Source organism: Brachybacterium aquaticum (genome assembly GCF_014204755.1).
In the GTDB taxonomy this organism is placed as follows: Bacteria; Actinomycetota; Actinomycetes; order Actinomycetales; family Dermabacteraceae; genus Brachybacterium; species Brachybacterium aquaticum.
Genome location: NZ_JACHLZ010000001.1, coordinates 1,592,564 through 1,707,906, shown reverse-complemented (window position 1 = coordinate 1,707,906; position 115,343 = coordinate 1,592,564). Strand labels below are relative to the sequence as shown.

Annotated in this window: 90 protein-coding genes, 6 tRNA genes, 2 rRNA genes and 1 pseudogene (2 of these 99 running past the window's edge); 67 read left to right on the top strand and 32 right to left on the bottom strand. The window is 72.2% G+C overall.

Annotated features, from left to right (window positions below; all coding sequences use genetic code 11):
• The 14 genes from HNR70_RS07610 to HNR70_RS07545 form a co-directional block, all read left to right on the top strand.
• Positions 1 to 1,045: ribosomal RNA gene (locus HNR70_RS07610) — 23S ribosomal RNA — on the top strand; it begins 2,024 nt to the left of the window's first position.
• Positions 1,046 to 1,157: 112 nt separating this feature from the next.
• Positions 1,158 to 1,274 (top strand): 5S ribosomal RNA (rrf, locus tag HNR70_RS07605).
• A 429-nt stretch (positions 1,275 to 1,703) separates the two neighbouring features.
• Positions 1,704 to 3,494, top strand: a complete 1,791-nt coding sequence (locus tag HNR70_RS15870) for a tetratricopeptide repeat protein (RefSeq protein ID WP_246375176.1) — start codon at positions 1,704 to 1,706, stop codon at positions 3,492 to 3,494.
• Positions 3,491 to 4,492, top strand: coding sequence for an HAD-IIA family hydrolase (locus HNR70_RS07595; protein ID WP_184325109.1), 1,002 nt, complete (start codon positions 3,491 to 3,493; stop codon positions 4,490 to 4,492). The genes HNR70_RS15870 and HNR70_RS07595 overlap by 4 nt, the downstream gene beginning before the upstream one ends.
• The gene (locus tag HNR70_RS07590) at positions 4,489 to 5,454 is read left to right on the top strand and encodes a TlyA family RNA methyltransferase (RefSeq protein ID WP_184325108.1); all 966 of its coding nucleotides are present in this window, start codon (positions 4,489 to 4,491) and stop codon (positions 5,452 to 5,454) included. Before HNR70_RS07595 ends, HNR70_RS07590 begins: the two co-directional genes overlap by 4 nt.
• 5 nt (positions 5,455 to 5,459) lie before the next feature.
• The gene (locus HNR70_RS07585; RefSeq protein ID WP_184325107.1) at positions 5,460 to 6,404 is read left to right on the top strand and encodes an NAD kinase; all 945 of its coding nucleotides are present in this window, start codon (positions 5,460 to 5,462) and stop codon (positions 6,402 to 6,404) included.
• Positions 6,405 to 6,415: 11 nt separating this feature from the next.
• Entirely contained in the window at positions 6,416 to 8,134 is a 1,719-nt protein-coding gene (recN, locus tag HNR70_RS07580; protein ID WP_184325106.1) for a DNA repair protein RecN, read from the top strand.
• The gene (steA, locus tag HNR70_RS07575) at positions 8,131 to 9,303 is read left to right on the top strand and encodes a putative cytokinetic ring protein SteA (RefSeq protein WP_184325105.1); all 1,173 of its coding nucleotides are present in this window, start codon (positions 8,131 to 8,133) and stop codon (positions 9,301 to 9,303) included. The genes recN and steA overlap by 4 nt, the downstream gene beginning before the upstream one ends.
• Positions 9,304 to 9,318: 15 nt before the next feature.
• The gene (locus HNR70_RS07570; protein ID WP_184325104.1) at positions 9,319 to 10,512 is read left to right on the top strand and encodes a copper transporter; all 1,194 of its coding nucleotides are present in this window, start codon (positions 9,319 to 9,321) and stop codon (positions 10,510 to 10,512) included.
• Complete coding sequence (locus tag HNR70_RS07565; protein WP_184325103.1) at positions 10,509 to 11,393, top strand: hypothetical protein; 885 nt, start codon at positions 10,509 to 10,511, stop codon at positions 11,391 to 11,393. Before HNR70_RS07570 ends, HNR70_RS07565 begins: the two co-directional genes overlap by 4 nt.
• A complete protein-coding gene (gene murJ / locus HNR70_RS07560; protein WP_184325102.1) occupies positions 11,390 to 13,249 on the top strand; it encodes a murein biosynthesis integral membrane protein MurJ in 1,860 nt (619 codons plus the stop codon). Before HNR70_RS07565 ends, murJ begins: the two co-directional genes overlap by 4 nt.
• Positions 13,249 to 14,355 carry a glycosyltransferase gene (locus tag HNR70_RS07555; RefSeq protein ID WP_184325101.1) on the top strand — a complete coding sequence of 369 codons (1,107 nt, stop codon included), beginning with the start codon at positions 13,249 to 13,251 and terminating at the stop codon, positions 14,353 to 14,355. The genes murJ and HNR70_RS07555 overlap by 1 nt, the downstream gene beginning before the upstream one ends.
• An 11-nt stretch (positions 14,356 to 14,366) precedes the next feature.
• Positions 14,367 to 16,232 (top strand): CTP synthase, encoded by a 1,866-nt coding sequence (pyrG, locus tag HNR70_RS07550; RefSeq protein ID WP_376768818.1) that lies wholly within the window; start codon positions 14,367 to 14,369, stop codon positions 16,230 to 16,232.
• A gap of 4 nt (positions 16,233 to 16,236) precedes the next feature.
• The gene (locus HNR70_RS07545; RefSeq protein WP_184325100.1) at positions 16,237 to 16,902 is read left to right on the top strand and encodes an NUDIX domain-containing protein; all 666 of its coding nucleotides are present in this window, start codon (positions 16,237 to 16,239) and stop codon (positions 16,900 to 16,902) included.
• Positions 16,903 to 16,923: 21 nt separating this feature from the next.
• On the opposite strand, the gene HNR70_RS07540 is transcribed toward HNR70_RS07545, so the two are convergent.
• From HNR70_RS07540 to msrB, 3 genes are all read right to left on the bottom strand, one after another.
• Positions 16,924 to 18,165, bottom strand: a complete 1,242-nt coding sequence (locus HNR70_RS07540; RefSeq protein ID WP_312857604.1) for a ribonuclease D — start codon at positions 18,163 to 18,165, stop codon at positions 16,924 to 16,926.
• Positions 18,162 to 18,791 carry a DUF3000 domain-containing protein gene (locus HNR70_RS07535; RefSeq protein ID WP_184325099.1) on the bottom strand — a complete coding sequence of 210 codons (630 nt, stop codon included), beginning with the start codon at positions 18,789 to 18,791 and terminating at the stop codon, positions 18,162 to 18,164. Before HNR70_RS07535 ends, HNR70_RS07540 begins: the two co-directional genes overlap by 4 nt.
• Positions 18,792 to 18,894: 103 nt before the next feature.
• Positions 18,895 to 19,335: a peptide-methionine (R)-S-oxide reductase MsrB gene (msrB, locus tag HNR70_RS07530; protein ID WP_184325098.1), complete on the bottom strand. Its 441-nt coding sequence runs from the start codon at positions 19,333 to 19,335 to the stop codon at positions 18,895 to 18,897.
• Positions 19,336 to 19,488: 153 nt separating this feature from the next.
• On the opposite strand from msrB, the gene HNR70_RS07525 reads away from it, so the two are divergent.
• Positions 19,489 to 20,844: an alpha/beta hydrolase family protein gene (locus tag HNR70_RS07525; protein ID WP_184325097.1), complete on the top strand. Its 1,356-nt coding sequence runs from the start codon at positions 19,489 to 19,491 to the stop codon at positions 20,842 to 20,844.
• Positions 20,845 to 20,889: 45 nt separating this feature from the next.
• Here the strand turns inward: HNR70_RS07525 and HNR70_RS07520 are convergent, their stop codons facing one another.
• Positions 20,890 to 21,663, bottom strand: coding sequence for a dihydrofolate reductase family protein (locus tag HNR70_RS07520; RefSeq protein WP_184325096.1), 774 nt, complete (start codon positions 21,661 to 21,663; stop codon positions 20,890 to 20,892).
• A gap of 181 nt (positions 21,664 to 21,844) precedes the next feature.
• Between HNR70_RS07520 and zapE the strand changes: the two genes are divergently transcribed.
• Complete coding sequence (zapE, locus tag HNR70_RS07515) at positions 21,845 to 22,891, top strand: cell division protein ZapE (RefSeq protein WP_184325095.1); 1,047 nt, start codon at positions 21,845 to 21,847, stop codon at positions 22,889 to 22,891.
• A gap of 1 nt (position 22,892) precedes the next feature.
• Here zapE and treZ read toward each other — a convergent pair whose 3' ends face one another.
• The 6 genes from treZ to HNR70_RS07485 all read right to left on the bottom strand — a co-directional run bounded on the left by treZ (position 22,893) and on the right by HNR70_RS07485 (position 31,682).
• Positions 22,893 to 24,818 (bottom strand): malto-oligosyltrehalose trehalohydrolase, encoded by a 1,926-nt coding sequence (gene treZ, locus HNR70_RS07510; protein ID WP_184325094.1) that lies wholly within the window; start codon positions 24,816 to 24,818, stop codon positions 22,893 to 22,895.
• On the bottom strand, positions 24,815 to 27,484 hold the full coding sequence (gene treY, locus HNR70_RS07505; RefSeq protein ID WP_184325093.1) for a malto-oligosyltrehalose synthase: 2,670 nt from the start codon (positions 27,482 to 27,484) through the stop codon (positions 24,815 to 24,817). The genes treZ and treY overlap by 4 nt, the downstream gene beginning before the upstream one ends.
• A gap of 201 nt (positions 27,485 to 27,685) precedes the next feature.
• Complete coding sequence (gene glgX / locus HNR70_RS07500) at positions 27,686 to 29,851, bottom strand: glycogen debranching protein GlgX (RefSeq protein WP_184325092.1); 2,166 nt, start codon at positions 29,849 to 29,851, stop codon at positions 27,686 to 27,688.
• Positions 29,852 to 29,955: 104 nt separating this feature from the next.
• Complete coding sequence (locus HNR70_RS07495; protein WP_184324529.1) at positions 29,956 to 31,179, bottom strand: IS110 family RNA-guided transposase; 1,224 nt, start codon at positions 31,177 to 31,179, stop codon at positions 29,956 to 29,958.
• A 327-nt stretch (positions 31,180 to 31,506) separates the two neighbouring features.
• Positions 31,507 to 31,581 (bottom strand) — tRNA-Val (locus tag HNR70_RS07490).
• 25 nt (positions 31,582 to 31,606) lie between these two features.
• A tRNA-Gly gene (locus HNR70_RS07485) sits at positions 31,607 to 31,682 on the bottom strand.
• Positions 31,683 to 32,175: 493 nt separating this feature from the next.
• Between HNR70_RS07485 and HNR70_RS07480 the strand changes: the two genes are divergently transcribed.
• The 23 genes from HNR70_RS07480 to HNR70_RS07370 all read left to right on the top strand — a co-directional run bounded on the left by HNR70_RS07480 (position 32,176) and on the right by HNR70_RS07370 (position 56,106).
• A tRNA-Val gene (locus HNR70_RS07480) sits at positions 32,176 to 32,247 on the top strand.
• Between the two features lie 26 nt (positions 32,248 to 32,273).
• Positions 32,274 to 32,346: transfer RNA gene (locus HNR70_RS07475), tRNA-Gly, on the top strand.
• Positions 32,347 to 32,412: 66 nt separating this feature from the next.
• A tRNA-Cys gene (locus tag HNR70_RS07470) sits at positions 32,413 to 32,486 on the top strand.
• Positions 32,487 to 32,507: 21 nt separating this feature from the next.
• A tRNA-Val gene (locus HNR70_RS07465) sits at positions 32,508 to 32,579 on the top strand.
• Between the two features lie 208 nt (positions 32,580 to 32,787).
• Positions 32,788 to 34,359 carry a glycoside hydrolase family 32 protein gene (locus tag HNR70_RS07460; RefSeq protein WP_184325091.1) on the top strand — a complete coding sequence of 524 codons (1,572 nt, stop codon included), beginning with the start codon at positions 32,788 to 32,790 and terminating at the stop codon, positions 34,357 to 34,359.
• 282 nt (positions 34,360 to 34,641) lie between these two features.
• Complete coding sequence (locus tag HNR70_RS07455) at positions 34,642 to 35,670, top strand: LacI family DNA-binding transcriptional regulator (protein ID WP_184325090.1); 1,029 nt, start codon at positions 34,642 to 34,644, stop codon at positions 35,668 to 35,670.
• A gap of 52 nt (positions 35,671 to 35,722) precedes the next feature.
• Positions 35,723 to 37,045: a sugar ABC transporter substrate-binding protein gene (locus HNR70_RS07450; RefSeq protein WP_184325089.1), complete on the top strand. Its 1,323-nt coding sequence runs from the start codon at positions 35,723 to 35,725 to the stop codon at positions 37,043 to 37,045.
• A gap of 57 nt (positions 37,046 to 37,102) precedes the next feature.
• The gene (locus tag HNR70_RS07445; protein ID WP_246375175.1) at positions 37,103 to 38,050 is read left to right on the top strand and encodes a carbohydrate ABC transporter permease; all 948 of its coding nucleotides are present in this window, start codon (positions 37,103 to 37,105) and stop codon (positions 38,048 to 38,050) included.
• Positions 38,050 to 39,018: a carbohydrate ABC transporter permease gene (locus HNR70_RS07440; protein WP_184325088.1), complete on the top strand. Its 969-nt coding sequence runs from the start codon at positions 38,050 to 38,052 to the stop codon at positions 39,016 to 39,018. Before HNR70_RS07445 ends, HNR70_RS07440 begins: the two co-directional genes overlap by 1 nt.
• Entirely contained in the window at positions 39,018 to 39,980 is a 963-nt protein-coding gene (locus tag HNR70_RS07435; RefSeq protein ID WP_184325087.1) for a glycoside hydrolase family protein, read from the top strand. The genes HNR70_RS07440 and HNR70_RS07435 overlap by 1 nt, the downstream gene beginning before the upstream one ends.
• A gap of 90 nt (positions 39,981 to 40,070) precedes the next feature.
• Complete coding sequence (locus HNR70_RS07430; RefSeq protein WP_184325086.1) at positions 40,071 to 41,111, top strand: LacI family DNA-binding transcriptional regulator; 1,041 nt, start codon at positions 40,071 to 40,073, stop codon at positions 41,109 to 41,111.
• Positions 41,112 to 41,578: 467 nt separating this feature from the next.
• Positions 41,579 to 43,579, top strand: a complete 2,001-nt coding sequence (gene thrS / locus HNR70_RS07425; RefSeq protein ID WP_184325085.1) for a threonine--tRNA ligase — start codon at positions 41,579 to 41,581, stop codon at positions 43,577 to 43,579.
• Between the two features lie 116 nt (positions 43,580 to 43,695).
• Complete coding sequence (locus HNR70_RS07420) at positions 43,696 to 44,244, top strand: HIT family protein (RefSeq protein ID WP_184326599.1); 549 nt, start codon at positions 43,696 to 43,698, stop codon at positions 44,242 to 44,244.
• Positions 44,245 to 44,438: 194 nt separating this feature from the next.
• On the top strand, positions 44,439 to 45,653 hold the full coding sequence (locus HNR70_RS07415) for a PrsW family intramembrane metalloprotease (RefSeq protein WP_312857603.1): 1,215 nt from the start codon (positions 44,439 to 44,441) through the stop codon (positions 45,651 to 45,653).
• Between the two features lie 97 nt (positions 45,654 to 45,750).
• Positions 45,751 to 46,509, top strand: coding sequence for a YebC/PmpR family DNA-binding transcriptional regulator (locus tag HNR70_RS07410; RefSeq protein ID WP_184325083.1), 759 nt, complete (start codon positions 45,751 to 45,753; stop codon positions 46,507 to 46,509).
• A 161-nt stretch (positions 46,510 to 46,670) separates the two neighbouring features.
• The gene (ruvC, locus tag HNR70_RS07405) at positions 46,671 to 47,264 is read left to right on the top strand and encodes a crossover junction endodeoxyribonuclease RuvC (protein WP_184325082.1); all 594 of its coding nucleotides are present in this window, start codon (positions 46,671 to 46,673) and stop codon (positions 47,262 to 47,264) included.
• Positions 47,265 to 47,290: 26 nt separating this feature from the next.
• Positions 47,291 to 47,902: a Holliday junction branch migration protein RuvA gene (ruvA, locus tag HNR70_RS07400; RefSeq protein WP_184325081.1), complete on the top strand. Its 612-nt coding sequence runs from the start codon at positions 47,291 to 47,293 to the stop codon at positions 47,900 to 47,902.
• Positions 47,899 to 49,014 (top strand): Holliday junction branch migration DNA helicase RuvB, encoded by a 1,116-nt coding sequence (gene ruvB, locus HNR70_RS07395; protein ID WP_184325080.1) that lies wholly within the window; start codon positions 47,899 to 47,901, stop codon positions 49,012 to 49,014. Before ruvA ends, ruvB begins: the two co-directional genes overlap by 4 nt.
• Positions 49,015 to 49,230: 216 nt before the next feature.
• The gene (yajC, locus tag HNR70_RS07390; protein WP_184325079.1) at positions 49,231 to 49,713 is read left to right on the top strand and encodes a preprotein translocase subunit YajC; all 483 of its coding nucleotides are present in this window, start codon (positions 49,231 to 49,233) and stop codon (positions 49,711 to 49,713) included.
• A gap of 86 nt (positions 49,714 to 49,799) precedes the next feature.
• Positions 49,800 to 51,674: a protein translocase subunit SecD gene (gene secD, locus HNR70_RS07385; RefSeq protein WP_184325078.1), complete on the top strand. Its 1,875-nt coding sequence runs from the start codon at positions 49,800 to 49,802 to the stop codon at positions 51,672 to 51,674.
• Positions 51,671 to 52,921, top strand: a complete 1,251-nt coding sequence (gene secF, locus HNR70_RS07380) for a protein translocase subunit SecF (RefSeq protein WP_184325077.1) — start codon at positions 51,671 to 51,673, stop codon at positions 52,919 to 52,921. The genes secD and secF overlap by 4 nt, the downstream gene beginning before the upstream one ends.
• Positions 52,922 to 52,929: 8 nt before the next feature.
• Complete coding sequence (locus HNR70_RS07375) at positions 52,930 to 53,493, top strand: adenine phosphoribosyltransferase (protein ID WP_184325076.1); 564 nt, start codon at positions 52,930 to 52,932, stop codon at positions 53,491 to 53,493.
• Between the two features lie 138 nt (positions 53,494 to 53,631).
• Complete coding sequence (locus tag HNR70_RS07370; protein ID WP_184325075.1) at positions 53,632 to 56,106, top strand: RelA/SpoT family protein; 2,475 nt, start codon at positions 53,632 to 53,634, stop codon at positions 56,104 to 56,106.
• Here the strand turns inward: HNR70_RS07370 and HNR70_RS07365 are convergent.
• A complete protein-coding gene (locus HNR70_RS07365; protein WP_184325074.1) occupies positions 56,093 to 56,905 on the bottom strand; it encodes a DNA polymerase III subunit alpha in 813 nt (270 codons plus the stop codon). The two genes, HNR70_RS07370 and HNR70_RS07365, sit on opposite strands and share 14 nt — an antisense overlap.
• An 89-nt stretch (positions 56,906 to 56,994) precedes the next feature.
• Complete coding sequence (locus tag HNR70_RS07360) at positions 56,995 to 58,692, bottom strand: DUF349 domain-containing protein (RefSeq protein WP_184325073.1); 1,698 nt, start codon at positions 58,690 to 58,692, stop codon at positions 56,995 to 56,997.
• A gap of 243 nt (positions 58,693 to 58,935) precedes the next feature.
• On the opposite strand from HNR70_RS07360, the gene hisS reads away from it, so the two are divergent.
• Together hisS and trxA are read left to right on the top strand one after the other, a co-directional pair.
• The gene (gene hisS / locus HNR70_RS07355) at positions 58,936 to 60,309 is read left to right on the top strand and encodes a histidine--tRNA ligase (RefSeq protein WP_184325072.1); all 1,374 of its coding nucleotides are present in this window, start codon (positions 58,936 to 58,938) and stop codon (positions 60,307 to 60,309) included.
• A gap of 111 nt (positions 60,310 to 60,420) precedes the next feature.
• Positions 60,421 to 60,789 carry a thioredoxin gene (gene trxA, locus HNR70_RS07350; RefSeq protein ID WP_184325071.1) on the top strand — a complete coding sequence of 123 codons (369 nt, stop codon included), beginning with the start codon at positions 60,421 to 60,423 and terminating at the stop codon, positions 60,787 to 60,789.
• 78 nt (positions 60,790 to 60,867) lie between these two features.
• Here the strand turns inward: trxA and HNR70_RS07345 are convergent, their stop codons facing one another.
• Entirely contained in the window at positions 60,868 to 62,844 is a 1,977-nt protein-coding gene (locus tag HNR70_RS07345) for a DEAD/DEAH box helicase (RefSeq protein WP_184325070.1), read from the bottom strand.
• Positions 62,845 to 63,211: 367 nt separating this feature from the next.
• Here HNR70_RS07345 and aspS point away from each other — a divergent pair, with 367 nt between their 5' ends.
• The gene (aspS, locus tag HNR70_RS07340; RefSeq protein WP_312857602.1) at positions 63,212 to 65,071 is read left to right on the top strand and encodes an aspartate--tRNA ligase; all 1,860 of its coding nucleotides are present in this window, start codon (positions 63,212 to 63,214) and stop codon (positions 65,069 to 65,071) included.
• Between the two features lie 75 nt (positions 65,072 to 65,146).
• On the opposite strand, the gene HNR70_RS07335 is transcribed toward aspS, so the two are convergent.
• On the bottom strand, positions 65,147 to 65,740 hold the full coding sequence (locus HNR70_RS07335; protein ID WP_184325069.1) for a DUF3043 domain-containing protein: 594 nt from the start codon (positions 65,738 to 65,740) through the stop codon (positions 65,147 to 65,149).
• A 105-nt stretch (positions 65,741 to 65,845) separates the two neighbouring features.
• Between HNR70_RS07335 and HNR70_RS07330 the strand changes: the two genes are divergently transcribed.
• From HNR70_RS07330 to HNR70_RS07305, 6 genes are all read left to right on the top strand, one after another.
• Positions 65,846 to 67,294 carry a dipeptidase gene (locus HNR70_RS07330; protein WP_184325068.1) on the top strand — a complete coding sequence of 483 codons (1,449 nt, stop codon included), beginning with the start codon at positions 65,846 to 65,848 and terminating at the stop codon, positions 67,292 to 67,294.
• Positions 67,291 to 67,578 (top strand): hypothetical protein, encoded by a 288-nt coding sequence (locus tag HNR70_RS07325; RefSeq protein WP_312857601.1) that lies wholly within the window; start codon positions 67,291 to 67,293, stop codon positions 67,576 to 67,578. The genes HNR70_RS07330 and HNR70_RS07325 overlap by 4 nt, the downstream gene beginning before the upstream one ends.
• A 171-nt stretch (positions 67,579 to 67,749) precedes the next feature.
• Entirely contained in the window at positions 67,750 to 68,109 is a 360-nt protein-coding gene (gene erpA / locus HNR70_RS07320) for an iron-sulfur cluster insertion protein ErpA (protein ID WP_184325067.1), read from the top strand.
• Positions 68,110 to 68,597: 488 nt separating this feature from the next.
• Positions 68,598 to 69,533 carry an aa3-type cytochrome oxidase subunit II gene (ctaC, locus tag HNR70_RS07315; protein WP_184325066.1) on the top strand — a complete coding sequence of 312 codons (936 nt, stop codon included), beginning with the start codon at positions 68,598 to 68,600 and terminating at the stop codon, positions 69,531 to 69,533.
• Positions 69,530 to 71,242, top strand: coding sequence for an aa3-type cytochrome oxidase subunit I (ctaD, locus tag HNR70_RS07310; protein ID WP_184325065.1), 1,713 nt, complete (start codon positions 69,530 to 69,532; stop codon positions 71,240 to 71,242). Before ctaC ends, ctaD begins: the two co-directional genes overlap by 4 nt.
• A gap of 1 nt (position 71,243) precedes the next feature.
• Positions 71,244 to 71,660 carry a cytochrome c oxidase subunit 4 gene (locus HNR70_RS07305; RefSeq protein WP_184325064.1) on the top strand — a complete coding sequence of 139 codons (417 nt, stop codon included), beginning with the start codon at positions 71,244 to 71,246 and terminating at the stop codon, positions 71,658 to 71,660.
• A gap of 1,464 nt (positions 71,661 to 73,124) precedes the next feature.
• Here HNR70_RS07305 and qcrB read toward each other — a convergent pair.
• The 4 genes from qcrB to ctaE all read right to left on the bottom strand — a co-directional run bounded on the left by qcrB (position 73,125) and on the right by ctaE (position 77,508).
• A complete protein-coding gene (qcrB, locus tag HNR70_RS07300; RefSeq protein WP_184325063.1) occupies positions 73,125 to 74,804 on the bottom strand; it encodes a cytochrome bc1 complex cytochrome b subunit in 1,680 nt (559 codons plus the stop codon).
• Between the two features lie 4 nt (positions 74,805 to 74,808).
• Positions 74,809 to 75,873, bottom strand: coding sequence for a cytochrome bc1 complex Rieske iron-sulfur subunit (gene qcrA / locus HNR70_RS07295; protein ID WP_184325062.1), 1,065 nt, complete (start codon positions 75,871 to 75,873; stop codon positions 74,809 to 74,811).
• 8 nt (positions 75,874 to 75,881) lie between these two features.
• The gene (qcrC, locus tag HNR70_RS07290; RefSeq protein ID WP_184325061.1) at positions 75,882 to 76,682 is read right to left on the bottom strand and encodes a cytochrome bc1 complex diheme cytochrome c subunit; all 801 of its coding nucleotides are present in this window, start codon (positions 76,680 to 76,682) and stop codon (positions 75,882 to 75,884) included.
• A 91-nt stretch (positions 76,683 to 76,773) separates the two neighbouring features.
• Positions 76,774 to 77,508 (bottom strand): aa3-type cytochrome oxidase subunit III, encoded by a 735-nt coding sequence (gene ctaE, locus HNR70_RS07285; protein WP_184325060.1) that lies wholly within the window; start codon positions 77,506 to 77,508, stop codon positions 76,774 to 76,776.
• A 236-nt stretch (positions 77,509 to 77,744) separates the two neighbouring features.
• On the opposite strand from ctaE, the gene trpD reads away from it, so the two are divergent.
• Entirely contained in the window at positions 77,745 to 78,827 is a 1,083-nt protein-coding gene (gene trpD, locus HNR70_RS07280) for an anthranilate phosphoribosyltransferase (RefSeq protein WP_184325059.1), read from the top strand.
• Between the two features lie 123 nt (positions 78,828 to 78,950).
• On the opposite strand, the pseudogene HNR70_RS07275 reads toward trpD, so the two are convergent.
• From HNR70_RS07275 to HNR70_RS07265, 3 genes and pseudogenes are all read right to left on the bottom strand, one after another.
• Positions 78,951 to 79,232, bottom strand: a pseudogene (locus HNR70_RS07275) (Lrp/AsnC family transcriptional regulator).
• Positions 79,233 to 79,282: 50 nt separating this feature from the next.
• Complete coding sequence (locus tag HNR70_RS07270) at positions 79,283 to 80,953, bottom strand: DEDD exonuclease domain-containing protein (RefSeq protein ID WP_184325058.1); 1,671 nt, start codon at positions 80,951 to 80,953, stop codon at positions 79,283 to 79,285.
• Between the two features lie 127 nt (positions 80,954 to 81,080).
• Complete coding sequence (locus HNR70_RS07265; protein ID WP_184325057.1) at positions 81,081 to 82,889, bottom strand: AMP-dependent synthetase/ligase; 1,809 nt, start codon at positions 82,887 to 82,889, stop codon at positions 81,081 to 81,083.
• 186 nt (positions 82,890 to 83,075) lie between these two features.
• Between HNR70_RS07265 and HNR70_RS07260 the strand changes: the two genes are divergently transcribed.
• Entirely contained in the window at positions 83,076 to 84,011 is a 936-nt protein-coding gene (locus tag HNR70_RS07260; RefSeq protein ID WP_184325056.1) for an ROK family glucokinase, read from the top strand.
• 73 nt (positions 84,012 to 84,084) lie between these two features.
• Here the strand turns inward: HNR70_RS07260 and HNR70_RS07255 are convergent, their stop codons facing one another.
• Together HNR70_RS07255 and HNR70_RS07250 are read right to left on the bottom strand one after the other, a co-directional pair.
• A complete protein-coding gene (locus HNR70_RS07255; RefSeq protein ID WP_184325055.1) occupies positions 84,085 to 84,693 on the bottom strand; it encodes a hypothetical protein in 609 nt (202 codons plus the stop codon).
• Positions 84,690 to 85,475, bottom strand: coding sequence for an alpha/beta hydrolase (locus HNR70_RS07250; protein WP_184325054.1), 786 nt, complete (start codon positions 85,473 to 85,475; stop codon positions 84,690 to 84,692). The genes HNR70_RS07255 and HNR70_RS07250 overlap by 4 nt, the downstream gene beginning before the upstream one ends.
• Positions 85,476 to 85,559: 84 nt before the next feature.
• On the opposite strand from HNR70_RS07250, the gene HNR70_RS07245 reads away from it, so the two are divergent.
• The gene (locus HNR70_RS07245) at positions 85,560 to 86,267 is read left to right on the top strand and encodes a lysophospholipid acyltransferase family protein (protein WP_184325053.1); all 708 of its coding nucleotides are present in this window, start codon (positions 85,560 to 85,562) and stop codon (positions 86,265 to 86,267) included.
• A gap of 132 nt (positions 86,268 to 86,399) precedes the next feature.
• Entirely contained in the window at positions 86,400 to 87,797 is a 1,398-nt protein-coding gene (locus HNR70_RS07240; protein WP_184325052.1) for a class II 3-deoxy-7-phosphoheptulonate synthase, read from the top strand.
• 150 nt (positions 87,798 to 87,947) lie between these two features.
• Here the strand turns inward: HNR70_RS07240 and HNR70_RS16200 are convergent, their stop codons facing one another.
• The gene (locus HNR70_RS16200) at positions 87,948 to 90,134 is read right to left on the bottom strand and encodes a PASTA domain-containing protein (protein WP_184325051.1); all 2,187 of its coding nucleotides are present in this window, start codon (positions 90,132 to 90,134) and stop codon (positions 87,948 to 87,950) included.
• A 176-nt stretch (positions 90,135 to 90,310) separates the two neighbouring features.
• Here HNR70_RS16200 and HNR70_RS07230 point away from each other — a divergent pair, with 176 nt between their 5' ends.
• Positions 90,311 to 90,664, top strand: a complete 354-nt coding sequence (locus tag HNR70_RS07230) for an Rv2175c family DNA-binding protein (protein WP_184325050.1) — start codon at positions 90,311 to 90,313, stop codon at positions 90,662 to 90,664.
• Positions 90,665 to 90,730: 66 nt separating this feature from the next.
• On the opposite strand, the gene HNR70_RS07225 is transcribed toward HNR70_RS07230, so the two are convergent.
• A complete protein-coding gene (locus HNR70_RS07225) occupies positions 90,731 to 91,930 on the bottom strand; it encodes a polyprenyl synthetase family protein (protein ID WP_184325049.1) in 1,200 nt (399 codons plus the stop codon).
• A 221-nt stretch (positions 91,931 to 92,151) separates the two neighbouring features.
• Between HNR70_RS07225 and HNR70_RS07220 the strand changes: the two genes are divergently transcribed.
• The 5 genes from HNR70_RS07220 (at position 92,152) to HNR70_RS07200 (ending at position 97,374) form a co-directional block, all read left to right on the top strand.
• Positions 92,152 to 93,312, top strand: coding sequence for a hypothetical protein (locus HNR70_RS07220; protein WP_184325048.1), 1,161 nt, complete (start codon positions 92,152 to 92,154; stop codon positions 93,310 to 93,312).
• A gap of 52 nt (positions 93,313 to 93,364) precedes the next feature.
• Positions 93,365 to 94,543 carry a homoserine O-acetyltransferase MetX gene (gene metX / locus HNR70_RS07215; protein ID WP_184325047.1) on the top strand — a complete coding sequence of 393 codons (1,179 nt, stop codon included), beginning with the start codon at positions 93,365 to 93,367 and terminating at the stop codon, positions 94,541 to 94,543.
• 42 nt (positions 94,544 to 94,585) lie between these two features.
• Positions 94,586 to 94,984 carry a universal stress protein gene (locus HNR70_RS07210; RefSeq protein WP_184325046.1) on the top strand — a complete coding sequence of 133 codons (399 nt, stop codon included), beginning with the start codon at positions 94,586 to 94,588 and terminating at the stop codon, positions 94,982 to 94,984.
• Between the two features lie 193 nt (positions 94,985 to 95,177).
• Complete coding sequence (locus HNR70_RS07205; protein ID WP_184325045.1) at positions 95,178 to 96,572, top strand: RNA polymerase sigma factor; 1,395 nt, start codon at positions 95,178 to 95,180, stop codon at positions 96,570 to 96,572.
• 136 nt (positions 96,573 to 96,708) lie between these two features.
• Positions 96,709 to 97,374, top strand: coding sequence for a GNAT family N-acetyltransferase (locus HNR70_RS07200; protein ID WP_184325044.1), 666 nt, complete (start codon positions 96,709 to 96,711; stop codon positions 97,372 to 97,374).
• A 134-nt stretch (positions 97,375 to 97,508) separates the two neighbouring features.
• Here HNR70_RS07200 and HNR70_RS07195 read toward each other — a convergent pair whose 3' ends face one another.
• Positions 97,509 to 97,727 carry a DUF7455 domain-containing protein gene (locus HNR70_RS07195; protein WP_184325043.1) on the bottom strand — a complete coding sequence of 73 codons (219 nt, stop codon included), beginning with the start codon at positions 97,725 to 97,727 and terminating at the stop codon, positions 97,509 to 97,511.
• 153 nt (positions 97,728 to 97,880) lie between these two features.
• Here HNR70_RS07195 and HNR70_RS07190 point away from each other — a divergent pair, with 153 nt between their 5' ends.
• Genes HNR70_RS07190 through HNR70_RS07180 form a run of 3 tightly spaced genes read left to right on the top strand, consistent with a single transcriptional unit; the run spans position 97,881 to position 101,748 of the window.
• Positions 97,881 to 99,998, top strand: coding sequence for a DNA gyrase/topoisomerase IV subunit B (locus tag HNR70_RS07190; RefSeq protein ID WP_184325042.1), 2,118 nt, complete (start codon positions 97,881 to 97,883; stop codon positions 99,996 to 99,998).
• Positions 99,995 to 100,780, top strand: coding sequence for an imidazole glycerol phosphate synthase subunit HisF (gene hisF, locus HNR70_RS07185; protein ID WP_184325041.1), 786 nt, complete (start codon positions 99,995 to 99,997; stop codon positions 100,778 to 100,780). Before HNR70_RS07190 ends, hisF begins: the two co-directional genes overlap by 4 nt.
• Positions 100,777 to 101,748, top strand: coding sequence for a metallophosphoesterase (locus tag HNR70_RS07180; protein WP_184325040.1), 972 nt, complete (start codon positions 100,777 to 100,779; stop codon positions 101,746 to 101,748). Before hisF ends, HNR70_RS07180 begins: the two co-directional genes overlap by 4 nt.
• Before the next feature lie 69 nt (positions 101,749 to 101,817).
• Here the strand turns inward: HNR70_RS07180 and HNR70_RS07175 are convergent, their stop codons facing one another.
• The 4 genes from HNR70_RS07175 to HNR70_RS07160 form a co-directional block, all read right to left on the bottom strand.
• A complete protein-coding gene (locus HNR70_RS07175; protein WP_184325039.1) occupies positions 101,818 to 102,054 on the bottom strand; it encodes a hypothetical protein in 237 nt (78 codons plus the stop codon).
• A gap of 571 nt (positions 102,055 to 102,625) precedes the next feature.
• Positions 102,626 to 103,504, bottom strand: a complete 879-nt coding sequence (locus HNR70_RS07170; protein WP_184325038.1) for a D-hexose-6-phosphate mutarotase — start codon at positions 103,502 to 103,504, stop codon at positions 102,626 to 102,628.
• A gap of 44 nt (positions 103,505 to 103,548) precedes the next feature.
• Positions 103,549 to 104,694, bottom strand: coding sequence for a DUF998 domain-containing protein (locus tag HNR70_RS07165; RefSeq protein ID WP_184325037.1), 1,146 nt, complete (start codon positions 104,692 to 104,694; stop codon positions 103,549 to 103,551).
• A gap of 110 nt (positions 104,695 to 104,804) precedes the next feature.
• Positions 104,805 to 107,261: a DNA gyrase/topoisomerase IV subunit A gene (locus HNR70_RS07160; RefSeq protein ID WP_184325036.1), complete on the bottom strand. Its 2,457-nt coding sequence runs from the start codon at positions 107,259 to 107,261 to the stop codon at positions 104,805 to 104,807.
• A gap of 103 nt (positions 107,262 to 107,364) precedes the next feature.
• Here HNR70_RS07160 and HNR70_RS07155 point away from each other — a divergent pair, with 103 nt between their 5' ends.
• From HNR70_RS07155 to HNR70_RS07145, 3 genes are all read left to right on the top strand, one after another.
• Complete coding sequence (locus HNR70_RS07155) at positions 107,365 to 110,088, top strand: bifunctional acetate--CoA ligase family protein/GNAT family N-acetyltransferase (protein WP_184325035.1); 2,724 nt, start codon at positions 107,365 to 107,367, stop codon at positions 110,086 to 110,088.
• Between the two features lie 75 nt (positions 110,089 to 110,163).
• A complete protein-coding gene (locus HNR70_RS07150; protein ID WP_184325034.1) occupies positions 110,164 to 110,739 on the top strand; it encodes a DUF5998 family protein in 576 nt (191 codons plus the stop codon).
• Positions 110,740 to 110,759: 20 nt separating this feature from the next.
• Positions 110,760 to 111,878 carry an alkaline phosphatase family protein gene (locus tag HNR70_RS07145; RefSeq protein WP_184325033.1) on the top strand — a complete coding sequence of 373 codons (1,119 nt, stop codon included), beginning with the start codon at positions 110,760 to 110,762 and terminating at the stop codon, positions 111,876 to 111,878.
• A gap of 72 nt (positions 111,879 to 111,950) precedes the next feature.
• Here the strand turns inward: HNR70_RS07145 and sepH are convergent, their stop codons facing one another.
• Positions 111,951 to 113,303 (bottom strand): septation protein SepH, encoded by a 1,353-nt coding sequence (gene sepH, locus HNR70_RS07140; RefSeq protein WP_184325032.1) that lies wholly within the window; start codon positions 113,301 to 113,303, stop codon positions 111,951 to 111,953.
• 358 nt (positions 113,304 to 113,661) lie between these two features.
• On the opposite strand from sepH, the gene HNR70_RS07135 reads away from it, so the two are divergent.
• Positions 113,662 to 113,964: a DUF4193 domain-containing protein gene (locus HNR70_RS07135; protein ID WP_010550618.1), complete on the top strand. Its 303-nt coding sequence runs from the start codon at positions 113,662 to 113,664 to the stop codon at positions 113,962 to 113,964.
• Positions 113,965 to 114,113: 149 nt separating this feature from the next.
• On the opposite strand, the gene HNR70_RS07130 is transcribed toward HNR70_RS07135, so the two are convergent.
• Positions 114,114 to 114,686: a DUF3093 domain-containing protein gene (locus tag HNR70_RS07130; RefSeq protein WP_184325031.1), complete on the bottom strand. Its 573-nt coding sequence runs from the start codon at positions 114,684 to 114,686 to the stop codon at positions 114,114 to 114,116.
• Positions 114,687 to 114,759: 73 nt separating this feature from the next.
• Here HNR70_RS07130 and dut point away from each other — a divergent pair, with 73 nt between their 5' ends.
• Both dut and HNR70_RS07120 read left to right on the top strand, forming a co-directional pair.
• On the top strand, positions 114,760 to 115,284 hold the full coding sequence (gene dut, locus HNR70_RS07125; protein ID WP_184325030.1) for a dUTP diphosphatase: 525 nt from the start codon (positions 114,760 to 114,762) through the stop codon (positions 115,282 to 115,284).
• Between the two features lie 2 nt (positions 115,285 to 115,286).
• Positions 115,287 to 115,343, top strand: partial view of a DUF3710 domain-containing protein gene (locus HNR70_RS07120; protein ID WP_184326597.1) — the start only. 744 nt of this gene lie beyond the right edge of the window; 57 of the gene's 801 nt are visible here — the first part of the coding sequence; its start codon is at positions 115,287 to 115,289; its stop codon lies beyond the right edge, outside the window.

The following is a 115,343-nucleotide window of genomic DNA, read 5'->3' as shown; positions in this document are numbered from 1 at the left end:
GTTAGAGCCCTTTGGGTTCGAAGCTGAGAATTTAAGCCCCAGTAAACGGCGGTGGTAACTATAACCATCCTAAGGTAGCGAAATTCCTTGTCGGGTAAGTTCCGACCTGCACGAATGGCGTAACGACTTCTCCACTGTCTCAACCGCGAACTCGGCGAAATTGCATTACGAGTAAAGATGCTCGTTACGCGCAGCAGGACGGAAAGACCCCGGGACCTTTACTATAGTTTGATATTGGTGTTCGGGACGGCTTGTGTAGGATAGGTGGGAGACTGGGAAGCATTCACGCCAGTGAGTGTGGAGTCGTTGTTGAAATACCACTCTGGTCGTTCTGGATTCCTAACCTCGGTCCGTGATCCGGATCAGGGACAGTGTCTGATGGGTAGTTTAACTGGGGCGGTTGCCTCCCAAAAAGTAACGGAGGCGCTCAAAGGTTCCCTCAGCCTGGTTGGCAATCAGGTGTTGAGTGTAAGTGCACAAGGGAGCTTGACTGCGAGACAGACATGTCGGGCAGGTGCGAAAGCAGGAACTAGTGATCCGGCACCTCATTGTGGAATGGGTGTCGCTCAACGGATAAAAGGTACCCCGGGGATAACAGGCTGATCTTGCCCAAGAGCTCATATCGACGGCATGGTTTGGCACCTCGATGTCGGCTCGTCGCATCCTGGGGCTGGAGTTGGTCCCAAGGGTTAGGCTGTTCGCCTATTAAAGCGGTACGCGAGCTGGGTTTAGAACGTCGTGAGACAGTTCGGTCCCTATCCGCTGCGCGCGTTGGATATTTGAGAAGTCCTGTCCCTAGTACGAGAGGACCGGGATGGACTGACCTCTGGTGTGCCAGTTGTTCTGCCAAGGGCATGGCTGGTTGGCTACGTCGGGAAGGGATAACCGCTGAAAGCATCTAAGCGGGAAGCCTGCTTCGAGATGAGATATCCTTGCACCCTTGAGGTGTGTGAGGCCCCCAGTAGATGACTGGGTTGATAGGCCAGATGTGGAAGCACAGTAATGTGTGGAGCTGACTGGTACTAATGGCCGATGACTTACAACAACTCATCTTTTTGTGTTGTTGCTGCTTGTGTTCGCGTCCACTGTGCGGTTCTCGAGAAACAACCCCAGCATCACGTCAGTGTGGTGTGTGGGCTGGTTGTGTCTCAAAGAGTTACGGCGGTCATAGCGTCGAGGAAACGCCCGGTTCCATTCCGAACCCGGAAGCTAAGCTCGATCGCGCCGATGGTACTGCACTCGGGAGGGTGTGGGAGAGTAGGTCGCCGCCGGACATCTTCACTGGGAGTGGAGGAGTGCTTGAACCCCTTAGGGGTGTTCGCCTCCTCCACTCCCTTTTTTCATGCCCATTTTTTTGCTGCATCGTGCGAAACGCTTCCGGGGCGCGGACAGCTGGTAGTGCTGTGCGGTGCGGTGAGGTGTGTTCCCGCACGGGGTGCCGGCTCGGGGATCGCCACGGGCAGCATGATGTCAGTGGGGAGCGCTGGGAGGTTCCGCGGGCGTGAAGGTGCGTACGGCTCGCTCGCCGCTCCTCGTTCGCCGTGGTGCAGCACTCCTGTCCGGTCCGGCAGCGAGGGCGACCCTTCGCAGGCCCGTGAAAGCAGTCACGGACTGGCGAGTTACTTGCGGGTCTGGGCCACTCTCTCGCTTAGAGTCGCGGAGGAAAAGCGCATAGGGCGAGTATGAAGAGGCGGACGGTCCAGGTGGCTGAGGACAGCAACAACGGGAGCGACCGCGGCCGGTACGACAGCAGTCGAGACGGTCAGCGGCGGAATGAGTATCGCTCGGCGCCCCGGACAGGTGAGTCCGGTGGCAGTCGAGGCGGATACCGGGAGCGTCAGGAGCACTCCGGGGGAGACTCCCGTGGATCGCGCGGTGAGCGCCCGCGCTACGACTCGCGCAGCGGCTCCGGCAACGGCGAGGGCCCCCGCTCCTACCGCGCGGGCGATGACGACCGCCGCGGGAACGGGCGCCGCGACGACCGCGCCGGCCGCTGGAACTCCTCCCGCCCCTCCGGAGAGGGCCGGGGAGATCAGCGCAGCCGCGGGGAGTGGCAGGACCGCCGCTCCCAGGGCGGTGAGGGCACTGACCGTCGGCCGGGAGGCCGCCGGGACGAGCGTTCCTACCGCGTTGATGATCGGCAGCGCCGCGATGACCGCCCCTACCGCGGTGACCGTCCCTATCGTGACGACCGTCCGCGCCGCGATGACCGCCCTGGCCGCGATGACCGCCCCTACCGCGACGATCGTCGGCCGCGCTCGGAGAGCCCGTACCGCAGCAATCGCTCCTCGGACGGGGAGCGCACGTACCGCGACGGCGCCGGTCGACGTGACGGCGGCGGCTACCGCGGGGGCCGGGACGACCGGCCCCGTCGCGATGACCGCGGAACCCGTGACGACCGCGGAACCCGTGACGACCGCGGCTACCGCGGAGACCGCAGCCGCCGGGACGATCGCGGTCCTCGCGACGACCGCCGCGGCCCTGATGACCGCAGGGGCTATGACGACCGCAGGGGCTACGGCCACCGCGGCGGGCACGACGACCGCCGCGGCGGACGCCCCGGCGAGGAGCAGCGTGCGGACCGTCCGATCGAGCCGCGCGTCCCTGAGGGGATCACCGGCCGCGAGCTGGACAAGGAGACCCTGGACGAGCTGCGCGGACTGAGCCAGGAGACCGCCGAGCGCGTCGGTCGACACATGGTGTCCGCCTTCCTGCTCGAGGAGAGCGACAACGAGACCGCTCTCGCCCACGCCCGCTTCGCCGCCCGCCTCGGCGGCCGCGTCGGCGTGGTGCGCGAGACCTACGGCATCCTCGCCTACCGTGCCGGCGACTACCGCACCGCCGCCCGCGAGCTGCGCACCTCGCTGCGCATCACCGGCCGCAGCGACGTGCTCCCGATGATCGCCGACTCCGAGCGCGGACTCGGCCGCCCCGAGCGCGCGCTCGACATCGCCGCCTCGGAGACCGCCTCCGAGCTCGGCGTCGAGGCCGCCATCGAGCTGATGATCGTGGTCGCCGGTGCCTATGCCGACACCGGCGACATCCAGACCGCCCTGCGCACCCTCGAGATCCCGGCGCTGCGCCACAAGGTCGACGGCCGCTGGCAGGTGCGCCTGTGGGTCGCCTACGCCGACCTGCTCGAGCGCGCGGACCGCCAGGACGAGGCACTGCGCTGGATCACCCTCGCCGCCGACGCGGACACCGAGGGCCTCACCGACGCCGCCGAGCGCCTCGGGCGCACCGCCCCGGCTCCTGCGGAGGATCCGACCTTCGAGCACGACGAGCAGGTCTCCGTGCTCGACGCGTACGATCCGTCGGCCGACGAGGACGAGGACTACGACTCCGAGGACGAGGATCCCGAGCACGACGAGGACCAGCACGACGAGCTCTCTGAGGACGAGCCTGTCGCTGACGAGCCCGTGACCGACGAGCCTGTCGCTGACGAGCCTGCGGTCGACGAGCCCGCCGTCGAGTCCCAGGAGGAGCGCGCGTGATCCGTCGGCCCGACCCGTCGCTGCTGGACCTGCATGATGCGCTGCTGTTCGATCTCGACGGCACCCTCATGCACGGCTCCCGGCCGATCCCGCACGCCGTGGAGGCCGTCGACGCCGCCCGTGCGGCCGGTCGCACCGTCGTCTTCGCGACGAACAACGCCTCCCGCACCCCGCAACAGGCGTCCGAGCACCTCGCCGGCATCGGCATCACCGCCGCGCCCGAGGAGTTCGTGACCTCCCCGCAGGTCGCCTCCCGTCTGCTCGCGGAGCGCCTCGAGCCGGGCGCGAAGGTGCTCGTCGTCGGCGGGCCGAGCCTCGCCGACCAGGTCCGCGCCGAGGGCCTCGTGCCCGTGGACGAGGACGCCGAGGACGTCGTGGCCGTGGTCCAGGGCTGGTCCCCGGACCTCGACTGGGGCCGTCTCGCCCAGGGCGCCTACGCGATCCGTCGCGGCGCCTACTGGATGGCCACGAACATCGACGCGACCCTGCCCACCGAGCAGGGGCTCGCCCCGGGCAACGGCTCCCTCGTCGCCGCGCTGCGCCATGCGACCGGCGCCGAGCCGGCCGTCGCCGGGAAGCCGGACCCCGGCATGTTCACCGTCGCCGCGCAGCGCATCGGCGCGCGCAGTCCACTGGTCGTCGGCGATCGCCTCGACACCGACATCGAGGGCGCGGTGCGCTCCGGCATGGAGTCCCTGCTGGTCCTCACCGGCGTGGACACCATCGAGACCGCACTGCACGCCGTGCCCGCGCAGCGCCCCACGTTCATCCTCCCGGACCTCTCCGGGCTCACCGCACCGTTCCCGCTGCCCGTCGTCGACGGGGACCGCGCCCGCTGCGGCGCGGTCAGCGCCGAGTGGGCGGACGGCGACATCCGCATCAACGGAGCGCCGGACGACCCGCGGATCCTCACCGCCGTCCTCGCGCTGCTGCGCGCGACGAGCCCCGAGCAGGCCTGGGACGGGCAGCTCCTCCCTGCGGGGGCCGGGCAGCAGTGAGCGAGGACCGGCTCGACGTCGCGCTGCTCGCAGTCGGCCTCGCCCGGTCCCGCACCCACGCACGGCGCATCGTCGAGGAGGGACGGGCGCGGCTGGACGGCCGCCCCGTCACCAAGCCCTCCCACCCCGTGCCGGCAGGGGCGGCGCTGAGCGTCGTCGACGTGCCCGACGGGATCGAATACGCCTCCCGCGCCGCCCACAAGCTCGCCGGCGCCCTGGACACCCTGGGCCTGTCGCCGCAGGGCGCGACCTGTCTGGACGCCGGGGCGTCCACCGGCGGGTTCACCGACGTGCTGCTGCGCCGCGGCGCCGCCTCCGTGCACGCCGTCGACATCGGCCACGACCAGCTCGCCGCGCACGTGCGCGAGGATCCCCGGGTCGTTGTCCGCGACGGCACGAGCGTGCGCGACCTCACCGAGGAGCTGCTCGGCACGCGCGTGGACCTCGTCGTCGCCGACCTGTCCTTCATCTCCCTGCGCACCGTTCTCGAGCCCCTCGCCGGCGTCGTGCGAGAGGACGGGGACCTGCTGCTCATGGTCAAGCCCCAGTTCGAGGTCGGGCGCCGGGCGCTGCCGAAGTCCGGGGTCGTCTCCGATCCAGCGGAGCGGGTCCGGGCCGTGCGCGAGGTCGTCGGGACCGCAGCCGAGCACGGGCTCCGGCTCGAGGCCGTCGGCCCGAGCTCCCTGCCCGGGCAGGACGGCAACCGCGAGTACTTCGTGCACCTGCGCCCCGTCCGGACGGGGGAGGGGAGTCCGGCCCCGTCGGGGCTCCTGACCGGGGAGGAGCGCACTGCCCCGTCGGCCGACGGACCACGCGGACCGGGCGCGCCCGGGCCGACCTGCGTGCCGCACGAAGAGGCCTATGACATGATCGGGACTGCCGTTCGCGGGGACGTCCCACGGCGCCGCCGGGAGCCACGCGCCCCGCACCCCACCCCGTCACGCACCACCGAGGAGGACTGACCACCATGCGACGGTTCCTCCTGTACGTCCACACCGGACGCCGCGACGCCCTCAGCGCCATGCTCACCGTCCTCGAGGAGCTGCGCCGCCGCGGCGTGCGCGGCGTGGTCGTGGACGACCAGGTCGACGAGATCCTCGCCCTGCCCGAGGACCAGGCCCCGCCGCGCCTGCTGACCTTCCTCACCAACGGCGCCGTCGACGTGCTCGACGCCGTCTCCGCCGCGGACCTCGTCGAGCTCGGCATCGTGCTCGGCGGCGACGGCACGATCCTGCGCGCCCTCGAGGCGGTTCGCGAGGCGGACGTGCCCGTCCACGGCGTGAACCTCGGCCACGTCGGCTTCCTCGCAGAGAGCGAGGTCGAGGACCTCTCCATCACCGTCGCCCGCCTTCTCGACGGCGACTACGACATCGAGAAGCGCTCCACCCTCGACATCACGGTCCTGGACGAGTACGACGAGCCGATCGCCCGCCACTGGGCGCTGAACGAGGCCTCCCTGGAGAAGGCCGACCGGCAGAAGATGATCAACGTCGCCATCGAGATCGACGGCCGGCCCGTGTCCTCCTTCGGGGCCGACGGGGTGCTGCTGTCCACCTCCACCGGCTCGACCGCCTACGCCTTCAGCGCCGGCGGTCCCGTGATCTGGCCCGAGGTCGACGCGATGCTGCTGATCCCGCTCGCCGCGCACGCCCTCTTCGCCCGCCCACTCGTGCTGGGCCGCTCCTCCGAGGCCGCGATCGAGATGACCTTCGACAACCGCGAGCAGGGGATCCTCACCCTCGACGGTCGTCGCGGCCAGGACATCACCGCCGGGATGCGCATCGAGGCGCGCCTGTCCGAGCATTCCGTGCGCCTCGTGCGTCTCGCGGCGACGCCCTTCGCCGACCGCCTGGTGGAGAAGTTCCAGCTGCCCGTGGTGGGCTGGCGGGGGCGCGGCCCCCGCACCCGCTGAAGGGCGGCGCCGTGCTGTCCACACTGCGCATCCGCCAGATCGGCGTGATCGACGACGCCCTGCTCGAGTTCGGTCCCGGCTTCACCGCCCTGACCGGCGAGACCGGCGCCGGCAAGACCATGATCGTCACGGGCCTGACCATGCTGCTCGGCGGACGGCTCGACCGAGGCCGCACCCGCGGCTCCAGCACCGTGGACGGCACCCTCGCCCTCGCCGGCCACACGGAGCTCGCCGCGGCCCTGGACGAGCTGGGGGCCGACGAGGACGACGGCGAGGTGCTCGTGGTCCGACGCCTCACCCGCGACGGCCGCTCCCGCGCCCAGATCGGCGGGGTGCCCGTCCCCATCGGCACCCTCGCGCGCCTGGTCGGCACCGCCGTCACCGTCCACGGCCAGTCCGACCAGCAGCGCCTGCGCGACCCCGAGGAGCAGCGGGACGCGCTGGACCGCTTCGCCGGCGAGTCCGTCGGCCCCCTCCTCGAGCGCCACCGCGAGATCTGGCGCGAGCGCAGCGCCCTCACCGAGCGACTCACCGAGCTCGACGCGCTCCTGCGCGAGCGGGACCGGCGCGGCACCGCCCTCACCGAGGCGCTCGAGCGGCTCGAGGCCGCCGACCCCCAGCAGGGGGAGGACGAGGCGCTGCGCGCCGAGATCGAGCGCCTGGGCAACGCGGAGGAGCTGCGCGGCGCCGCCGGACAGGCCGCCCTCGCCCTCGTCGGCGACGACGACGGCCCCGCCGCCGGGGCGCTGCTGGACATCGCCTCGGAGTCCCTCGCCCGCGCCGCCCGCACCGACGCCACCCTCGCCCCGCTCACCGAGCGGCTGGACGCGCTGCGCATCGAGCTCAGCGACATCGCCGCCGAGCTCTCCCGCTACGCCGACGGGATCGACGCCTCGCCCGGCCGAATCGAGGAGGCCAACGAGCGCCTCCACGAGCTCACCGTCCTCGTGCGCGACATCGGCCCGCTGCTGCCCGGCCCCGACGGCCCCGCCGAGGACATCACCGCCCTGCTGGAGACCTCCCGCACCGCCGCCCAGGAGCTCGACCGCTTCGAGGGCGCGGAGGAGGAGCGCACCGCCGCGGCCGCCCGCCTCGAGGCCCTCGAGGGAGAGCTCGACGAGGCCGCCACCGCACTGACCGTCGCCCGCACCGAGGCCGCCGCGACCCTCTCCGCCGCCGTGCAGGAGGAGCTGCGCCACCTCGAGATGCCCGACGCCGCGATCCGCGTCGACGTCAGCGAGCGCTCCCACCGCGCCCACGGCCGCGACGAGGTGACGATCCTGCTGGCCCCGCACCCCGGCGCGGACCACCTGCCCGTCGCCCAGGCCGCCTCCGGCGGTGAGCTCTCCCGCGTCATGCTCGCCCTCGAGGTGGCGCTGGCCTCCTCCCGCAGCGACCGCTCCGCCGCGCCGGTGTTCGTCTTCGACGAGATCGACGCCGGGATCGGCGGCCGCGCCGCCCTCGCCGTCGGCCAGCGCCTGGCGCGCCTGGCCCGCCACGCCCAGGTCATCGTCGTCACCCACCTCCCGCAGGTCGCCGCCCACGCGAGCACCCACCTGCAGATCGTGAAGTCCACCGACGGCGGCACCACCAGCTCCACCGTCGAGACCCTCGACCGGCCGGGCCGCATCCGCGAGCTCGCCCGCATGCTCGCCGGCGACGACGCCTCCGACGTCGCCCTCGCCCACGCCGAGGAGCTGCTGGACGAGGCCGGACGGACCGGCCGATGAGCGGCCCGCGGATCCAGGGCACCGCGCGACTGGGCAAGCGCACCAAGGACCTCACCAAGCGCCTCCAGCCCGGCGACATCGCGATCATCGACCACGAGGACATCGACCGCGTCGCCGCCGAGGCGCTCGTGGAGCGCGCGCCCGCCGCCGTGCTCAACGTCTCCGCCTCCACCTCCGGCCGGTACCCCAACGCCGGCCCGCGCATCCTCGTCGACGCCGGGATCGTACTTGTCGACGACCTCGGCGACTGCGTGTTCGAAGGGGTGCGCGACGGGGAGACCGTCACGGTCGTGGGCGGGACCGTGCTGCTCGAGGACGTCGAGATCGCCCGGGGGGTGCGCCAGGACGACGACACCGTCGCCGCCGCGCAGGAGGCCGCGCGCGAGGGCCTGTCCGAGCAGCTGGAGCTGTTCGCCGAGAACACGATGGAGTACATGCTGCGGGAACGGGACCTGCTCCTGGACGGCATCGGCGCCCCCGACGTGCGCACCGCCCTGGACGGCCGCCCCGTGCTGATCGTGGTGCGCGGCTACCACTACAAGGAGGACCTCGCGACCCTCAAGCCGTTCCTGCGCGAGAACCGGCCGGTGATCATCGGGGTCGACGGCGGCGCCGACGCGGTGCTCGAGGCCGGGTTCCGGCCCGACATGATCATCGGCGACATGGACTCCGTCTCCGACCGGGCCCTGCGCAGCGGCTCCGAGCTGGTCGTGCACGCCTACCGCGACGGCCGCGCCCCCGGCATGGAGCGCCTCGAGCAGCTGGGACTGGCGAAGGACGCGATCTCCTTTCCCGCCTCCGGCACCAGCGAGGACATCGCCATGCTCCTGGCCGACGAGAAGGGCGCCTCGGTCATCGTGGCGGTGGGCACCCACGGCACCCTCGAGGAGTTCCTGGACAAGGGACGCGCCGGGATGAGCTCCACCTTCCTCACCCGGCTGCGCATCGGGTCCAAGCTGGTCGACGCCAAGGGCGTCTCCCGCCTGTACCGTCAGAGGATCTCCACCTTCCAGCTCGTGCTGCTGGCGCTGGCGGGGCTCGCGGCCCTCGCGGTCGCGCTGTGGGCCACCCCCGGCGGGCAGGCCGCCGTGCAGATCCTGTTCGCCCGCCTCGACGGGCTCCTGTCCTGGTTCACCATGCTGTTCATTCCCCGGGCCACCGGGTCGTAGGAGGGCCCCGTCCCCGTGATCGACTTCCGCTATCACCTCGTCTCGCTGATCTCGGTGTTCCTCGCGCTCGCCGTGGGCATCGTCCTCGGTGCCGGACCGCTGCGCGAGAGCCTCGGCGACCAGCTGGCCGGGCAGGTCGAGCAGCTGCGCACCGAGCAGGAGCAGCTGCGCGGCGAGTCGGAGGACCTCACCGCCCAGCGCGACGAGCTCGCCTCCTTCATCACCGACATCGGCCCCGACCTCGTCGCCGGGTCCCTCGACGGCACCCGGGTCGCCGTCCTCACCGACAGCACCACCACCCGCGACGCCGTGGATCGCATGGTCTCCCTGCTCAGCGACGCCGGTGCCGCCTCCACCGTGCGGGTGGAGCTGCAGAGCACCCTGTGGGAGCCCGGCCGCGATCAGGATCGGGCCGACGCGATCGCCGCCGCGCTCGAGATCGCTCCCGATCTCCCGGGCGAGGCCGACGGGTCCGAGCTCACCGACGGCCAGCGTCTGGCCGCCCTCGTCCCGGTGCTGCTGGCCGGAGAGGCCGGCACCGCGGACGGCCAGGCCGGCACCGGGTCCGCACCGGGCACGGAGGGCGACCCCGGGAACGGCACACAGAACGGCACGGACAGCGGCACGGAGAACGGCGCGGACACGGGCGCGGGCACCGGCTCCGCTCTCACCGCCGAGCAGCGCGCCCAGCTGTGGCAGGTGCTCATCGACCACCGCATGGTGAGCCTCGACGGCGCCGCCCCCGAGGCCGTGGACGCCGTCGTGGTCGCGAGCGCCGCCCCCGCCGCGCTCGCCGTGGACACCGACGACGACCAGACCGCCGCCGAGCGCGACCAGGCACTGCTCGCCGCCCGTACCAGCCTCCTCGGCGCGCTCACCACCACCGGGCTGCCCGCGGTCGTCTCCGCCGCGACCCCCGGCAACGACGCCTCCACCGGCATCCTGCGCACCGTGCGCGGGGACCGCGCCTACGACGGCCTGTCCACCACCGACCGGCTCCAGGAGTCCGACGGTCCGCTGCTGGCGGTGCTGGCACTGGTCGAGCAGACCCGCGGCGGCGCGGGCGCCTATGGCACCACCGCCGACGCCGCCGACCGCCTGCCCTCCCTGCCCGAGACCTCCGGGCTGCAGGAGGAGGCGGGCACGGGCAGCACCACCGACGGCGGCACCACCGACGGCGGGGCGTCCGACGGCGGGGGAGAGGGATGAGCGCCCAGCAGCACCCCGACAGCTTCGTCGACGCGCTCCGCGCGGAGCTGAGCCGCACCAACTTCGCCGGCCGCGAGGTGAGCCTCGCCGAGGGCGCGCTCGTCGTGCTCGGCACCTGCGCGCTCGCCACTCGCTCGGGTCGTCCGACGGACTTCCTCGCCCTCGGCGGGATCGGCGCGCTGGGCCTGGTCGACGACCTCCTCGAGCCCCGCCAGCGCCGCGCCGGCCGCGCCATCTCCAAGGGACTGAGAGGCCACCTCGGCGCACTCCGGCAGGGACGGCTCACCACCGGCGCCGCCAAGGCCCTCGGCATCCCCGCCCTCTCCCTCCTCGCCGCGGCAGGTGCCCCCGCCCCGCGCGGCGGCATGCTGATCACGACGGATGCCGCGCTCATCGCCGGCTGCGCCAACCTCGCGAACCTCCTGGACCTGCGCCCCGGCCGGGCGCTGAAGACCGTGCTGCCGCCCGCCGCACTGCTCGCCGCCGCGGCGCGCAGTGCCGGGCAGCGCACTGCTGGCGAAGGCCGCACGGGGGAGGGCGAGCGTGCCCGCAGCGGCGCGGCCCTGGCGCTCGCCGCCGCGCTCCCGGGCGCCCTCGCCCTGCCCACCGACCTGCGCGAGCACGGCATGCTCGGCGACGCCGGCGCGAACGTGCTCGGCGCGGCCGTCGGCACTGCCGCCACCCGCCTCCTGCCGGCACCCGCCCGGCTCGGTCTGCTCGCCGGGGTCGTGGCCCTGACCCTCGCCAGCGAGAAGGTCAGCTTCAGCGCCGTCATCGAGCAGACCCCGGCGCTCGCAGCCGTGGACCGGCTCGGACGGCGCCCCCTGCCGCCTCCGACCGGCGGGACCGGTGAGACGGGGACGACGGGGGAGGAGCGATGAGCACCGACCCCGCCCCGGAGACCGCGCCGCGCCGCACACCCGACGCGCAGCAGCGCCGTGACCGGATCGCGCGCTCCGTGCTGCGCGGTGCCGGGATCATCCTCGTCGTCACCGTCATCGCCCGCATCGCCGGGTTCGTCCGCTACCTCGTGTTCGGCGCGAGCGTGGGCGCCGGCGACGTCGGCACCGCCTACACCACCGCGAACATGCTCCCGAACGTCCTGTTCGAGATCGTCGCGGGCGGAGCGCTCGCCGCCGTGGTGGTGCCCCTGATCGCGGGCCTCGTCCCCGAGCGGAACACCGAGGACCAGGTCGTCGCCGAGGAGACCCTCGCCCCGGACCTGATCGAGGCGCAGCGCGAAAGGGACCGCACCCGGCCCCCCGCCGAGGGCGCCGCGCTCGCCGACCGCATCATCTCCGTGCTGCTCACCTGGACGCTGATCGGCACCGTCCTGCTCGCCGCCCTGGTCATCGCCCTGGCAGAGCCGCTCGCCCGGCTGCTGCTCGCGGCGGAGAGCACCGGCGCCGCCGGCGTGCCGCTCGGGACCACGCTCCTGCGGATCTTCGCCGTGCAGCTGCCGCTGTACGGGATCGCCGTTGTCCTTGCCGCCTACCTCCAGGCCCGCAAGCGGTTCCTGTGGCCGGCGATGATGCCGCTGCTGTCCTCGCTCGCGGTGATGGTGTCCTACCGCGTCTACGCCCACCTGGTCCCCTCGGTCGCCACCACCACGACCATCGACGCCGCCGCCGTGCAATGGCTCGGCTGGGGCACCACCGCCGGGGTGGCCGTGATGGCGCTGCCGGTGGCGATCGCCGCACTGCGGTCGGGGCTGCGTCTGCGCCCCGCCCTGCGGATGCCCGCCCAGCACGCCCGGCGCGCCCTCGCCCTCGGCGGCGCCGGGGTCGGCGCGGTCGGCGCCCAGCAGCTCGTGCTGGCGCTGGTGATGCTGATGGCCATGCGCGCCGGCGGCGTGGGCACCCTGCCCGTCTTCCAGTACGCCCAGGCGCTGTATCTGCTGCCCTATGCGGTGCTCGTGGTGCCGCTGGTGACCTCCGTGTTCCCGCACCTGTCCGAGCTGCGCCTGGTCGGGGACATCACCGACTTCGCCAAGGTCGCCGCGACCTCCGTGCGCACCGTCATGCTGGTCGCCGTGATCGGCGCCGCGATGCTCATCGCCGCCGGTCCCGCACTCGAGCAGTTCTTCCGGCTCATCGACCGCGCTGGCGCCTCCGGGGTCGGTGCGACCACCGCCGGACTCGCCCTGGGACTGGTCGGCTTCGCGGTCGCCACCCAGTGCACCCGCATCCTCTCGGCCGCGCTGCGGGCGCGGGACGCGCTGCTGGTGGGCTCGGCCGGGTGGGTCATCGCCGCCGGGGTCATGATCATCCTGGTCCTGCCGAGCCCCGAGCGCTCCGCCGCCGAGGCCGCGACCGTGTTCGGTCTGTCCATCGCTGTGGGCCAGGCCGCCGGCGGCCTCGTCGGCCTCTCCCGCATCACCGACATCCTCGAGCCCGGCGGCCACTTCACCCAGGTGCGCCGCACCGCGATCGCCGTGCCCGTCGCGCTGCTCGCCGGGGCGATCCCCGGCCTGCTGCTGGGGCGGCTGCTGGTCACCGTCCGCACCGGCGAGGTCCTCACCGTGGTGTACGGGATCCTCTGCGGACTGGTCGCGGCGGCGCTCGCCGCGGCCGTGATCGCCCTGACCGATCGCGAGCTCGCCGGGCGCGTGCTGCGCCGCGTCCGCGCGGGCCGCTACGGACCGGAGATCGACGCCCCGACGGGCGACGCCCGCAAGAACGACGCCCGGGAGAACCACGCCCCGAAGAACGAGAACTCTGCGGGCGGGCGCGCGTGATGCGCATCCTGCTGGTGCGGCCGACGGCCAGCGGCGGTCTCGCCGCCCACGTGGACCAGGAGCTGGCCCTGCTCCGCGCGGCGGGCCGGGAGGTCGCCGAGGCGCCCGTGACCATCCGCGAGCGCCCCGACCCCCGCACCGACGCCGCGACCGTCGAGACCCTGCGCCGCCTCCTGCACGGCGAGACCGTCCCCGTCGCCGTCCACGCCCACGGTCTGCGCGCGGGAGCGCTCGCCGCGCTCGGCACGCCCCGCCGCGGGGGCCACCTGCTCGTCGTCACCCTGCACAACCGCACCATCGGCTCCCGTGCCACCCGCGCCGTCGGCGCCGCCCTGCTGCGACTCCTCGCCCGGCGCGCGGACGTGGTCCTCGCCGTCTCCCCGGACCTCGCCGAGGACGCCCGCCGCGCCGGGGCGCGCGACGTGCGCCACGCCGTCATCCCCGCGCCTGAGCGGTCCGGGGCGATCCCGTCCGCAGACGGGGCCGGGCCGATCGAGTCGGCCGACGGAGGCCGGGCGATCCCGCCCGCCGACGGGCAACCGGTCCCGTCGGCCGCGAGCGGACCCTCCCCGCTCGAGGTGCTCGTCATCGCCCGGCTCGCCCCGCAGAAGGGCCTGGAGGACCTGCTGGACGCCGCCGCGCTGTTGCGGACGCCGGGGGAGGGCGAGAGGCCCGTGCGGATCCGCGTCGCGGGCGACGGCCCCCTCCAGGAGGCACTCGCCGCCCGCATCGCCGCCGAGCACCTGCCCGTCGAGCTGCTCGGCCGACGCGAGGACGTCCCCGCCCTGCTGGCCGCGTCGGACCTCGTCGTCTCCGCCGCCCGCTGGGAGGGTCAGCCCGTGTCCCTGCAGGAGGCGCTGCGCGCGGGCCGCGCGATCGTCGCCACCGACGCGGGCGGCACCCGCTGGGTCACCGGCGACGCGGCCCGGCTCGTCCCCGTCGGCGACCCCGCGGCGCTCGCCGCCGCCATCGCCGACATGCGCGAGGAGACCACAAGGCGACGCGCCGAGGAGGCGTCCCGGTCAAGGGCCCGTGACCTGCCCGGTGCTGAGGATCTCCTCGCCCAGCTGTCCCAGGTGCTCGCCCCGGCAACCGTCCGGTGGTAGTTTGGCCGTCCGTGGCAGACACCAGCGCGAGCACCCCCCAGACCACCACCGGCCCCCTCTCCCGGATCGGGGCGGCCGCAGCGGCCAAGCCCTTCCGCAACGCCGGCACCACCAAGCACATCTTCGTCACCGGCGGAGTCGTCTCCAGCCTCGGCAAGGGCCTGACCGCCTCGTCGCTCGGGATGCTGCTGCGCAGCCGCGGCCTGCGCGTGACCATGCAGAAGCTCGACCCGTACCTCAACGTGGACCCGGGCACCATGAACCCCTTCCAGCACGGCGAGGTGTTCGTCACCGAGGACGGCGCCGAGACCGACCTGGACATCGGCCACTACGAGCGCTTCCTGGACGAGAACCTCTCCGCGAACGCGAACGTCACCACCGGTCAGGTGTACTCCAACGTCATCGCCAAGGAGCGCCGCGGCGAGTACCTCGGCGACACCGTGCAGGTGATCCCGCACATCACCAACGAGATCAAGGAGTCGATGCGCTCCCAGGCGGGTGACGACGTCGACGTGATCATCACCGAGATCGGCGGCACCGTCGGCGACATCGAGTCCCAGCCCTTCCTCGAGGCCGCCCGTCAGGTGCGCCAGGACGTGGGCCGCGACAACGTCTTCTTCATCCACGTCTCGCTGGTGCCCTTCATCGGCCCCTCCCAGGAGCTGAAGACCAAGCCCACCCAGCACTCCGTCGCCGCGCTGCGCAACATCGGCATCCAGCCCGACGCGATCGTGCTGCGCGCGGACCGGCCCCTGCCCACGTCGGTCAAGGCCAAGATCTCCTCGATGTGCGATGTGGACCTCGACGCGGTCGTCACCTGCCCCGACGCCCCCTCGATCTACGAGATCCCGCTGGTGCTGCACGGCGAGGGCCTGGACGCGTACGCGATCCGCCGCCTGGACCTGCTCAGCCACGACGTGGACTGGAACCGGTGGGAGGACCTCCTCCAGCGCGTCCACCACCCCGCCTACGAGGTGACCGTCGCCCTGGTCGGCAAGTACATCGACCTGCCGGACGCGTACCTGTCGGTGACCGAGGCGCTGCGCGCGGGCGGCTTCCACCACAGCGCCAAGGTCAAGATCCGCTGGGTCGAGTCGGATCTGTGCGCCACCGCCGAGGGCGCCCGCGAGCAGCTGAAGGACGTCGACGCGATCGTCGTCCCCGGCGGATTCGGCATCCGCGGCGTGGACGGGAAGGTCGGCGCACTGCGCCACGCCCGCGAGAACGGCCTGCCGGCGCTCGGCCTGTGCCTGGGCATGCAGTCCATGGTCATCGAGTACTCCCGCAACGTCCTCGGCCTCGCCGACGCGCACTCCACCGAGTTCGCCCCCGAGACCGCGAACCCCGTCATCGCCACCATGGCCGAGCAGGAGGACATCGTCTCCGGCCAGGGCGACCTGGGAGGCACCATGCGCCTGGGCTCCTACGACCACACCCTCACCGAGGGGTCGCTCGCCGCGCAGATCTACGGCACCACCGAGGTCGCCGAGCGCCACCGCCACCGCTACGAGGTCAACAACTCCTACCGCGACCGCCTCGAGGACGCGGGTCTGCGGATCTCCGGCGTCTCGGCGCTGACCGAGGAGCATTCGCTGGTGGAGTTCGTGGAGCTCGATCCCGAGGTGCACCCGTACTACATCGGCACCCAGGCCCACCCCGAGCTGAAGTCCCGCCCCACCCGGGCGCATCCGCTGTTCGCGGGCCTCATCGGTGCGGCGCTCGAGATCCAGAAGGCCACCCGCCTGCTCGAGGTCGAGCCCGACCCGTCGGCCGCCCGTGCGGCCGACGAGGCCCCGGAGGGCTCCGAGGTGCCCGAGGGCTCCGAGGGCTCCGAGGGCGCGGCGGCCGACGGGTCCGACGCCGACGCGCGGGCCTGAGCCGATGAGCACCCCGGAGGACGGGACCGCGCCGGACGAGAGCACCCTGCCGCTGCGCGACGAGGCGGACCTCCGCCCCGTCGCCGCGCGCGTGACCCTCCATGACGGCATGGTCTGGGACCTGGTGCGCGACACCATCGACTTCGCGCCCGGGGTGCGCTTCGACCGCGAGTACATCTGGCACACCGGCGCCGTCGCGGTCCTCGCGGTCGACGACGAGGACCGGGTGCTGATGATCCGCCAGTACCGCCATCCCGTGGGCCACGCGCTGTGGGAGATCCCGGCCGGTCTGCTGGACCTGGACGGGGAGGCGCCGCACCGCGCCGCCGCCCGGGAGCTCGCCGAGGAGACCGGCTACGAGCCCGCGCGCCTGTCCACCCTGGTGGACCTGCGCCCGAGCCCGGGCGGCAGCGACGAGGTCATCCGCGTCTACCTCGCCGAGGGCGTGCGCGCGAGCGACACCGAGTTCGAGCGGGAGCACGAGGAGGCGGAGCTGGTCAGCCGCTGGGTGCCGCTCGCCGAGGCGGTCACCGCCGTGCTCGAGGGGCGCCTGACCAACGGCACCACCGTCGCGGGTCTGCTGGCCCTCGCCGCGCTGCGCGCCGGGGGAGCGGGGACGACGCTGCGCCCGGCCGATGCGCCGTTCATGGCACGTCCGGGACGGGTTTGAGCGCCGCGGGCTGAGCGGGGATCAGGCCTGCTCGGTGAGCGCCCGGTGGATCACCGGCGCGGACTGCTCGGCCTGCCAGGGGCGGGCGCCGAGCTCCACCAGCCGGTCCTGCACCGCGGACTCGGCCGGCACCTGCTCGTTCTCCCACACCCACTGCCGCAGCAGCGCGGGCTGGAGCAGGTTCTCCTGCGGCATCTCGAGGTCCTCGGCGCGCTCGTTCACGGCCGTGCGCACCAGCTGGTAGCGCTCGGCGACCTCGGGGTACTTCTTGGACCACAGCTTGTGCGGCGGCGGGTAGGAGCGCTCGTTGCGCTCGGGCAGGTGCGAGGGGGGCAGCTCGATGCCCGTGCGGGCGACCTGCCACCACTGGTCCTTGCGGCGCATCTTCACCGGCAGCGCCTTGTCGAAGGCGTCCCGGCCGCGGGGCGCCTCCTTCGCGGCGTTGACCAGGTCGCGGTCGCGGATGATGCGGTGCGGGGAGAGGTCCGCCTCGCTCGCGAGCTCGTCGCGCCGGGTCCACATCTCCCGCGCCGCGGCGAGCTGCCGGGTGGAGCGCAGCGCGCCCAGGCCGTGCAGGCCGCGCCAGCTGGAGGAGCGGGCGGGGCCGGGCTCGTGGGTGCGCTCGTGCTCGAACTCCTGACGCGCCCAGTCCGCCTTCCCCGCCTCGTGCAGACGGCCGGCGAGCACGTCGCGCACCTCGACCAGCACCTCGACGTCCAGCGCCGCGTAGACCAGCCAGCTCTCGGGCAGGGGGCGGCGCGACCAGTCCGCGGCAGAGTGCTCCTTGGCCAGGCGCAGTCCGAGCGTGTCCTCGACGACCGCGCCGAGGCCCACCCGCTCCATGCCCAGCAGGCGTGCGGCGAGCTCGGTGTCGAACAGGGCACCGGGGCGCAGACCGAGCTCCGCGAGGCTCGGCAGGTCCTGGCCGGCGGCGTGAAGCACCCACTCCCGCTCCCCGAGCAGGGTCTTCACGGTCCCGGGCATGGTGAAGGCCAGCGGGTCCACGAGGGCGGTGCCCGCGGTGTCGGTGCGCAGCTGGATCAGGTACGCGCGGGAGCTGTAGCGGTAGCTGGACGCGCGCTCGGCGTCGACCGCGACCGGCTCCTCGGGGGCGGACGCCGCGGCCTCCGCCCACTCCAGCAGCGGCTGGATCCGGTCGATGACCGGGGGCAGGCCGTCCTCGGGGGCGGTGAGGTCCTGCAGCTGGGGTGCGGTGTCGTCCGGCATGGTCTCCTGCTGGGTGTGCTGTGCGCCGGTGCTCACCGCAGGCCCTCGTCGTCCTGCCCGGCGTGCGGGGCGCGGGCGTGGTGCGTGGGGGCGATCGGTGCGATGCGCGGCGGTGCGGGCGGAAGGCCGCCGGCCGCGGCGAGCATCGCGGTCCAGGCGGCGAAGTGCGGGGCGAGGTCGAGGCCGCCGTCCTCCTCGGGCTCCGGGGTCCAGGACACCCGCATCTCCACGTCCACGGTGGAGGGACGGGAGGCGAGGGCGCCGTAGGACTGGGAGACGACGCGGGTGGCGGTGCATCCGAGCTCGCGGGAGTCGGCGCCGTGCAGCTCGAGCGACTCGGTCACCCACGACCAGGCGACGTCCCCGAGCATCGACTCGATCGCGAACTCGGGCTCGAGCTGCGCCTGCACGAGAGCGACCATGCGGGAGGTGCCGTCCCAGGACTCCTGCCCCTCGGGGTCGTGGAGGATCACGAGGCGCCCTGAGGCGAGCTCCTCGTCGTGGACCAGGATCTCGCCGGTGCACGCCCAGGTCGAGGGCGCCATCCGCGACGGGGCGGGGATGGTGCGCCAGGCGAACTCGGGGCGCTGGCGGGCGCTGGTCATGGCGTCGATGGCGGCACGGAAGGTGTCGTCGCCGGTGCGGATTCGATGGACGGACACCCTTGGGAGGGTATCGCCGGGGCTCAGCCCGGCCGGGCAGGCGCGCCGGGCCCCGGACGGGGCGGGCCGACGGGGGAGCGCCCCGCCGGCCGCCCCTCGCCGATCAGCTCGCGGCGGGCGCGTCGTCGCTGTGGACGAGGCTGACGGAGTTGATGCAGTAGCGCTGGTCGGTGGGGGTGGGGAAGCCCTCGCCCTCGAAGACGTGGCCGAGGTGGGAGCCGCAGTTCGCGCAGCGCACCTCGATCCGGCGCATGCCGAGGGACGTGTCCTCCAGCAGCTCGACCGCGTCGGAGTCGCTCGGGGCGTAGAACGCCGGCCAGCCGCAGTGCGCGTCGAACTGGGTCTCGGCGGTGAACAGCTCGGCGCCGCACGCCTTGCACGCATAGGTGCCGGCCGGCCGCACCTCCTCGTACTCGCCGGTGCCGGGGCGCTCGGTGCCGCCCTGGCGCAGGACCTGGTACTCGAAGGGCGACAGGCGCTGCTGCCACTCCTCCTCGCTGATCGCGACGGGGTAGGGGCGGGAGCCGATGGGCTCGGTGGACATAGGGCCTCCGATCTGCGGTGGGTGCCACCGCGGGGCGGCGCGGCCGGGCCGACGGGGATCCCGTCGGGCGGTGTCCCTCCTGGACGGTGGTGCAGGCGGGGCCGCGCTCGGTGTTCTCAGGGTCGATGCTAGTGCGCCGATACGATGCGTGGTATGACGCGCCCTGTGTCCCCCGCCCCTGCCAGCACCCCCTCGAAGCGGGCCTCCGTGTTCTGGCCGCAGCGCCCTGACCAGGCGCGATGGATCCAGGTGGCGGGGTACGGTGTGGCGGGAGCGGCCACCATGTTCGCGCTCAGCGGAGGTCTGCTCACCGCGGGCGCCCGGGTCATGGCGCGCCTGCCGCTGGTACCGCGGGAGTCCTTGCGCGGCCGACCGGACGTGACCCTGCGGGCCGTGCACCCCGACCGGGTCCACCTCGACGCCAACGCGACCACCCGCCGCGACGGGCTGCTGGCCCTCCGTCAGTCGGGCGGGACCGTGCACGTGCGCCTCGGCCCCGTCGACGGCACCCCCACCCCCACCACCGTGTCCCGTCCGCTGCTGGCGCAGGACACCGCCGAGCCGCTGGAGGTGGCGCGCGCCGCGTCCAACGGATTCTACTGGGCCGGCACCCCGCAGACCGCCCACGGCCTCGCCACCGAGGAGGTGCAGGTCGATTCGCCGGTGGGACAGATGCCCGCCTGGCTCGTGCGCCCCGACACCGCCGCCGGTTCGCTGCCGGGCGAGGCGGACACCTGGGCGATCCTCGTGCACGGGCACGGCTCCGCCCGCGGCGAGGCGCTGCGGGTGATCCCGTTGCTGCACCGCCTCGGGCTCACCAGCCTCGCGATCACCTACCGCAACGACTCCGGCGCCCCCGCCTCCGCGGACCGCATGCACCATCTCGGCGCCGAGGAGTGGGAGGACGCCGAGGCGGCGATCGAGTACGCGCTCGCCCACGGCGCGAAGCGCCTGCTGCTGGTGGGCTGGTCCATGGGCGGCGGGATCGTGCTGCGCACCTCCGTGCGCTCCGCTCACCGCGACAAGATCGCGGCGCTCGTGCTGGACTCCCCGGCCGTGGACTGGCAGGACATCCTCATCTACCACGCCACCGCGCTGAAGGCCCCGCCGCCCATGCGCCGCCTCGCGCTGTGGATGATGACCTCGCAGTTCGGTGCCCGAACGGTGCGGCTGCACGAGCCGCTCGCGCTGGACGAGATGACGCCCGCGTACTACGGCGAGCACCTGCGCCACCGCACCCTGCTCTTCCACGCCATGGACGACGCGACCGTGCCGCCCGCCCCGTCCCGCCACCTCGCGGGACTGCGCCCGGACCTCATCGAGTTCCAGCCCTTCGAGGGCGCCTCCCACACCCGGGAGTGGAACCGCGACCCGGCCCGCTACGAGCGCCTGCTGGTCGACTACCTCGTGGACGCGCTGGACCTGGACGTGGACCCCGCCTCGATCGAGGTGCCGGTGCGCGATCCCGGCGCGGCCCCGCTCGAGGGGTCGATCGGGCTGCGGCTCTGACGAGCACGCGGCAGTGACGAGCGCGCTGAGAGATCCGTCGCCGTCTCAGCCGCGCAGGTAGCGCGAGAGCGTCGCCGCCTCACCGAGCAGCAGCGAGTCCAGGCGCCAGGCCGTCTCGTGCGCGGCCCCGGCGAGCACCCGCGGGGACAGCCCGCCGACGGTGCGATGGGCGGTGGTGAAGCACAGCTCGTCCAGCACCCCCTCGGCGGCGAGGCGCCCGAGGGCGCTCGGCCCGCCCTCGGCCTGGATCCCGCGCATCCCCCGCGCGGCGAGGGCCTGCACCGCCTCGGCCGCGGTGTCGGCGACGATCACCTGATCCCGCGGCAGCCCGGAGCGGGCCGCGGCCTCGCGCGCCCCGTCGGACGCGGTGATCAGGAAGGTCGGCTGCTCGGCCTCGATGGAGCCCGGAAGGTCGCCGCTGCGGGACCAGATCGCGAGCGCCGGCCGGTCCGCTCCGCCCGGGCGGAGGGAGGGGCAGAGCAGGCTCTCCCGGCCGAGGGGCCGACGGTAATCCTCGCGCCTCACCGTCTCGGCGCCGACGAGGACCACGTCGGTCAGGGCCCGCAGCACCTGGAAGGCGAAGGAGTCGTCGGGGTCGTGGAGGGAGCCGGAGGTGCCGTCGGCCCCCGCGATCGCCCCGTCGATCGTGGTGGTCATCATCGCGCGCACATGGACGGCGCCGGACCCGTCGGTCGGCCCTTCGTCCGCGGGCAGGGGCGGGTAGGCGTAGAGCGCGGCGAGCAGGCGCGCGCCGTCGTCGTCCCGCGGCACGGTCAGCGGCGCGGGCAGGGGCGCGCCGTCGCGCAGGAGCAGATGCACGGGGACCTCCGGGAGGGTGCGGGGCCGACGGGGGCGAGGGCAGGGTGACGAGCGCGGGACCGCGGGGCGAGCGCGGGGCTGTGGGGCGACGACCGCCGCCCGCGTGTCCTCGATCATCGCGCACCGCCCGATCCCGCACCCGTCAGGCGCGCCCGGCACCGTGCCCCCTACACTGACCGGCGTGACCTACTCCCTCTGCGACCGCCGCCCCGAACCGACCCTCGAGCGGCTGCTCGCGGACCTGGTGCCGCCGCCGCGATTCGCGGAGGCACGGCTGGAGAACTACGTCCCCGACCCCGCGCATCCCTCCCAGGAGGAGGCCAAGCAGCGCGTCACCGCCTTTGCCGCGGAGATCGGTCGCCCACGCGGCGGCGGGTTCCTCTCCCGCCTGCGCGGCAAGCGCACCGAGGCCGCGCGCGGCATCTACCTCGACGGCGGCTTCGGGGTCGGCAAGACCCACCTGCTCACCTCGCTGTTCCACGCCGTGACCGGGGAGAAGGTGTACGGCACCTTCGTGGAGTACACGGACCTCGTGGGCGCGCTCGGCTTCCAGAAGGCGGTGGACCTGCTGGGGACCTCGCAGCTGGTGTGCATCGACGAGTTCGAGCTCGACGACCCCGGCGACACGCTGCTGATGACCCGGCTGATCCGGGAGCTGTCCGACCGCGGCGTCGCCATCGTCGCCACCTCCAACACCCTGCCGGACGCCCTCGGGGAGGGCCGCTTCGCCGCCCAGGACTTCCTGCGCGAGATCCAGGCGATGGCCGAGCGGTTCGAGGTGCTGCGCATCGACGGCGAGGACTATCGCCGCCGCGACGGGGTCACCGAGATCCGCACCCTGCCCGCCCCGGTCGTCGAGGAGCATGCCGCCGGGCAGCCCGGCGCGACCCTCGACGCCTTCGACGCGCTGCTCGCCCACCTCACGAAGGTCCACCCCTCGCGGTACGGGGCGCTCATCGACGACGTCGCCGCCGCGCACGTCACCGGCATGCACGGCCTGACCCACCACCACGACGCGCTGCGCTTCGTGGTCCTCGTGGACCGGCTCTACGACCGCGAGGTGCCGATGCTCGTCTCCCTCGCCGCGGATGGGGACGCCGCGCAGGAGGGCGTGCTCGAGGATCTGTTCTCCGCGGAGCTGCTGCGCAGCGGCTACCGCAAGAAGTACTTCCGGGCGCTCTCGCGCCTGGCCTCGCTCGCCAACGACGGCCGGGCGCTCGCCGGCTGACTCAGCCCTTCTCGACCCGCGCGCCGCGCAGCACTGCGGCGCCGGCACCGGTGAGGCGCAGCGCGCCGCCCTGCTGAACTGCGCCGCTCCTCGGAGCCGTGCCGCCCTGCGGAGCCGCGCCCTCGGCCGACGCGCGCGCCTCGGCGCCAGGAGCGACCTCGAGCGGGCCGAAGGAGGCGAGGACCTCGTCGGCCGAGAGCGCGGTGGCGACGGGACCCGGGCCGCGATGGGCGAGCACCGCGAGGTCCCCGCGGCGCAGCAGCACCGTCTCCTCGGCGAGCACCTCGACGCTCGTGCGGGCCAGATCGCCGCTGTGCAGCTCCGGCTCGTCGCGGCGCAGCGCGATCAGCGTCCGGTACCAGTCCAGGATCTCGCGGTGCCCGTCCGCGTCGCGCTCGGCCCAGCGCAGCATCGAGGCCTCGAAGGTGGAGGCCGCCTGCGGGTCCGGGACCTCGTCGCTCCAGCCCATGGCCGCGAACTCCTCCGCGCGGCCGGCGCTGACCAGCGGTCCGAGCTCCTCATCGTGGTCGGTGAAGAACGCGAACGGGGTCGAGGCCGCCCATTCCTCGCCCTGGAAGAGCATCGGGGTGCCCGGCCCGCCGAGGATCAGCGCGATCGCGGCGGCGTGCTGACCGGCGGTGAGGCCGTGGTGGACGCGGTCGCCGGTGGCGCGGTTGCCGACCTGGTCGTGATCCTGCAGGAAGGTGACGAAGGAGTGGCCGTCGTAGTCGGGGGACTCCGGGTCCACCGGCGCGCCCCACTCCTGGCCGCGGAAGGTCGAGTAGGTGCCCGCGTGCAGGAAGATCCGCTCGAGCACCGTGGCGAGCGCCTCGGTGCTCGCGAAGTCCTCGTAATAGCCCTGGTGCTCGCCGCTGATCCAGGTGTGCACGCCGTGATGGACGTCGTCCGCCCACTGCATGTCCATCCCGAGGCCGCCGCGGGCGGTGGGGGTGACGGTGGTGGGCTGGTTGCGGTCCGACTCGGCGATCAGGGTGAGGGTCCGGCCGGTCTCGTCCTCCCAGTCCGCGACCGTGTCCGCGAGCTCGGCGAGGAAGTGCCGCACCGAGTGGTCGCGCAGCTCGTGCACGGCGTCCAGGCGCAGACCATCCAGGCCGAAGTCCACCAGCCACTGGCGGGTGCTGGCGAGCAGGAAGTCGCGCACCTCGCGGGAGTCGGCCTGGTCGAGGTTCACAGCGGAGCCCCACGGGGTCTCGTGCTCGTCGGTGAAGTAGGGGCCGAACATGCCCAGGTAGTTCCCGGAGGGGCCGAGGTGGTTGTGGACCACGTCCAGCAGCACCGCGAGGCCCCGCTCGTGCGCGGCGCGGACGAAGCGGGCGAGCGCCGCGGGGCCGCCGTAGGCGTCGTGCACCGCGTACAGGCCCACACCGTCGTAGCCCCAGCCGTGGGAGCCCGGGAACGTGGCCAGCGGCATCAGCTCCACCGCGTCCACGCCGAGCTCCACGAGGGCGTCGAGGTGGTCGATCGCGGAGTCGAGGGTGCCGCCGTGGCCGTCCGGGCCCTCGGTGAAGGTGCCCACGTGCAGCTCGTAGAGCACGGCCCCGCGCAGGTCGGCGCCGTCCGCGAGGGGGAGCGGACCGCCCGCCGTGGCGACGAGCGCGGCCGGGTCGGCGACCTCGCTCTCCCCGTGCACGCCGTCCGGCTGGGACAGGGAGCGGGGATCGGGCAGCCACAGCTCGGAGCCCTCCAGGCGGAAGGCATAGCGGGCGCCGGGCACGGCCTCGAGGCCCTCGGCCTCGAACCAGCCTCCGCCCTGCGCGGACATCGGATGCTCCGCGCCGTCCACCCGCACCGTCACGGCGCTCGCGGCGGGCGCCCACAAACGGTAGCGGGAGCGGTCCACCGAGGTGATCTGCGAGGTGGGGCGGTCCGGGGTGCGGGAGTCCGGGGTGTGAGGGGCCGGGGTCATCGCTGCTCCTGCTCGTCGTCCTCGGTGTCGTGGAGCGTCCGAGCGTCCAGCGCCGGGATTGCTCCGGTGGGGGTGGTGTGGGAGCCGGCGCGCACCAGCAGTGCGACCGGCCAGTCGCGCAGCAGCGCGTCCAGCGCCACCATCCCGCCCTCGTGCTCGGCGCCGCTGAGGGTGTCGCGCCAGCGCCCCTCGGGCAGGGCGATCCAGTTCTCGCCCCAGCCGCCGCGCTGGGACAGGCCGTGGGCCAGGCGGGTCACCACGGTGATCACCTCGACCTGCTCCTCGCCGACCGCGCGTCCGAAGGCGACCGCGTGCCCGGTGGTGGTGGGCAGGGGACGGTAGGTCGCCTCGCGGCCCTGGAACAGGTCCGGCCGGTCGCGGCGCAGCACGAGGGCGCGGTGGGTGAGCCACAGCTTCTCGTCACCGATCCCCTCGGGGCCGGCGCCCTCGATCATCCGCGCCAGGCGTGCGGCGTGGGCGGCGTGGTCGACCTCGCGGCGGTTGTCCGGATCGACCAGGGACAGGTCCACGGTCTCGTTGCCCTGGTACACGTCGGGCACGCCCGGCATGGTCAGCTGCACGAGCTTCTGGCCGAGGATGGCGGTGCGCTGCACGGCGGCGGTGCGGCGGGTCCAGTCGGTGAGGATCCGCGCCACCTCCTCGTTCTCGAGCGCTCCGCGGCCCAGCTCCAGCACCTGCCGCTCGTACTCGGCGTCCTGCTCGGTCCAGGTGGTGTGGGACTTCGCCTCGCGCATTGCCTTGAGGAGATAGCCCTCCAGGCGCTCCGCGTCGAGCGGGGCGGCGCCGGAGCCGGGCAGCTCCCAGCAGGCGGCGAGGATCTGCCACAGCAGCAGCTCGATCGCGCCGTCCACCCGGTCCCCGCGCAGGGAGGCGGTCGCCCGGTCGAGGTCCTGGACCAGCAGCGCCCACTCCAACGGCTGCTCGGTGAGCACCGCGAGGCGGGCGCGCACGTCCTCGCTGCGCTTGGTGTCGTGGGTGGACAGGGTGGTCATCGCGTCCGGACGGGTGCGGAGCATGTACTGGGCGTGGTCGTGCAGCTCGTCGGGCTCGACCCCGATCCGGTCCGGGTCCGAGCCGACCTCGTTGACCGCCACGAACCGCGAGTAGCGATAGAAGGCGGTGTCCTCCAGGCCCTTGGCGTGCACGGGGCCGCAGGTCTGCGCGAAGCGCACCACGACCTCGTCGCGGTCGGCGGAGCGGGTGCGGCCGGCACTGCCCACCTCGTCCCCGCACACCAGCGCCACGACCAGCTCCAGGGTCGCCACCACGTCCTCGTCCTCGCCGAGCCGCATCCGGGCCCGGGCGGCGGCCTGCTCGATGACGGCGCGCTCGCCGCCGGGGGCGGGCTCGCCGGGGACGATGTAGGCGCGGTAGCGGTCCATCGAGCCCAGCAGCGCCACGACCACCTTCTGGATGTTGCGCCGGGTGGTGTCGCGCAGGCGGATGTCCTCCTGGCAGATGCGGTGGATGAGGGTAGTGAGCCGCTCGATCTCCGCCCACAGGCTCGTGGAGATGATGAGATCGGTGGACTCCTCGGCGACCTCCTCGAAGGGCCGCAGGTCGTCGGTGCGGCGCTGCCACAGATGGGTGAGGCCCAGCGCGCCGTGCGGGTCGTGGAACAGGCCCGCCACCCGCCACAGGGCGTCGTAGCCGGTGGTGCCGGCGCAGGGGAAGTCCCCGGGCAGGTGCTCCTCGCCCTCGAGGATCTTCTCCACCACGGTCCAGGCGCCGCCGGTGGCTCGCTCGAGATCGCGCAGGTAGCCCCGCGGATCGGCGAGCCCATCGGGATGGTCGATGCGGTAGCCGTCGATCACGCCCTCGCCCTGCAGACGCAGCAGCGTGGCGTGCGTGGCGTCGAAGACGCTCGGCAGCTCGACCCGCACCGCGGCGAGGGTGTCCACGTCGAAGAAGCGCCGGTAGTTCAGCTCCTCGTCGGAGACCTTCCAATAGGCCAGGCGGTACCACTGGCGGTCCAGCAGGTCCGCGAGACCCAGGTGCTCGGTCCCGGCGGCGACGGGCAGGACGTGGTCGTAGTAGCGCACCACGGTCTCCTCGCGCACCGACCCGTCGGCCTGCGGGATCCCCGCCGTGCCCATCGTGATCTCCCCGTCGGCCAGGACCGCGCCGATCGGGCGGCCCAGCACCGGGATCAGCACGGAGCGTTCGCCGGCCAGGTCGATGTCGAACCAGTCGGCGAAGGGGGAGTCCGGGCCGTCGCGCAGCACGGACCACAGGGCGCGGTTGTGCCAGATCGGGGTGGGAATCGCCATATGGTTGGGGACCACGTCGACGATCAGTCCCATGCCGTGCACGTGCGCGGTGTCCGCGAGGCGTCGCAGCGCCTCCTCCCCGCCGATCTCCTCGGAGATGCGGGTGTGATCGACCACGTCGTAGCCGTGGGTGGAGCCGGGGGAGGCCTGCAGCACGGGGGAGCAGAACACGTGCCCGACACCGAGACGGGCCAGGTAGGGGATCAGCTCCGCGGCGTCGTCGGCGGTGAATCCGGCGTGCAGCTGCAGGCGGTAGGTGGAGGTCGGGACGGGGCGCACGGCGCGCAGCGCGCCCGTGGTCGTGGCGGCCTCGCGGCTGCGGGGAGCGGGACCCCGCTCCCGCGTCGAGGCTCGGTGGCCGGGATCGGTGCTCACGGTCGGTGCTCTCCTGGATCGCTGGTGGGGATCGCTGGGTGCGGGCGTCGGGATCGACGGTCGTCGGCCGACGGGGACGGGCGGGCGGGAGACCCGGCGGACGAGCCCAGCCAGCCGACGGGCCCCGTCGGGCGACGGGCCCGGCCGGGCGACGCGCGGGATGATCCCGCGCGCCGCGGCCGACGGGGTCGGGCGGCAGGGTCAGGCGCGGATGGTGCGGTCGAGGTCCTCGCCGGGGCCGGCCTCCTCGTCGGACTCGATCGGGGGTCGCATGAGGATCAGCAGCGAGTGGCTGGGGCGGGTGACGCTCTGGCCCGCGTCCATCACGGTGCCCACGTCGATGGTGTCGCCGGTACCGAGCACGACCTCCCACTCCGTGCCGTACTCGGCGGGCGGGAGCACGAAGTCGACGTCGTTGCCGGAGGCGTTGAACATGACCAGTGCCGAGTCGTCCTCGATCCGCTCGCCGCGGGCGTTCGGCTCGGGGATCGCGGAGCCGTTGAGGAACATGGTCAGGCACTTGTTCTGCGCGTCGCCCCACTCCTCCTCGGTCATCGGCTCGCCGTCCGTACCCAGCCAGTCCACGTCCTTCAGCACCGAATCGGCGTCGTCGCGCACCACGCCCTGGAGGAAGCGGCGGCGGCGGAAGATCGGGTGCTCACGGCGCAGGGAGATCATGTGCTGGGTGAACCAGAGCATCTCCTCCTGGTGGTCGTCCAGCTCCCAGTCGATCCAGGAGAGCTCGTCGTCCTGGCAGTAGGTGTTGTTGTTGCCCTGCTGGGTGCGGCCCATCTCGTCGCCGTGCAGGATCATCGGCACGCCCTGGCTGAGCAGCAGCGTGGCCATGAGGTTCTTCGCGCGGCGCTTGCGCAGCGCGAGGATCGCCGGGTCGTCCGTGTCGCCCTCGACGCCCGAGTTCCAGGAGCGGTTGTGGCTCTCGCCGTCGTTGCCGCCCTCGAGGTTCGCCTCGTTGTGGCGCTCGTTGTAGGAGACGAGATCCCGCATGGTGAAGCCGTCATGGGCGGTGACGAAGTTGATCGACGCGATCGGGGTGCGACCGGTGTGCTGGTACAGGTCCGAGCTGCCGGCCAGACGCGAGGTGAAGTCCCCGATCTTGCCCGGCTCGGAGCGGTGGAAATCGCGCACAGTGTCGCGGTAGCGGCCGTTCCACTCCGACCACAGGGGCGGGAAGCCGCCCACCTGGTAGCCGCCCTCGCCGAGGTCCCACGGCTCGGCGATCAGCTTGACCTGGGAGATGATCGGATCCTGCTGGATGATGTCGAAGAAGGCCGAGAGTCGGTCGACCTCGTGCAGCTCGCGGGCCAGGGTGGAGGCCAGGTCGAAGCGGAAGCCGTCCACGTGCATCTCGGTGACCCAGTAGCGCAGCGAGTCCATGATCAGCTGCAGCACGTGCGGGGTGCGCATCAGCAGCGAGTTCCCGGTGCCGGTGGTGTCGTAGTAGTGGGCCTGGTCCCCCTCGACGAGCCGGTAGTACGACTTGTTGTCGATGCCGCGGAAGCACAGGGTGGGCCCGAGCTGGTTGCCCTCGGCGGTGTGGTTGTAGACCACGTCGAGGATGACCTCGATGTCCGCCTCGTGGAGGTTCTTCACCATCTGCTTGAACTCCTGGACCTGCTGGCCCAGCTCCCCGGAGTAGGAGTACTCGTTGTGCGGGGCGAAGAAGCCGATGGTGTTGTAGCCCCAGTAGTTGCGCAGGCCCTTCTCGACCAGGTGCCCGTCCTGGACGAACTGATGGACCGGCATGAGCTCGATCGCCGTGACCCCCAGCTCCTTGAGGTGCTCGATGATCGCCGGATGTCCCATCGCGACGTAGGTGCCTCGGATCGACTCGTCGATGTCCGGGTGCAGCATCGTCATACCCTTGACGTGGGCCTCGTAGATGACGGTCTCGTGGTACTCGTGGGCCGGCGGATGGTCGTTGCCCCAGTCGAAGAAGGGCGAGACCACGACCGAGTGCATGGTGTGCTCGGCCGAGTCGTCGGTGTTGCGCAGCTCCGGGTTCTCGAAGTCGTAGCTGTACAGGGAGGGGTGGTTGCTGGCCATCCCGGCGATCGCCTTCGCGTACGGGTCCAGCAGCAGCTTCGAGGGATCGCAGCGGTGTCCGTTCGCCGGGTCGAAGGGGCCGTGCACGCGGTAGCCGTAGCGCTGCCCCGGCTGCACCGCGGGCAGGTACACGTGCCACACGTAGGCGTCGACCTCGGTGACCTCGATGCGGCGCTCCGAGCCGTCCTCGTCGAAGAGGCACAGCTCGACGCGCTCGGCCGCCTCGGAGAACAGGGCGAAGTTCGTGCCCGAGCCGTCGAAGGTGGCGCCGAGGGGATACGACTTTCCAGTCCAGATCTGCATGGCCCCAGAGTAGTCGGCTTGCCCGGGAACGAGTGCAGAGTGCCCAGTACATGCGGTCGGGGGTTGCGGAGGCCTCGCAGGGGGGGGTGTCCCTATGTTCTGAGTCAAGCCGCAAGAGCGGCCGGCTCGGGGGTCGGGGTGGTGGTCGGGGGCTGGTAGTAGGTGCCGTCGCGGAGCATCGCGAAGATGACGTTGCAGCGGCGGCGGGCCAGGCAGATCACGGCGGCGTTGTGGCGCTTGCCCTCGGCGCGTTTGCGATCGTAGTAGGCCTTGGAGATCGGGTCCGAGTGAGAGGCGACCCAGGCGGAGTAGAACAGCGCGTTCTTCAACCGCTTGTTGCCTGAACGTGCGGGGAACTCTCCGCGGATCGAGGTGCCGGATCTTCGTGTGACCGGCGCGATTCCGGCATAGGCCGCGAGGTGGCCTGGGGTCTCAAACGCGGAGGCGTCGCCGATGGTCAGGAGGATCTGGGCGGCGGTCTTGATGCCGATCCCCGGCATGCTCATCAAGACCGAGGCGAGAGGGAAGTCCTCCAGCATGGTCTCGACCTCCCTCGCCACGGTCGCCCGCTGCTCCTTCAGCTCCTTCACCTGACCAGCGACTCTGGGAATCACGAGTTCCACTGCCGCGGTCGCTGGCACGATCACGGTCTGCTCACCCAGCGCGGTGAAGATCTGGTCGATCAGCACTTCGGGGTCACGGCGCGAATGGGCCCGAGCGAACCGTAGAACCCTGCTCCTGCCTGCACTCTTGAGCCCGGTCGGGCCGCCGAACTTCTCCAGCAGGTCCAGCACGAGCCCGGTCGAGAGGGTCCCGCCGACGAAGACTCGCTCGAGCGCGGGATGAATCTGCGTGAGCAGAGACCGGATCCGGTTCAGCGCCCGCGTGGTCTCGTGGGCGAGGTCCTCGTCGAACCCGGCGAGGACCTTCAGAGCGGAGAGGACGTCGCTGTCGCGGTCGACCTGTCGGAGGGTGTGGGGCATGGTCCGGGCCATGTCAGCGATGATGAACGCGTCCCGCGCGTCGGTCTTTGACCTGCCCGGATAGAGGTCTGCGGCCTTCCGCATCGCCAGGCCCGGCAGGTAGGCGACGGAGCAGCCGACCTCGCGGGCGACCGCGATCGGCAACGCTCCGATGGTGTTGGGCTGATCGACCACCATCAGCACTTCACCGTGGTTCTGCAGCTGGGTGAACAGCACGCGGAGCTCGGACTCGTCCTGCGGGAGAGGCTTGTCGAACAGCTTGTTCCCGGCGGGATCAAGCGCGCAGGCATGATGGCTGCTCTTCCCGACGTCGAGGCCGACGACGACCGCGAATCGTGTGTCCATGATGCTGTCCTTCCCTGGAGCATCATTGCTGGTCGCAGTCTTGACACCCGGTGCCGGCACCCACGTTACGAAGAGACCTCAGAAATGCTGGGCCGTGTCCCTATCAGCGGTCAACGCGTGTCTCTCGACCGGGCGGCAACACCCCCCGGACCATTGATGGCAGGGCAACAAAGCCATACCCGGCCGAGCGACCAGACCCCGTCCATCGGGGTGCTCACAAGGTAACGGGGAGGATCGGGCGCGAGAGGCGGGTGGGAGCGTCTCGGGAGCGACCCGGGAACGACCCGCGTACGACGAAGGCCCCGGCAGGAGCCGGGGCCTCGTGGGTGGTGGGCGATACTGGGATCGAACCAGTGACCTCTTCCGTGTCAGGGAAGCGCGCTACCGCTGCGCCAATCGCCCGATGCGCCGGAGCGCGGGGGTGGGATGGAGCGGACAACCGGACTCGAACCGGCGACCCTCACCTTGGCAAGGTGATGCTCTACCAACTGAGCTATGTCCGCACATCGGCCAGGCCGACGAAGGAATACCTTAGGCGGGTCCGAGCCTCCGTGCAAATACTGGAGGCTCTCAGTGTCCGAGGTCACGGCGGAGGTTGCAGTGTCGGGCGCGGCGGCGGTTGCGGGGGAAGAGGAGAGCGGTGGCGCGGACCTGTGCGCGCTCACGGTCGATGTCGGGCGACACATCGATCGTGAGGGCGCACAACTCGGGTGGGTGCACGGTCCGGGAGGGTGGACGACTCGGGCGCACGATTCAGGTGCCGGCGCGGTGGTGGTGGCGGGAGCGGTCGCGGAGCTCGGGTCCGGATGTCCGGCGTCGGGGGCTTCCGGTAAGTGTGGGGGCCTGCGCGGATCCAGGGGTGTCCGGGCGGGCGCGGGGCTGCGGCACCCCTCGGAAGGCGAGGGGGATGCAGGTCACACCCGCTCAGGGCGCGAGCACCCCATCGGACCATGTAAGCTTCTTCGAGTCCGATCGAGAGAGCGGACATCACCCCCAGGGCGATTGGCGCAGGGGTAGCGCGCTTCCTTCACACGGAAGAGGTCACTGGTTCGATCCCAGTATCGCCCACGGCAGGATCTTCGGATCCCTGTCCTGCGGACATAGCTCAGTTGGTAGAGCATCACCTTGCCAAGGTGAGGGTCGCCGGTTCGAGTCCGGTTGTCCGCTCCCGGGGAGCGGCGCTCCCGACATCACGTCGGGGGCGCTGTTCCGTATGATGCGCACGCATCATCCGGTGGGTTGGCCGAGTGGTCAGGCAACGGCCTGCAAAGCCGTGTACACGGGTTCGAATCCCGTACCCACCTCCACGGCACCCCAGGGTGCCGCCCGGGCGATTGGCGCAGCGGTAGCGCGCTTCCCTGACACGGAAGAGGTCACTGGTTCGAACCCAGTATCGCCCACCGAGAGCACGGGCCCCGGTCTTCGGATCGGGGCCCTTCGTGTGCGCGATGCCGGGCCTTTCCCCTTTCTTCCTCTTCCCTCCGCGCCGCCGGATGCGTAGGGTCGGCGCCGAGCTGGCGATCAATCGATTGATCGGTTGTGGAGCCCACGCGCACCGAGGCGCGGGGCGAACAGGGCGCCGGCCGTCGTACTCGAGGAGGAGTAGACATGACCCATGACCTCTCACGCCGAGGGCTGCTGCGAGCCGCCGGGATCGGGACCGTGATCGCCGCCGGAGCCGCCGGGACCGGGGGAGCCGCGCGGGCTGCCGGCGACGGATCGCTCCGCGCGGTCTATCACCTCACCCCGTCATCCGGCTGGCTGTGCGACGTGCAGCGGCCGATCGTGGTGGACGGGGAGACCCTCGTTTACCACCTCCATGCCGCGGAGACCGCGGGGCCCGGCGGCTGGGACCTCGCCACGACACGGGACGGCGTCACCTTCGAGCATCACGGCCCCGTGCTCCCGATCGAAGGGGTCGAGCCGGTGTGGAGCGGCTCCGCGGTCGTCGACGCGGATGGCGGCGCCGGGTACGGCGACGGCGCCGTGATCGCGCTCGCCACCCGCCTGCCCGAGGGGGAGGTCGGCCGGCAGCAGCAGTACCTCTACCGGTCCGTCGACGGCGGGCGCAGCTTCACGCGCGAGGCGGAGCCGGTCATCCCCAACGTCGACGCGGAGACCGCCGAGAACCCGCAGGAGCTCGAGAACGCCGCCTGGTTCCGCGACCCGAAGGTCGAGTGGGACCCCGACCGCCAGGAGTGGGTGTGCGTGATCGGCCGGCAGCGCTATGCCGCGATGTACACGAGCACGGATCTCCACGCGTGGCAGCTGCGCCGCAACTTCGACTACCTCGTCGATCCCGCGACCGACACGGACCTCGGCGGCATCGAGTGCCCCGACCTGTTCCGCATGCGCGCCGATGACGGCACCGTCCACTGGGTCATCGGCGGCAGCATGGACGGCCATGCCGCCGGCGAGCCCATGACCTTCGCCTACTGGGTCGGGGACTGGGACGGCGAGCTGTTCACGCCGGCGTCGCGCACGCCGCAGTGGCTCGACCACGGCTACGACTGGTACTCCGCCGTGACCTGGCCCGATGAGCAGGACCCACTCGGCGTGCGGCGGGCGATCGCCTGGATGAACAACTGGAAGTACGCCAAGCGCGAGGTCCCGACCTCCGCGAGCGACGGCTACAACGGCCAGGCCTCGATCGTGCGCGAGCTCCGGCTGCGCCGCGAGGCGGACGGCCGGTACGCGCTCGTGAGCACCCCGCTCCCCGCGATCGCGGCCGGGGGAGGGGAGGCGGTCGTGCTCTCCGCGCGCGACGTCACGGGCGTGACGCCGGTGCCCGAGCTCGCCGGTACGGCCTACCTGCTCGAGATCGAGATGAGCTGGGACGAGGCGACGAACGTGGGCGTCTCCGTCGGCTGCAGCGCCGACGGCACCCGGCGCGTGAACATCGGGGTCCACCGCGATTACGTCTACCTGGACCGCGGCCCGGCGGATCGCGAGGAGTGCTCCTTCGGGGAGTTCCGGGAGTCCCGCGCCCCGCAGGACCCGGCCGCGCGCAGCGTGCGGCTGCAGGTGTTCGTGGACCGTCAGAGCGTCGAGGTCTTCGTGAACGAAGGGCACGTCGTGCTCTCGCAGCAGGTCTACTTCCGCGAGGGGGACGAGGGGGTCGCCCTCTACGCCGACGGCGGACCGGCCCGGGTGGCCACGCTGCGCATGACCCCGCTCTGAGCCGCGCCGCGGCGTGACGACCCCGGTGCCCGCCCGACGGCGGGGCCGGGGTCGTCCCGTCCCCGCCCGCGATCCGCGCCCGTGATGGCGCACTCGGACACGCCGTCCTGACCTGCATCGCTCCGTGCCGAGGACGGGTCCTCGATGCTCTGCGCAAAACCGATTTTGCGCAGGTGCTTGCGTCGGGGTGCTCCCGGGGCCTACTGTGACGTCCGCAACGCTAAATCGGTTTTGCAGGGTGGGTGACCACCGAGGTCGACGACGACGTGGAGGGAGGTCGTGATGACGCGCATCCGTCTCGCCGATGTGGCACGAGCCGCCGGCGTCTCGCCCTCCACGGCCTCCCTCGCCCTCAACGGCGCCGAGGCGCGACTCGCCGAGGGCACCCGGGAGCTGGTCCTGCGCACCGCGGCGGAGATCGGGTACCGACCCAACTCCGTGGCCCGCGCGCTCCGCACCCGGCGCACGCGCACGGTCGGGATGGTCCTTGACCAGATCGCGACCACCCCCTTCGCCGGCCTCATGGTCAAGGGCGCGCAGGACGCGGCCCGGGCGCGCGGCAGCATGCTCCTGCTCGTCGACGCCGATGCCGATCGACAGGTGGAGCGCGAGGCGATCAGCACGCTCGTCGACCGCCAGGTCGATGCCCTGGTCCTCGCCTGCATGTGGCACCGGGAGATCACCGTCCCCGAGCTGCCCGTGCGGACGGTCCTCCTCAACTGCCGGGCGCGCGGCGACGCCCGCCCGGCCGTCGTGCCCGACGAGCGGCAGGGTGCCCGCCTCGCCACGACCGCCCTGCTCGAGGCCGGACATCGCCGCATCGCCTACATCGACGCCCAGCCCGACCTCGTCGCCTCGCCCCTCCGCCGGGAGGCCTTCCTCGCGACGATGCGCGGGGCGGGAGCGCGCGTGGACCCCGCTTGGGTGCGCAGCGCTCCGATCGGGCCCGCCGGCGGGGACGTGCTCGCGGACCTGCTCTCGCTCCCCTCGACGGCCCGGCCCACCGCGGTGTTCTGCTTCAACGACCGGATCGCGAGCGGCGTGTTCGCCCTCGCGCGTCGTCGCGGTCTCTCGGTGCCGCGGGACCTGTCCGTCGTCGGATTCGACGACCAGCCCTTCCTCGCCTCGGATCTCGATCCCGGGCTCACCACGGTCGCCCTGCCCCACGACGCGATGGGCCGATGGGCGATCGGACGCGCCCTCGACGACCGTGACGGGCCCCGGGCCCGTGAGGGCGAGGACCCCGTCCACCTCATGCCGTGCCGGCTGGTCACCCGATCGACGATCGGGCCGCCCGGGCACGACCCCTGACCGACCCCTCGGACCACCGCAGCACCCACCACCCCCTCGAAAGGAATCAACGATGATCGCTTCGCAGAACCGTCTCACCCGCCGCACCCTGCTCGGCGCCGCCCTGGCAGCCGGCGTCGGCTCCGCCGCCGTCGGCTGCGCCCGCGCCGGCACCACCTCGTCCTCCGACTCCGACGGAGGCCGCACCAAGATCACCATGTGGACCCACTCCGCCGGCAACGAGGGCGAGCTCGCCGTGTACAAGCAGCTCATCGCCGACTTCAACGCCTCGCAGGAGCAGTACGAGGTCGTCCAGGAGTCCTTCCCGCAGGAGTCCTACAACGACGCGATCACCGCGGCGGCGACCGCCGGTGACCTGCCCGTCCTCCTGGACATGGACGGTCCCGTCATGCCGAACTGGGCGTGGGCGGGCTACATCCAGCCCCTCGGCCTCGACGCGAAGATCACCGACTCGCTGCTCACGACCGCCGTGGGGACCTGGAAGGACGAGATCTACTCCGCCGGCTACTGGGACGCGGCGCTCGCGATCTTCGCCCGCCGCTCCGTGCTCGAAAAGAACGGGATCCGGATCCCCACCCTCGACGAGCCGTGGCCGATCGACGAGTTCACCTCCGCCTTGGAGACCCTCAAGGGCGCCGGCTACGACACGCCGCTGGACATCGGTGCGGAGGACACCGGCGAGTGGTGGCCCTACGCCTACAGCCCCATGCTCCAGAGCGCGGGCGGCGACCTCCTGGACCGCGACACCCTGCTCTCGGCGGACGGGCTGCTCAACGGTCCCGAGGCCGTCACCTTCTTCACCTGGTTCCAGGAGGCCTTCGCGAAGGGCTACTGCTCCAACTCCGGCACGATCGGGAACCAGGAGTTCGCCGACGACAAGGCCGCGCTCGCCTACACCGGCTCCTGGAACGCCAAGGCGGCGCTCGACACCGTGGGAGAGGACCTGCTGATCCTGCCCCCGCCGGACTTCGGCACCGGCGCGAAGATCGGCGGCGGCTCGTGGCAGTGGGGCATCTCCTCCGCCGCGACCGGCGCCCAGCTCGAGGGTGCTCGCGCCTACCTGGAGTTCTCCTTCCAGGACAAGTACCTCGTCGCCTTCTCCGACAGCCAGATCGTCATCCCGGCGACCGATTCCGCCCGTCAGGCCTCGACGTACTTCGGCGCCGACGGTGCGCTGGTGCCCTTCGCGGAGCTCTCCGCCTCGGCCGCGGTGCTGCGCCCGGCCACCCCCGCCTACGCCACGATCTCGACGACCTTCGAGACCGCCGCGAAGGACATCATGAGCGGCGCCGACATCCAGAGCACCCTCGATACGGCCGTGGCCGACATCGATGCCAACATCTCCAGCAACGACGGGTACGGCGCCTCGAGCTGACCGTCCCCTCAGGCGGCCCGGGAGCGCCGCGAGCGCTCCCGGGCCAGGAAGGCATCCATGTCGCACACCCTCACCCGCCCCGCCGTCGCGGAGGCCCCGGCCCGGCCGCGTCGCTCGCGCGCCACCCGCCGCGAGCGGGGCGTCGGACTCTCGATGGTCGCCCCGGCCGTGATCCTGCTGCTCCTGTTCCTCGTGGTCCCCGCACTGCTCGGGCTGGGGCTCTCCTTCACCAACGCGCGCCTGATCTCACCCGAGGCCCCGCGGTTCGTCGGCCTCGACAACTTCGTGCGTGCCTTCACCTCGGACCCCACCTTCGTCGCCTCGGTGCGCAACACCGTGGTCTTCGCCCTGTTTATCGTCCCCTTCCAGGCCGGGCTCGGGCTCGTCCTGGCGATCCTGGTCAACCAGAAGATCCGCGGCGCGACCGCCTTCCGCGTCATCTTCTTCGCGCCGGTGGTCACCTCGATCGTGGTCGTCTCCGTGCTGTGGAAGTTCCTCTACCAGAAGGAGGGGCTCGTCAACGCCGCGATCGACTGGGTGACCTTCGGCGCATGGTCCGGAGCGGACTGGCTGAACAATCCCTCGACCGCCCTCGGCGCGATCATCGTGCTGTCGATCTGGCAGGCGGTCGGCTTCCACATGCTCATCTGGCTCTCGGGCCTGCAGACCATCTCGGAGGAGCTCTACGAGGCGGCCCGCATGGACGGCGCCGGCCTGTGGCGCCAGTTCACCGCGGTCACCTGGCCCGGGCTGCGGTCCACCCGAGTGTTCGTCCTGATCCAGATCACGATCGCCGCGCTGAGCCTCTTCGTCCAGGTGGACGTCATGACCCAGGGCGGGCCCATGAACTCCACCACCACCCTCGTCTACCACGCCGTGCGGCAGGGCTTCCGCAACCAGGAGACCGGCTACGGATCGGCACTGTCGCTGATCTTCTTCGCCGCCGTGATCCTCGTGACCCTGCTCCAGGCCTACCTCACCCGCAACAAGGAGAGTGAGCGCTGATGTCCGCACCGGTCCTCCCCACCACCGACCCCGCCCCCTCCCCCGCCGCGCGCCGGGACGCCGCGGAGCCCGCTCGACGTCCCCGCGGGCAGCGGGGAGGGCGCCGCCGACGCACCGTCCTGACCTACGTGCTGCTCGGCATCCTCGGTGCGTTCTTCCTGTTCCCGCTAGTGTTCATGTTCGTCTCGAGCCTCAAGCCCGACGCGCAGATCCTCCAGGACCTCTCCTCGTGGCGCGCCTTCCTGCCGATCGGCGACGTGAGCCTCGGGAACTACGACAAGATCTTCGACCGCGTCCCGGTGTGGCGGTTCCTGGCCAACTCGGTGATCGTCACCGTGGTGACCGTCGTGGCGGGGCTCTTCGTCAACTCGCTCGCCGGCTTCGCGCTGTCCCGCCTGACCTGGCGGGGGCGCGGGCTCGTGCTCGGCTTCGTCCTGGCCACCCTGGTCGTGCCCTTCGAGACCATCGCGGTGCCGATGGTGTACTGGGTCTCGAAGCTGCCCACGCTGGGGCTCGAGAACGGGGTCCTGGTCTACGACTTCGGCTGGCTGAACTCCTACAAGGTGCAGATCGTCCCGTTCGTCGCGAACGCGTTCTCCATCTTCCTGTTCACCCAGTACTTCTCCACGATCCCGCGGTCGATCGACGAGGCCGCCCGCATCGACGGCGCGAGCTGGTTCACGATCTACCGCCGCATCGCGATGCCGCTCTCGGGGCCGGCGATCGCGACGGTCGCGATCCTCAGCTTCCTCGCCGCCTGGAACCAGTACCTCTGGCCGCTCATGGTGGTCCAGCAGGAGCAGCTGCGTCCCGTCATGGTGGGGATGCAGTACTTCTTCCAGCTCAACACCGCCTGGGGCGAGGTCATGGCCTACACGTCGCTCATCACGATCCCCGTCCTGCTCGTGTTCCTGGTCTTCCAGCGCCAGTTCATCGCCTCCGTGGCCGCGAGCGGGGTGAAGGGCTGATGCTCGCACTGCGCGACTCATGGGTATGGGACTTCTGGTTCGCCGACGACGGCGAAACGCACCACCTCTTCTTCCTCTACGCGTCCCGGGCGCTCCACGACCCCGAGCGGCGCCACTACCGGGCGCAGGTGGGCCACGCGGTCTCCGACGATCTCGTGACCTGGACCAGGATCGAGGACGCCCTCGTCCGGGCGGACCCCGGGGCCTGGGACGACCTCGCCACCTGGACCGGGTCGACCGTCCGCGGGGACGACGGGCTCTGGTACCTCTTCTACACGGGCTCCACGCTCGCCGCGGACGGCGCGAACGTGCAGCGCATCGGCGCGGCCGCCTCGAAGGACCTGCTGCGCTTCGAGCGGCTGGGCGAGGACCCGCTGCTGGCCGCGGATCCCGCGCGCCACGAGGTCCTCGCCGACGGCACCTGGCACGACGAGGCGTTCCGCGACCCGTGGGTGCTCCGCGACCCGGACGGCGAGGGCTGGCACATGCTCGTCACCGCCCGCGCCCGCGACGGCGCCGTCGACGACCGCGGGGTGCTGGCACACGCCACGAGCCCGGACCTGCGCACGTGGACGCACGCCGATCCCCTCACCGCTCCGGGGGAGGGCTTCGCCCAGCTCGAGGTCCCTCAGGTCGAGGAGGTGGAGGGCCGATGGTTCCTCGTCTTCTCCTGCCTCGACGTCGACACCTCGGCGGCCATGCAGACGACCGGGGCCACGGGAGGGGTCTGGGCCGCACCGGCCGACGGGCCCCTGGGACCGTTCCACCTCGACCGCGTCCACGCCCTCACCGACCGCTCGCTCTACAGCGGCCGTCTGGTCCGGGACCGGGAGGGGGATTGGCAGCTCATGGCCTTCCACCACGACGGCGAGGACGGCGGGTTCGTCGGCACGATCAGCGATCCGATGCCAGTGACGGTCCGCGAGGGACGGCTGGTGGTCGTGCCGCCCGCCGCCGGGTGAACCGATCACGACGGCGCGCGGTGCCCTAGGCTGGCGGGCACCGCGCGCCGACGTGCACGCAGGGCCGCAGAGCAGCGAGGGAGAGGTGCGATGGCACGCGTGAGAATGGCCGACGTGGCCCGCGAGGCGGGCGTCTCGGTCTCCACGGTGTCCCTCGCGCTCTCCGGAGCCCCCTCCCGCATCCCCGAGGCGACGCGGGACATCGTCCGCCGCACGGCGGCCGAGATCGGCTACCGGCCGAACTCCCTCGCCCGCGGCCTGCGCACGCGCCGCACCGACACGATCGGCCTGGTCTCCGACCAGATCGCGACCACCCCCTTCGCCGGGTTGATGCTGCGCGGCGCGCAGCAGGCCGCGCGCGAGGCCGGCAGGATCCTGCTGCTGGTCGACACCGAGGGCGACGTCGAGGCGGAGACCGAGGCGATCCGCGCGCTCGCCGATCACCAGGTCGACACGATGATCTACGCGAGCATGTGGCATCGCGAGGTCGATCGGCCCGCGGCGCTGCCCCCGGGCACCGTCTTCCTCGACTGCGTCCCGCGCGGCGGCGGTCCCGCCGTGGTGCCGGACGAGACCCAGGGCGCCGGGCTCGCCATGGCGGAGCTGCTCGGAGCGGGCCACACCCGCATCGGCTACGTCGGCGCCGACGAGGTGCTCCACCCCGAGGTGCCGGCCGCTGCGGGGCTGCGGCGCACCGCGTACCGCTCCGCCTTGGAGAGCGCCGGCATCGCCCCCGGCCCCGCGCTCGAGGCGCAGGGCGCCATCTCCGCCCCCGGCGGCCGCGCGGCCGCGACGACCCTGCTCGACCGCCCGGAGGGCGAGCGGCCCACGGCGCTGTTCTGCTTCAACGACCGCATGGCGGCGGGCGCGATCGCCGCCGCCCGCGCTCACGGTCTCGAGATCCCCGCGGACGTGTCGATCGTCGGCTTCGACGATCAACCCTCGCTCGCGGCGGACCTCGATCCGCCGCTGACGACCATCGCGCTCCCGCACCTGGAGATGGGCGCGTGGGCCGTACGCACCGCCGTGCGCCTGCTCGAGGCGGAGGAGACGGGAGCGGAGGAGGGGACCACGCTGATCCCCTGCGCCCTCGTGCGTCGCGGGACCGTCGCCGCGCCCACCGCCCGCTGATCCGCTCGTCGACGCCCGTCGCGAGGACGGCGGCGACGCCGAACACGATGCGGTCCCGGCCCTGGGTGTGCTTCCGTCTGCGCCGTGGCTTCGCGTCGCGGAGATCGACGAGGAGCTCCTTGGTCGAATGTGTGTTCTGACTCACGGGGGCCGTCGCCTCGGGCGGCCGCGATCGGGGATCGGCCGGAGGAGGGACGACTCCTTCCTGGGGTCGGGGATGTCGGTCCTGGCCACCATGGCGGCGGCCGAAACGGTCAGAACCGGCGAATAGGCAGGTCGGTTCGGTCCGGGGCATGTCTGACGTGCACCGATTCACCCCGGAGGGGTGATCCCGGTCTGATTGCCCTGGGCGTGGTGAGGTCCCCGTCGGCCCGGATCGGGGTCGTGGTCGGAGACGGTTCCCCGATACCATCGGCCGCGGAGCCGGCATCGTCGGCCGGCTCGACCCGCACAGCAAGGAGCATCCCGTGGCCCAGATCGCCATCACCCTCGACGGATCACCCCAGCAGATCGAGGAGGGGACCACGGGCACCGCCCTCTTCGAGGGCACCGTCTCGATCATCGCGCTGCGCCTCGACGGCGAGCTGCGCGACCTCGACACCGTGCTCTCCGACGGCCAGGCCGTCGAGGGCGTGGACATCTCGAGCCCCGACGGCCTGGCGATCCTGCGCCACAGCACCGCCCACGTGCTCGCCCAGGCGGTGCAGAAGATCAACCCCGAGGCGAAGCTCGGCATCGGCCCGCCCGTCACCGACGGCTTCTACTACGACTTCGACGTCGCCGAACCCTTCACCCCCGAGTCCCTCAAGGCGCTCGAGAAGGAGATGACCCGGATCGTCAAGTCCGGGCAGCGGTTCGTGCGCCGCGAGATCACCGACGACGCCGCCCGCGCGGAGGAGGCCGCCGAGCCGTACAAGCTCGAGCTCATCGGCCTGAAGTCCACCGCCGACGACGCCGCCGAGGGCGCCAGCGTCGAAGTGGGCGAGGGCGGCCTGACCATGTACGACAACGTGGACAAGAAGGGCAGCACGGTCTGGACCGATCTGTGCCGCGGCCCCCACCTGCCCAGCACGAAGCTCATCGGCAACGGCTTCGCCCTCACCCGCTCCGCCGCCGCCTACTGGCGCGGCAGCGAGAAGAACCCGATGCTGCAGCGCGTGTACGGCACCGCCTGGCCCACCAAGGAGGAGCTGCGCGCCTACCAGGAGCGCGTGGCCGAGGCCGAGCGGCGCGACCACCGCCGCCTGGGCAGCGAGCTGGACCTGTTCTCCTTCCCGGACGAGATCGGCTCCGGGCTGCCCGTGTTCCACCCCAAGGGCGCCATGATCAAGATGGAGATGGAGGACTACTCGCGCCGCCGCCACGTGGCGGCCGGCTACTCCTTCGTCTCCACCCCGCACATCACGAAGAAGAACCTCTTCGAGACCTCCAAGCACCTCGAGTGGTACGCGGACGGCATGTACCCCGCCATGCACATGGACGAGGAGGTGGACGCGGACGGCCACGTCACCAAGCAGGGCCAGGACTACTACCTCAAGCCCATGAACTGCCCGATGCACAACCTCGTCTACCGCTCCCGGGGCCGCTCCTACCGCGAGCTGCCGCTGCGGCTGTTCGAGTTCGGCAGCGTGTACCGCTACGAGAAGTCCGGCGTGGTGCACGGGCTCACCCGTGCCCGCGGCTTCACCCAGGACGACGCCCACATCTACACCACCCGCGAGCAGATGAAGGAGGAGCTCGGCTCGCTGCTGGGCTTCGTGCTGGACCTGCTGCGCGACTACGGGCTGGACGACTTCTACCTGGAGCTCTCCACCCGCGACCCCGAGAAGTCGGTGGGCGACGACGCCACCTGGGAGGAGGCCACCCGCACCCTCGAGGAGGTCGCCACCGCCTCCGGCCTCGAGCTGGTGCCGGATCCGGGCGGCGCCGCCTTCTACGGGCCGAAGATCTCCGTCCAGGCGAAGGACGCGATCGGCCGCACCTGGCAGCTGTCCACCATCCAGCTGGACTTCTTCGAGCCCGAGCTGTTCGAGCTCGAGTACACCGCTCCCGACGGCTCCCGGCAGCGTCCGGTGATGATCCACCGCGCCCTGTTCGGCTCCATCGAGCGCTTCTTCGGCGTGCTGCTGGAGCACTACGCCGGTGCGTTCCCGGTGTGGCTGGCCCCGGTGCAGGTGGTGGGCATCCCCGTCGCCGCCGAGTACCTGCCCTACCTCGAGGAGGTCGCGGCGAAGCTGCGCGCGCACGGCGTGCGGGTGGAGGTCGACTCCTCGGACGACCGCATGCAGAAGAAGATCCGCACGCACACCAAGGAGAAGGTGCCCTACCTCCTCATCGCCGGCGGCGAGGACCAGGCCGCGGGCGCCGTCTCCTTCCGCATGCGCGACGGCTCCCAGGACAACGGCATCCCCGTGGACGAGGCGGTCGAGCGGATCGTCGCGGCGATCAGGGACAAGGTGCAGGTGTGAGCACGCCTGAGGCACGACCGGCGGGGCCGTCGGCCGACTGGGCTCGCGCCGACGTCGCGACCTCCGCGGTCGGCGGCCCGTCGGCCGGGGGGGTCCCGGCCGACGGGCCCTCCCGGATCGAGGACGCCCGCGACCTGGTGGGCGTCCCCGATGACACCCAGCGGCTGTGGACCCCGCACCGCATGGCCTACATCGGCGGGGAGAACAAGCCGAAGGACCCCGACGACGGCGAGCAGTGCCCGTTCTGCGCGGCACCCGGCAAGGACGACGAGGACGCCCTGATCGTCCACCGGGGCGAGGTGGCCTACGTGGTCCTGAACCTCTACCCGTACAACGCCGGCCACCTGCTGGTGTGCCCGTACCGCCACGTCGCCGACTACACCGACCTCGACGACGCCGAGGTGCGGGAGGTCGCCGAGCTCACCCGCACGGCGATGCGCGTGATCCGCGAGGTCTCGCATCCGGCGGGCTTCAACCTGGGCATTAACCAGGGCCCGGTCGCCGGGGCCGGCATCGCCGCGCACCTGCACCAGCACGTGGTGCCGCGCTGGCAGGGCGATGCGAACTTCCTGCCCATCGTCGGCCGCACCAAGGCGGTCCCGCTCCTGCTGGCGGACACCCGGCGGATGTACGCCGAGGCGTGGCCGGCCCCCGAGGGGCCCTGAGCTAGCATGGCCGAGGCGCCGAGGGGAGCGCGGCGGGCACGGCCCGCCCGCCCCGGCGCGGGCCGCACGGACCGGGGGAGAGGCAGGGCGTCGCTGTGATGAGCACGATCGGAGCTCCGCCGCGCCCTGCGTCGCCGCCGCCCGGGGGAGACCCCCGTGTCCCGCACCCTGCGCGAGGGAGCTACGGGTACGACGTGGCGCGGGTCGACCCCCGCGCCCCCGGACGCCTCGGCCCGGGGACCCCGCCGCCCGCGAAGCCCCGTCGGCGCTGGGTGCGCTGGCTGCTGCTGGCCCTGTCCCTGCTCGGCCTCGCGATCTCCGCCGCGGTGCTGTACTTCTTCGTCATCCTGCCGCTCGGCTTCGGGACCTCGCTGGTCGCCTTCACCGCCGCCCTCGTGCCGGTCGCGATCGTGTTCTCGGCCGTGTGGTGGATCGACCGCTACACCCCGCAGCCGCGGATGTCCCTGGTCTACGCCTTCGCCTGGGGCGCGATCGGCTCGGTGCTGCTGACGCTGTGGTTCGGCGGGTTCTTCGACCTGTGGATCTCCCCGGAGGACGAGACCTCGCTGGTGGACACCTTCCTCGGTGCGGTCGTGCAGGCGCCGGTCGTCGAGGAGTCGATGAAGAGCCTGGGCCTCGCCCTGCTGCTCCTGCGCGGGCGCCGCTTCATCGCCGGCCCCATCGACGGGGTGGTCTACGCGGCGCTCATCGCCGGGGGCTTCGCCTTCACCGAGAACATCCTCTACTTCGGCAGCTCCTTCCATCAGGCGCAGGCCGCCGGTGAGGTCGACGTGTTCTGGCAGACCTTCTTCCTGCGCGGCGTCCTCTCCCCCTTCGCGCACGTGTCCTTCACGGCACTGTGCGGGCTCGGCCTCGGGATCGCCGCCGAGCGGCGCTCCCTGATGCTCTACTTCGGGCTCGGCCTCGGCGGGCTGTCCCTCGGCATGGTCCTGCACGCCCTGTGGAACGGCTCCACCTTCTTCCTGCCGGTGGACCCCGAGGCGCCCATGGCCGGGTTCCTGCGCTACTACGTCACCGTCCAGGTACCGATCTTCCTGCTGCTGGTGGGGATCGTGCTCTTCCTGAGGCTGCGGGAGAAGCGGATCTTGCGCCGCCAGCTCTCCGAGTACGGGCGCGCGGGCTGGTTCTCCCCGGACGAGGTGGAGATGCTCGTGTCCATGCGCCGCCGCCGGAAGGCCGAGAAATGGGCTGGCGCGCACGGCGCCGTTGCCCGGATGGGCATGCGCGACCTGATCCGCTCGGCCATCTCGCTGGGCATGGAGCGCCACAGCGTGCTCTTCGCGAAGCCGACGGTGAGGACCCGCGCCCGCGAGCGCGAGCTGCTCGAGCGAATCACGGCCGATCGCCGCCTCGTCGGCGCGCTCACGGAGCCCGTCGTCCGGATGTGACGCGGGTCGTGCCGGAGGCCCGACGAGCACCTTCCGCCCTGCCCCTACAATGGTGCGGCGATCCGCCACCCCATGGCGGACGATCGGGAGGAGAGAGATGTCCGGGCACTCCAAGTGGGCGACCACCAAGCACAAGAAGGCCGTCATCGATGCCAAGCGCGGCAAGCTGTTCGCCAAGCTGATCAAGAACATCGAGGTGGCGGCGCGCATGGGCGGCCCCGACCCGGCAGGCAACCCCACCCTCTACGACGCCATCCAGAAGGCGAAGAAGACCTCCGTCCCCAATGACAACATCGACCGCGCCGTCAAGCGCGGCGGCGGCCTCGACGGCGGCGGCGTCGACTACGAGACCCTGATGTACGAGGGCTACGCCCCCGGCGGGGTCGCGATCCTGGTCGAGTGCCTCACCGACAACAAGAATCGCGCCGTCTCCGAGGTGCGCCTGGCCTTCAACCGCAACGGCGGCAACATGGCCGACTCCGGCTCGGTGTCCTACCTCTTCGAGCGCCGCGGCGTGGTCACGGTCTCCAAGGAGGGCAACACCGAGGACGACCTGCTCGAGGTGGTCCTCGACGCCGGTGCCGAGGAGATCACCGACGAGGGGGAGACCTTCGAGATCCTCTCCGCCGCGACCGACGTGGTCGCCGTGCGCACCGCCCTCCAGGAGGCGGGCATCGACTACGAGAGCGCCGAGGCGCAGTTCGTGCCGACCATGCGCACCCCCGTCGACCTCGACGGCGCCCAGAAGGCGCTGCGCCTGATCGACGCGCTCGAGGACAGCGACGACGTGCAGGCCGTGTACTCCAACCTCGACATCCCCGCGGACGTCGAGGCGCAGCTCGCCGACGCGGAGTGACGCCCCGCGCCCTCTGACCACCGCACCGCCCCGCACGCCGGGGTGCTGTGCACGCCGGCCCCGGCGCGCCGCAAGGTGCCCTGGGGCCGCGCGGCACCGTCGGCCGCGGCGACCCTGCCCGCCGACGCATCCCGCCCGCGCGGCGGGGGAGAGGAGCACCGATGGCGACGCTGCGCGTGCTAGGGGTCGACCCGGGCCTGACCCGCTGCGGGATCGGGGTCGTCGACGCCCTCGGCGGCCGCCGCGCCCGCCTGGTCCACGCCGACGTGATCCGCTCCGCCTCCGAGGATCCGCTGGACCAGCGCCTGCTGACCATCGCCCGCGGACTGCGCGAGGCGCTGGAGGGCTACGGACCGGACGCCGTCGCCGTCGAGCGCGTGTTCAGCCAGGCCAACATCTCCACCGTCATGGGCACCGCGCAGGTCTCCGGGATCGCGCTGCTCGAGGCGGCGGAGCGGGGGATCCCCGTCGCCCTGCACACCCCCTCCGAGGTGAAGGCCGCCGTCACCGGCAACGGACGGGCGGACAAGAAGCAGATCCAGACCATGCTCGTGAAGCTGCTGGGACTGGATGCGGCCCCCCAGCCCGCCGACGCCTCCGACGCCGTCGCGATCGCCCTCACCCAGCTGTGGCGCGGCGGGGGACCGGTGGCGCTGGACGCCACCGGCGGTGCCCGCACCAGCGCCCAGGCCGTGTGGGCCCGGGCCGAGCGCGAGGCACGACGCGCCCGGGAGCGCTCCACCTCCCGCCAGTGATCGAACAGGTGTTCTAGGCTGGTGCCGTGATCGCATCCCTGACCGGGCGGGTCGTCCGCCTCGACCTCGACGCCCTCGTGCTCGAGGTGGCCGGCATCGGCTACCTCGTGCGCACCACGCCGCAGGCCCTGGCCGCCACCCGCCACGGCGCGGAGCTCACGCTCCACACCGAGCTCGTGGTCCGCGAGGACTCCCTGACCCTGTACGGCTTCCCGCTGCCCGAGGAGGCCGAGACCTTCCGCATCGTCCAGTCCGTCTCCGGCATCGGGCCGCGCACGGCCCTGGCCGTGCTCGCGGTGCTCGATCCGGAGGAGCTGCGCCGCGCCGTCGCCGAGCAGGACGTCAAGGCCATCACCCGCACCCCCGGCATCGGCCCCAAGGTGGCCGGCCGCATGCTCCTGGAGCTCGGCGGGAAGCTGCCCGCCCCGCATGCCACGTCGGCCGCGCCCTCGAGCGCGGGCCCGGCCGCGAGCGTCGGCGGTCCGGACGCGGATGTCGTCGAGGCCCTCGTGGGCCTCGGCTGGGCCGAGAAGGCCGCGCTCGGCGCGGTCGAGAAGGCGCGGGCCGACGGGGGAGAGGACCTCGACGCCGCCGCCCTCCTGCGCGCCGCGCTGCGCAGCCTCGGGGGCCACCGATGAGTCTGCACGACGAGGAGTTCGACGAGCAGGGGTTCGACGGGCAGGGGGTCGACGGGCAGGGGGTCGACGGGGACGGGCGTCCCGAGTCGCTCACCAGCCCCGAGTCCCTGCCGCCCGAGCGCACCGCCGAGGCGGCACTGCGCCCGAAGCGGCTGTCCGAGTTCGTGGGCCAGCAGGTGGTCCGCGACCAGCTCTCGCTGGTGCTGGACGCCGCCGCCGCCCGCGGTCGCGCCCCGGAGCACATGCTGCTGTCCGGTCCGCCCGGGCTCGGCAAGACGACGCTCGCCATGATCATCGCCGCGGAGCTGTCCGCGCCGCTGCGCATCACCTCCGGCCCCGCGATCCAGCACGCCGGCGACCTCGCCGCGATCCTCTCCTCGCTCGACGAGGGGGAGGTGCTGTTCATCGACGAGATCCACCGCCTCGCCCGCCCCGCCGAGGAGATGCTCTACATCGCCATGGAGGACTTCCGGGTCGACGTGGTGGTGGGCAAGGGCGTGGGCGCGACGTCCATCCCGCTGGACCTGCCCCCGTTTACCGTGGTCGGCGCGACCACCCGGGCGGGCCTGCTGCCCGCTCCGCTGCGCGACCGCTTCGGCTTCATCGGCCACCTCGACTTCTATGCTCCGCACGAGCTGGAGGAGGTGGTGCGCCGCTCCGCCGTGCGTCTCGAGGTCGACCTCGAGGAGCGGGCCGCGGTGGAGATCGCCTCCCGCTCCCGGGGCACGCCCCGCATCGCCAACCGTCTCCTGCGCCGCGTGCGCGACTGGGCGCAGGTGCGCGGCAGCGGCACCCTGGACCTCCCCGCCGCGCAGGAGGCCCTGCGCGTGTACGAGGTGGACCAGAGAGGACTGGACCGGCTGGACCGCGCGGTGCTCGCCGCGCTGTGCGGCCGCTTCGCCGGGGGACCGGTGGGGCTGTCGACCCTCGCCGTCGCCGTCGGCGAGGAGACCGAGACGGTCGAGACCATGGTCGAGCCGTACCTGGTGCGCGAGGGCTTCCTCCTGCGCACCCCGCGCGGCCGCGCCGCCGCCCCCGCGGCCTGGGAGCACCTGGGCCTGGAGCCGCCGGCCGGCCCCGAGGGCGCCGCGCCCATGCTCGGGCGGTTCTGAGCCTCGGGCGGTGCTGAGTCTCGGGCGGTTCTGAGTCTCCCCGGGGGCTGAGCCGGGAACGGTCCCCAGCAAGCGCGCCGATGGGCCTGCGGCACATGTCTCCCCTGGGAGGCCGGTCAGGGCACGGCGGGTACAGTGGTGCGGTCAGTCGTGTCCGCGGCAGGCCGGCCGGGTGCGCGAGCACGCGCGACGGTGCTGCCCGCAGAGAGGAAATCCGTGGAACTCCTTCCCATCCTGCTCATCTTCGCCGTCATGATGCTGCCCCTGCTGCTGCTGTCGAACCGCCAGCGCAAGATGCAGCAGAAGCAGATGGAGCTGGTCAAGCAGCTCGGCGTCGGCGACGAGGTGCGCACCCACTCCGGGTTCTACGGTCTGATCGTCGAGGAGTACGAGGACATCGTCGTGCTCGAGTCGGAGGACGGCAGCCAGACCAAGTGGGCCCGCCAGGCCATCGCCATGGCCGTCGAGCCCACCACCGGGCCGGTCGTGGACGGCGAGCTCTCCGAGCTCGAGGATGCCCCGCAGGACGGCGAGCTCGCCGACGACTCCTTCGACTCCCGCACCGTCGACGGCGAGCAGGACCGCTTCGCGCAGGACCGCGCCGAGCAGGACCGCTTCGAGCAGAACCGCGGCACCGTCCCCGGTGTCACCGTCGCCGATGACGACCCCCGCGGCGACGAGCAGCCCCGCGAGCGCTGAGCTCGCGTGCTCTGACCCTCCGCGACGCGGGCCCTCGGTGACCCGCGCCCTCTCCCCGAATCCGCCGTCCTGAGGAACACCCCACCATGCCCGCACGTCGCATCGCCCTCGCGGCCCTCGCCGTGCTGATCCTGCTGCTGGGCGGCGGGATCGGTGCCGGGACCCAGTGGGGCGGATGGCAGCCCGCCCCCAAGCTCGCCCTCGACCTCGAGGGCGGCACCCAGGTCATCCTCCAGGCGCAGTCCCGTGACGGCTCGGCGATCGACGCCTCCGCCATGGAGCAGGCGCGCCAGATCATGAGCCAGCGCATCAACGCGATGGGCGTGGCGGAGACCGAGATCACCGTGCAGGGCGGCACGAACATCGTCATCGACGTGCCCGGACAGCTGGACCAGCAGACGGCCGCCGCGATCCGCCAGACCGCCGCGATGTCCTTCCGCCCGGTGCTCGGCGTCGTCGCCCCGGAGGGGACCGGCGAGCCCCTGCCGTCCGACGGCGGCGGGGACGCCTCCGACGGCGGAGGCGACACCACCGGGGAGTCCTCGTCGGCCCCCGCCGACCCCTCCCAGCAGCTCTTCGACGGCCTGATCAGCGAGGACTCCTCCCTCGCCCCGGCGCCCGCGCCGGCTGAGGGCGAGCTGGCCTACCCGGCCTGGTCGCTGGACTGGCTGACCCCTGACGTCCAGACCGAGCTGATGAACGCCGACTGCGTCGACCCGGGCGCCCAGCATGAGCGAGCCTCCGCCGCTGCGCCGGACGAGGCGATCGTCGCCTGCGCGCCGGACGGCAGCGCGAAGTACCTCCTCGGCCCCGAGGTCGTCGCCGGCGCCGGGATCGCGGACGCCTCCGTCGCCTCGGACGTCACCCCCACCGGTCAGCCCACCGGCTACTACGTGGTGAACATGCGCTTCACCGACGTCGCCTCGCAGTCCTTCTCGGACATGACCTCGGCGCTCTACAACGGCGAGGGCGCCTCCGACGCCTTCGCGATCGTGCTGGACGGCGTGGTCATCTCCGCACCCCAGGTGCAGGAGCCCTCGCCGGGCGGCGAGGCCTCGATCTCGGGCAACTTCAGCCAGGAGCAGGCGACCCAGCTCGCCGACCAGCTCCGCTTCGGTGCGCTGCCGCTGCAGTTCGAGGTCGCCTCCGAGCAGCAGATCTCCGCCACCCTCGGCGCCGACCAGCTCGAGATGGGTCTGATCGCGGGCCTGATCGGCCTGGCGCTCGTGGTGCTGTACGCCTTCGCCCAGTACCGGGCGCTGTCGATCGTGACCACTTCGAGCCTGCTGATCATGGGTCTGCTGACCTATGGCACCCTCACCGTGCTCTCGAACATTCCCGAGATCGGCTACCGCCTCTCGCTCGCGGGCGTGGTGGGCCTGATCGTCGCGATCGCCTTCACCGCGGACTCGTTCATCGTCTACTTCGAGCGCGTGCGCGACGAGATCCGCGAGGGCCGGGGCATCGCCGCGGCTGTCGACCACGGCTGGGACCGCGCCAAGCGCACCATCCTCGCCTCCGACTCGGTGAACCTGATCGCCGCGATCGTGCTGTACGTGCTCTCCACCGGCGGCGTGCGCGGCTTCGCCTTCGTGCTGGGCCTGACCACGGTGCTCGACCTCGTGGTCGTGTTCCTGTTCACCCATCCGATGCTGCAGGCCCTCGTGCGCACGCGCTTCTTCGGCAAGGGCCACCCTTGGAGCGGCCTGGACCCGGCGCGGCTGGACCGCGACGTCCCCGCCTACGCCGGCCGCGGCCGCGTGCGCACGGGCGACGAGCGGGGCCGACGCGGCCTGCGCCGCAGCGGTGACGAGTCCGCCGAGCCCGCGCGCGAGCCGATCGCCGTGCGCCGCGCCCGTGAGGCCCGCGAGGCCGCCGAGCGCGAGGCGGCGCAGAACGGTCGGGCGGAGAACAGCCGGGCCGGGAACACCGGTGACGACACCGAGGAGCAGAGCCGATGACCGCCACCTTCGCCAAGTTCGGCAACGACCTCCACGCCGGTCACCGGATCCTGCCGCTGGTCTCCCGCCGGCGCACCTGGTACCTGGCCAGCATCATCGTGGTGCTGATCCTCAGCACCCTCGCCGTGGTGCGCGGGCTGAACCTCGGCATCGAGTTCACCGGCGGGTCCGAGTTCCAGATCGCGGGTGTGGCCGACACCGAGCAGACCTCCGCCCGCGAGGTGGTGCGCGAGCACCTGCCCGACAACGAGCCCAAGATCACCCAGCTCGGCGCCGACACCCTGCGCGTGCAGACGGAGGAGCTGGACTCCACCGAGACCGCAGCCCTCGCCGAGGACCTCGCAGCCGCCTACGACGTCTCGCCCGAGGCGATCTCCACCTCCTACATCGGCCCGGTGTGGAGCGGCGACGTCACCCAGAAGATGGCCCGCGGCGTGATCGTCTTCCTCGTGCTCGTCGCGACGATGATGGCGCTGTACTTCCGCAACCTGAAGTCCTCGCTCGCGGCGATGGTCGCGCTGCTGCACGACATGATCCTCACCGCGGCCGTGTACGGCGTGGTGGGCTTCGAGATCACCCCCGGCACCGTGATCGGCTTCCTCACCGTCATGGGCTACTCGCTGTACGACACGATCGTCGTGTTCGACAAGGTCCGTGAGAACACCGCCGACCTCACCTCGCAGCGACGGCGCACGTTCGCGGACCTCGTCGAGCTCGCCGCGAACCAGACCCTGGTCCGCTCGATCAACACCTCGATAGTGGCGCTGCTGCCGATCGGCTCTATCCTCGCCATCGGCGCGTTCCTGCTGGGCGCCGGCACGCTCAAGGACATCTCGCTGGCCCTGTTCATCGGCATCCTCGCCGGCACCTACTCCTCGATCTTCCTCGCCCCGGGCGTCCTGGTGGACCTGCGCAAGCGCGAGCCCGAGATCAAGGAGCACACCGCCTCCGTGCTGCGCGCGCGGCGCGGCGGGGCCGACGGCGCGCTCGCTCCGGCCGGCGCGTCGGCCGACGAGGGCCGGGCCGACGAGGGCCGGGCCGACGAGGACCGGGCCGACGGGCGCCGGGACGACGCGTCCGAGGACGCGTTCGACGATGATCTCGACGACGATCTCGAGGACGGCCTCGACGCAGGGCGGGAGGACCCGGCCGAGGGGACCGCCGCGTCGGCCCGCTCCGCAGCTTCCCCCCGACCCGTCCGGCAGCAGCCGCGACGGACCACTCGACGCCGACGCACCGGCAGGTGAGGACCATGATGACCGCTCCGCAGCACCCCGCCGAGCCGCTTCCCACGGCCGCTGAGATCGACGCCCTGCGCACCAGCCACATCACCGAGTACCCGGACTTCCCCACCCCCGGCGTGCTGTTCCGCGACATCACCCCGCTGCTGCGCGACGCCGCGGCGCTGCGCGCGGTGATCCGCTGGTGGACGACCCTGTTGCCCGAGGGGATCGAGTACGTGGTGGGCACCGAGGCGCGCGGCTTCGTGCTCGGCGCGCCGCTCGCCTACGAGCTCGGTGCCGGGTTCATCCCGGTGCGCAAGGCAGGCAAGCTTCCCGGCCGCCCCGCGGGCCTGAAGTACGACCTCGAGTACGGCAGCGCCGAGATCCAGATCCCGGAGAACTCCCTGCCGGCCGGAGCACGCACCCTCGTGGTCGACGACCTGCTCGCCACCGGCGGCACGGCTGCGGCGACGATCGAGCTGACCCGACGCTTCGACGTGGAGCTGCTGGGCGCCTCCTTCCTCATCGAGCTCGAGGGGCTCGGCGGCCGGGACCAGCTGCCCGGCGTGCCGCTCAGCGCGGTCTGGACCCTCTGAGCCCGGAACCGCTGAGCCTGCACACGCTGAGCCCGGAACCGCGGGCGCTGCGCGGAGTGCGTCCGCGCCCGCGGCGGACCGTGCCGTGGCACCGGTGACCCGCGCGTAGACTGGGGCCTTCCATCCAGGGAGGTGTGCATGCAGGAGCATCCCGTATCCGAGACCGCCGGGCGAGGACTCACGCCGGCGGACCCCGAGCTGCGCCCTCCTGCCGTGCCGCCCGCCGCAGCGACTCCCGCTGCCGCCTCCGCCGGCTCCGCACCGGCCGCCTCCCCGCGCACCCCCGCCCCGGCGCGCACGCCCTCGCCCGCTCCGCGGCGCAGCCGCTCCCGGCTGTCCTTCTTCTCCCCGCGCTCCGGCTCCGCCGTGGACCCGCTGCTGGCCCCGCTGCTGGAGACCATGGCGGCGGTCAGCCCGAAGGAGAACCTCGAGATCGTGCGGCAGGCGTACGCCGTCGCCGAGCGCGCCCACCGCGGCCAGACCCGCAAGAGCGGCGACCCGTACATCACCCACCCGGTATCGGTCGCCACGATCCTCGCCGAGCTCGGCTCCCCGGCGGACGTCGTCGCCGCGGCGCTGCTGCACGACACCGTCGAGGACACCGACTACTCCCTGGACCAGCTGCGCCGCGAGTTCGGCGAGGTCATCGCTGTGATGGTCGACGGCGTCACCAAGCTGGACAAGGTCACCTACGGCGAAGCCGCCCAGGCCGAGACCGTGCGCAAGATGATCGTGGCGATGAGCCGCGACGTGCGCGTGCTGCTGATCAAGCTCGCCGACCGCCTCCACAACGCCCGCACCTGGAAGTACGTGCCGGCCGCCTCCGCCGAGCGCAAGGCCAAGGAGACCCTCGAGATCTACGCGCCGCTCGCGCACCGACTGGGCCTGAACACCATGAAGTGGGAGCTGGAGGACCGCTCCTTCCAGGTGCTCTACCCCAAGGTGTACGAGGAGATCGTCTCGCTCGTCGCCCAGCACGCCCCGGCCCGCGAGCAGTACCTCTCCACCGTCTCCAGCCAGATCAACGAGGACCTGCGCAAGGCGAGGATCAAGGCCGAGGTCACCGGCCGACCCAAGCACTACTACTCGATCTACCAGAAGATGATCGTGCGCGGCCGCGACTTCTCCGACATCTACGACCTGGTCGGGGTGCGGGTGCTCGTGGACACGGTGCGGGACTGCTACGCCGTGCTCGGCACGCTCCATGCCCGCTGGTCGCCGGTGCAGGGCCGGTTCAAGGACTACATCGCCCTGCCCAAGTTCAACCTCTACCAGTCGCTGCACACCACGGTGATCGGTCCCACCGGCAAGCCGGTGGAGATCCAGATCCGCACCCGGGAGATGCACCGCCGGGCCGAGTACGGAGTCGCCGCGCACTGGAAATACAAGGCGATGGCCGGCTCCCAGGGCGGGGGCGAGACCGCGTCGATCACCAACGACGCCGCGTGGCTGCGACAGCTGATGGACTGGCAGAAGGAGACCACCGACTCGGGGGAGTTCCTGGACTCGCTGCGCTTCGAGATCAACACGCAGGAGGTGTACGTCTTCACCCCGAAGGGGGACGTGCTCGCCCTGCCGCAGGGCTCCACCCCGGTGGACTTCGCGTACTCGGTGCACACCGAGGTGGGTCACCGCACCATCGGCGCGCGTGTGAACGGGCGTCTGGTCTCGCTGGAGTCGACCCTGTCGACCGGCGACGTGGTCGAGGTGTTCACCTCGAAGTCCCCCGAGGCGGGACCCAGCCGCGACTGGCTCGGGTTCGTGAAGTCCCCGCGGGCGCGCTCCAAGATCCGCCAGTGGTTCTCCAAGGAGCGCCGCGAGGAGGCGCTCGAGCGGGGCAAGGAGGAGCTCGCCAAAGCGATCCGCCGCCAGGACCTGCCGATGCGGCGCCTGCTCACGCACGACACCCTCGCCACCGTCGCCTCGGACCTGAACCTCTCCTCGGTCGATGCGCTGTACACCTCGATCGGCGAGGGCCACACCGGCGCCCAGCACGTCGTCGAGAAGCTGCGCGCCTCATTCGGCGGCTCCGACGGGGCCGAGGAGGATCTCGCCGAGATCACACTGCCCTCCAAGGTCCGTCCGCGGGCGAGCCGCGCGGAACGGCACACCTCGGAGACCGATCAGGGGGTCATCGTCGAGGGCCACTCCGACCTGTGGGTGAAGCTCGCCAAATGCTGCGCCCCGGTGCCGGGCGACCCGATCATCGGGTTCATCACCCGCGGCTCCGGGATCTCGGTGCACCACACCAGCTGCTCCAACGCCCAGCAGCTCCAGGAGCAGCAGCCCGATCGCATGGTCGAGGTGAAGTGGTCCGGGCGCCACAGCACCGCCTATCTCGTGCACATCAAGGTCGAGGCGCTGGACCGGCCCCGCCTGCTCACCGACCTGGCGCTGGTGATCTCCGAGCAGCAGGTGAATCTGCACTCGGCCTCCGCGCAGTCGAACACCGATCGCCTGGCCATGACGTTCTTCTCCTTCGAGCTCGCCGAGCCGTCCCACCTCCAGGCCGTGCTCGCCCAGGTGCGGCGCGTCGAGGGGGTCTACGACGTCTACCGGGTGACGGCCGACGGCAAGCCCGTCGGCGCAGGGGCACCGCTCACCGCGAGCTGAGGCCCGCCACCAGGCGCTGGGGCCGGCCCGAGGGCACGTCCTGGTCGCGGATCAGTCGAGGACGCCCTGCCACGTCCCAGGCCGTCACCTGCGGCCACCGCCTCTGAGGGGGCCACTGCTCCTCGTCCTCGAGGATGCGCTCCAGCCTCTCCCTGGCGGCGTGCACCCCCGGATGGCGGTACATCCCCTCCAGCGAGGCGGCGATCTCGCCCTCCTCCACGAGGGCAGCCTCGATCAGGGCGCGCAGCAGAGCTCCTGCGAGCGGCTCCGGGGCGAAGCGCAGAAGGTCGGTGGCGGTGCGCCGCGGCGTGGTCACCGGGGCCCCGCCGAGGGTGTCGATCTCCCCGGGGGCGAGCCGTGCATGGCGCAGCACGACTCCCGCCACGCGCCCGCGGTGGGCGGGGGAGAGCAGCTCGAGCGGCAGTGACGGATGCCCGCCCAGGAGCACCCAGGCGGCGGAGGTCCCGGAGACCACGTGATGGGACTGCAGGTGCTCGCCGAGCGCGCAGCCGATCGCGAGGGCCCGCTCCACCGCGCTGCCCAGCAGGTCCGGGGGCAGGAAGACGCCGGGCAGGATCCGCACCACGACCCCGTCGGCGAGCATCCCCACCGTCGTCGGCGTCTCCTCGAGGCGCTCGAGATGGGCGCCGATCCCGACGGCGATCTCGGCGGCATGATGCGACCAGGCCGCGCACAGGCCGATCGAGCGCAGCGGGGCGACCGCGGCGGGGCCGACGGGGCCGGTCTCTGCCGGGCCGAGGAACGGCGGGTCTGTGGCGCGAGGGTCCGTGACGTTCATCACCCGACCGTACCGCTGCACAGCGCCCCGCCGGTCCGTTGTGGACGGGCGGGGCGCTGTGGAGGGTAGGTCGCGGGAGGTCGGGCGGCTCAGCCCAGGTCGCGGGCGGAGCGCTCGATGACGGCCAGCCACTCCTTGCGGGCTTCGAGCGCGGCCTCGGCCTCGGCGATCTTCTTCGGATCGCCGCCGGCGCGGGCCTTCTCGAGCGCCTCTTCGTACGAGGCGATCGCGGAGTGCAGCTGCGAGGACGCGCCCTCGACGCGGGCCTTGGTCCGCGGATCGGTGCGGCGCCACTCGGCCTGCTCGGCGTCCTTCACCGCCCGCTCCACGGCGCGGAGGCGGTCGTCGACGCGGCGCATGTCCCCGCGCGGCACCTTGCCGGCCTCCTCCCAGCGGTCCTGGACCGAGCGCAGCGCCTTCTTCGCGCCCTCGAGGTCCGTGCCCGGGTCGATGGCCTCAGCCTCGACCAGCAGGGCCTCCTTGGCCTCGAGGTTCTTGCGCTGCTCCGCCTCTGTCTCGTGGAGGTCGGCGTTGCGGGCCTGGAAGAACGCGTCCTGGGCGGCCTTGAACCGCTTCCACTGGGCGTCGTCCTTCTTGCGGCTGCCGCGCGGGGCATTGCGCCACTCGTCCATGAGGTCCTTGTAGGCGCGGACCGTGGGGCCCCAGTCGGTGGAGTCCTGCATCGCCTCGGCGCGGGCGATCAGCTCCTCCTTGACCTTGGCGGCCTCGCCGTGGCGCTCGTCGAGCTGGGAGAAGAACTGCTTGCGCATGCGGTCGAAGGAGGCGCGGGCCGTCGAGAGCCGCTTCCACAGCGCCTCCTCGGTGGGCCGGTCCAGGGCGACGTCCTCGGACTGCATCTGCTTCCAGGTCGGCACCATCTGGCGCATGGTCTCCCCGGCGCTCTTCCAGGAGAGCTGCTCGGGATCGGTGGCGACCAGCGCCTCGATGGACTCCACGAACTCGGTGCGGCGCTGGGTCGCGGCCTCGCGACCCTCGGCCCGCTTCGCCTCGAGGGCGCGGATCTTCTCCTTGGCCTGCTCGCGCAGCTCGGCCGCGCGAGCGCGCAGCGCCGGGATGTCGCCGACGACCTGCGGCTCCTTCATGTTCTTGCGCAGGTTCTCGAGCAGACGGTTGAGCTCGTTCTGGGTGTGCTCGGGAGCGTTCAGCGTGGTCTGGGTGAGATCCAGGAACGCGACCAGGTCCAGATAGGCCTTCGCGAAGGGCTCGAGCGCCGCGTCGTGGTCCGCCTCGGTGGACGTGCCGATGGTGCGCACCTGGGTGCCGTCCTGCACGGTGACGGAGCCGTCCTCGGCGACCGCACCGAAGGCCTTCGCCGCGGCGATCTGCTCGGGGTCGTACTCGGTGACCGGCGGGGCGACCGGCAGCAGCGCGGCACTGGGCTTCTTCGCGGCGAGCGCGGCGGGGGAGGGCGCGGCCGGGCGGGGGCGCGGCGCGCCGGGAGCGCGCGGGGTCGGCTTCGCGGCGGCGGGCGCCGCCTCTGCGGGTGCGGCTTCAGCGGGCGCGGAATTGGCCGACGCGGACTCCTCGTCGGAACCGGCCGACGGAGTCGCGTCGGCCGCAGGCGCTTCCTCGGTCGCGGGCGCTTCCTCCGCCGCGGGAACCTCGTCGGCCGCGGGAGCTTCGTCGGCCGCCTCCTCGGGCGCCGGGCTCTGGGGGGCCGGGTCCGCGACCGGGTCGGAGGACTGCGCGACGGCGGCCTCGTCGCTCGGCGCGGTCGCCGGGTCGGCGGGGGTCGAGGCGGGGAGGGGAGTCTCGGACTCGCTCACGGTGAGCTCCTTCGAAGGGATCCGCTGCAGGGCGGGACACTGCCGCCACAGGGCGGCCGGGCAATTTGCGGCGGCCGTCCCGGGTGTCGGGTCGACCACGTCACGGAACTCTACAGCGGCGCGGCCGCAGGGATCGCCCGGTCCGTCGTCGGCGAGCGGCGGGGGCGGCCGTCCACGCGGCCCGCACGGGACGGGGGATAATGGCTCCCGGCCCTGCCGACGACCCAGAAGGAAGTGCACCGCATGGCGAAGATCGCCGCCCTGTCAGGATTCCCGGAGTGGCTGCCCGCAGAGCGCCTCGTCGAGCAGCACGTGATCGACGTGTTCCGGGAGGTCGCCGAGCTGCACGGGTTCTCCGGCATCGAGACGCGCGCGGTCGAGCCGCTCGAGCAGATGCTGCGCAAGGGCGAGATCGACAAGGAGGTGTACGTCCTGCGGCGCCTGCATGCGGAGGACGACGCCGACGGCGAGAGCAGCGATCCCTCGCGCACGCTCGGCCTGCACTTCGACCTCACCGTCCCGCTCGCGCGGTACGTGCTCGAGCACCAGAACGACCTCGCCTTCCCGCTGCGCCGCTTCCAGATCCAGAAGGTGTGGCGCGGCGAGCGCCCCCAGGACGGCCGCTTCCGCGAGTTCTACCAGGCCGATCTCGACGTGATCGGCCAGGACACCCTCCCGGGCCACATCGAGGCCGAGGTCGCGGTGGTCATGGCCGAGATCCTCGACCGTCTGCCGTTGCCCGCCTTCACCATCCATGCCAACACCCGGCGCCTGTCCGAGGGGTTCTTCCGCTCCCTCGGGCTCGAGGACAATGCGGCCGTGCTGCGCAGCCTCGACAAGCTCCCCAAGATCGGGGCCGACGCCGTGCGCGCCCTGCTGCGCGAGGAGGCCGGCGCGAGCGAGGAGCAGGCCGAGGCCGCCCTCGCCTTCGCCTCCATCCGCACCCGTGACGCCTCCTTCGCCGACCAGGTCCGGGCGCTCGGCGGCAACGGCGAGATGGTCGAGCAGGGCATCGCCGAGCTCACCGCCGTCATCGAGCGCGTCGAGGCCGCGGTCCCGGGCGTGGTCGTCGCGGACCTGTCCATCGCCCGAGGTCTGGATTACTACACCGGCACCGTCTTCGAGACCTTCGTGACCGGCCACGAGTCCCTCGGCTCGATCTGCTCCGGCGGCCGCTACGACTCCCTCGCCTCGGACAACCGCCACACCTACCCGGGCGTGGGCCTGTCCATCGGGCTGTCGCGCCTGGTCTCCCGCCTGCTCTCGGCCGGTCTCGCCAAGCCCTCCCGCCCGGTGCCCACCTGCGTGCTGGTCTCCGTCGCCGATGAGCAGCACCGCGGGGCGAGCGACGAGGCGGCCCGGCAGCTGCGCCGCCGCGGCATCGCCTGCGAGGTCGCGCCGACGGCCGCGAAGTTCGGCAAGCAGATCCGCTACGCCGACCGCCGCGGCATCCCCTTCATCTGGTTCCCCGGCACCGACGGCGTCGCCGACGAGGTCAAGGACATCCGCAGCGGCGAGCAGGTCCCGGCCGACGCCGCGACCTGGGAGCCCCCGGCGGAGGACCGCGTGGTGCGGATCCTCGGGAGCGAGGCGGAGGACTCCGCGGCGAAGGACTGACGCCTGCGCTGACGCGCGGGCTGATTCCCGCGCTGACGCCCCTCCGCGATGACCTGAGTCACATCCGTGCGGGGTGGGAATGATCCCGCCCCGCCCGGCGTTCGTCCCGACATGGCTACGCTCACCCTCACCACTGAGAACCACGACAAGACCGTCGAGGACGGCATCGTCCTGATCGACTTCTGGGCGGGCTGGTGCGTGCCGTGCCAGCGCTTCGCCCCCATCTTCGAGGAGTCCTCCGAGACCCACGAGGACGTCACCTTCGCCAAGGTCGACACCGAGGACCAGCAGGAGCTGGCGATGCGCTACGGCGTCACCTCCATCCCGACCCTCGTCGCCTACCGCGAGGGCATCCCGGTCTTCTCGCAGGCCGGCGCCCTGCCCCAGTCGGCCCTCGAGGACCTCATCGGCCAGGTGAAGAACCTGGACATGGACGAGGTCCGCAAGGCCTACGCCGAGGCGCAGGAGAAGCAGGCCTGATCAGGCCCCTCGACCACTGAACGGAAGAACCCCGCCACCGGATCCGGTGGCGGGGTTCTTCATGTCCCGGGCTGGGCCTCAGCCGTCGCGGCGCGGGCCGCGGCGCTTTGCGTCGTAGCGGTCGCTGCCGTGGCGGTCATTGCCATAGCGGTCGTTGCCGTAGCGGTCGCCGCCGTCACGGCGCCCGCGGTCGTCACGACGATCATCGCGGCGCCAGGGCTTGTCGCCGTCGCGGCGCGGGCCGCGGGGGCCGCCCTTGCCGCCCTTGGGGCCGTTGTCCGGGCCGATGCGCAGCTCGCGGCCGCCCACCTTCGCCCGGCCGATCCGGTCCATCTGCTGGGGATCGAGGGAGCCGCGGATCTGCACCAGGGAGAAGGTGGGGAAGATCTGGATCTTGCCCACGTCCTTGCCGTTCAGACCGCCCTCGCCGGTGATCGCGCCGACGATCGCCGGGGGACGCGCACCGTGGGTGTGGCCCACACCGATCTTGTACGAGGTGTAGCCGCGCTCGGTGGTGGGGCCGTCGCGGCGCGGGCCGCGGTCGTCGCCGCGGTCGGAGCCCGAGAGCTTCGCGGAGGTGAACTCCTCGTCCTCGGTCGCGGAGCCGGGGCCCTCGTCGCCCACGGTCATCGCGCCGAGCACCGCGGCGAGCTCCAGCGGGTCGATGTCCTTCTCGGCGACGAACTCACCGATCAGCTCGCGGTACAGCTCCAGGCGGCCGCGCTCGATGCGGGAGGGGACCTGCTCGAGAAGCCCGGCCAGACGGTGCTTGGACACGTCGCGCGGGGAGGGGATGACCGCCTCGGCGAGGGTCTGCTTGGTGGCGCGCTCGATGTTCTTCAGGGCGCGGCGCTCGTGGGGGCCGATGAAGGTCAGCGCCTCGCCGGAGCGGCCGGCGCGGCCGGTGCGTCCGATGCGGTGCACGTAGGTCTCCGGCTCGCGCGGCACGTCGAAGTTCACGACCAGGCCGATGCGCTCCACGTCCAGGCCGCGGGCGGCCACGTCGGTGGCGACCAGCACCTGCAGGGAGCCGTCGCGCAGGCGCTCGACGATCTTCTCGCGCTCCTTCTGCGGCACGTCACCCGAGATCGACGCGGCGATCAGGCCGCGGGCCACCAGTGCGGAGCCCACCTCCTCGGCGGCGGCGCGGGTGCGCACGAACACGATCGCGGCCTCGGCCGGGGAGGTGGCGAGCACGCGGGCCAGCGCGCCGGTGCGGTGCTTGAAGGGGACGACCGCGTATGACTGGCTGACGCTCTTGACTGTGGAGGACTGGGGGGTGACGCTCACGCGCACCGGGTCCTTCATATGGTCCTGGGCGACGCGCTCGATCGCGGCCGGCATGGTCGCGGAGAACAGGGCGACCTGACGGCTCGCGGGGGAGTGGGAGAGGATCTCCTCGACGTCCTCGGCGAAGCCCATGCGCAGCATCTCGTCGGCCTCGTCCAGCACGGCGAAGCGCACGGTGTCCAGGCGCAGGTTGGTGCGGCGCATGTGGTCCATGACGCGGCCGGGGGTGCCGACGACGACCTGGGCGCCGCGGGCGAGCGCGCGCTCCTGGGGACCGTAGGGGGAGCCGCCGTACAGCGCGATGACGTCCAGCCCGCCGATGGCGGTGGCGAAGGAGGAGATCGCGTCGGCGACCTGCATGGCCAGCTCGCGGGTGGGGGCGAGGACCAGGCCCTGCACCTCGCGCAGGGACGGATCGATCGCGGCGAGCAGCGGGAGGCCGAACGCGGCGGTCTTGCCGGTGCCGGTCTGGGCCACGCCGATCACGTCGCGGCCCTCGAGCAGCGCGGGGATGGCCTGGGCCTGGATCGCCGACGGGGTGGTGAAGCCGAGCTCGTCGACCGCGCTGCGCAGGGCGGCGGGGAGGTCGATGTCGTCGAAGCTCGGACCCTTGGGCTCCTCGGCGGGGGCGTCGGAGGTCGCGGCAGTGGCGGAGGTCTCCGCGGACGCGTCGGCCGCGGTGGTGTCCTCGCTCACGGATCCGTCGGCCGGCGTGGTGTCCGCAGCGGCGTCGGTGGGAGCGGAGGCAGGGGAGGAGTGGGTCATATCGTCCTTCGACGGTCAGAGGGTCAACAAGCCCTCACAGGTCGCAGGGCGTGGAGTGCCCATCCATTCCGCGCGACGAGGACCGTGGGTGCACGGTGCGGCTCGGGCGGATTCGGGCAGAGGGACCTGCGCTCGGGCGGACGCACAAAGGCGGATGCTCTGAGGCGGATGCCCGGGGGCGGAGGCCCCGGCAGGTCGGACAAGCGTCGAGTCTACGGGGGCGGGACCTCGCAGAACAGGGCGGCGGTGGCGAGATCCCTCACCCTCGGCGGGCGGTAGGCTGGGCCTCCCGCGCCCCAGGGCGCGTGCCCCCGTGCGCCCGCCGCCGGGGGAGGACCCCGCCGTCGACCCCTCAGAAGGACACCTCGTGCTGCGCACCCATACCGCCGGTGAGCTCCGCCCGGAGCACATCGGACAGACCGTCACCCTCACCGGCTGGATCGGCCGTCGCCGTGACCACGGCGGCGTGACGTTCCTCGATCTGCGCGATGCCGCCGGCATCACCCAGGTGGTCGTGCGCGAGGACGAGGCGATGCACCTGCGCAACGAGTACGTGCTGAAGGTGACCGGCTCGGTGGACCGTCGCCCCGAGGGCAACGAGAACCCGCAGCTGCCCACCGGGGAGATCGAGGTCACCGCCACCGAGGTCGAGGTGCTCAGCGCCTCCGCGCCCCTGCCCTTCCAGCTCGACGAGCACACCGAGGTCGGTGAGGAGACGCGTCTGCGCTACCGCTACCTCGACCTGCGCCGTCAGGGCCCCGCCGCGGCGATGCGCCTGCGCTCCGAGGTCAACCGCGCCGCCCGCGACACCCTCCTGGACCAGGGCTTCGTCGAGGTCGAGACCCCGACCCTGACCCGCTCCACCCCCGAGGGCGCCCGCGACTTCCTGGTCCCCGCGCGCCTCGCGCCCGGCTCCTGGTACGCCCTGCCCCAGTCCCCGCAGCTGTTCAAGCAGCTGCTGATGGTGGGCGGCCTGGAGAAGTACTTCCAGCTCGCCCGCTGCTACCGCGACGAGGACTTCCGCGCCGACCGTCAGCCCGAGTTCACCCAGCTCGACGTCGAGATGAGCTTCGTGGACCAGGAGGACGTGATCGCCCTGGCCGAGCAGATCCTCTCCGCCGTGTGGGCCAAGGGCGGCCACGAGATCGCCGGGCCCTTCCCGCGCATCACCTACGCCGAGTCGATGCGGCGCTACGGCTCCGACAAGCCCGACCTGCGCTTCGACCTCGAGCTCGTCGAGATGACCGAGTACTTCCAGGACACGCCCTTCCGCGTGTTCCAGGCCCCGTACGTCGGCGCGATCGTCATGGCCGGCGGCGCCTCCCAGCCCCGCCGCCAGCTCGACGCCTGGCAGGAGTGGGCCAAGCAGCGCGGCGCGAAGGGCCTGGCCTACGTGCTCGTCCAGGAGGACGGCTCCCTCACCGGTCCCGTCTCCAAGAACATCTCCGACCAGGAGAAGGCGGGCCTGGTCGAGGCGACCGGTGCCGCGCCCGGCGACTGCATCTTCTTCGCTGCCGGTGAGCCGAAGACCTCCCGCGCCCTGCTCGGCGCGGCCCGCAACGAGATCGCCGAGCGCCTCGGCCTCATCGACCACGACGCCTTCTCCTTCGTGTGGGTCGTGGACGCGCCCATGTTCGAGCCGGCGGCCGACGCCCGCGCGGCCGGCGACGTGGCCGTGGGCGGCGGCGCCTGGACCGCGGTGCACCACGCGTTCACCTCGCCCAAGCCCGAGTTCATGGACACCTTCGACACCGACCCGGGCTCGGCCCTCGCCTACGCGTACGACATCGTGTGCAACGGCAACGAGATCGGCGGCGGCTCCATCCGTATCCACGACCAGTCCGTGCAGCAGCGCGTGTTCCAGGTCATGGGCATCGGCGAGGCGGAGGCGCAGGAGAAGTTCGGCTTCCTGCTGGACGCCTTCCAGTTCGGCGCCCCGCCGCACGGCGGCATCGCCTTCGGCTGGGACCGCATCGTCGCGCTGCTGGCGGGGGAGGAGTCGATCCGCGAGGTCATCGCCTTCCCCAAGACCGGCAACGGCTACGACCCGCTGACCGCGGCGCCCGCCCCGATCACCCAGCAGCAGCGCAAGGAGGCGGGCGTGGACGCCAAGCCCGTCCAGCGCGAGCAGAAGGGCGAGCGCGGCGCGAAGGGCGAGGCGGCCCCCGGTGCCGAGGGGGCTCCGGCCGACGGGACTCCGGCCGACGGGGGCGCGCAGGGCGCCTGAGCCCCGACGCCCGACACGAGAACGGCCGACGCGAGTGATCGCGTCGGCCGTTCTCGTGCTGTTCTCAGTGGGGGATCAGCGCGGCTCCTCGCCGTGCTTGATCTGCGGGCGGGGGAGACGGAAGCGGCGGATCTGGATCGCGCGCATGATGCCGTAGCCGACCAGTCCCTGGCCCACACCGCCGAAGCGCTCCTCGAGCTTCGCCCGCAGCTTCCGCCGCAGGAGGAAGGCATCGATGACGCACAGGAAGATGCCGCCCCAGAGGATGACGACCATGCCGCCGCTGAGCGCCGCGGTGAGGTCCGGACGGATCAGCGGCAGCACCAGCGCGATCAGCATGAACACCAGCGCGATCGGGAAGAAGAACTCCGCGATGTTGCGCCGGGAGTCGACGACGTCGCGCACGAAGCGGCGGTCCTCCCCGCGATGCTGGAGCGGCATCTTCTTCTCGTCGCCGGTCATCAGCGCCTGCTGCGCCTCCATGCGCTCCTGCTGAGCGCGCTCGCGGTCCCGGCGCCGCGCCTCCTTGCGGTCGTCGACCACCAGCGGGCGACGACGCGCCGCCTCCGCCTCCTTGCGGGTGCGGGTAGGACGTCCCTTGGAGCCGGGGCGGGTGGGCTCGGGCGCCGGCTCGGGGGGCTGCGGGGGTTCTGACTTGCGGAAGATCACCGGGGCATTCTAGGCGAAGCCCCCGGGGATCCCCTGGGACGGACCGGGGACGGCGCGGCGCGACGTCCCCGGATCCCGTGCAGTCCGCGGCGGTACCGTGAGGGCATGACCGCACACGACCCCGTCACCCCGTCCGCCGCCGACGCCGCGCAGGCCGACCCTGAGCAGGGGGCCGACTCCGCGGAAGTCCGCGCGCTGCGCGAGCGCCTGGAGACGCTGCTGCCCGCGTCGATCGCGGATCTCAAGGACCTGGTGCGCATCCCCTCGATCGCCTTCCCCGGCTACGACCGCGAGCCGGTGCGCCGCAGTGCCGAGGCCGTCGCCGAGCTCCTGCGCGGCGCCGGCCTGCAGGAGGTCGTCATCGAATCCGTGCAGGACGGCAGCCCGGCCGTGATCGGGCGCACCTCCGCCGCCGAGGGCCGCCCCACCGTCCTCCTTTACGCCCACCACGACGTCCAGCCCACCGGTGACGTCGAGGAGTGGACCAGCGCCCCCTTCGAGCCCGAGGTGCGCGGAGAGCGCCTCTACGGACGCGGCGCGGCCGACGACAAGGCCGGCGTCATGGCCCATGTGACCGCCCTGCGCCTGGTCGGCGAGGAGCTCGCGGCCGACGGGATCGGCGTGACCGTCTTCGTCGAGGGCGAGGAGGAGGCGGGCTCGCCCACCTTCCGTCCCTTCATCGAGGCGCACCGCGAGGCGCTCTCGGCGGACCTCATCATCGTCGCCGACTCCGCGAACTGGGCCGTGGGCACCCCCGCGCTGACCACCAGCCTCCGCGGTGTGGTCGACCTGGTCGTCGAGGTGCGCGCGCTCGATCACGCCGGCCACTCAGGGCTCTTCGGCGGCCCGGTGCTCGACGCGCTCACCCAGCTCAGCCGCCTGCTCGCCACCCTTCACGACGAGCGCGGCGAGGTCGCGGTGCAGGGACTGCTGCGCGCCGAGGACCCGACCGTGGACATGGATGAGGCGGAGTGGCGCCGCGATGCCGGCGTCGTCGAGGGCGCTGAGCTCTCCGGGGACGGGCCGCTCACCGCGCGGCTGTGGACCCGCCCGGCCCTGTCGGTGCTCGGCATCGACGCCCCCACCGTCCGCGACGCCTCGAACACCCTCGTGCCCGCTGCCCGGGCGAAGGTCTCGCTGCGCATCCCGCCGGGGGAGGACCCGGACCGCGCGATGGAGGCGCTGGTGAGCCATCTCGAGTCCCACGCGCCCGCGACCGCGCGCGTCACCATCACCCGCGGTGAGCGCGGCAAGCCCTACCTCGCCAAGCAGGGCTCTCCCGCCATGGACCTCGCGCGCGAGTCCTTCGCCGCCGCCTGGGGTGCCGAGGCCGTGGACACCGGGCTCGGCGGTTCCATCCCGTTCATCGCCGATCTGCTCGAGGTGTTCCCCCACGCCGAGGTGCTCGTCACCGGCGTCGAGGATCCCGAGTCCCGCGCCCACGGCATCGACGAGTCGCTGCACCTGGGCGAGTTCGCCCGGGTGTGCCTGGCCGAGGCGCTGCTGCTGCGCGGCGCCGGAGCGCTGGGCCGGGCGGGGGAGGAGTCCGCGTGAGCGCAGCGCGGCGCGGCCAGGGCACGACCCGGACGCCGGGGGAGGAGCCGGAGCCCATCTCCCCGCTCATGATCCCGATGCTCTTCGCCGGCCTCGTCATCGGCTTCGTCGCCGGGTACTTCTTCCTGTGGTGGGGACTGATCGCAGTGCTCGCCGTCGTGATCGCCGCGGTCTCCTTCGTCCTGCGCGGCCGCAGCCGCGACGGTGCGACCGGCATCATCGCCGGCGTGCTGCTCGGCTACGTCGGCGTGCTCCTGCTGGCGCTCTTCCGCGGCGTGATCTGAGAAGGGCCCCTCGAGAGGGGCCCATCGAGCAGCGCTGCGGAGCGCCGCCCGCGCGGGGACGGCGGGCGGAGCACAGGGGACCGAGGAGTGAGACGGATCGCCGCGGGCGCCCGCCCCGTTCCCAGGACCCAAGGCGTATCCTGTCCGAACACGAGCTTCGAGGAGGACCTCATGACCACGCCCACCACCGAGCGCCCCACCGCGGCGCATGGCGTCACCCTCACGTCCGAGGCCGCCCACAAGGTGACCACCCTGCTGGAGCAGGAGGGACGCGACGACCTCCGCCTGCGGATCGCGGTGCAGCCCGGCGGCTGCTCCGGCCTGATCTACCAGCTGTACTTCGACGAGCGCCTCATGGACGACGACCTGGTCGCCGACTTCGAGGGCGTCGAGGTGATCGTCGACAAGATGAGCAGCCCCTACCTCACCGGTGCGGTCATCGACTTCGCCGACACCATCGAGAAGCAGGGCTTCACCATCGACAACCCCAACGCGGGCAGCTCCTGCGCCTGCGGCGACTCCTTCAGCTGATCGTCTTCAGGTGATCGGCGTCGGTCGATCGGCGTCGGCCGACGACGGACCCGCCCCGTCGGCCGGGCACGGAGACGCACGCACCGGACGCCACGGCGCCGTCCCGCGGACGGCGCACCTTCACGGAGGGCCCGGGCGATGACCCAGAGTCATCGCCCGGGCCCTCCGGCGTGCGTGCGGCAGGCACGCCGCGCGCGCTCGACGTGTGATCGCGACGACTCGCAGATCACGGACCGATCACGGCGGGAAGAAGTCCATGGTCCACGGTGGGTCGAAGTGCCACGACCACTGAGAACACGCCGTATGATGACGGGGTGCCGTCAAGTGGCGGGCTCCCCGGCCCGGCACGGCCTTCTTCCCCGGGGGAAGGCGCGGCACTGTGGGCATCTACGGCCCACGTCAGTACCAAATCCGAGCTGCGGAGCCGGACCGGAACATCCCCCGGTGCGGCGACGAGGTCCGGAGACGACGAGCGGAAGGTCATCCCTGTGATCCCCCAGGTCCCCCAGCGCGCGCGGCGAGGTCGCCGCTTCGCGGCAGCCGGCCTCGCCCTGGCCACTCTGGTCCTCGCCGGCTGCACCGAGGCGCAGCAGCGCGGCTTCCTCCCCGGCCCCGGCGACGGGCAGGAGGTCACCAACCAGACCGAACGGATCACGAACCTGTGGGTCGGATCCTGGGCGGTGCTGGTCGTCGTCGGCCTCCTGATCTGGGGTCTGACCATCTGGTGCGCCGTCGCCTACCGCCGCCGCAAGAACGACACCGGCTACCCGGTCCAGCTGCGCTACCACGTGCCGCTGGAGCTGATGTTCACGCTCGTGCCGGTCGTCATGGTGCTGACCCTCTTCTACTTCACCCAGCGCGATGCCCGTGAGATCGAGATGCACGTCGCCGAGCCCGACGTGACCGTCAACATCGTGGCCAAGCAGTGGAGCTGGGACTTCAACTACGTCGACGAGAACGTCCACGAGCCGGCGGGCGTGCAGTCCTTCGCCACGGGTGAGCCGGGCGCCGAGGACATGCTCCCCGAGCTGTGGCTCCCCGTGGATCAGACCGTCGAGTTCCGCCTCGACTCCCGCGATGTCATCCACTCGTTCTGGGTCGTGGACTTCCTGTACAAGAAGGACATGTTCCCGGGGCACACCACGAGCTTCCAGGTGACCCCCACCCGTGAGGGCACCTACTCCGGCAAGTGCGCCGAGCTGTGCGGCGAGTACCACTCCGACATGCTCTTCAACGTGCGGGTCGTCTCCCAGGAGGAGTACGACAACCACATGCAGGAGCTGCGCGAGCAGGGCAACGAGGGCCAGCTGGGCGTGGACCTCAACCGCAACGCGGAGGAATGGTCCATGCGCGAGCGCCAGGACGACGCCGGCCCCCGCTACACCGAGGACGCGTCCTCCACCACCGAGGGAGACAACGAGTGAGCACCCACGTCACCGCCCCCGCGAGCACCGCCGGGACCGCGCGGTTCCAGGAGGAGCGCCCCACCGGCCTCGGACGGCACTTCTTCAAGCTGCTGACCACCACCGATCACAAGCTGATCGGCATGATGTACATGGGCATGGCCTTCGCGTTCTTCGCGTTCGGCGGCCTGCTCGCCCTCGGCATCCGCACCGAGCTCTGGGAGCCCGGCCTGCAGGTCGTGGTCTCCAAGGACCAGTACAACCAGCTGTTCACAATGCACGGCACCATCATGCTGCTGATGTTCGGCACTCCGCTGTTCAACGGCTTCGCCAACTATCTGGTGCCGCTGCAGATCGGCGCCGTGGACATGGCTTTCCCGCGCCTGAACATGTTCGCCTTCTGGCTGACCCTCTTCGGCTCCCTCATCGTGGTGGCCGGCTTCCTCACCCCGCAGGGTGCCGCGTCCTTCGGCTGGTTCGCCTATGCGCCGCTGTCGGACACGACGTTCTCGCCCGGCCTGGGCGGTGATCTGTGGGTCTTCGGATTGGGCTTGCAGGGCTTCGGAACGATCCTCGGCGCGGTCAACTTCATCACCACCATCCTGTGCATGCGCATGCCCGGCATGACCATGTTCCGGATGCCGATCTTCACCTGGAACATCCTCATCACCGGTGTGCTGGTGCTGATGGCCTTCCCGCCGCTCGCCTCGGCGCTGCTCGCGCTCGGCGCGGACCGTCGCTTCGACGCGAACATCTTCGATCCCGCCAACGGCGGCCCGGTCCTGTGGCAGCACCTGTTCTGGTTCTTCGGCCACCCCGAGGTGTACGTGCTCGCGCTGCCGTTCTTCGGCATCGCCTCCGAGATCATCCCGGCGTTCTCCCGCAAGCCGATCTTCGGCTACAAGACCCTCGTCGGCGCGACGATCTCCATCGCCGCCCTCTCGGTCACCGTGTGGGCGCACCACATGTACACCACCGGCGCCGTGATGCTGGACTTCTTCGCCTTCATGACGATGCTGATCGCGGTCCCGACGGGCGTGAAGTTCTTCAACTGGATCGGCACCATGTGGCGAGGGTCGCTGACCTTCGAGACGCCGATGCTGTTCACCCTCGGCTTCCTCACCACCTTCATCTTCGGCGGTCTGACCGGCGTCATCCTGTCCTCGCCGGTGCTGGACTTCCCCCTCTCTGACACCTACTTCGTGGTCGCGCACTTCCACTACGTGATGGCCGGCACCGTGGTGTTCGAGATGTTCGCGGGCTTCTACTTCTGGTGGCCGAAGATGTTCGGCTACAAGCTCTCCGAGGGCCTCGGCAAGCTGCACTTCTGGCTGCTGACCATCGGCTTCCACCTCACCTTCCTCATCCAGCACTGGCTCGGTGTGGCCGGCGCCCCGCGCCGCTACGTGAACTACCTGTACGAGGACGGGTTCGACTGGATGAACCAGATCTCCACCGTCGGCGCATTCGTCATGGGCGCCTCGACCCTGCCCTTCCTGCTCAACGTGGTGCTCACCCACCTGAAGGGCAAGAAGGTCGAGGTCGACGACCCGTGGGGCTACGGTGCGTCCCTGGAGTGGGCCACCTCCTGCCCGCCCCCGCGCCACAACTTCCACTCGCTGCCCCGCGTGCGCTCCGAGCGTCCCGCCTTCGATCTCCACCACCCGGAGGTCGCGCTGCAGGACCACATGCTCGCCGAGGAGCCCGCCGAGAACCCGAGGACCAACTGACATGAGAGCAACCGCCAAGATCTTCTGGATCATGGGAGTCTTCTTCCTGATCGTCGCGATCGCCTACGGCCTGCTTACCGGCTTCTACGAGCCCCTGGGCATCGAGCCCGCCGGCTTCCCGGCCCTGATCGGTCTCACCGGCCTGGCCTTCATGATCGCCATGGTCATGTCGATCGCGATCCGCAAGAACGACCTCGGAGCATCCGACAACCTCGATGCCGAGGTCCACGACGACGCCGGCGTGCAGGGCAGCTTCAGCCCCTACAGCTGGGCCCCGCTCTGGACCGCCATTGGCGGCGCGCTGTGCTTCCTCGGGATCGCGGCGGGCTGGTGGATCTTCGCCTTCGGCGTCATGTTCGGCGTCTACGGCGTGATCCAGTGGGTCCTCGAGTTCTCGAGCGGCCAGCACGCCCACTGATCGACCACAGCGCGCACCCCTCGGGGAGCAGCTCACTTGGCAGGCCCCGCATCTTCGGATGCGGGGCCTTCCTGCATGCCGAGGCAGGGATCGCCGGGGGCTCGGAGAGGAAGGCACCGGAAGTGAGGCGCGCGCATGTGTGCGGGCCGCGGGACTCCGCATCGACCAGTCGGGGTCTCTGCACGCCGAGGACGGGCGTTCTGCCTCCGGCGATCGCTGTGCACAGCAGACTGCATTGGTGCTGTCTGCCGAGCACGGCATCGGGCCCGGCGGGCGGGTCCGACACTCCACGAGACCGCAGGGCGGGCACCCTTGCGCCGCACAGGAGCAGACGGCATCCTTCCGGCCCTCGGGAGACCTCTGCCGCAGGTCGAGCCGCGGAGTGATAGCGCGCAGCACGCGGCTGCAGAGTTCCGCCGGAGAAAGGAGCTCCTGTGCGCACTGATGATCGAACTGTCTGCGCGCATCGAACGTGAGAGTGCTGGCAGTCCGGCCACCGCCGAACTTGGTGGGGTAGGAACTGTTGTACGGCGGATATGCCATGTAAAGGTCTGTACAGCTGAAAGCGGATGTAGACGAGCGGATCGCAAGGGGCGTCTGCGGACCGTGCGATGCGGCAGGCGGAGAGAGTCGGCCAGGGCCGTGTTTCTGCTCCGAGTCGGGGTTCCTGCGCTAAAGCGTGGTTGCGCGCCGAGGCGTGCTGCGAGCGCTGTGACGCACCATGGGTCGTCGCTCTGGCAGGTGCTAGCGTGTTTGCACCGAGTCCACCCCGGATCTGCGCACGCCGAGTGCGGCGGAGGTCCTCGGAGCGAGGGGAGACCCAAGATGATCGGACCATCCATCAGCCCGAGAGACCGAGCTCGAGCACAGATCGCCGTGCTGTACCCCGGACAGGGCGGCGAGCGTGACGCCGTGACGTGGGCGCTGGACGTCTTGTCACAGGCGGGCGTCGACCCCGCGGATCGACCTCTGCGGGCCCTGCGCACGCTGCGCCGCGCGGATCGTCGTCTTCGACCCGTCGCCGCACGTCATCTCGTAGATATCGCCGGCGGGCGGGAGGATCCCCAAGGGCGTCGAGGCAGGGGAATGCTCCTGTCCTGAGCCTCTGAGCCTCTGAGCCTCTGAGCCGCGGGCCTCTGAGCCGCGGGCCTCTGCGCCTGGCACCGTGTCGCAACTCGTCGGCCGTACTGCCTCACGCCAGTTGATCTGTGCGGCTAAGGTGCCTGACGCGTCGTTGCCGGCGGGGCAGGGTGCATGAGGCGTCGCTATCCCTGCGGAGCAGCGACACGTCAAGCACCCTGGCCGGGGGAGAGGGCCCAGCACGGCGTGACCATGCCACTGCGGTGGGAGAAGAGCGCTGTCAGCCGCCGAACGGCCCCGCGCCAGGCGACGAGTGACGAAGGAGCCCCGAGGAATTCCTCGGGGCTCCTTCGTCATGTCCGCGTCACCGCGGGCGGGGGAGGGTCAGTGGTGGACCTTCTCCGCCGGGATGCGGTAGTCGCCGCCGGTGAGCTCGTCGATGACGTGCTTCTCATGACCCGCGTGCTCGAGCGCCTCGCGGAGCTCAGCCGGGGTGACCGGCTCGATGCGGTCCTTGAAGAAGAAGCTCGTCGCACGGGCGCGCAGGGCGGAGACGCCCTTGCCGGCCTTGAGCGGGCGGTAGTCGTCGTGCTGCACGAGGACCCAGCGGTCGTAGTCGCTGAGCGGCTCGTGGATCTCGATCATGTCGCCGGTCTCGGTCCGCACCACTCGCGAGGTCTCGCGGCCGTGCAGGGCGAGGTCGCGCTTATGGCGCTGGATCGACAGGCACAAGCGCTTGGTGATGTAGAAGACCAGCACCGGGCCCACGAAGAACGCGATCCGGAACAGCCATGTGAGGTCGTTGATCGACAGCTGCAGCGCGACGGCGATGAGGTCGTTGCTGGCCGCCATCGCGAGCAGCACGTAGAGGAAGATCCACGCGACGCCGAGACCCGTACGGACCGGGGCGTTGTACGGCAGATCGTTGATGTGGTGCTCGCGGTCGTCGCCGGTCACCCACGCCTCGATGAAGGGGTAGAGCGCCAGGAAGGCGAGCATCAGGCCGTAGATCGCGATCGGGATCAGCATGTTCAGCGAGATCACGTAGCCGAAGATCGTGAACTCCCAGCCCGGGATCAGGCGCAGGCCGCCGTCCGTCCACAGCATGTACCAGTCCGGCTGCGAGCCGGCGGACACGGGGGAGGGGTCGTAGGGCCCGTACACCCACACGGCGTTGATCGACGTGGTCGCCGAGATCAGGGTGATCACACCGAAGATCAGGAAGAAGTAGCCGGCGGCCTTCGCGCCGAACACGGGGAGGATCGGGTAGCCGACCACGTTGCGCTCGGTGCGGCCGGGGCCGGGGTACTGGGTGTGCTTGTGCGCGACGACCATGATCAGGTGGATCGCGATCAGGCCGAGGAGCAGCGCCGGCACCAGCAGGATGTGCATGGTGAAGAAGCGCGGGATGATCTGGGTGCCCGGGAACTCGCCGCCGAAGAGCAGCATCGAGATGTAGGTGCCCACGACCGGGACGGACTTCATCAGGCCGTCGACCACGCGCAGGCCGTTGCCGGAGAGCACGTCGTCGGGGAGGGAGTAGCCGGTGAAGCCGGCCACCATGCCCAGGACCATGATCGAGAAGCCGACGAGCCAGTTGAGCTCGCGAGGCTTGCGGAAGGCGCCGGTGAAGAACACGCGGAACATGTGCACGAAGATCGACACCATGAACACGAGCGCGGCCCAGTGGTGCATCTGCCGGAACAGCAGACCGCCCTTGACCTCGAAGGAGATCTCGAGGGTGGACTCGAAGGCGCGGGACATCATCGCGCCCTGCAGCGCGGTGTATGGCCCGTCGTAGACGACCTCCTCCATGGAGGGGTCGAAGAACATGGTCAGGAACACGCCGGAGATCAGCAGGATGACGAAGCTGTACAGCGCCATCTCGCCGAGCATGAAGGACCAGTGGTCGGGGAAGAGCTTGCGGGCGAAGGTGCGCACCAGCGAGCCGCCGAAGGCGCGCTGGTCCAGCCAGTCGCCGCCCACCGCGCCGAGCTTGCCGATGCGGGTGGTGCCCTCGGAGTCGGAAGCCTGCTTCCGGGTGCCGGGAGTCGTGGTCGTCATGTGATCACTTGTCCTTGTGGATGTTCCAGAAGCTGGGACCGATCGGCTCGGTGAAGTCACCGGGGGCCACGAGGTAGCCCTCGGCGTCGACCTCGATCGGCAGCTGCGGCAGCGGACGGTGGGCCGGGCCGAAGATCACCTTGGCGCCGTCGGTGACGTCGAAGGTGGACTGATGGCACGGGCACAGCATGTGGTGGGTCTGCTGCTCGTAGAGCGCCACCGGGCAGCCCACGTGCGTGCAGATCTTGGAGAAGGCGAGGACGCCGTCCACACCCATGGCCATCGACTCCTCGTTCTTGGCGAGCTTGGGGTCGATGCGGACGATCACCGCAGCGGCCTTGGCGCGCTCCTCGAGGAAGTGCTCGGTCTCGTGGGTCAGGCCCTCCGGCATGACGTGGAAGATCGAGTTCATCGCGACGTCGGAGAGCTTGATCGGCGTGCCGTCGTGGTCGCGCGCCAGGCGCTGACCCGGGTTGTGGCCCCAGAAGGTGTGGTGGAGCTTGTTGCCGGGCAGCGGGCCGAGGGTCGACAGCGGTGCGAGCACCGCGATCGGCAGGGCGGCCAGGGCGGCGACCATCGTGGTGACGATCAGCGGGCGGCGGGCGATGCCGGTCTCGGCGATGCCGTCGCGAAGGATCGCCGCGGCCTCGTCGCGGTCCTCGGGGGAGCTGGCGATGTCGTGGCGCTCCTCGACCCACTCCTCGTCGGGCATGAGGGTCTTGGCCCAGTGCACGGCGGCGGCACCGATGAAGAACACCGCCACGGCCAGGCCGAGGCCGGTGATCAGGTTCGACCACCACACGGCCTGCGGGGTCTCCGACTCGGCGAAGAGGTTCGGCCCGGTGGGGGTGACCACGAAGTACGCCGCGATGAAGACCGCGGTGCCCACGATGCTCAGGAGGAACATCGCGGCCACGAGCTTCTCGGCGCGCTTCTCCGCAGCCTTGGACAGATCGGACTGGCGCTTCGGATGCGGGGGAAGTCCGGGGTTCGGGAAGCCGCCGCCCTCCTTCGGGGCGATCGCGGAGACGCCCTTCTTGGGGGAGGTGCCGTCGAGGTTGGTGTTCATGCTCGCGTTCACTTTGCCTTCGCCGCCACCCAGATGGCGCAACCGAGGAGGAGGGACAGGACGATGGTCCAGGCGTACAGACCCTCGGTGACGGGGCCCACGGAGCCCAGGGAGATGCCACCGGGGGTGCCGGTCTCTTCGAGGGTCTCGAGGTAGGTGATGACGTCGCGCTTGTCCTCGGGGGACAGGTTGGTGTCGTTGAAGACCGGCATGTTCTGGGGGCCGGTGTCCATCGCCTCGTAGACGTGCTTGCCCTCGACGCCGACGACCTGCGGGGCGTACTTGCCGCGGGTCAGCGCGCCGCCGGCACCGGCGGCGTTGTGGCACATGGCGCAGTTGATGCGGAAGATCTCGCCGCCGCGGGTGGCGTCGCCCTGGGCGGTGTCGAGCCACTCCTCGTCGGGAACGGCGGGGCCGGGGCCGAGCGAGGCGACGTACGCGGCGAGCTGCCGGGTCTGCTCCTCGTTCATCTGCGGCGGCTTGGCGGCGGCCTGGGCGCCCGATTGCTGCATGGGCATGCGACCGGTGCCGACCTGGAAATCGACGGCGGCGGCGCCGACGCCGATCAGCGAGGGGCCGAGGGTGGCGCCGTCGGGATCGGTGAGGCCCTGCGCGTCACGACCGTGGCAGGTCGCGCAGTTCGCGAGGAAGAGTGCCTGGCCGGCATTCACGTCGTCCTCGGTGTAGGCCTCGGCCTGGGCCGTCTGCGGGTTGAGCGCCACGTACAGCCCGCCGGTCGCGACGAGCGCGAGCAGCAGGATCACGAGTAGCGCCATCGGGTGATGGCGACGTGCGGCGAGAGCCTTCACGGTTCGGACCTCGATTCGTGGAGGGGGCGGGCGGGAAGGGACGGGAGGTATGGAGTGGCGCTCTGCCCGGGAGCGTGCGCGGGCGGGAGGCTCAGAAGATCGTCCAGTTGAAGGTCGACGGGATCACGTGGCCGGGGGAGGTGGCGCTCATGATCGGGTCGAGCATGTAGACGACGAAGAACAGCACGATCCACACGACATCGACGAAGTGCCAGTAGTAGGACACGCAGATCGCCGAGATCTGCTCGTGCGCGGTGAACTTCTCCGCCACGTACGCACGCACCAGGACCATCAGGAAGGCGATCAGGCCGCCGATCACGTGGAGGCCGTGGAAGCCGGTGGCGAGGTAGAAGATCGAGCTGAACGGGGAGGACGACATCGTCACGCCGTTGTGCACGAGCTCGGTGTACTCGTAGGCCTGGCCGGAGACGAAGATCGCGCCCAGGATGAAGGTGAGCGTGTACCACTCGATCATGCCCCAGCCGGCGATGTTGAAGATCGAGCCCTCGCGGCGCTTGCGCGGCGGGAACGGCTTCCCGCCGGGGAAGCGGCCCTCGGCGTAGAACACGCCGATCTGGCAGGTGACGGAGCTGAAGACCAGGATCGAGGTGTTCAGCAGGGCGAAACCGTGCGTGAAGTGTGCCTGGCCGGCGGCGAAGGTGTCCGGCGCCATGGAGCGCAGGGTGAAGTACATCGCGAACAGGCCGCCGAAGAACATCAGCTCGCTGGCGAGCCAGACGAGGGTGCCGATCTGCGTCGGGTTCGGACGCCCGACCGCTGGGGCAGCAGCGGGGGCGGGGCGCTCAGTCAGGGTCGCAGTAGTCACGTCACCATTATGTCGTGTCGTCAGATTCAGTGTGCCCGGTTCACGACGACCAGGCTCACCGCGGGGTCTGCACCCCGGGCGGACCGGGCCAGCATATCCCTCCTGACGCGCTGTCACGAACCGGGACACGCACCGATACGCGCAGGTGACCGGCCATGTGCGTGGTCGTGACCGTTCCGTGATCCGAACGGTGACCGGGGCGACGGCCGAGGAGTCGGAAGTGCGATGATCGGAGCATGAGCGAGAACATCCCGACCTGGTCCCGGCTCACCGCGCGCCTGGTGCGCGGTGAGGAGCTCCCCGCCGCGGAGGCGGCCTGGGCGATGGACGGGATCATGTCTGGCGAGGCGTCGCCCGTGCAGGTCGCGGGCTTCCTCGTGGCGCTGCAGGCCAAGGGTGTGACCAGCACCGAGCTGGAGGCGCTGGCCGATTCCATGATCGAGCACGCCCGCCCTGTGGAGGCGGACCGCCGCGCGATCGACATCGTCGGCACCGGCGGCGACCTCGCCCAGACCGTGAACATCTCGACGATGGCCTCTATGATCATCGCCTCCACCGGCCGCACCGTCGTCAAGCACGGCAATCGCGCCTCCACCTCCCGCTCCGGCTCGGCCGACGTCCTCGAGGCGCTCGGTGTGCGCCTGGAACTGCCGGTGTCCGAGGTCGAACGGCTCGTGGGCGAGGTGGGGATGACCTTCCTCTTCGCTCAGGTGTTCCATCCCTCCATGCGCTTCGCCGCCGAGGCGCGCAGGGGCCTCGGCATCCCGACCGTGATGAACATCCTCGGCCCGATCACGAACCCTGCCCGGCCGCTGGCCAGCGCCGTCGGCGTCGCTGACCGCGCCCTCGCCCCGACGGTCGCGGGCGTCTTCGCCTCCCGCGGCACGAGCGCCCTCGTGTTCCGCGGCCAGGACGGGCTGGACGAGCTCACCGTCGCCGCTCCTTCGGACGTGTGGGAGGTGCGCGGCGGGGAGGTGCGCGAGCACGTACTGGACCCGCAGGCGCTGCTCGGCATCGAGCGCAGCGGTCTCGATGCCCTGCGCGGCGGCACCGCCGAGGAGAACGCCCAGGTGGCCCGCGACCTCTACGCCGGCGAGCGCGAGGGGCGCATGGGCCCCATCCGCGACGCGGTGCTGCTGAACGCCGCCGCCGGCATCGTCGCCCACGACGGGATCGAGCAGCAGGCCTCCGACGGGTTCGCGGACCGCTTCGCCGCCGCCTACGAGGAGGCCGGCTCGGCGCTGGACTCCGGGGCCCCTGCCACCCTGCTCGAGCGGTGGGCCGCCGCCTCGCAGAAGGCCCTCGCCGAGAACGGCTGAGGCCGGCTCCGCGCAGGCGCCGACGGCGCGGCCGCGCCGCGCAGTCACAGACGGCCCGTCCGCTCCGTGAGGGGAGCGGACGGGCCGTCCGTCGTCCTGGCCGAGTCGCGCCCGCCCCTGGGGTCAGCTGTCCAGGCCGGGGTCGAAGGCGGCGTCGAGGTCGCGCTTGGAATAGGTCTTGAAGGCGATGTTCGTGGTGGTGTCCAGGACGCCCTCGACCTTGCTGAGGTGGTCGGCGATGACGCCGGCGAGGTCCTCGTGGGCCTTCACACGGACCACGGCGATGAGGTCCACGTCGCCGGTGACGGACTAGACCTGCTCGACTCCGTCGATGTCCACGACCGACTGCGCCACCTCCGGGATGCGGCTGGGGTCGACGACGATCGAGACGATGGCGGTGATCATGGCTTCTCCTTCGACGGTGACGGCAGCTGCCGTGCGGTGCTGTCTCGAGCCTATGCCTCCGCGGCCGCGGAGGTGAGGGCGAAGCGCCTCGCGAGATGGGCGTCGTCGAACCGGGCCCGGGCCGGGACCTTCCATTCGCCCTCGCACAGCACCGTGCGCACCCCCTCGCCCTCGAGCCAGCTCAGCAGGATCTCCGCCTCCTGGTGGTATCCCTGGCACAGGGGAGCGGCGAGCTCCGCCTCGCCCTGCCCCGTCATCGCCAGCGACCGGGCGAAGGGCACGGGATCCTTCGCGGCCGGGACGAGGGTCGAGCCGGAGAAGCGGCCGTGGCGCACCGCGAGCAGCTCCCAGCCGCGACCCCCGATCACCGGCTCGATGCTGGGACGGGCGGCGATGAGCAGCGGCACCTCGGCCAGCGCCCGCAGCCGTGAGGCGCGCCGGGCCGCAGCAAGGTAGGTCCCGGCGAGGCGGCGCAGCTTCTCCGCCTCCTCGTAGCGTCCGGCCGCGACCTGGGCCCGCATCCGCTGCGCGACGTGATCGAGCACCTCGCGGGGGTCGGAGATCATCGCCCGCCGCACGCGGTCACGGTGCCCGCTCGTGGCAGGCCCGCCGTCCCCGTCGGCCGCCCTGCCCTCGCCGAACGCCGAGAGCCGCCCCATCACCGCGTCGGTGAGCAGGCCCTTCAACGGCTCCACGTCGTGTCGGGAGGTGAGCGGGCCGATCTGGGCGGAGCCGTCGTCCTCGCTGCGCGCGAGCCGCGCGGCCCGCAGTCCCTCGGTGCCGGGGCCGAGGCGCAGCCAGTTGGCCTTCTCCGGGCGCAGACCGCGCCGGTTCGACGGCGGCTTCTCCCGCGCGATGATCCGCAGCTCCCGCACCGCGGCCTCGGTGGCCGTCGCGCACTCGATCACCCGCAGCGACTCGGCGCGCGGCAGCATGTCCAGCACCGCGCGGCGGGTCTCGCTCGCGGTGAAGTAGGTGCGCACGCGGGAGCGGAGGTTCCGGGAGGTGCCGACGTACAGCACGGCGCCGGAGGCGTCGAGGAACTGGTAGACGCCGGGCACGGCGGGGACGTCGGCCGCGAGGTGCTTCTTGCGCAGCTGGACCGGGGTCGCGCGGCGGTGGGCGGAGCCGAGGTCCTCGAGGGTCGAGGCGCTGGTGGGGCCGAGCCGTTCGATGATTGCGTGGAGCACGTCGACCGTCGCGCGGGCGTCGGAGAGGGCACGGTGGTCCGGGGTGATGCTCGCGCCGACGTGCGCGGCGAGGGTGGAGAGCTTGTGGTCGCGCACCTCGTCGCGCCGGAACACGGTGCGGGCGAGCGCGAGGGTGTCCAGCACCGGCACCTTCGGCCATTCCACGTCGCACTCGGCGGCGCGGGCGCGCAGGAAGGAGATGTCGAACCGGGCGTTGTGGGCGACCAGCGCCGCCGGGCCCACGAAGTCCAGGAACATCGGCAGCACCGTGGAGATCCGCGGGGCGCCGGCCACGGTGGCGTCGGTGATCCCGGTGAGGGAGGCGATGTAGGCGGGGATCGGCCGCTCGGGGTCGACGAAGGTGCGGAACTCCCCGAGGACCTCGCCGCCGCGCACCTTCACCGCGCCGATCTCCGTGATCGCGTCGGCCGCGGGATTCGTGCCGGTGGTCTCGAGGTCGACCACCACCATCGTCGCCTCCGCCAGCGGGGTGCCGAGGTCGTCGAAGCTCAGCTGGCGGCGTGCGGACATGGGGGACAGGTTACGACGGCCCTCTGACGGGCGACGGCCCCGACGTCCGAGGGACGTCGGGGCCGCGGGGGGCGTCCGGCCGACGACATCAGCTGACGGGATCAGCTGATGGGGTCGGCCGACGGGATCAGCTCTTCGGCTTCGAGCTCGAGTAGATCTTGTCGATGATCGGGGCCATGTCCTTCACGACCACGTTGCGCTTGAGTTTCATCGAGGGGGTGAGGTACCCGTTCTCCTCGGTGAAGTCCGAGTCGATGACCTCGAAGGCGCGGATGGACTCGGCGCGGGAGACGGAGGTGTTCGCGCGGTCCACGACCGTCTGCAGCTCGGCCCGGACGCGCTGGTCCTGGGCCGCCTCGGTGACCGACATCTCCGGCAGGCCGTTGTTCTTCAGCCAGGTGGGGAGCATCTCGGCATCCAGCGTGAGGATCGTGGCGACGAAGGGCTTCTGGTCGCCGATGACCACGCACTGGCTGACCAGCGGGTGGGAGCGCAGCTGGTCCTCGAGCTGGGCGGGGGAGACGTTCTTGCCGCCGGCGGTCACGATGACCTCCTTGCGGCGGCCGGTGATGGTGATCGAGCCGTCCTCCGCGAGGGCGCCGAGGTCGCCGGTGTGGAACCAGCCGTCCTTGAACGATTCCTCGGTGGCCTCGGGGTTGTTGTGATACCCCTTGAAGACCATCACGCCCTTGACCAGCAGCTCGCCGTCGTCGTCGATCGCGACGGAGGCGCCGGGCAGCGGCGGGCCGACGGTGCCGGGGCGCACGTCCCAGGGAAGGTTCACGCTGATGGGCGCGGTGGTCTCGGTGAGGCCGTAGCCCTCCAGGATCGTCACCCCGATGCCGCGGAAGAAGTGCGACAGGCGCGCGCCGAGCGGGGCGCCGCCGGAGACGGCCCACTTCACCTGGCCGCCCATCGCGTTGCGGAGCGTGCCGTAGACGAGCTTGTCGAAGACCTTGTGCTTGGCCTTCAGAGGCAGCGGCACCTTCCCCTCGGACAGGGCGGTGGAGTAGTCGATGGCCGTCTTCGCGGCGGCCGCGAAGATCTTGCCCTTGCCGCCGGCGATCGCCTTGGCCTCGGCGCCGTTGTAGACCTTCTCGAACACACGCGGGACGGCGAGGAGGAAGGTCGGCTTGAAGGCCGCGAGGTCGGGCAGGAGGTTCTTCGTGTCCGGGGTGAACGCGGTGGTGACGGGCCAGGCGGCGGCGAGCACCGTGATCAGGCGCGCGAACACGTGCGCCATCGGCAGGAACATCAGCAGGCGCGAGCCGGTCGGGAGGACCTCGTCGCCCAGCAGCGTCACGGCGCTGCGGGTGGTGTCCACGAAGTTGGCGTGGGTGAGCTCGGCGCCCTTGGGACGGCCGGTGGTGCCCGAGGTGTAGATGATCGTGGCGACGTCCTCGAGACGGCGCGAGGTGCGGCGCGCCTCGAGATCCTCGTCGGAGACGTCCTTGCCGCGGGACTTCAGGTCCTCGAGGATCCCGTCGTCGAGCACGCCGATCCGGGTGAGGGAGGGCAGGTCGCCGCGGACGGACTCCACGTCCTCCTTGTGGCGGGTGGTCTCCACGAGGGCGAACTTCGCGTCCGAATCGGAGGCGATCCACTGGATCTGGCTGGGGGAGGAGGTCTCGTAGATCGGGACGCTCACACCCCCGGCCCACCACACGGCCCAGTCCACCAGCGCCCACTCGTAGCGGGTGCGGGACAGGATCGCGACGACGTCTCCGGACTCGACGCCGGAGGCGATCAGGCCCTTGGCGACGGCCTTGACCTCGGCGAGGAAGTCCGCGGTGCTCAGCGGCGTGTACCCGCCGCCCTCCTGCGCCAGTTCGTAGATCGGGACCGAGGGATTCGCGCGGAGCCTGCCGAGCAGCAGATCCGTCGCGTTCTCGTCGGGGCGGCTCTCGTGCTGCGGGGGCGTGCTGAACTGCTTCATCGAATCTCCTTCGATCCGGTCGGGTGGGCAGGACCGGCGAACCGGGAACCTGACCGGAAGCGCTGGTGGGGTCCCCCGAAGTCTACGGCAGAGGGCCTCTACGATGGGCCACGACAGGCGCGCCCCGATGGGTCGCGGCGCCGCCCACAGCATCGGGAAGACCATCAGGAACGAGGCACGGACAGCATGCTCTCCATCGGCGTGGACATCGGCGGGACCAAGATCGCGGCCGGGGTCGTGGACGAGGCCGGCGAGATCATCGCAGCCACCACCCGCAGCACCCCCGCGACCGACGCGGTGCTCATCGAGGCGGCCGTCGCGGACGCCGTGGCCGAGCTGCGCTCCGCCCACGACGTGGTGGGAGTGGGCGTCGGGGCGGCGGGCTTCGTCGCCGCGGACCGCCGCACCGTGCGGTTCTCAGCGAACCTGGCCTGGCGCGAGCACGCCCTGGCCGAGGAGCTCGAGCGCCTCACCGGGCTGCCGGTCGTGGTCGAGAACGACGCCAACGCCGCGGGCTGGGCCGAGTACCGCTTCGGCGCCGCCACCGAGGCCCGGCACATGCTGATGATGACGGTGGGCACCGGTCTCGGCGGCGCGGTGGTGCTGGACGGGAACCTCCTGCGCGGCTCCGGCGGCTTCGCGGGCGAGGTCGCCCACATGACCGCGGTGCCCGACGGGCAGTGGTGCGGCTGCGGACTGCGCGGCTGCCTCGAGCAGTACACGGCCGGCACCGCACTGGTGCGCGCGGCCAAGCGCCGCGCCGCGACCGGCGACCCGCTGCTGGGCCGGCTGGTCCAGGCCGCCGGCGGCGACCGCAAGGCCATCGACGGGCCCCTCATCACCCGCCTGGCGCAGCAGGGCGACGAGGGCGCGGTCGAGCTGATCGCCGAGATCGGCACCTGGCTCGGGCGCGGCGTCGCCTCGATCGCGGCGCTGCTGGACCCCGAGGTCGTGGTCGTCGGCGGCGGGGTCTCCGCCGCCGGGGAGCTGCTGCTCGCCCCTGCCCGAGCGGCCTACGCCGAGCACCTCACGGCCCGGGGCCACCGGGCGCTGGCCGACTTCGTGCCCGCGCAGATGGGGAACCGTGCCGGCATCGTCGGCGCCGCCGACCTCGCGCGCTGAGGGTGACGCACGCCGGGTCCCGGCCTGCGAGCCCGCCCCGTCGGCCGGCGAGCCCGCCCCGTCGGCCGACGGCTCAGACCTGGGCGCCGTCGTCCCCGTCCTCGCGCCGCCCGCGCGGCAGGCGCAGCAGCAGCGAGACCATGCCGCCAAGGGCGGCGACCCCGCCGAGCCAGCCCAGGAATCCGGGCAGCGACGGGGTGACGACCATGACGAGGACGAGCACGAACCCGCCCAGCAGCGCGGTCCAGGACCACAGCACCGGCGAGGACGGCTGGGGGAGGTCGGGGTCCGGGGCGACGAAGTCCCCGTAGATCACCTCGTCGTCGTCGAGCTCGCGCGGTGTCGCGTCCCGCGGACCGGTCGGCCTCGCCTCGGGGGAGAGTCCCTGCGAGGGGTGGGCGGCGCGGGAGCGCTCGCGCGATTCCTGCGTGGGCGGCTCCGGCGGGGAGTCTGCGCTGAAGGACCACGGGTCGTTGTCCTCGTCGTCGTGCCCATCGTCGTGCCGGTTCGAGTCCGCGGCCGAGGCCGGGGAGGCGGCGGGCGCGGCGAGCTCCCGCGGCGCCTCGCCGGGAGGCAGCACGACGCCCTCGCCCTCGAGCATGCGGGCGAACTCGGCGTCCACGTCCCGGGGATCGGGGCGAGGCTCCGGCGCCCGCCCGCGGCCGTCGCGTCCGCCGCTCATGAGGCGCTCCGCGGCGCGGGTCCCCGTGCGGGCACGTGCGTGTCCAGGAAGCGCGCGGAGGCCTCGAACAGCAGCTCCGCCTCGTGGTCCAGCGGCACGAGGTGGAAGCTGCGGGTCAGGGACAGGCGCTCGACGGGGCCGCGCACCCCGGCGGCGACGATGTCGCTGTCGGTGGGCGGGACGGTGTGGTCCCCGCGCGAGGTGGCCAGCAGCAGCGGCACCTCGATCGCACCGAGGTCGGCGCGGGTTCGGGAGAACAGCTGACGCAGGCGGCCGACGGAACGCACCGGCAGCCGGTCGTAGGCCTCCTCGGCCGCGCCCTCGAGCGCGATGTCGGAGCCGATCCCGGGCAGGGTGCGGACCACGGGGGCGATCAGCGGGGCGACGGCGGCGACCGCGGGCAGTGTCATCCCCGGGTTCACCGCGACGATCGCCGCGATCCTGCCGCGCAGATCCGGGTCCTCGGCGAGGGCGAGGGTGAGCGCCCCGCCCATGGACAGCCCGCCCACCGCGATCGGCCCGGTCGCCTCGGACAGCTCGAGCGCCGCGTCCTTCACGCAGCCGTACCAGTCCTGCCAGCGGGTGCGGTCCAGCTCCCGCTCGGTGCGGGCGTGGCCCGGCAGGAGCGGCAGCTCGACCTCCCAGCCGAGCGCCGCGTGATGCTCCGCCCAGGGGCGCAGCGACTGCGGCGAGCCGGTGAAGCCGTGGCACAGGAGGAGCCCGCCGCGCGGGTTAGAGTGACCCCGCGCGCGCCACGGACGGGACAGTTCGCTGAACGCCATGGGGACATGGTCGCACCTGCTCCTGCACGGCGCACACGCACCCCGTCCGCAATCCCGCCGCCGAGCAGACCCCAGGAGCGTCCCGTGCTGTACGAGATCGCCAAGCCCTTCGTCATGGGGGTCGTGAACCTCCTGTGGCGGCCCACGCTCAGCGGTCACGAGAACATCCCCGAGACAGGCCCGGTGATCCTCGCCTCGAACCATCAGGCCTACTCCGACACCGTGTTCCTGCCCGGGCAGGTGCGCCGCAGCGTGCACTTCCTGGGCAAGTCGGACATCTTCGCCGGGCGCTCGCCGCTGAACCGCGTCGTGGCCGCGGTGATGCGCGGGCTGCGGGTGATGCCGGTGGACCGCAGCGGCGGCAGCGCCTCCCGTTCCGCGATCGATGCCGGGCTCGAGGTCCTCGCCCGCGGGGACGTGCTCGGCATCTACCCCGAGGGGACCCGCAGCCCGGACGGGCGCCTGTACCGCGGCAAGACGGGCGTGGCCCGCTTCGCCCTCGCCTCCGGTGCCCCGATCGTGCCGGTCGCGATGCTCGGCGCCCACGAGGCCCAGCGGGGCCGGACGTACTTCCCCCGCCGCCACCCCCGCATCCACGCGGTGGTCGGGGAGCCGATCGACGCCTCAGAGATCGCCGCCCGGATGGAGGGCGCCGAGGAGGCGAAGGTGCTGCGCGCGGTGACCGACGAGGTCATGGACCGCATCCAGCAGCTCTCCGGGCAGGAGCGCGTGGATGAGTACGCCGCCGACGTGAAGCGCCGGCTGAAGCGAGAGGCGGAGTCGGCGGGCTGAGCCTCCCCGTCGGCCCCGCGCTCCCCGCCCCGTCGGCCGCCTCGGCCTGCCCCGTCGGCCGACGGGTGTGATGCCCGCCCGCCCCTCGGGTGCCGGGCCCCGGGAGGGCGCGGGCTTGGCTACCCTGTCGGGGTGACTCAATTCAGCCCCGACGCCCCTGCCCGCGCGCACGCCTTCTCGCTGTCCTCCGCCGATGACGGCCTCGCCGCCCTCGGCGCCTGGCGCGAGTATCCCCGCGTGCAGCAGCCGGTGTGGCCGGACGAGGAAGCCCGTCAGGGCGTGTTCGACGCGCTGCGCGCCGCCCCGCCGCTGGTCTTCGCCGGAGAGGTCGACGTGCTGCGCGAGCGCGTCGCCGCCGCGGCCCGGGGCGAGGCCTTCCTGCTCGCCGGCGGGGACTGCGCCGAGACCTTCGCCGACTCCACCGCCGACCGGATCCGCAACAAGATCCGCACGATCCTGCAGATGTCCGCGGTGCTGACCTACGGCGCCTCGGTGCCGGTGGTGAAGATGGGCCGCATGGCGGGCCAGTTCGCCAAGCCGCGCTCCGCCGACGAGGAGACCCGCGACGGCGTCACCCTGCCCACCTACCGCGGTGACGCCGTCAACGAGTACTCATTCACCGAGTCCGCCCGCATCCCGGACCCGAAGCGCCTGTGGAGGACCTACACCACCAGCGCCTCCACCCTGAACCTGCTGCGCGCCTTCACGGGCGGCGGCTTCGCCGACCTGCGCGAGGTCCACTCCTGGAACCGCGGCTTCACCTCCTCCGGCGCGGGCTACGACCGCTACGAGGAGCTGGCCGGGCAGATCGACAAGGCCATCCGCTTCATGGACGCGATCGGCGCGGACTTCGACGCGCTGAAGGTCGTGGAGTTCTACGCCTCCCACGAGGCGCTGCTGCTTGACTACGAGGAGGCGCTCTCCCGGATCGATTCCCGCACCGGGGAGATCTACGGCTGCTCCGGCCACTTCCTGTGGATCGGCGAGCGCACCCGTCAGCTCGACGGCGCGCACGTGGACTTCATGGCACGTCTGCGCAACCCCATCGGGGTGAAGCTCGGTCCGGACGCGTCGGTCGACGACGCACTGCGCCTCATCGACAAGCTCGATCCCGAGCGGGAGCCGGGTCGCCTCACCTTCATCACCCGCATGGGGGCGGGCAAGATCCGCGACCGCCTCCCGGCCCTGGTCGAGGGCGTGCGCGACTCCGGCGCCCAGGTGGCGTGGGTGACCGATCCGATGCACGGCAACACCATCACCTCCTCCAACGGGTACAAGACCCGCCGCTTCGAGGACATCCTCGACGAGGTCGTGGGCTTCTTCGAGGTGCACCAGTCGCTCGGCACCGTCCCGGCCGGCCTGCACATGGAGCTCACCGGCGACGACGTCACCGAGGTCCTTGGCGGCACCGGGGAGATCGACGAGGAGGGCCTGACCCGCCGCTACGAGACCCTCGTGGATCCGCGGCTGAACCATCAGCAGTCCCTCGAGCTGGCCTTCCTGGTCGCGGAGATGCTCTCCCGCCGCTGAGGGGCAAGCGCACCGACGACGCGAGCGGCGCCCGTCCCCTTCCGGGGCGGGCGCCGCTTCTGCGTGCGGGGTGCGGCCGACGGGGGGCTGCGGGGTTCAGAACACCGTGTGGGTTAAGAACACCGTGCGGGCTCAGAACACCGTGCGGGCTCAGAACACCTTGATGGTGATGGTGGAGCCCTTGGCGAGCTGGCCGCCCGCGGCGGCGGACTGCTCGTAGACCTGCCCGAACACGGGGTCGCCCTTGTCGTGGACGACGCTGACCGAGAACCCGGCCGCCTCGAGGGTGGCGCGCGCCTGGGCCTCGGGCTGGCGGAACACGTCCGGGACGGTCACCATCTCGGGGCCGAGCGAGGTGACGATGTGGACGGTGTCCCCGCGGTACAGGGTGCCGGAGGCGGGGGACTGGGAGACCACCGCGCCGCGAGGCACGCTCGCCGAGTGGGCCTCGCCCACGGTGACCTCGAACCCGGCGGCCTCGAGAGCGGAGCGGGCGGCGGAGCCGGAGTTGCCGGTCTCGTTCGGGACGCTCAGCGGCATCCGCCCCTGGGAGACGACCACGTGCACCTCGCCGCCGACGGGCAGCGCGTCGGCCGAGGCGGACTGCGAGATGACCTGCCCCTCGGGCACGGTCTCCGAGTACTCGGGATCGTCCTCGACGAGCTCGAGGCCCAGCGCCTCGACCTCGGCGCGGGCATCCTCGAGGGCGACGCCCTCGAGCGCGGGCACCGGGAAGGTCTCCTCGCCCTTGGAGACGACGACGCGGATGTCGTCGCCCTTCTTCACGGTGGCGCCGGTGGAGGGCTCCGAGGAGATGACGTGCCCGGCCGGGACGGAGGCGTCGAAGCGCTCCTCGGTGCGCACGGTGAGGTCGGAGGCGCTCAGCGCCGCCTCGGCATCGGCGAGCGGGGTGCCGGTGACCAGGGGGACGGTGCGGTCCGCGCCCGGACCGGTGTTCAGGTACCAGTCCCCGCCGGTCCAGGCCCCGCCGACGAGGGCCGCGGCGAGGCTCAGCGCGGCGAGCGCCGCCATGGGACGGGAGCGGTGGCGCGTCCCGACCGGCAGGTGGCGGCCGCGCCGTTCGCGGGGGGAGCGCAGGACGACGCTGCGCGAGGTCTCGTCCTGCTCCTCGGCGGCGGGAGCAGGGGAGGACGCGGCGGCGGGCTCGTCAGCCCCGGAGGTGGCGTGGGTGTCGGCGTCGGTCGCACCTGTGTCGGTCGCGGCTGCGTCGGTCCCGTCTGCGTCGCCGAGGTCGGCCGACGCAGCCGCCCGGGACTCGTCGTGGTCGCCGGCCGTCGCCGGGGCCGAGTCCTCGTCGGCCGCACCGGCGCCCGCTGTGGGACCTGCTCCGAGACCTGCGGCGGGATCGAAGGCGCGGGGGCGGCCCAGTAGCTCGGCGGCGACCTCGTCGAGGGAGGCGGTGACGCGCGGCAGGTCGCCGGTGGCGGTGTCCTTGCGCGGCTCCGGACGGGTGCCGAGCACGCGGGCGGGGAGGGTCGAAAGCAGCTCCCGAACCGCGCGCAGCAGGTCTTCCGCGCTCGCGGGCCGCTGGGAGACGGTGCGCGCCGCAGCCCAGGTCACCAGCGAGTCCAGCTCCCGCGGGATGCCGGTGACCACGGTGGACGGGGCGGGGATGTCGTCGTGGACGTGCTGGAAGGCGACGTGCACGGGCTGCTCGCCCTGGAACGGCTGGCGCCCGGTGAGCATCTCGAAGATCACGACGCCGAGGGAGTAGAGGTCGCTGCGTTCGTCGGCCTCGCCGCGGGTGACGACCTCGGGGCTGATGTAGGCGACGGTGCCCAGCAGCGCCGCACCGGTGGAGGAGTTGTTCGTCCCGATCGCGCGGGCGAGGCCGAAGTCCGCGACCTTCACCGTGTCGGTGAGGTCCAGCAGGATGTTCTCGGGCTTGATGTCACGGTGGACGATGCCGGCGCGATGCGCGGCGACGAGCGCCTCGAGCACCTGCTCGGTGATGCGCAGGGTCTCGCCGACTGTGAGGCGGTGCCTCTTCACGATCCGGGCCCGCAGCGTCTCGCCCTCGACGAGCTCCATCGCCAGGTAGATGCGGTCGCCGTCGCCGCCCTGGTCGAACACTCCCACCACGTTGCGGTGCGCGAGGCGGGCCGCGGCACGGGCCTCGCGGCCGAAGCGTCGCCGGAACTCCTCGTCCATCGCCAGATGGGGATGCATGATCTTCAGGGCGACCACGCGATCCAGACGCTCGTCATGGCCGCGGTGCACGGTCGCCATTCCGCCGCGCGCGATCGGCTCCTCGACCCGATAACGGTCGTCGAGGAGCAGGCTGATGCCGGGGGAAGTCGACGTCGCCGAACTCACGAGGTCAATCTAGGGCGGTCCCGTGCCAGGAACGGGGACCGACACACGCGACGCGCCGCACAGACCTCCGGGAACACGCTCCGCGAAGGCCTCGGATCGTGCCGGATCACCACGGACGGATCGGATCATCACGTACAGAGGTGCGGGGCGACGCCGAGGCGTGGCACCCTTGTGCCGTGAACGACCTGGACACCCTCATCACCGACTGGCTCACCCTTCCCGACGTCGCCGAGCGGCTCGACGTCGAGGTCTCCCGCGTCCGCCGCCTCATCGAGGAGGGCAAGCTCGTCGCCGTGCGACGCGGCGACCCGGTGGTGCGCTCGGTCCCCGCGCTGTTCCTGGTCGACGGGGAGATCGCCCCGCACCTCTCCGGCACGATCACGGTGCTGCGCGACGGCGGTTTCACCGACGAGGAGCTGCTGGCGTGGCTGTTCGAGGAGGACGAGACCCTGCCGGGCCGTCCGATCGACCACCTGCGCCGCGGTCAGCGCGGCGAGGTGCGCCGACGCGCCCTCGCGCTCGCACTCTGATCCCTCGCGCCTGACCCTTCGCGCGCTTGCCCTCTCGCTCCGGCCTGACTGCCCTGACCCCGGGGCTCAGGAGGGCAGCGACCCGACGTCGGTCGCCTGCGCCGCGAGGGCGGCGAGCCCGCCGCGCCCCAGCTCGCCGAGCTCCTCGGCCCCTGCCAGCAGGTCCGCGGCGCGCGCGGCCTGCGCGCGCACGTCGCCCGCGACCGACGCGACCGCGCCGGTGGAGATCATGAGCTCGTGCACGGCTTCGATGCGATCCGTCGGCGCCTCCGCCGCGCCGACCACCTCGGCCAGCAGCCGCCGCCCTGCCTCGTCGGCCGCAGCAGCCGTGCGGGCCAGCAGCACCGTGCGCTTGCCCTCGACGATGTCCCCGCCGATCGGCTTGCCGGTCTCGTCCTGATCACCGATGACGCTCAGCAGGTCGTCGCGCAGCTGGAACGCGGTGCCGACCTCGATCGCCCAGGTCGAGAGGGTCTCGAGCGCCGCGTCCTGCGCCCCCATCAGCGCGGCCCCCACCCGCACCGGGCGCAGCACCGTATAGGGGACGGTCTTCCAGCGGATCACGGACAGCGCCGCCTTCTCCGCATCCGGCGCCGAGGCGAAGCCGCCGGCCTGGTGGAGGACGTCCAGGAACTGGCCCGACATGACCTCGGTGCGCAGCGCCTCGAACTCGGCGAGCGCCCGGGCGACGCGCTCCGGCTGACCGCCGACCGCCGCAGCCACCTGCTCGGACCAGCTCAGCGCCAGGTCGCCGAGCACGATCGCGACGGCGACCCCGTACTCCGTGGAAGAGCCGGCGAGGCCTGCCGCCTCGTGCCGGGTCCGGGCCTGCTCGTGCTGGGCGGGACGACCGCGCCGCATGGGGGAGTGGTCGATGACGTCGTCATGCAGCAGGGCCGCCGCCTGCACGAGCTCGATCCCGGCCCCGAGGCGGGCGAGCGCGTCGATCTCCGCCTCGTCCGGCTCTCGGCCGAGTGCGGCGACCCCGCCCCAGAAGCAGAACCGCGGCCGCAGCAGCTTGCCGCCCTCGAGGAAGCGCTCGAGATCGTCCACGAGGGATGCCGCCTCCGGCGCGATCTCCGCCAGCTGCGCGCGACGGGAGTCGAGCTCCTTCGCGGTGATCTCCGCGACCTTCGCGACCAGCAGCTGGTCCAGCTCGCGGAGGCGGTCGGCCGACGGGGCCGCACCGGTCCCGGGCTCGGCGGCGTGCTCGGCGATGGCGTGCTCGGATCCCGCGGACGCGGGGGAGTGCCCGGCAGAGGTCATGGAGGATTCCTTCCCGCGCGGCCCGTGCGGGACCGGCTGTGCAGACGTGTGCCCCGATCCTCCCACGCCGGGCCGGACCGGTCCGCGCCGAGGTGACGGCGACGACGAGTGCGGCGGCGACGACAGCGCCCGCGCCGCCGACCGTTCCTCCACAGGGCCCCGTCGTCCCCAGTGACGGCGCTGTCCCCCTGGGGCGGCGCGATCTCGGGAAGGGTCGCCCCATGACGACGAACATCAGCCCCGCCGATCCCGCCCGCCACCTCCGCTCCGCCGAGGACCCCGCCGAGCTGCTCGCCGAGGCGCGGCTCAGCCTCCACGAGCTGCCGTCCGACTGCCTCCTCCTGGCCGGCACCGGCGGCCGCGGCACACCCCCGATGCTCACCCGCTCCTCGCTGCGCGACCTGCTGGCCGGCAACGGGGCCGCGCACCTCGCCTCCCACCTCGCGCTCATGGCGCTGCGGGGGAGCGGCGGGGTACACGCGCTCGTCGTCATCGGCGACGGCTACCAGGGAGTCCTGGACGAGGTGATCCACGAGGTCCTGCCCCGCGCCGCGCATCTGCTGCGCAGCGCCGGGACCGGCCCGGACGCCACCGGAGCACGTCTGCTCTCCGTGCGCGGGGCCGCCGACGGGCGCAGATGGGAGCTCACCCCGGTCGACCCCTCCGCACCCCGCGGCGCGCAGCGCGCCCTGCCCGCCGGGACGCTGCGGGAGTTCGCCGAGACCCGGGCCGCCGCGTCCGCCGTGCTGCGCGGCCGCGCCATCCCGCGGCCGGCGCACGCCGATCCGCGTCTCGCCGCGATCGGGAGACGGCTCGCCCTTCCACCGGTCGACCTCGCCTCGCCCGCCGACCCGATGGCGCTGCTGGAGTCGGCGGAAACGGCCCTGGCCGCCCTGCGCGACGGAGCAGAGGACGCCTTCGCGGCCGAGGACATGTCGAAGTGTGAACAGCTCGCCGCGCTGCTCTCGGCCCTCGCCGTGGACCGTCTGCACTGGGAGCTGCTGGCCCGCCTCGTCGAGCACGGCCGGGAGCGGACGATCGAACGGGAGGAGCTCCTGCAGGAGCTCTGCCGTGATCCGTCGTGGCGTCCGAGCGAGGACGTCTGCGCAGGTGGGAGGTGGTATCGCCTCCTCGAGGAGGTGCGTGAGGTGGCTACCGGCGCCCTCGATGGGGCCGTCGGCAGCGGGCGCGGCACCGCCCGCCCCGCATGGCGCGCACTGACCACTCTGCTGGTGCTGCTGTCGTGGTGGAACCACCGCTTCGCGACCGCCGGACGTCTCGTCGACGAGCTGAGGGAGCGGGAACCGGAGTCGACTCTGGCACCCTTGCTGTCCAGAATGACCGACACCCCCATCTTCCCCGCCTGGTGGCCCGCCGCCTGAGGGGAGAAGGGGACGCCCCGGAACGAGGCCGGGCACGGAAGGAGCACTGCCGATGACCCTCCTCGGACAGCACCGCAGCGGCACCGCGGACGCGCAGGCGTCGCAGGAGTCGAGCGCGGCCCGCTCCGGCGCCTGGAGCCCCGCCTGCGGCGTAGGGGACCGACTCTTCGCACCGCTCGGCGGACTCGCGCTCGAGAGCGGCGAGGTGCTCGAGGACGTCACCCTGGCCTACGAGTCCTGGGGGACCCTCGATGCCGACGGCGGCAACGCCGTGCTCGTGCTCCATGCGCTGACCGGCGACTCCCACGTGATCGGCCCGGCCGGTCCCTCGCACCCCACCGGCGGCTGGTGGGAGGACCTCGTCGGCCCCGGCCGCCCCATCGACACCGACCGCTACTTCGTCGTCGCCCCGAACGTGCTGGGCGGCTGCCAGGGCAGCACCGGTCCCAGCTCGCCCGCGCCCGACGGTCGGCCCTACGGCTCCCGCTTCCCCCAGCTGACCGTCCGCGACCAGGTCGCGGCCGAGCACCGCCTCTCCCAGCGGCTCGGTATCGAGCGCTGGGCGCTCGTGATCGGCGGCTCCATGGGCGGGATGCGAGCCGTCGAATGGGGAGTCACCCACCCCCAGCAAGTCGAGCGCCTCGCCGTGATCGCCTCCTCCGCCCGCGCCACCGCCGACCAGATCGCCTGGAACAGCGCCCAGATCGCCGCGATCCGCGTCGACCCCGGCTTCCACGGCGGTGACTACTACGAGCTCCCGCCCGAGGACGGCCCCCATCTCGGCCTCGGCATCGCCCGGCGGATCGCCCACACCACCTACCGCACCGCGACCGAGCTGGAGACCCGTTTCGGGAACCGGCCGCAGGAGCCGGAGAACCCGCTGGACGGCAGCGGTCGCCATCAGGTCACCAGCTACCTCGACCATCACGCCGTGAAACTCTCGCGCCGCTTCGACGCGAACTCCTACCTCACCCTCGTCCAGTCGATGAGCACCCATGACGTGGGCCGAGGGCGCGGCGGGACCGCCGCGGCGCTCGGACGGATCACCGCCCGCACCCTCGCCGTCGCGATCGACTCCGACCGCCTGTTCCCTCCGACGCTCGTCCACGAGATCGCCGAGCACGTGGAGGGTGCGCAGTGGCACGTCGCCAGCTCGCCCATCGGACACGATGCCTTCCTGCTGGCCCATCCGGGACTGGAGGAGTGGATCGGTGCTCTGCTGGCCGACTAAGCTGACCGGGTCGCAGCGTCGGAACTGAGGGAGGTGACGCGCGTGACCATCGTCGTGGGGTACGCCCCGTCCACGCAGGGCCGGGCCGCGCTCGGCGCCGGGATCCGGTACGCCGCACGGACCGGCGAGCCGCTGCTCGTCGCCGCGCACCAGCACGCCGTGCCCGGCACCGGCACCACCGCCGCGACCGAGGAGGAGGTGCTCGCCGCGGTCGAGGACCTCGGCGGCAGCACCGAGGGCGTCACCGTGCAGCGCGGCGAGGACCGCGAGATCGGCGAGTTCGTGCTCTCCGTCGTCGAGGAGAGCAGCGCGAGCCTCGTGGTGATCGGGCTGCGCCGCAAGGCGCCCATCGGCAAGCTCAACCTCGGCGCCTCCGCCCGGAAGATCGTGCTCGGCGCGCCCTGCCCCGTGCTCGCCGTCAAGGACGACCGCCTGCACTGACCCTGCATCAGCAATGTGCCGGCCGTGTGCCGGCTCTCTCTCCGGGCAGTGCTCGCCGAGAGTCCCGAGGTTCCTGGGACGGGGTGGGAATACCTGCCGCGAATCGACGTTATACTCGACAGGCTTGACGGCACCGTGCCTTCGTGCGCCGTTTCCACGGTTCGAACCGGGAACGCGACACGCTGCGCATCCCGTGAGCCGCGCCGAGAAGACCGATCGCCCGAGTGCGGTGGACCGCCCGCATCGGGCCGCCGCCGGAAGAAGGAACTCTGTGACCTCCTCCAAGACTGCTGAGCCCACCACGGCGAAGGGCAGCACCCGCGCCGCGGCCTCGAAGACCACCGAGGCCGTCGAGAACGACGCCCCCGCCGCCGACGAGGCCGGGACCACGAAGACCACCACGAAGGAAGCCGCCAAGAAGAAGGCGGCGAGCACCTCGAAGCCGCGCAGCACCGCTGCCGCGGCCAAGAAGAAGACGGTGAAGAAGACCACCGCCAAGGACGCCCCCGAGGACGTCGACACCGACGCCGAGGACGCTCCGGAGGATGCCGAGGGCACCGAGACCGCCGAGGGCGCGAAGACCTCCGGCACCGACGACAAGGTCGAGGAGTCCGGTGGCTTCGTCTTCAACGCCTCCGAGGACGACGCCCCCGCCCAGCAGGTCGTCACCGCCGGCGCGACCGCCGACCCGGTCAAGGACTACCTCAAGCAGATCGGCAAGGTCGCACTGCTGAACGCCGCGCAGGAGGTTGAGCTCGCCGAGCGCATCGAGGCCGGCCTCTACGCCGAGCAGAAGCTGAAGGCCGACGAGTCGATCCGCAAGACCAAGGCCGGTCGCGAGCTCGCGATCATCGCCGAGGACGGCCGCGCCGCCAAGGACCACCTGCTCGAGGCGAACCTGCGCCTGGTCGTCTCCCTCGCCAAGCGCTACACCGGCCGCGGCATGCTCTTCCTGGACCTGATCCAGGAGGGCAACCTGGGCCTCATCCGCGCGGTCGAGAAGTTCGACTACGCCAAGGGCTACAAGTTCTCCACCTACGCCACCTGGTGGATCCGTCAGGCCATCACCCGCGCCATGGCGGACCAGGCCCGCACCATCCGCATCCCCGTGCACATGGTCGAGGTCATCAACAAGCTGGCCCGCGTCCAGCGCCAGATGCTGCAGGACCTGGGCCGCGAGCCCACCCCGGAGGAGCTCGCCAAGGAGCTCGACATGACCCCGGAGAAGGTCGTCGAGGTCCAGAAGTACGGCCGCGAGCCGATCTCCCTGCACACCCCGCTCGGCGAGGACGGCGACAGCGAGTTCGGCGACCTCATCGAGGACTCCGAGGCCGTCGTGCCCGCGGACGCCGTGAGCTTCACCCTCCTGCAGGAGCAGCTCCACTCGGTGCTGGACACCCTCTCCGAGCGCGAGGCCGGCGTGGTCTCCATGCGCTTCGGCCTCGAGGACGGCCAGCCCAAGACGCTGGACGAGATCGGCAAGGTCTACGGCGTGACCCGCGAGCGGATCCGCCAGATCGAGTCCAAGACCATGAGCAAGCTGCGCCACCCCTCGCGCTCGCAGGTCCTTCGCGACTACCTCGACTGATCCCGTCGCCCGGCGTCACCGCCGCGCGCACCCACCGGGACGAGCCCGGGATCCTCGGATCCCGGGCTCGTCCCGCGTCGGCCGACGCCCATCCCGCCCTGACGGACCGGCCGGGAACCGGCTGGAAGGAGCCCGCATGACCACCCCGCCCTCCCACGCGCCGACGGACCCGCCCGTCCTGCGGGTGCGCCGCGTCGGCCCCGAGGACTGGGCCTCCCATCGCGCGCTGCGCCTGGACATGCTCGACGCCGACCCCGACGCGTTCTGGGCCGACCCCGCCGAGGCCTGCGCCCGCACCGAGCAGGACTGGCGCGACGAGCTCGCCGGCCCTCGCATCCACCTCCAGGCCGTGCGAGCGGAGCAGGAGCCGGGCGGAGAGCAGGAGCCGGGCGGAGAGCAGGAGCCGGGCGGAGAGCAGGAGCCGGGCGGCGAGCAGGAGCCGGGCGCCCAGCACGCGCTGGGAGGCGAGGAGGTGCTCGGTGGGATCGCCCTGCTGCCGACCGGATACACCCCCGAGCACCCGATCCCCGCGGACCGCGCGCACATCGTCTCCCTGTGGGTGCGGCCGACAGGCCGGGGTCGGGGCGTCTCGCGCCTGCTGCTGGCGGAGCTGGCACGGATCGCCCTCGAGCTCGGCCGCCCGGACCTGCGCCTGGACGTCGACGACACCAACCTCCCCGCTCGGAGGCTCTACGCGCGGCTCGGCTTCGTCGAGACCGGGCAGCGCGAGCCGCGGGAGAGCCGCGGCACCCAGTGGGTCGAGTACGCGATCCGCGCCGAGGAGCTGCTGGCCCAGGAGTAGCAACCGCTGCGATCGCTCCGAGAGGTCCGCACATCCGCACATGCGACGAGGGCGCCCACCGTGATGGTGGGCGCCCTCGTCGTGCGGGTCCGTCGGCCGATCAGGGGAGCGTCCGTGCGCAACCCCTCATCGACTCAATCCTCGACCGGCTCCGGCTTGATGTGCAGGCGCTCGGTCTCGTCGATGACCTCGGAGGCGATGCCCTTCAGGGCGTCCTCGTGGGCGCGGGCGTGGTGGGCGCAGAACATGAGCTCGCCACCGGCCTCGAGCAGCACCTTGACGTACGCCTGGGCGCCGCAGCGGTCGCAGCGGTCATGAGCCGTGAGCCGGGGAGCTTCGAGAGTGAGGTTCATGGGGACATTTGTAGCACCGCCGCGCCTTCGGAGGGGAGCATCCACAGCCGTGGTTCGCCAGGGGCGCAACACCCTGTGAGCCGGACCGCCCCGCCGGGCTCCCGGGCCGGTGAATGCGGGGTTCGAGGGGCGGTCCGTCGTAGGATCCGGAGGGTGTCCACCACCACCGCTGCGAAGAAGTCCGCCTACGACGCGCGCAACCTCCAGGTCCTCGAGGGCCTCGAGGCAGTGCGCAAGCGCCCGGGCATGTACATCGGCTCCACCGACTCGCGGGGCCTCATGCACTGCCTGTGGGAGATCCTCGACAACGCGGTGGACGAGGCACTGGGCGGGCACGGCGACGCCATCTCCGTGATCCTCCACCCCGACCACTCGGTGGAGGTGCGCGACACCGGCCGCGGCGTCCCGGTGGACGTCGAGCCCCGCACCGGCCTGACCGGCGTGGAGGTCGTCTACACGAAGCTCCACGCGGGCGGGAAGTTCGGCGGCGGCTCCTACGCCGCCTCGGGCGGTCTGCACGGCGTGGGCGCCAGCGTCGTCAACGCCCTGTCGGGCCGGCTCGACGTCGAGGTGGACCGCGGCGGCAAGACCTACGCGATGAGCTTCCAGCGCGGCACCTCCGGCGAGTTCGCCGACCAGGGAGAGCCCTCGCCGGACGCCCCCTTCACCCCGGCCGACGGCCCCGCCGAGCTGCGCGTGATCGGCAAGGCCAAGCACGGCGTCACCGGCACCCGGGTGCGCTACTGGGCGGACCCGCAGATCTTCGTCAAGGGCTCCCACTTCTCCCTCGACGACCTCACCCGCCGCTCCCGCCAGACCGCGTTCCTGGTCCCCGGGCTGCAGATCTCCGTCACCGACCACCGCCCCGAGGCGAACCCCGACCAGCCCGCCACCCGCACCTTCAAGTACGACGGCGGGATCAGCGAGTTCGTCGAGTACCTCGCCCAGGACCAGAAGATCACCGACGTGATCCGTCTGCAGGGCGAGGGCGGGTACACCGAGACCATCCCCGTGCTCGACAAGAACGGTCACATGGTCTCCACGGAGGTCGAGCGCACCTGCGAGGTCGACATCGCCCTGCGCTGGGGCGTGGACTTCGACTCCACCCTGCGCTCCTTCGTCAACATCGTCGCCACCCCCAAGGGAGGCACCCACGTCTCCGGCTTCGAGCAGGCGCTGGTGAAGACCATGCGCAAGCAGGTCGAGAACCAGGCCCGCCGCGTGAAGTTCAACGCCAAGAACGAGAAGATCGAGAAGGACGACGCCCTCGCCGGGCTCACCGCCGTGGTCTCCGTCCGCATCGACGAGCCGCAGTTCGAGGGCCAGACCAAGGAGGTGCTCGGCACCCCCGCGATCCGCCAGATCGTCGCCAAGGTCGTCGAGGACCGCCTCACCGACTTCCTCACCTCCACCAAGAAGGGGGAGAAGGAACAGGCAGCGCTCGTCATCGACAAGGTCGTCTCCGAGATGCGGGCCCGCATCGCCGCCCGCATGCACAAGGAGGTCTCGCGGCGCAAGAACGCGCTGGAGTCCTCGACCATGCCCACCAAGCTCGCCGACTGCCGCACCCACGACGTCGAGCGCTCCGAGCTGTTCATCGTCGAGGGCGACAGCGCGCTGGGCACTGCGAAGAACGCCCGCTCTTCCGAGTTCCAGGCGCTGCTGCCCATCCGCGGCAAGATCCTCAACGTCCAGAAGGCGTCCATCACGGACATGCTCAAGAACGCCGAGTGCGCCGCGATCATCCAGGTGATCGGTGCGGGCTCCGGGCGCACCTTCGACCTGGACGCCGCCCGCTACGGCAAGATCATCATGATGACCGACGCGGACGTGGACGGCGCCCACATCCGCACCCTGTTGCTGACCCTCTTCCACCGCTACATGCGGCCCATGGTCGAGGCGGGCCGGGTCTACGCCGCGGTCCCGCCGCTGCACCGCGTGGAGATCGTCCACGGCGGCTCGAAGAAGAACGAGCTGGTATACACCTACTCCGAGGCCGAGCTGCACAAGCTGCTGAAGAACCTCGAGCGGCGCGGCAAGCGGTACAAGGAGCCGATCCAGCGCTACAAGGGCCTGGGCGAGATGGACGCCGACCAGCTGGCCGACACCACCATGGACCCCCGCCACCGCACCCTGCGACGGGTGCGGATCGAGGACGCCGAGGCGGCCAGCGCCATGTTCGAGCTGCTGATGGGCTCGGAGGTCGCTCCCCGCAAGCAGTTCATCATCGAGGGAGCCGAGGAGCTCGACCTGGAGAGGATCGACGCATGAGCGTGGCAGTACGAGTCATCCCGTGCCTGGACGTGGACGGCGGCCGCGTCGTCAAGGGCGTGAACTTCAAGGACCTTCGCGACGCCGGCGACCCGGTGGAACTCGCGGCCCGCTACGGCGCCGAGGGCGCCGACGAGCTGACCTTCCTGGACGTCACCGCCTCCTCCGGCGGCCGCGAGACCATGATCGACGTGGTCCGCGCCGCGGCCGAGCAGATCTTCATCCCCCTCACCGTCGGCGGCGGCGTCCGCACCGTCGAGGACGTGGACCAGCTGCTGCGCGCCGGCGCCGACAAGTGCGGGGTCAACACCGCCGCGATCTCCCGCCCCGAGGTGATCTCCGAGATCTCCCACCGCTTCGGCAACCAGGTGCTCGTGCTGTCCATCGACGCCCGCCGCGTCACCGACGACACCCCCGAGGGCACCGCCCGCACCGGCTCCGGCTTCGAGGTCACCACCCACGGCGGCCGCCGCGGCACCGGCATCGACGCGATCGCGTGGATCCGCGAGGTCACCGAGCGCGGCGCCGGGGAGATCCTGCTGAACTCGATGGACGCCGACGGCACCAAGGAGGGCTTCGACCTCGAGCTCATCCGCCTGGCCCGCGCGGCCACCACCCTGCCGCTGATCGCCTCCGGCGGCGCGGGGAAGCCGGAGCACTTCGCGCCGGCCGTGCACGCCGGTGCCGACGCGGTCCTCGCCGCGAGCGTGTTCCACTTCCAGGAGATGACGATCGGAGAGGTCAAGGCGGCCATGGCCGCCGACGGGATCACCGTGCGGTGAGCGCGCCCCTCTCCGTCGGGGAGCGGAGCGCAGCGCCCGGCCGCTCCCCGCGCCAGCGCCTCGCCGTCGCGGGCCTCGCCGTGCTCCTCGTCCTCGCGGTGCTCTCCGCCTGGCTGCTGTGGGACAACCGGCGCCTGACCGTCGCCCGCTACGAGGTCGCGGTCACCTCTGCAGACGCTGGGGCCGACGGAGCCGCCGATGCGGCCGACGAGGGCACCGGGGTCGGCGCGAGTCCCGCGGCCGACGGGGGAGGACTGCCCGCGGGCGGGCTGCGCATCGCCCAGGTCTCGGACCTCCACGCCGCCGACTTCGGCGACTTCCAGGACCGGCTCCTCACCGCGGTCGAGGACGCCCACCCCGATCTCATCGCGCTGACCGGTGACGTGATCGACCGGCGCACCGGCGACCTCACCGCCGTGCTCGAGCTCGCCGCCTCCCTCACCGCACTCGCCCCCACCTACATGGTGCTCGGCAACCACGACGCGGACTCCGACCTGCGCGGCGAGCTGCTGGCAGGGCTCGAGGGCGCCGGGGTGGTGATCCTGCGCGACGAGGCGACGACCCTCACCGTCGGCGGCACCCGGATCACCCTGGCGGGCCTGGACGATCCCCGCGTCGCCTGGGACGCGGGCCGCACCCCGACCCCGCCCCGGCAGATCCTGGACCGGCTCGACCTTCCCAAGGACGGCACGACCGTGCTGCTCGCCCACCGCCCCGAGCTGCTGGAGGAGTACGCGGGGGAGGACGTCGACCTCGTCCTGTCCGGACACGCCCACGGCGGTCAGGTGCGCCTGCCCTTGATCGGCCCGCTCTTCGCCCCGCACCAGGGCTTCCTCCCCGCGCTCGCCGAGGGCGTGCACACGAGCGGCACCACCACCATGGTGATCAGCCGCGGGCTCGGCAACAGCATCGCCGGGGTGCGCGTGAACGATCCGCGCGAGCTGGTGATCATCGACCTCGTCGGCTGACGATCCGGTTGCTGACAGGGACGTGCCCCGGACTCCGCAGGGAGTCCGGGGCACGCAGGGTCGTGGAGGTCAGCGCAGGGTGACGCCGGCGCGAAGCATCATCCGCAGCGCCTGCGCCTCGTTGTCCTGCCGCGCCTTCTCCGCCGCGCGGCGGCGCAGGAGGGCGCGCAGCTCACGGGCGCGGGCGAGGCGGTCGCGCAGCTCGCGGGCCGAGGGACGCGGGGCGCGCTCGGTGCGAGGCGCGGAGCGAGCAGCGCTGGTGGCCTGGGCGGTGGAGGTCTGGACGGGCAGGGCGGTGGTGGACATGGCGTCCTCCTCGGTGGGTGGTGGGACGAGTCTTCTCCGGGGCGAGGACAGGAGCGGTCCTCGAAGTCGCCCGCCGGCGCTGCGGAGGGCAGGGGCGGAGAACGGCAGGGGGCAGCGCGAGCCGGGGCATGCGCGATCACGCGCGATGCCCGCAGGGCGGGAGGCGATGGTGGGGACGTCCAGGGGACGTCGGCCGACGTGGCGTCAGCCGGCGGCGACGGCCGACGGTGGCGTCAGGTGGTGTCGACAGCCGAAGGTGGCGTCGGCCGGCGTGGCGTCAGGCGGCGGCGGGGCGGCCTCCGTCGGCCGCACCGAGGATCCGTGGGGATCCGAGGAGCCGGGGGAGGGACGCCGCGACGCCGCGCGTCGCCGCGGCCGGGAGGGCCGGGGTCATGAGCGGTGTGCGGTGCGTGTCCATGGCTCCAGTGGAGCACCGGCGACGCTACCGGGTCCAGGGAATAAACGCCGGGACCCGGCCGCGCTGAAGGGGCGACCGGGTACCGGAGCGGTCGGGAGTCTCGCGTCGTGCCCGGTCAGCGGACGATGCGGCGCGGCGTCCCGGGCTGCGGCGTCAGTGCTCGATGCGGTAGGTGACGCCGAGGCTGTGGGAGGCACCGGGCTCGAGGGCCACGAAGCCTTCCTTCGCGGCGGCGGGCTCGATGCACACGAACTCGGGCCAGGCCTCGTCGGGGATGTCGGCCATCCCGGTCACCAGCGTGTCCCAGGGGTTCCACACCACGGTGCGGGAGGTGCCGCGCGGGGTGGAGACGACGCGCCGCCCGGCGGCCTCGTCCACGACGGTGACCTCCGCGGTGGAGTCGACGACGCGATCGGTCGCCTCGGTGAGGTGCAGCGGCGCGTGGGCGAGGGTGTCGGGGGTGAGGCCGCGGGTGTTGTCGAGGTAGTCCGCGCCCTCGAGTCCCTGGATCTCGATGCGGCGCACGTCACCGACGGCGAGGTAGGTGTGCAGGGCCGCCTCGAGCTCGAGCGGCTGCTCCCCGGCGGTGATCGTCAGCTCCAGCGACACCTCGGCGCCGAGGCGGACCTCGAGGGTGGCGGACAGCTCGGTGCGGTCGGCGGGGGAGGTGAGGGTGAGGGTGACCTCGTCGCCGCTGCGCTCGGCGGAGGTGAGGTCCCAGCGCACGTTGCGCAACCAGCCGTGCTTGACCTCCTGGGACTGGTCGCGGCCGGGACCGAACCAGGGGCCCACCAGCGGCACGCCGCCGCGCACGGCCTCGCCTGGGCCGAAGGCGGAGGCGGGGCTGAGCCACAGCAGGTCCTGCTCCCCGGCGGGGACGGCGCTGGTCAGGTGCGCGCCGTCCAGGAGCAGGGTGGCGGTGACGGCGGGGGTGTCCACCAGCGCGGCGTCCACGCCGTGGGCGGAGCCGAGGGTCACCCCCTCGGGGAGCGACACTGCGGGAACAGGAGCGGCGGTGCCAGGAGTGTTCATGCCCTGCATCGTCGCACGCTCCCGCCGCCCGGACCCGGCGGAGGTCACACCTCGAACCGGGCGGGGGAGGCGCCGCCGTGCGTCACCGCATCATCCGCGGCATCGTCCTGCGCGGCATCGTCCTCTGCATCGTCCTCCGCGGCGACGCCCTCCCCGGCCGCGGAGACGGTGCGGATGAACAGGAGCAGCCAGATGTACACCGTCACCGCCGCGCCGAGCTCGAAGGCGGTCATGTTCAGGTAGTCCACGCCCTCGAACAGCACGATCAGCATCACGAGTACCGCGAAGGCGACCCCGGTGAAGACGAGCAGCCCGCCCGGCAGGCGGCGCAGCAGCACCGGGAACACGATCAGCGCCAGAGCGAACACCACCACGAGCATCTCGGCCAGGCGGTTGTGCCAGTCCACCGACACGGTGCGGGAGACGAGCGCGACGAGCGCCAGCAACGCGCCGAGGGCGATGAGGGTGCCGCGCACCAGGTGCACCTTCCAGCGCGGCTCCCCGGCCGCGTCGGTCCAGCGCTGCAGGTCGTGGGCGACGAAGTCCCCGACCGCCACGAAGGCGAGACCGGTCAGCAGCAGGGTGAGGTTGAAGGTGCGACCGGCGGTGTCCGCACCCTCGCCGAGCTGGGAGAAGTACTGCTCCCACCAGTACGGGTCCGGGGACAGCATCGCCGCGGCGAGCACCCCGACGGTGAGGAAGACCATCAGCAGGGTCGCCAGCGACCGCCCGGACAGGGCCCAGGAGCTCGCCGCGACCACGTACGCCCACGCCCCGGTGGTCAGCGCCACCCAGAAGGTGCTCGCGAAGCGGTCCAGCGCCACGCCCCGGAACGCCTCGGCGAGGATGCCGTACATCGCCGAGGTCAGCAGCAGCGCGAGGACCGCGTAGACGAGGGAGGGGCCGAGGATCGTCAGCGCCCGGCGCAGCCGGGGCACGGTGCGCACCCAGGGCCGGCGCTGTGGCATGATCACCGCCATCGTCACCGCGGCGACCACGGCGGAGGTGCCTCCGGAGGTGACGGCGGCGAGCTGCCCGATCGAGCCCTCCCCGGACAGCGTCGAAGTGCCGCGTAGCACGGCGAGGCCGACCACGAGGCCGACGAGCACGCCGGCGACGCCGAGCGCGAGGGTGAAGGACTCGGTGCGGCTGGCGACGGTGACCCGGCGGGAGCGGAGGACGTCAGGCATGCCAGAAGTCTTCCACGCCGGGCCGGGAGCGGCCGACGGGCTTACCGGGACGGGCGCGACCGGGAGGGCCCGTCGGCCGGGATCAACCGGCGGCGATCAGCCGTCGGCGATCAGCCGACGGACGCGATCGGGACCGAGACCGGGGTGCCGGAGCCGTCGCGGCGCCCGGTGGGCTCGGGCAGGTCGATCGGCTGACCGGCCTCCGAGGAGGCGCGGGCGGGATGAGGCACCACCCAGGCGCCGATCAGTGAGTCCTCGCCGCGCAGGAAGCGGTGGCAGCGCATACCGGCGGTGGAGCGGCCCTTGGCCGGGAACTCCCCGAGCGAGGAGACCTTCAGCGACCCGGTCTGCAGCAGCGGCAGGGTCGCGGAGCTGCCGGCGACGGTGACGACGTCCGCCGGGGCGGTGACGTCGATCGTGCCGAAGCTCAGCACCTGCGCGCCGTCCGCGAGCTTGATGCCGGCCACGCCGCCCGCCGCGCGGCCCTGCGGGCGGATGCCGGAGGCGGGGAAGTGCAGCAGCTGCGCGTCGGAGGTGATGAACCACAGGTCCAGGTCGCCGTCGTCCTCGAGATCGACCACGCCCACCACGGCGTCGCCGTCCTTGAGCGAGATGATCTCGAACCCGTCGGTGCGGGGGAAGTCCAGCTGGACGCGCTTGACCACACCCTGGCGGGTGCCCAGCGCGATCGCGCCGCCGCGGGCGATGTCCTCCTCGCCGAGGCGGATCAGGCCCAGCGCCCGCTCGTCCTTCTCCAGGTCCACCAGGTCCGCCAGGCGCGTGCCGCCGGCGAGGGAGGGCGCGCCGGCGGTGGGGGCGAGCGAGGGCAGGTCCACGACCGACAGGCGCAGCACCCTCCCGCGGTCGGTGACCACACCGACCTCGGAGCGGGTGGAGGTGCGCACGTCCGAGACGATCACGTCGTGGGAGCTGCGCTGCCCGTCGCGCTGCAGCGGCCCCTCCCCGGCGACGCGGGCCACCAGACCCGTGCCGGTCAGCAGCACGCCGCAGGGCTCGTCGGCCACCTCGAGGGACGTACCCGCCTTCGCCACCGGCGCCGAGGCGCTCTCCAGCAGGACGGTGCGGCGGGTGTCGCCGTGCTCGGCGGCGACCGCGGCGAGCTCGTCGGAGACCAGACGGCGCAGCACCTCGTCGGACCCGAGGATCTCCTCGAGCCGCTCGATCTCGGCGCGCAGGTCGTCCCGCTCGGCCTCGAGGTCGATCTGGGAGAACTTCGTCAGACGGCGCAGGCGCAACTCGAGGATGTACTCGGCCTGCACCTCGGTGAGGTCGAAGACCTGCATCAGGCGCGTGCGGGCGGTCTCCGCATCGTCGCTGCTGCGCACGATCTGGATGACCTCGTCGATGTCAAGGATCGCCAGCAGCAGGCCCTCGACCAGGTGCAGGCGGTCCTTGCGCTTGCGCAGGCGGTGCTCGGTGCGGCGGCGCACCACCTTCAGCCGATGGTCGACGAACACCTCGAGCAGCTGCTTGAGCCCCATGGTGCGCGGCTGGCCGTCCACCAGGGCGACGTTGTTGATGCCGAAGGACTCCTCCAGCGGCGTGTGCTTGTAGAGCTGCTCGAGCACCGCCTCGGGGTCGAAGCCGGACTTGACCGTCATCACCAGGCGCAGGCCGTGGTGGCGGTCGGTGAGGTCCTGGTAGTCGGTGATGCCCTGGACCTTCTTGGCCTGCACCGCGTCGCGCAGCTTCTCCGCGAGCCGCTCGGGACCGACCTGGTAGGGCAGTTCGGTGACCACGATGCCCTTGCGGCGCGAGGTGACGTTCTCGATCCGGGTGGTGGCGCGCATCTTGAACGAGCCGCGGCCGGTGCGGTACGCGTCGCGGATCCCGTCCAGGCCCACGATCCGCCCGCCGGTGGGCAGGTCCGGGCCGGGCACGAAGCGCATCAGCTCCTCGAGCTCCGCCTCCGGATGGTCGATCAGGTGGCGGGCCGCGGCGATCGTCTCGACGAGATTGTGGGGCGCCATATTGGTCGCCATGCCCACCGCGATGCCGGAGGCGCCGTTGACCAGCAGGTTCGGGTACTGGGCGGGGAGCACCTCGGGCTGCAGCAGCTGGTTGTCGTAGTTGGGGACCATGTCCACGACGTCCTCGTCCAGCGAGTCCGTCATGAGCAGCGCCGCCTTCGCCAGGCGCGCCTCGGTGTAGCGCGGGGCCGCGGGGCCGTTGTCCAGCGAGCCGAAGTTGCCGTGCCCGTCCACGAGCGGCAGGCGCATGTTGAAGCTCTGCGCCATGCGCACCAGCGCGTCGTAGATCGCGGTGTCGCCGTGGGGATGGAGCTTGCCCATCACCTCGCCGACCACGCGCTGGCTCTTCACGTGGCCCTTGTCGGGGCGCAGCCCCATCTCCGCCATCATGTACAGGATGCGGCGCTGGACGGGCTTGAGACCGTCACGGGCGTCGGGAAGGGCCCGCGAGTAGATCACGGAGTAGGCGTACTCGAGGAACGAGGACTCCATCTCGCTGGTGACGTCGATGTCGACGATCGTCTCGTCGACCGCGTCGTCCCCGGCGGGCGGAGTGGTGCTGCGTGAACGGGCCATGGGGGACATCATGGCGCATGACCGGCCACGATCCGTGGACCCGGCCCCTGGTCGGGGACGTGAATCCCGTCAATCCGGGGCCTCTCCCAGCTAGGATCGCGCCATGGTGGACAGACGCGACGGCCTGCGCTCCCTGCGACGGCGTGCCCGCGGCGGCGCGGACACGCATCCCGCGTCTCCTGCCTATCCCGCGCACTGGGAGGCCGACATCGCCCTGCGCGACGGCTCCGCCGCGCATCTGCGCCCCATCCTGCCCAGCGACGCCGACGCGCTCCAGGAGTTCCATCAGCGCCAGTCCGAGCAGTCGCGGTACCTGCGCTTCTTCGCCCCCATGCCGCGCCTGTCCGAGCGGGACCTCACCCGCTTCACCCACGTCGACCACGTGGACCGGGTTGCGTTCGTCGTGCTGGTGGGGGAGGACATCGTCGCCGTCGGCCGCTACGACCGGGTCGACCCGCGCTCGGCCGAGGTCGCCTTCAACGTCGCCGACTCCCGCCAGGGCTCCGGCCTCGGCTCCGTGCTGCTCGAGCACCTCGCCGCCGCAGCGCGCGAGCGCGGCATCGACGTGTTCACCGCCGAGGTGCTCCCGCAGAACACCAAGATGATCAAGGTCTTCACCGAGGCCGGCTTCGACGTGGACCGCACCCTGGACGACGGGGTGGTGATGGTGTCCTTCCGCATCGACCCCACCGCCCGCTCCCTCGAGGTGATGGCCGAGCGCGAGCACCGCGCCGAGGCCCGCGCCATGGAGCGGCTGCTCCACCCCGAGTCCGTGCTCCTGGTCGGCGTGTCCTCCCGCGCCGATTCCGTGGGCGGGCGGTTCCTCACCGCGCTCGAGTCCTCCGGCTACGACGGGACCGTCCACCTCGTGGCCCGCGAGGCGTTCGAGCTGCGCGGCCACCGCGCCTGGGGACGGATCACCGACGTGCCCGGCACCGTCGACCTCGCGGTCATCGCCCTGCGCCCCGAGGCCTGCCTCGAGGCGATCGAGGAGTGCGCCAGGATCGGCGTCAAGAGCGTCCTGATCCCCACCGAGGGCTTCTCCGAGAGCGAGGACGGCCGGAAACTCCAGCGTGAGCTCGTCGCCCGGGTCCGCCTGCACGGCATGCGCCTGCTCGGCCCCGGATCCCTCGGCTTCCTGCGCACGGGGGACGACGCGATCAGCCTCTCGCTCGCCCCGCACATGCCCCGCCCCGGCCGGGTCGCGCTCGCCGGCCAGTCCACCGCCCTGTCCGCCATGCTCCTGGCCGGCACGGACTCCCGCGGCATCGGTCTGCACGAGTTCGTGGGCGTCGGCAACCGCGCGGACGTCTCCCTCAACGACACCCTCCAGCACTGGGAGGACGACGAGGAGGTGGGGGTGATCGGGCTGGCGCTGGAGTCCATGGGCAACCCGCGCAAGTTCACGCGGATCGCACGGCGCCTCACCCGCTCCACGCCGCTCATCGTGCTGCGCCCGCCCGGCATCGAGTCGAACCTCCCGCCCGGCCACGACGTGCGCACCTCCAGCCTGCCCCGGCGCGCCCTGGACCAGGTCCTCGCCTCCGCCGGGGTGGTCCAGACCCGTGGGGTCGACCACCTGCTGGACGTCGTCGACGCGATCGGCCGCCAGGGCCTCCCGCTCGGCCCGAGGGTCGGGCTGCTCTCCAACACCGCCGCGCTCGGTGCCTCCCTGCGCGGTGCGGCCGACGCCGCCGGACTGCAGGTCGTGGCCGACAACCGCTCCGTCCCGCTGTCCCCGGACCCGCGGCTCGTCCAGCGCGCCTTCACCTCCATGGCCGCCCTCGGCGAGGTCGACATGGTGATCGCGGGCATCGTCGACCCGCAGACCGCCGAGGCCACCGACACGCTGCGCCAGATGGCGGTCGTCGCGCGCCACTCCGAGGTGGTGCTGCTGGTGTGCGTCGTCACCACCGCGGAGCGCTTCGCCGAGGTCCAGCAGCAGGTCCGCGTGGACGATGCGCTCCCGCCCGTGCATGCCACCCCCTACGCCGTGGTCCGAGTCGGCGCCGGGATGCTCGCCGCTGCCACCCGCCCGTCGGCCGAGGACGAGGAGCCCGCGCGCCGCGACGACCTCGACCGCGCTGCCGCGCGCGAGCTCGTGGACCGGCTGGTGCCTGAGGACCTCGGCAGCGAGCTGGTGCTCGGCCCCGAGGACACCGCCGCGCTGCTGGCCGCCTACGGCATCGCGACCCTGCCCAGCCGCACCGTCACCGACGAGGACGACACCCTGGCCACGGCCGCGGAGATCGGCTACCCCGTCGCGCTGAAGAGCACCGACCCGGTGCTGCGCCACCGCGCCGATCTCGGCGGGGTGCGCCTGGACATCCCCGACGAGGTGCAGCTGCGCCACGCCCTGCAGTCCATGCGCCGCGACCTCGCCTTCTCCTCCGCCCCGCTCGAGGTGCAGGCCATGGCCCCCGCCGGGGTGCCGATGGTGGTGCGCAGCGTCGAGGACCCCTCGCTCGGCCCCGTCGTGTCCCTCTCCGTGGCCGGGGACGCCACCGACCTGCTCGACGACATCGCCTACGCGATCCCGCCGTTCAGCGAGCAGGGCGCGCACCGGCTCGTCGACGCTCCCGCCACCGCCGTCAAGCTGCGCGGCACGCGCGGGCTGCCGCCCGCGGATCGCGATGCGCTCGCCGACCTCGTGGTCCGGGTGGGACTGCTTGCCGAGGACCTGCCCGAGCTCGCCTCCCTCGAGCTGTACCCGGTGCTGGTCGCGCAGGACGGCGTGAGCGTCGTCGGCGCCTCCGCGCGCCTGGCCGCCGCCCCGAACCGCACCGACGGCGCCCGCCGCACCCTCTCCGAGCCGCCGGGGGCGTGAGCTCCGAGCCGCTGGGGGCGTGAGCTCCCTGCCGCCCGGCGCATGAGCGCCCGCGCTGCGTGGGACACTGGTGCGATGACGCTCGCCCTCCCCGCCGACCTCCAGCAGGACCTCGAGACCGCCGGCTACTTCCCCCAGGCCGCCGGGACGAGCATCGCGCGCGCCCTGCGCGGCGCGGAGGTGCTGGGCCACCTGGTGCGGGCCGAGACGACCTTCGACGGGCCCGAGGTGCGACGCCACCTCACGGTCGTGGTCCTCACCGCCCGCCACCTGCTGATCACGCACCTGGATGACGACCCGGCGGATGCGCTGAACCCCTCCCAGGTCGTCTCCACCACCGAGCGGCTCGGCCTGCGCCGCATCACCGCGACCGGGCTGTCGCAGGTGTTCGACACCGACGGGCAGCGCGCCACCGGTCGGGAGTCCGAGATCACCCTCGGCATCAGCTGGGACGGCAGCCGCCGCGTGGACCTCGAACCCGCCGACTGCGGGGACCCCACCTGCCAGGCCGACCACGGCTACACCGGCACCACCTCCCCGTCGGACCTCGCACTGCGCGTCAGCGCGCTCGCCGACGGGGACGAGGCGGTGGCGCAGGCGCTCGCCTTCCACGACCGCCTGCTCGACGCGCTCGACGCCCTCGACTCCTGAGCGGCGCCGCCGTGGAGCCCATGCCCGTGTGGCCGGCGGACCTGCTGCCCCCGCCGTTCACCGCGGGGGAGGGACCCGCCCTGCTGGACGTGATCGCGCCGCTGCTCACCGTCCCCGAGCCCGGCCGCGACGTGGTGGTGCTGCTGGACGGTGTGGGCGCGGACCTGCTCGCCGAGCACCGCTCCCTCACCCCGACCCTGCGCCGCCTCGAGGGGGACACCGCCCGGATCCGCACCGTCGCCCCCTCGACCACCGCGACCGCCATGGTCTCCCTGCACACCGGCCTCGCCCCGCTCGCGCACGGGGTGCTCGGGTATCTCGGCCTGGATCCCGCGACCGGCCGGACGGTCAACCAGATCACCGGGGAGAAGGGCCTGGACCCCCGGGCCTGGATGCCCGCGCCCACCCTCGCCGAGAGCTCGTCGCGGCGCGCGATCCAGGTCGCTCCCGCCAAGCACGAGCGCTCCCACCTCACGGGCGTCGCCTACCGCGGCTGGGAGTTCCTCGCCCACGGCCGCGGCGACCGGGTCGAGGCGGTGCGCACCGCCCTGCACCGCGCAGGACCGGACGGGCTGGTGCACCTGCACGTCGACGACGTCGACCACGCCGGGCACGAGCACGGCGTGGACTCCGAGCAGTGGCGCGCCGCGCTCGGCGAGGTTGATGCACTGCTCGGTGCGCTGCTGCGCCGCGCCCCGCGCGGAACCCGCGTGCACGTCACCGCCGACCACGGCATGGTCGACACCTCACCGGCGCACACCATCGACCTCGCCGAGCATCCCGCGCTGCTGCGCCACGTCGCCGAGGTGACGGGGGAGGCGCGGGCCCTGGCCCTGCACGCCGTGCCCGGCGAGGGGGCGGCCGACGAGATCGCCGCGGGCATGCGCGAGCGGCTGGGGGACAGGGCGCTCGTGCTCACCCGCGCGCAGGTCCTCGCCGCCGGACTGCTGGGGCCTGCGGACGCTGCGGTGCCCGCCCACGTCGACGGGCGGCTCGCGGACGTGCTCGTGCTCGCCCGGGGGCGCTGGGGCGTGGACGACTACTCGCGGCGCAAGGAGTCCGCCCGCGCGATGGTGGGCCTTCACGGCTCGCTGACCTCGGCCGAGGCCGTGGTCCCGCTGCTGCGCGTCACCACCTGATGGTGTGGCCGGCTGCGCCGCGGGGTACCGCGGCGCCGTTCAGGACTGCGGCGGGCGCTGTGAGGAGCGGTCTCAGTCGTGCTTCGAGCCGAAGACGATCTCGTCCCAGCTGGGCATCGAGGCGCGCTTGCTGCGCGAGCGGGAGGACTTCTTCGCAGGCTTCGCCTCGCCCTCGGACGGTGCCGACGGGGCGTCGTCGAAGCCGGGCAGCGGCGTGAGGTCCACGGTGTCCTGGTACTGGATCAGGATGTCCTTCTCGTCGACCTCGTCGGCGGGGGCGTCGCTCCCGGACTCCGTGTCGGCCGACGCGTCGTCGGCGTGCACGTCAGGCTCCGCCTGCGCGTCGGCGTCCTCGACGTCCTCCGAGGTCTCGTCGGCCGAGGTCTCGTCGGCCCCGGAGACGTGCTCGAACAGCGCCTCCTCGTCGGGATCGCGCGCGTCGGACTCCTCGGTGTCGGCGTCCTGGTCCGCCACGTCGTCGGGGGCCAGCGCGGGGTCCGCCTCCGCGCCCGCGACCTCGGCGCCGGCCGGCTCGGCACCGTCGGCCGCCTCGGGGCCGTCGGACGGAGCGTCGACCTCCGCGGCTTCGGCACCGACCGGTGCGAAGTCCGACTCGGTCTCCTCGTCCAGGCCCGCCCACACGGTCGCCGAGTCGTCCTCGCGGGGCACGGGGCGCAGCCCGCGGCGGGCGTTCAGCGCGTCCAGCTCGCTGTCCTCGATCACCGAGGGATGGTCCTCGGAGACGGGACGGCGCGGGGTCCAGGTGCGGGCGCGCGGCGCATCGCCCTCGAGCGACCCGTCGGCCTCGAGGTCGTACACCGAGCTCTTCACGGCCTGCAGCCGGCCGCGACCGCGGGTGGGCTCCGGCGGCGCGTCCTCGTCGCTGATCCAGCGCGCCTCGTCGTCCAGCGGGGAGACGGAGCGGTTGTCGACGTCGGCGATCCAGTGCGCCTGGCGGGTGCGGCCGCCGGCGGAGAAGCTCAGCTCCAGCGTCCAGGTGCCGTCGGGGCGTCGCCACGCGTCCCAGGCGGACTCGCCGGTCGCCTCGCGGGCGGCGAGCCGCTCGGCGACCACCTGGTCCAGGGCGGGGCCGCCGCGGCCGACGGGGAAGGTGCGCGCCCGCTGCGCGGTCCACTCGCGCTCGGCGAGCACGGGACCCTCGTAGCGGCGCACGTGCTCCAGCGAGATCTCGGAGGCCTCGGCGATGTCCTCGGCGCTGCGACCCGCGCGGAGCATCGCCTGGATCTCCTTGGGGCGCAACGGTGCGGAGTCGGCGACCTGGATCATGTTCAGGGCCGGACGGTCCGTGCGCACCGCGGCGCGCAGGGCGCGATCGATGCGCAGGGTGTACCGATCGCCGTCGGAGTCGACCAGGAGCAGGTGCTCCCCGTCATCATGGATCCCGTCGAGATCGAGCTCGCGCATCGTCGTCCTCTCCGTTCGCGCCCGGTGGTGCTGTCCGCGCCGGCCTCCGGGGCGGGTCCCGGAGCCTGATCGCGCGCAGGCACAGTCTAGGCGCGACCCTACAGGTCCGCGCCTGGGCGCGGCCCGAGGGACACCCGAGCGGGGGAGTGCGCGCGCTCTCGGCGGAGGCCCCGGCCGACCCGTCGCTCGGCACGCCGCGGGAACCGTGTTGCCGGTCGCAGGGCGCTCTGCAATAATGCCGCCGCATTCAGCGTTGGGACCCGGGCCCGTCGAAGACGGCCCCAGAGGCCGCACCGGCGCGGACATGTCCCACACCCAGGTCTAACGACCTCCTCGACAACCCAGGAACGGACCGTAGATGGCCACTGATTACGACGCCCCGCGAAAGAACGACGACGAATCGAACGACGACTCCATCGAGGAGCTGAAGGGCCGGCGGAACGAGGCGGCGACCCCCACGGTCGACGAGGACGAGGCCGAGGCGGCCGACTCCTACGAGCTGCCCGGCGCCGACCTGTCGGGCGAGGAGCTGTCCGTGCGGGTCCTGCCCCGCCAGGCGGACGAGTTCACCTGCGCCAGCTGCTTCCTCGTGAAGCACCGCAGCCAGATCGATCACGTCGAGGGCACCCTCATCATCTGCAAGGAGTGCGCCGCCGCCTGAGTCGCGTCGGCCCTGCGCACACCGCAGCACCACCGCAGCACGAGAACGGCGCCTCCCCGCTCGGGGAGGCGCCGTTTCGTCGTGCGCGGGGGCGTGTCGTCGTGCACGAGGCAGCGCGCGGGTGCGGGGCCGACCCGCTGGCCGAGGGCTCAGCGGGCGGCTGTGCGGGCCTGCTGCTGGGCGGTGCGCAGCGCGAGGGCGAGGTCCTCCGGCCGACGGGTCGAGGCGACCCACGACGTGGTGGGGTCCTCCTCGTCCAGCACCTCGACGCGCAGGCCCGAGCGGGTCCAGTCCCGCACGCAGTGATGGGCGAGGGGCTCGAAGTCCTGACCGATCGCGCGCTTCCACTCCTCGTCGCGCAGCACCTCCGGCTCGCCGAGCAGGCCGACCTGGATCCGGGCGCGGCCCAGACGGAACTCGCCGCCGGAGACCTCCAGGACGGGGGAGTACAGCACGACCAGCACCAGCAGCACCGCGATCGCCACCACGCCGACGACGATCGCGACGATCAGGTTCAGGGGCACGAGGATCAGGCCCAGTGCGAAGCCGACGGCGACCGCGACGATCCACATCCCGGGACCGGGCAGCAGGTGCTCCCGGAACAGGGGCTCCGACCCGGCGGAGGGGGCAGGGGCCGAGGCCTCGCGGGCACTGGGCTGTGCGCCCTCCCGGGACGCGTTCTCGGGGGCGGAGTCGGTGGAGCGATCGGCTGCGGCGGACATGCGGCCATGGTCTCACGCGCATCTGAGGGGTTCCCTGCAGGCCCCGTGCGGCCGGACGGCATACCCTGGCCCCATGCCTGACGCCTCACCCGAGACCCCGCAGCTGCGGATCCGACGCAGCGGCGACACCCCGCTCCCGCACCGCGCGCATGCCGATGACGCTGGCCTGGACCTCGCCAGTGCCGAGGACCTCGTGATCCCCGCGGGCGGTCGCGCCCTGGTGGACACCGGCCTCGCCCTCGCCCTGCCGCCCGGCACCGTGGGCCTGGTGTGCCCCCGCTCCGGACTCGCCGCGAAGCACGGCATCACCGTGCTGAACGGACCCGGCGTGGTGGATGCCGGCTACCGCGGACCGGTCAAGGTCGCCCTGCACAACACCGACCTCACCGAGGACTTCGCGCTCCACGTCGGCGACCGCATCGCCCAGCTCGTGATCGTGCCGTTCCTCGCCCCCGCCGTGAGGGAGGTCGAGGACCTGGACGAGACCGACCGCGCCGCCTCGGGCTTCGGCTCCAGCGGCGGATTCGGCGCCGCATCCGCCGCGACCGCACCCGTCACGACCGGCGCCGCTACCGGCCCGGACACCACGGAGGGATGACCATGGGACTGTTCTCCCGCAAGAAGAACCAGCAGGTCGAGGAGATCGAGGGCCTGGAC

Coding starts and splice junctions, on each gene's coding strand:
- HNR70_RS07435 (WP_184325087.1), top strand. CDS start 39,018: ATGCTCGCACTGCGCGACTCATGGGTATGGGACTTCTGGTTCGCCGAC.
- HNR70_RS07555 (WP_184325101.1), top strand. CDS start 13,249: ATGCGCATCCTGCTGGTGCGGCCGACGGCCAGCGGCGGTCTCGCCGCC.
- treZ (WP_184325094.1), bottom strand. CDS start 24,818: ATGACCCCGGCCCCTCACACCCCGGACTCCCGCACCCCGGACCGCCCC.
- HNR70_RS07265 (WP_184325057.1), bottom strand. CDS start 82,889: ATGAAGCAGTTCAGCACGCCCCCGCAGCACGAGAGCCGCCCCGACGAG.
- HNR70_RS07145 (WP_184325033.1), top strand. CDS start 110,760: ATGCCCGTGTGGCCGGCGGACCTGCTGCCCCCGCCGTTCACCGCGGGG.
- sepH (WP_184325032.1), bottom strand. CDS start 113,303: ATGCGCGAGCTCGATCTCGACGGGATCCATGATGACGGGGAGCACCTG.
- steA (WP_184325105.1), top strand. CDS start 8,131: ATGAGCGGCCCGCGGATCCAGGGCACCGCGCGACTGGGCAAGCGCACC.
- HNR70_RS07585 (WP_184325107.1), top strand. CDS start 5,460: ATGCGACGGTTCCTCCTGTACGTCCACACCGGACGCCGCGACGCCCTC.
- HNR70_RS07250 (WP_184325054.1), bottom strand. CDS start 85,475: ATGGCGTTCAGCGAACTGTCCCGTCCGTGGCGCGCGCGGGGTCACTCT.
- HNR70_RS07545 (WP_184325100.1), top strand. CDS start 16,237: ATGAGCACCCCGGAGGACGGGACCGCGCCGGACGAGAGCACCCTGCCG.
- HNR70_RS07495 (WP_184324529.1), bottom strand. CDS start 31,179: ATGGACACACGATTCGCGGTCGTCGTCGGCCTCGACGTCGGGAAGAGC.
- ruvC (WP_184325082.1), top strand. CDS start 46,671: ATGGCGACGCTGCGCGTGCTAGGGGTCGACCCGGGCCTGACCCGCTGC.
- HNR70_RS07430 (WP_184325086.1), top strand. CDS start 40,071: ATGGCACGCGTGAGAATGGCCGACGTGGCCCGCGAGGCGGGCGTCTCG.
- murJ (WP_184325102.1), top strand. CDS start 11,390: ATGAGCACCGACCCCGCCCCGGAGACCGCGCCGCGCCGCACACCCGAC.
- HNR70_RS07270 (WP_184325058.1), bottom strand. CDS start 80,953: ATGTCCGCACGCCGCCAGCTGAGCTTCGACGACCTCGGCACCCCGCTG.
- metX (WP_184325047.1), top strand. CDS start 93,365: ATGACCCTCCTCGGACAGCACCGCAGCGGCACCGCGGACGCGCAGGCG.
- HNR70_RS07150 (WP_184325034.1), top strand. CDS start 110,164: ATGACGCTCGCCCTCCCCGCCGACCTCCAGCAGGACCTCGAGACCGCC.
- HNR70_RS07440 (WP_184325088.1), top strand. CDS start 38,050: ATGTCCGCACCGGTCCTCCCCACCACCGACCCCGCCCCCTCCCCCGCC.
- HNR70_RS07130 (WP_184325031.1), bottom strand. CDS start 114,686: ATGTCCGCCGCAGCCGATCGCTCCACCGACTCCGCCCCCGAGAACGCG.
- HNR70_RS07525 (WP_184325097.1), top strand. CDS start 19,489: ATGACGCGCCCTGTGTCCCCCGCCCCTGCCAGCACCCCCTCGAAGCGG.
- secD (WP_184325078.1), top strand. CDS start 49,800: ATGCCCGCACGTCGCATCGCCCTCGCGGCCCTCGCCGTGCTGATCCTG.
- qcrB (WP_184325063.1), bottom strand. CDS start 74,804: ATGACGACCACGACTCCCGGCACCCGGAAGCAGGCTTCCGACTCCGAG.
- HNR70_RS07220 (WP_184325048.1), top strand. CDS start 92,152: ATGACGACGAACATCAGCCCCGCCGATCCCGCCCGCCACCTCCGCTCC.
- HNR70_RS07330 (WP_184325068.1), top strand. CDS start 65,846: ATGACCGCACACGACCCCGTCACCCCGTCCGCCGCCGACGCCGCGCAG.
- HNR70_RS07565 (WP_184325103.1), top strand. CDS start 10,509: ATGAGCGCCCAGCAGCACCCCGACAGCTTCGTCGACGCGCTCCGCGCG.
- HNR70_RS07225 (WP_184325049.1), bottom strand. CDS start 91,930: ATGACCTCTGCCGGGCACTCCCCCGCGTCCGCGGGATCCGAGCACGCC.
- msrB (WP_184325098.1), bottom strand. CDS start 19,335: ATGTCCACCGAGCCCATCGGCTCCCGCCCCTACCCCGTCGCGATCAGC.
- trpD (WP_184325059.1), top strand. CDS start 77,745: ATGAGCGAGAACATCCCGACCTGGTCCCGGCTCACCGCGCGCCTGGTG.
- HNR70_RS07455 (WP_184325090.1), top strand. CDS start 34,642: ATGACGCGCATCCGTCTCGCCGATGTGGCACGAGCCGCCGGCGTCTCG.
- HNR70_RS07155 (WP_184325035.1), top strand. CDS start 107,365: ATGGTGGACAGACGCGACGGCCTGCGCTCCCTGCGACGGCGTGCCCGC.
- HNR70_RS07305 (WP_184325064.1), top strand. CDS start 71,244: ATGAGAGCAACCGCCAAGATCTTCTGGATCATGGGAGTCTTCTTCCTG.
- HNR70_RS07170 (WP_184325038.1), bottom strand. CDS start 103,504: ATGAACACTCCTGGCACCGCCGCTCCTGTTCCCGCAGTGTCGCTCCCC.
- HNR70_RS07255 (WP_184325055.1), bottom strand. CDS start 84,693: ATGAGCGGCGGACGCGACGGCCGCGGGCGGGCGCCGGAGCCTCGCCCC.
- trxA (WP_184325071.1), top strand. CDS start 60,421: ATGGCTACGCTCACCCTCACCACTGAGAACCACGACAAGACCGTCGAG.
- hisF (WP_184325041.1), top strand. CDS start 99,995: ATGAGCGTGGCAGTACGAGTCATCCCGTGCCTGGACGTGGACGGCGGC.
- HNR70_RS07345 (WP_184325070.1), bottom strand. CDS start 62,844: ATGACCCACTCCTCCCCTGCCTCCGCTCCCACCGACGCCGCTGCGGAC.
- HNR70_RS07135 (WP_010550618.1), top strand. CDS start 113,662: ATGGCCACTGATTACGACGCCCCGCGAAAGAACGACGACGAATCGAAC.
- HNR70_RS07195 (WP_184325043.1), bottom strand. CDS start 97,727: ATGAACCTCACTCTCGAAGCTCCCCGGCTCACGGCTCATGACCGCTGC.
- HNR70_RS07410 (WP_184325083.1), top strand. CDS start 45,751: ATGTCCGGGCACTCCAAGTGGGCGACCACCAAGCACAAGAAGGCCGTC.
- dut (WP_184325030.1), top strand. CDS start 114,760: ATGCCTGACGCCTCACCCGAGACCCCGCAGCTGCGGATCCGACGCAGC.
- hisS (WP_184325072.1), top strand. CDS start 58,936: ATGGCGAAGATCGCCGCCCTGTCAGGATTCCCGGAGTGGCTGCCCGCA.
- HNR70_RS07375 (WP_184325076.1), top strand. CDS start 52,930: ATGACCGCTCCGCAGCACCCCGCCGAGCCGCTTCCCACGGCCGCTGAG.
- HNR70_RS07460 (WP_184325091.1), top strand. CDS start 32,788: ATGACCCATGACCTCTCACGCCGAGGGCTGCTGCGAGCCGCCGGGATC.
- HNR70_RS07165 (WP_184325037.1), bottom strand. CDS start 104,694: ATGCCTGACGTCCTCCGCTCCCGCCGGGTCACCGTCGCCAGCCGCACC.
- HNR70_RS07365 (WP_184325074.1), bottom strand. CDS start 56,905: ATGAACGTCACGGACCCTCGCGCCACAGACCCGCCGTTCCTCGGCCCG.
- HNR70_RS07450 (WP_184325089.1), top strand. CDS start 35,723: ATGATCGCTTCGCAGAACCGTCTCACCCGCCGCACCCTGCTCGGCGCC.
- HNR70_RS07260 (WP_184325056.1), top strand. CDS start 83,076: ATGCTCTCCATCGGCGTGGACATCGGCGGGACCAAGATCGCGGCCGGG.
- HNR70_RS07175 (WP_184325039.1), bottom strand. CDS start 102,054: ATGTCCACCACCGCCCTGCCCGTCCAGACCTCCACCGCCCAGGCCACC.
- HNR70_RS07445 (WP_246375175.1), top strand. CDS start 37,103: ATGTCGCACACCCTCACCCGCCCCGCCGTCGCGGAGGCCCCGGCCCGG.
- HNR70_RS07160 (WP_184325036.1), bottom strand. CDS start 107,261: ATGGCCCGTTCACGCAGCACCACTCCGCCCGCCGGGGACGACGCGGTC.
- secF (WP_184325077.1), top strand. CDS start 51,671: ATGACCGCCACCTTCGCCAAGTTCGGCAACGACCTCCACGCCGGTCAC.
- erpA (WP_184325067.1), top strand. CDS start 67,750: ATGACCACGCCCACCACCGAGCGCCCCACCGCGGCGCATGGCGTCACC.
- HNR70_RS07370 (WP_184325075.1), top strand. CDS start 53,632: ATGCAGGAGCATCCCGTATCCGAGACCGCCGGGCGAGGACTCACGCCG.
- glgX (WP_184325092.1), bottom strand. CDS start 29,851: ATGCAGATCTGGACTGGAAAGTCGTATCCCCTCGGCGCCACCTTCGAC.
- qcrA (WP_184325062.1), bottom strand. CDS start 75,873: ATGAACACCAACCTCGACGGCACCTCCCCCAAGAAGGGCGTCTCCGCG.
- ruvB (WP_184325080.1), top strand. CDS start 47,899: ATGAGTCTGCACGACGAGGAGTTCGACGAGCAGGGGTTCGACGGGCAG.
- HNR70_RS07200 (WP_184325044.1), top strand. CDS start 96,709: ATGACCACCCCGCCCTCCCACGCGCCGACGGACCCGCCCGTCCTGCGG.